This is a genomic window from Gardnerella sp. DNF01199S (assembly GCF_049244155.1).
Classification (GTDB): Bacteria; Actinomycetota; Actinomycetes; order Actinomycetales; family Bifidobacteriaceae; genus Bifidobacterium; species Bifidobacterium piotii.
Genome location: NZ_CP058380.1, coordinates 288,357 through 403,699, shown reverse-complemented (window position 1 = coordinate 403,699; position 115,343 = coordinate 288,357). Strand labels below are relative to the sequence as shown.

The 115,343-nt window shown below is 45.0% G+C and carries 73 protein-coding genes, 3 rRNA genes, 1 other RNA gene and 1 pseudogene (2 of these 78 cut by a window edge); 18 read left to right on the top strand and 60 right to left on the bottom strand.

The features are described 5' to 3' along the window. From HXT45_RS01620 to rrf, 5 genes are all read right to left on the bottom strand, one after another. Window positions 1-1,064: the start of a choice-of-anchor M domain-containing protein gene (locus tag HXT45_RS01620; RefSeq protein ID WP_172534976.1), read on the bottom strand. Its footprint begins 1,108 nt before the window's first position; the window shows 1,064 of its 2,172 coding nt (coding positions 1-1,064); its start codon is at window positions 1,062-1,064; its stop codon lies off the left edge, out of view. A gap of 13 nt (window positions 1,065-1,077) precedes the next feature. After that, the gene (locus HXT45_RS01615) at window positions 1,078-2,277 is read right to left on the bottom strand and encodes a TIGR03773 family transporter-associated surface protein (RefSeq protein WP_115761695.1); all 1,200 of its coding nucleotides are present in this window, start codon (window positions 2,275-2,277) and stop codon (window positions 1,078-1,080) included. Window positions 2,278-2,311: 34 nt separating this feature from the next. Further along, on the bottom strand, window positions 2,312-4,630 hold the full coding sequence (locus HXT45_RS01610) for a choice-of-anchor M domain-containing protein (RefSeq protein ID WP_115757410.1): 2,319 nt from the start codon (window positions 4,628-4,630) through the stop codon (window positions 2,312-2,314). 234 nt (window positions 4,631-4,864) lie between these two features. Continuing rightward, entirely contained in the window at window positions 4,865-5,419 is a 555-nt protein-coding gene (locus HXT45_RS01605; protein WP_421782019.1) for a cysteine hydrolase family protein, read from the bottom strand. 205 nt (window positions 5,420-5,624) lie between these two features. Then, window positions 5,625-5,741: ribosomal RNA gene (rrf, locus tag HXT45_RS01600) — 5S ribosomal RNA — on the bottom strand. Here rrf and HXT45_RS01595 point away from each other — a divergent pair. Further along, the gene (locus HXT45_RS01595; protein ID WP_421781937.1) at window positions 5,730-5,867 is read left to right on the top strand and encodes a hypothetical protein; all 138 of its coding nucleotides are present in this window, start codon (window positions 5,730-5,732) and stop codon (window positions 5,865-5,867) included. The two genes, rrf and HXT45_RS01595, sit on opposite strands and share 12 nt — an antisense overlap. Window positions 5,868-5,908: 41 nt before the next feature. Here HXT45_RS01595 and HXT45_RS01590 read toward each other — a convergent pair. The 6 genes from HXT45_RS01590 to HXT45_RS01565 all read right to left on the bottom strand — a co-directional run bounded on the left by HXT45_RS01590 (window position 5,909) and on the right by HXT45_RS01565 (window position 14,483). After that, a 23S ribosomal RNA gene (locus HXT45_RS01590) occupies window positions 5,909-8,967 on the bottom strand. A 55-nt stretch (window positions 8,968-9,022) separates the two neighbouring features. Then, window positions 9,023-9,265: a hypothetical protein gene (locus HXT45_RS01585; protein WP_421781935.1), complete on the bottom strand. Its 243-nt coding sequence runs from the start codon at window positions 9,263-9,265 to the stop codon at window positions 9,023-9,025. Between the two features lie 77 nt (window positions 9,266-9,342). Then, window positions 9,343-10,870, bottom strand: a 16S ribosomal RNA gene (locus tag HXT45_RS01580). The 16S, 23S and 5S rRNA genes sit together here, the layout of an rRNA operon. A 581-nt stretch (window positions 10,871-11,451) precedes the next feature. Next, window positions 11,452-12,327 (bottom strand): phosphogluconate dehydrogenase (NAD(+)-dependent, decarboxylating), encoded by an 876-nt coding sequence (gene gnd, locus HXT45_RS01575; RefSeq protein ID WP_004132247.1) that lies wholly within the window; start codon window positions 12,325-12,327, stop codon window positions 11,452-11,454. A 107-nt stretch (window positions 12,328-12,434) separates the two neighbouring features. Then, entirely contained in the window at window positions 12,435-13,775 is a 1,341-nt protein-coding gene (locus HXT45_RS01570; protein ID WP_004112718.1) for a GntP family permease, read from the bottom strand. A gap of 168 nt (window positions 13,776-13,943) precedes the next feature. Further along, window positions 13,944-14,483 (bottom strand): gluconokinase, encoded by a 540-nt coding sequence (locus tag HXT45_RS01565; protein WP_102705150.1) that lies wholly within the window; start codon window positions 14,481-14,483, stop codon window positions 13,944-13,946. Window positions 14,484-14,644: 161 nt separating this feature from the next. Between HXT45_RS01565 and HXT45_RS01560 the strand changes: the two genes are divergently transcribed. Further along, a complete protein-coding gene (locus tag HXT45_RS01560) occupies window positions 14,645-15,385 on the top strand; it encodes a FadR/GntR family transcriptional regulator (RefSeq protein WP_115761956.1) in 741 nt (246 codons plus the stop codon). A gap of 46 nt (window positions 15,386-15,431) precedes the next feature. Here the strand turns inward: HXT45_RS01560 and HXT45_RS01555 are convergent, their stop codons facing one another. The 9 genes from HXT45_RS01555 to HXT45_RS01515 form a co-directional block, all read right to left on the bottom strand. Next, window positions 15,432-16,274 (bottom strand): HD domain-containing protein, encoded by an 843-nt coding sequence (locus tag HXT45_RS01555; RefSeq protein WP_421782014.1) that lies wholly within the window; start codon window positions 16,272-16,274, stop codon window positions 15,432-15,434. 133 nt (window positions 16,275-16,407) lie between these two features. Then, on the bottom strand, window positions 16,408-18,906 hold the full coding sequence (locus HXT45_RS01550; RefSeq protein ID WP_421782012.1) for a KUP/HAK/KT family potassium transporter: 2,499 nt from the start codon (window positions 18,904-18,906) through the stop codon (window positions 16,408-16,410). A 197-nt stretch (window positions 18,907-19,103) separates the two neighbouring features. Then, entirely contained in the window at window positions 19,104-20,084 is a 981-nt protein-coding gene (locus tag HXT45_RS01545) for a TatD family hydrolase (protein WP_421782010.1), read from the bottom strand. 86 nt (window positions 20,085-20,170) lie between these two features. Beyond that, window positions 20,171-21,967 (bottom strand): ABC transporter ATP-binding protein, encoded by a 1,797-nt coding sequence (locus HXT45_RS01540; protein ID WP_421782008.1) that lies wholly within the window; start codon window positions 21,965-21,967, stop codon window positions 20,171-20,173. Between the two features lies 1 nt (window position 21,968). Then, complete coding sequence (locus tag HXT45_RS01535) at window positions 21,969-23,795, bottom strand: ABC transporter ATP-binding protein (protein WP_421782006.1); 1,827 nt, start codon at window positions 23,793-23,795, stop codon at window positions 21,969-21,971. Window positions 23,796-24,036: 241 nt separating this feature from the next. Next, window positions 24,037-25,785 (bottom strand): ABC transporter family substrate-binding protein, encoded by a 1,749-nt coding sequence (locus HXT45_RS01530; protein ID WP_421782004.1) that lies wholly within the window; start codon window positions 25,783-25,785, stop codon window positions 24,037-24,039. Window positions 25,786-26,110: 325 nt separating this feature from the next. Then, window positions 26,111-28,006, bottom strand: a complete 1,896-nt coding sequence (locus tag HXT45_RS01525) for an ABC transporter ATP-binding protein (protein ID WP_421782002.1) — start codon at window positions 28,004-28,006, stop codon at window positions 26,111-26,113. 20 nt (window positions 28,007-28,026) lie between these two features. Continuing rightward, window positions 28,027-28,974 (bottom strand): ABC transporter permease, encoded by a 948-nt coding sequence (locus HXT45_RS01520; protein ID WP_060787252.1) that lies wholly within the window; start codon window positions 28,972-28,974, stop codon window positions 28,027-28,029. 26 nt (window positions 28,975-29,000) lie between these two features. Next, a complete protein-coding gene (locus HXT45_RS01515; RefSeq protein WP_032815600.1) occupies window positions 29,001-29,984 on the bottom strand; it encodes an ABC transporter permease in 984 nt (327 codons plus the stop codon). Between the two features lie 464 nt (window positions 29,985-30,448). Between HXT45_RS01515 and HXT45_RS01510 the strand changes: the two genes are divergently transcribed. Then, entirely contained in the window at window positions 30,449-31,891 is a 1,443-nt protein-coding gene (locus tag HXT45_RS01510) for an aminopeptidase C (RefSeq protein WP_415691583.1), read from the top strand. 997 nt (window positions 31,892-32,888) lie between these two features. Here the strand turns inward: HXT45_RS01510 and metG are convergent. Next, a complete protein-coding gene (gene metG, locus HXT45_RS01505) occupies window positions 32,889-34,754 on the bottom strand; it encodes a methionine--tRNA ligase (protein WP_421781999.1) in 1,866 nt (621 codons plus the stop codon). 393 nt (window positions 34,755-35,147) lie between these two features. On the opposite strand from metG, the gene HXT45_RS01500 reads away from it, so the two are divergent. Beyond that, the gene (locus HXT45_RS01500; protein WP_004574547.1) at window positions 35,148-35,900 is read left to right on the top strand and encodes a hypothetical protein; all 753 of its coding nucleotides are present in this window, start codon (window positions 35,148-35,150) and stop codon (window positions 35,898-35,900) included. Further along, the gene (locus tag HXT45_RS01495) at window positions 35,890-36,180 is read left to right on the top strand and encodes a hypothetical protein (protein ID WP_421781996.1); all 291 of its coding nucleotides are present in this window, start codon (window positions 35,890-35,892) and stop codon (window positions 36,178-36,180) included. The genes HXT45_RS01500 and HXT45_RS01495 overlap by 11 nt, the downstream gene beginning before the upstream one ends. An 88-nt stretch (window positions 36,181-36,268) precedes the next feature. On the opposite strand, the gene rsmI is transcribed toward HXT45_RS01495, so the two are convergent. Then, a complete protein-coding gene (rsmI, locus tag HXT45_RS01490) occupies window positions 36,269-37,171 on the bottom strand; it encodes a 16S rRNA (cytidine(1402)-2'-O)-methyltransferase (RefSeq protein WP_421781994.1) in 903 nt (300 codons plus the stop codon). Between the two features lie 175 nt (window positions 37,172-37,346). Here rsmI and HXT45_RS01485 point away from each other — a divergent pair, with 175 nt between their 5' ends. Further along, the gene (locus HXT45_RS01485) at window positions 37,347-38,198 is read left to right on the top strand and encodes an alpha/beta hydrolase (RefSeq protein ID WP_421781992.1); all 852 of its coding nucleotides are present in this window, start codon (window positions 37,347-37,349) and stop codon (window positions 38,196-38,198) included. A 152-nt stretch (window positions 38,199-38,350) separates the two neighbouring features. On the opposite strand, the gene HXT45_RS01480 is transcribed toward HXT45_RS01485, so the two are convergent. The 12 genes from HXT45_RS01480 to HXT45_RS01425 form a co-directional block, all read right to left on the bottom strand. After that, window positions 38,351-39,868 (bottom strand): formate--tetrahydrofolate ligase, encoded by a 1,518-nt coding sequence (locus tag HXT45_RS01480; RefSeq protein WP_421781990.1) that lies wholly within the window; start codon window positions 39,866-39,868, stop codon window positions 38,351-38,353. A 215-nt stretch (window positions 39,869-40,083) separates the two neighbouring features. After that, the gene (locus HXT45_RS01475) at window positions 40,084-41,694 is read right to left on the bottom strand and encodes a C69 family dipeptidase (RefSeq protein ID WP_421781988.1); all 1,611 of its coding nucleotides are present in this window, start codon (window positions 41,692-41,694) and stop codon (window positions 40,084-40,086) included. A gap of 210 nt (window positions 41,695-41,904) precedes the next feature. Beyond that, complete coding sequence (locus HXT45_RS01470) at window positions 41,905-42,456, bottom strand: YbhB/YbcL family Raf kinase inhibitor-like protein (RefSeq protein WP_353582419.1); 552 nt, start codon at window positions 42,454-42,456, stop codon at window positions 41,905-41,907. A gap of 407 nt (window positions 42,457-42,863) precedes the next feature. Then, window positions 42,864-44,081, bottom strand: a complete 1,218-nt coding sequence (locus tag HXT45_RS01465) for a DNA polymerase III subunit delta' (RefSeq protein WP_421781986.1) — start codon at window positions 44,079-44,081, stop codon at window positions 42,864-42,866. Between the two features lie 26 nt (window positions 44,082-44,107). Then, window positions 44,108-44,824 (bottom strand): dTMP kinase, encoded by a 717-nt coding sequence (tmk, locus tag HXT45_RS01460; protein WP_415704775.1) that lies wholly within the window; start codon window positions 44,822-44,824, stop codon window positions 44,108-44,110. 21 nt (window positions 44,825-44,845) lie between these two features. Next, window positions 44,846-47,740, bottom strand: coding sequence for a type I DNA topoisomerase (gene topA / locus HXT45_RS01455; protein ID WP_421781984.1), 2,895 nt, complete (start codon window positions 47,738-47,740; stop codon window positions 44,846-44,848). Window positions 47,741-47,932: 192 nt separating this feature from the next. Continuing rightward, complete coding sequence (locus HXT45_RS01450; protein WP_421782262.1) at window positions 47,933-49,045, bottom strand: phosphatase PAP2 family protein; 1,113 nt, start codon at window positions 49,043-49,045, stop codon at window positions 47,933-47,935. A 211-nt stretch (window positions 49,046-49,256) separates the two neighbouring features. Then, entirely contained in the window at window positions 49,257-51,113 is a 1,857-nt protein-coding gene (locus tag HXT45_RS01445; RefSeq protein WP_421781982.1) for a cellulosome anchor protein, read from the bottom strand. Between the two features lie 215 nt (window positions 51,114-51,328). Then, window positions 51,329-52,873 (bottom strand): CAP domain-containing protein, encoded by a 1,545-nt coding sequence (locus HXT45_RS01440; protein WP_421781980.1) that lies wholly within the window; start codon window positions 52,871-52,873, stop codon window positions 51,329-51,331. 483 nt (window positions 52,874-53,356) lie between these two features. After that, window positions 53,357-54,523: a hypothetical protein gene (locus tag HXT45_RS01435; protein WP_421781978.1), complete on the bottom strand. Its 1,167-nt coding sequence runs from the start codon at window positions 54,521-54,523 to the stop codon at window positions 53,357-53,359. A gap of 909 nt (window positions 54,524-55,432) precedes the next feature. Next, window positions 55,433-55,529, bottom strand: an RNA gene (gene ffs / locus HXT45_RS01430) — signal recognition particle sRNA small type. Between the two features lie 110 nt (window positions 55,530-55,639). Continuing rightward, window positions 55,640-56,782, bottom strand: coding sequence for an inositol-3-phosphate synthase (locus HXT45_RS01425; RefSeq protein ID WP_421781976.1), 1,143 nt, complete (start codon window positions 56,780-56,782; stop codon window positions 55,640-55,642). A 206-nt stretch (window positions 56,783-56,988) separates the two neighbouring features. Between HXT45_RS01425 and HXT45_RS01420 the strand changes: the two genes are divergently transcribed. Next, window positions 56,989-59,358 (top strand): transglycosylase domain-containing protein, encoded by a 2,370-nt coding sequence (locus HXT45_RS01420; protein WP_421781974.1) that lies wholly within the window; start codon window positions 56,989-56,991, stop codon window positions 59,356-59,358. A gap of 123 nt (window positions 59,359-59,481) precedes the next feature. Here HXT45_RS01420 and HXT45_RS01415 read toward each other — a convergent pair whose 3' ends face one another. The 10 genes and pseudogenes from HXT45_RS01415 to HXT45_RS01370 form a co-directional block, all read right to left on the bottom strand. Then, complete coding sequence (locus HXT45_RS01415) at window positions 59,482-60,174, bottom strand: HAD family hydrolase (protein WP_421782259.1); 693 nt, start codon at window positions 60,172-60,174, stop codon at window positions 59,482-59,484. 262 nt (window positions 60,175-60,436) lie between these two features. After that, entirely contained in the window at window positions 60,437-61,045 is a 609-nt protein-coding gene (locus HXT45_RS01410) for a heat shock protein transcriptional repressor HspR (RefSeq protein WP_016806621.1), read from the bottom strand. Window positions 61,046-61,136: 91 nt separating this feature from the next. Beyond that, on the bottom strand, window positions 61,137-62,180 hold the full coding sequence (locus tag HXT45_RS01405; protein WP_115761981.1) for a DnaJ C-terminal domain-containing protein: 1,044 nt from the start codon (window positions 62,178-62,180) through the stop codon (window positions 61,137-61,139). Between the two features lie 248 nt (window positions 62,181-62,428). Continuing rightward, window positions 62,429-63,184, bottom strand: coding sequence for a nucleotide exchange factor GrpE (gene grpE, locus HXT45_RS01400; RefSeq protein ID WP_174191405.1), 756 nt, complete (start codon window positions 63,182-63,184; stop codon window positions 62,429-62,431). Then, window positions 63,184-65,091: a molecular chaperone DnaK gene (gene dnaK, locus HXT45_RS01395; protein WP_020758889.1), complete on the bottom strand. Its 1,908-nt coding sequence runs from the start codon at window positions 65,089-65,091 to the stop codon at window positions 63,184-63,186. The genes grpE and dnaK overlap by 1 nt, the downstream gene beginning before the upstream one ends. 918 nt (window positions 65,092-66,009) lie before the next feature. After that, a pseudogene (locus HXT45_RS01390) lies at window positions 66,010-73,258 on the bottom strand (peptidase). A gap of 616 nt (window positions 73,259-73,874) precedes the next feature. After that, window positions 73,875-76,691, bottom strand: coding sequence for a TIM-barrel domain-containing protein (locus tag HXT45_RS01385; RefSeq protein ID WP_421781971.1), 2,817 nt, complete (start codon window positions 76,689-76,691; stop codon window positions 73,875-73,877). 15 nt (window positions 76,692-76,706) lie between these two features. Further along, entirely contained in the window at window positions 76,707-77,540 is an 834-nt protein-coding gene (locus HXT45_RS01380; RefSeq protein ID WP_004113800.1) for a carbohydrate ABC transporter permease, read from the bottom strand. Next, complete coding sequence (locus HXT45_RS01375; protein WP_016798349.1) at window positions 77,537-78,472, bottom strand: carbohydrate ABC transporter permease; 936 nt, start codon at window positions 78,470-78,472, stop codon at window positions 77,537-77,539. The genes HXT45_RS01380 and HXT45_RS01375 overlap by 4 nt, the downstream gene beginning before the upstream one ends. Before the next feature lie 70 nt (window positions 78,473-78,542). Then, a complete protein-coding gene (locus HXT45_RS01370) occupies window positions 78,543-79,931 on the bottom strand; it encodes an extracellular solute-binding protein (RefSeq protein WP_248901502.1) in 1,389 nt (462 codons plus the stop codon). A gap of 257 nt (window positions 79,932-80,188) precedes the next feature. On the opposite strand from HXT45_RS01370, the gene HXT45_RS01365 reads away from it, so the two are divergent. After that, complete coding sequence (locus HXT45_RS01365; RefSeq protein ID WP_415704768.1) at window positions 80,189-81,205, top strand: LacI family DNA-binding transcriptional regulator; 1,017 nt, start codon at window positions 80,189-80,191, stop codon at window positions 81,203-81,205. Here HXT45_RS01365 and HXT45_RS01360 read toward each other — a convergent pair. Next, the gene (locus HXT45_RS01360) at window positions 81,189-81,962 is read right to left on the bottom strand and encodes a TraX family protein (RefSeq protein WP_415704767.1); all 774 of its coding nucleotides are present in this window, start codon (window positions 81,960-81,962) and stop codon (window positions 81,189-81,191) included. The genes HXT45_RS01365 and HXT45_RS01360 overlap by 17 nt on opposite strands. Window positions 81,963-82,535: 573 nt before the next feature. Continuing rightward, window positions 82,536-84,242 carry an alpha-amylase family glycosyl hydrolase gene (locus HXT45_RS01355; RefSeq protein WP_421781967.1) on the bottom strand — a complete coding sequence of 569 codons (1,707 nt, stop codon included), beginning with the start codon at window positions 84,240-84,242 and terminating at the stop codon, window positions 82,536-82,538. Between the two features lie 628 nt (window positions 84,243-84,870). Between HXT45_RS01355 and HXT45_RS01350 the strand changes: the two genes are divergently transcribed. The 6 genes from HXT45_RS01350 (at window position 84,871) to malQ (ending at window position 96,414) form a co-directional block, all read left to right on the top strand. Next, entirely contained in the window at window positions 84,871-86,100 is a 1,230-nt protein-coding gene (locus tag HXT45_RS01350) for an extracellular solute-binding protein (protein ID WP_016798848.1), read from the top strand. A gap of 159 nt (window positions 86,101-86,259) precedes the next feature. Next, the gene (locus HXT45_RS01345; protein ID WP_004131369.1) at window positions 86,260-87,663 is read left to right on the top strand and encodes a carbohydrate ABC transporter permease; all 1,404 of its coding nucleotides are present in this window, start codon (window positions 86,260-86,262) and stop codon (window positions 87,661-87,663) included. After that, window positions 87,660-88,580 carry a sugar ABC transporter permease gene (locus HXT45_RS01340; RefSeq protein ID WP_018646033.1) on the top strand — a complete coding sequence of 307 codons (921 nt, stop codon included), beginning with the start codon at window positions 87,660-87,662 and terminating at the stop codon, window positions 88,578-88,580. The genes HXT45_RS01345 and HXT45_RS01340 overlap by 4 nt, the downstream gene beginning before the upstream one ends. A gap of 113 nt (window positions 88,581-88,693) precedes the next feature. Next, window positions 88,694-90,709, top strand: coding sequence for a type I pullulanase (pulA, locus tag HXT45_RS01335; RefSeq protein WP_421781964.1), 2,016 nt, complete (start codon window positions 88,694-88,696; stop codon window positions 90,707-90,709). 397 nt (window positions 90,710-91,106) lie between these two features. Then, the gene (locus tag HXT45_RS01330) at window positions 91,107-93,884 is read left to right on the top strand and encodes a hypothetical protein (protein ID WP_421781962.1); all 2,778 of its coding nucleotides are present in this window, start codon (window positions 91,107-91,109) and stop codon (window positions 93,882-93,884) included. Window positions 93,885-94,149: 265 nt separating this feature from the next. Further along, window positions 94,150-96,414 (top strand): 4-alpha-glucanotransferase, encoded by a 2,265-nt coding sequence (gene malQ, locus HXT45_RS01325; RefSeq protein WP_421781960.1) that lies wholly within the window; start codon window positions 94,150-94,152, stop codon window positions 96,412-96,414. 216 nt (window positions 96,415-96,630) lie between these two features. Here the strand turns inward: malQ and HXT45_RS01320 are convergent, their stop codons facing one another. The 3 genes from HXT45_RS01320 to HXT45_RS01310 form a co-directional block, all read right to left on the bottom strand. After that, a complete protein-coding gene (locus HXT45_RS01320; RefSeq protein WP_004131361.1) occupies window positions 96,631-97,245 on the bottom strand; it encodes a YesL family protein in 615 nt (204 codons plus the stop codon). Window positions 97,246-97,405: 160 nt separating this feature from the next. Beyond that, window positions 97,406-98,239 carry a carbohydrate ABC transporter permease gene (locus HXT45_RS01315; RefSeq protein WP_016805904.1) on the bottom strand — a complete coding sequence of 278 codons (834 nt, stop codon included), beginning with the start codon at window positions 98,237-98,239 and terminating at the stop codon, window positions 97,406-97,408. Further along, window positions 98,236-99,090 (bottom strand): carbohydrate ABC transporter permease, encoded by an 855-nt coding sequence (locus HXT45_RS01310; RefSeq protein ID WP_004131357.1) that lies wholly within the window; start codon window positions 99,088-99,090, stop codon window positions 98,236-98,238. Before HXT45_RS01310 ends, HXT45_RS01315 begins: the two co-directional genes overlap by 4 nt. Before the next feature lie 344 nt (window positions 99,091-99,434). Here HXT45_RS01310 and HXT45_RS01305 point away from each other — a divergent pair, with 344 nt between their 5' ends. Continuing rightward, window positions 99,435-100,454 carry a LacI family DNA-binding transcriptional regulator gene (locus HXT45_RS01305; protein ID WP_421781957.1) on the top strand — a complete coding sequence of 340 codons (1,020 nt, stop codon included), beginning with the start codon at window positions 99,435-99,437 and terminating at the stop codon, window positions 100,452-100,454. Between the two features lie 235 nt (window positions 100,455-100,689). Here HXT45_RS01305 and HXT45_RS01300 read toward each other — a convergent pair whose 3' ends face one another. Together HXT45_RS01300 and HXT45_RS01295 are read right to left on the bottom strand one after the other, a co-directional pair. Further along, window positions 100,690-102,033, bottom strand: coding sequence for an ABC transporter substrate-binding protein (locus HXT45_RS01300; RefSeq protein ID WP_004131351.1), 1,344 nt, complete (start codon window positions 102,031-102,033; stop codon window positions 100,690-100,692). Between the two features lie 152 nt (window positions 102,034-102,185). Then, complete coding sequence (locus HXT45_RS01295) at window positions 102,186-102,971, bottom strand: histidine phosphatase family protein (protein WP_421782258.1); 786 nt, start codon at window positions 102,969-102,971, stop codon at window positions 102,186-102,188. A 170-nt stretch (window positions 102,972-103,141) separates the two neighbouring features. On the opposite strand from HXT45_RS01295, the gene HXT45_RS01290 reads away from it, so the two are divergent. Beyond that, complete coding sequence (locus HXT45_RS01290) at window positions 103,142-103,933, top strand: nitroreductase family protein (RefSeq protein ID WP_421781955.1); 792 nt, start codon at window positions 103,142-103,144, stop codon at window positions 103,931-103,933. Window positions 103,934-104,035: 102 nt separating this feature from the next. Here HXT45_RS01290 and HXT45_RS01285 read toward each other — a convergent pair whose 3' ends face one another. Next, a complete protein-coding gene (locus tag HXT45_RS01285; RefSeq protein WP_016797389.1) occupies window positions 104,036-104,302 on the bottom strand; it encodes a hypothetical protein in 267 nt (88 codons plus the stop codon). Between the two features lie 358 nt (window positions 104,303-104,660). Between HXT45_RS01285 and HXT45_RS01280 the strand changes: the two genes are divergently transcribed. Further along, window positions 104,661-106,187, top strand: a complete 1,527-nt coding sequence (locus HXT45_RS01280; protein ID WP_421781953.1) for an aminotransferase class I/II-fold pyridoxal phosphate-dependent enzyme — start codon at window positions 104,661-104,663, stop codon at window positions 106,185-106,187. A gap of 115 nt (window positions 106,188-106,302) precedes the next feature. Here HXT45_RS01280 and HXT45_RS01275 read toward each other — a convergent pair whose 3' ends face one another. The 6 genes from HXT45_RS01275 to HXT45_RS01250 all read right to left on the bottom strand — a co-directional run bounded on the left by HXT45_RS01275 (window position 106,303) and on the right by HXT45_RS01250 (window position 112,216). Continuing rightward, a complete protein-coding gene (locus tag HXT45_RS01275; RefSeq protein ID WP_004131343.1) occupies window positions 106,303-107,358 on the bottom strand; it encodes a LacI family DNA-binding transcriptional regulator in 1,056 nt (351 codons plus the stop codon). 29 nt (window positions 107,359-107,387) lie between these two features. After that, window positions 107,388-108,767 carry a glycoside hydrolase family 13 protein gene (locus HXT45_RS01270; RefSeq protein WP_172539774.1) on the bottom strand — a complete coding sequence of 460 codons (1,380 nt, stop codon included), beginning with the start codon at window positions 108,765-108,767 and terminating at the stop codon, window positions 107,388-107,390. Between the two features lie 33 nt (window positions 108,768-108,800). Further along, on the bottom strand, window positions 108,801-109,622 hold the full coding sequence (locus HXT45_RS01265; protein ID WP_004112888.1) for a carbohydrate ABC transporter permease: 822 nt from the start codon (window positions 109,620-109,622) through the stop codon (window positions 108,801-108,803). Continuing rightward, window positions 109,622-110,527, bottom strand: coding sequence for a carbohydrate ABC transporter permease (locus HXT45_RS01260; RefSeq protein WP_004118115.1), 906 nt, complete (start codon window positions 110,525-110,527; stop codon window positions 109,622-109,624). The genes HXT45_RS01265 and HXT45_RS01260 overlap by 1 nt, the downstream gene beginning before the upstream one ends. 84 nt (window positions 110,528-110,611) lie before the next feature. Beyond that, window positions 110,612-111,883, bottom strand: a complete 1,272-nt coding sequence (locus HXT45_RS01255; protein ID WP_004131339.1) for an ABC transporter substrate-binding protein — start codon at window positions 111,881-111,883, stop codon at window positions 110,612-110,614. Window positions 111,884-112,090: 207 nt separating this feature from the next. Beyond that, window positions 112,091-112,216 (bottom strand): hypothetical protein, encoded by a 126-nt coding sequence (locus HXT45_RS01250; RefSeq protein WP_004131337.1) that lies wholly within the window; start codon window positions 112,214-112,216, stop codon window positions 112,091-112,093. Window positions 112,217-112,524: 308 nt separating this feature from the next. Between HXT45_RS01250 and HXT45_RS01245 the strand changes: the two genes are divergently transcribed. Beyond that, window positions 112,525-113,793 carry an MFS transporter gene (locus HXT45_RS01245; protein WP_421781949.1) on the top strand — a complete coding sequence of 423 codons (1,269 nt, stop codon included), beginning with the start codon at window positions 112,525-112,527 and terminating at the stop codon, window positions 113,791-113,793. A gap of 44 nt (window positions 113,794-113,837) precedes the next feature. Here HXT45_RS01245 and HXT45_RS01240 read toward each other — a convergent pair whose 3' ends face one another. Beyond that, on the bottom strand, window positions 113,838-114,362 hold the full coding sequence (locus HXT45_RS01240; protein WP_421781947.1) for a hypothetical protein: 525 nt from the start codon (window positions 114,360-114,362) through the stop codon (window positions 113,838-113,840). A gap of 27 nt (window positions 114,363-114,389) precedes the next feature. Then, window positions 114,390-115,343: the 3' portion of an ABC transporter permease gene (locus HXT45_RS01235; RefSeq protein ID WP_415704758.1), read on the bottom strand. Its footprint extends 258 nt past the window's final position; only the last 954 of its 1,212 coding nucleotides appear in the window; its start codon lies off the right edge, out of view; it ends in the stop codon at window positions 114,390-114,392.

The following is a 115,343-nucleotide window of genomic DNA, read 5'->3' as shown; positions in this document are numbered from 1 at the left end:
TGTTGTTGCATTTTTGCTCCAGGCCATGGAGTCACATACACAGTGTTGTTGTTACCATTAATGAAGAAAGATCCGTTACTTTGTTGCACATTAATGCTGTGATCCTCACTTTGAGAATCATCATTATCATCTGAATCTTCTTCGTCGTCTTCGCCACCGTCAAAAGATGCGCCATCATAATCAGCAAAATCCCCAGCTGTTACATCATGATTAGTGACGTGGAATGTATAGACTTGCTCAGAACTTTGCTCCTCGTCACCAACGGTAGTAGTAGCCTTCATTTTTAGCTTGTACACACCAGGACGGTTAAAAGACCAATACATGTGCGAATGCTTTCCACTACCACCATCATCAGTAATGTCAACATCTTTCGGCCAGTTTTCAGCAGAGCCGAGCATTTTCTCATAATCGTCACCGCTGCGACTGTACATAAAAACTTCGCCGTTGTGGGGTGCTTCGATACCAGTTAATGACAGTTTGACTGTTGGATTAATTTTTGTAGAACCAGCTCCCTCATATAACGGTCTAGTATCTAAACCAGGCCATAATGCACCAGTATTTCCAGCTCCAGATTGATCAAAGAACCAGACTACACCTTCGCGAGTTGTTGCGTAGATTTCTTTTATTATCGGATCGTTCTCATCTTTGGAAAACTGCATGATATTTTTAGAGCCGACTTCAAAAATAAGTCGATTCGTATCATACCGAGTGCCATTATGATCTTCACTTTCAAACGCATCGCCCAAGGTACCTAATACCATGCGCTTGCTTGTAACATCAAAGAAAGTTGCAAAAACGTCAGTATGACCTTTATACGCGTGGCATATTGTAGCTTTACTATCAGCCGCAGGTTGCGAAGCAGTTTTATCTAAGCGAGCAGCGGCACACGCTTCAAAATTAGCTTTCTTTATTTCGGCAAAATCTTTAGAAGATTTCTTTCCGCTTACAACAGTTGCGTCACTACCATTGTCAGCAAAAGCCGTGGGAGTTCCCATCATCATGCCACACAAGCACACGCCCACCAACAAAGCGCGAGATAATTTCTTTATACTATTACGAACCATTTTCGTCACACCATTATTTCCACTGAGTACCATCAGATTGCATATTGTCTGATTGAGAATATTGAGAATTATTAATTGGTGACATTATTGTCGTTTCTTGATTACTCACTAGATTTGACACAGTATTGTCACCATTTGCATTATTCACAGAATTTGCATTATTTGCATACTGTTGATTAGCTTGTGCAGAAACTTGCTTAGCAAGCGCAAGATTTCGTGCTTTCTTGCTTTTAACTACAGCTATTAGTACAAAAATCACAATAATTACGGCAATAATAGCCACGAAAATACCTACGATTTGAAGAACTAAAGCTGTATCGTCACTTTTTTCAGATACTTTGTGAGAATGCTTATGCTTGTTGTGAAGGAGTTCGCGATGATGATTAGCTTCATCTTTTTCGGATTCATCGTTATCTTCTTCATCTTGACCCTCTTCATCGCCCTCGTTGCCACTTGCTCCAGCAGCACTCGCACCTAAAGCAGCATTAGGATCGGTATTATCTCCAACCGCAAAATTAAGAACACGCGTATCGCTTACTGCGCGTCCATTTTTAAGCTTTCCTGAAAAAGTAAGCTTCACATGATAAATTCCAGGCTTAGAAAACACCCAATTCACGTGAGTATGAGCGTTGGCTTCAATCCAGCTGTTTTGCGGATATCCTTTAGTACTATCCCAAAGTTGCTGTGGATTGTTGTTGCCATTTTCTAAGTAAACATGCAGTTTACCCGGGCCGCTTACTCCTTCAAGAGAAAAGTTTGCACCGCGATCGAGCTCGTTAAGCACGCCACCTTCCTGCGTATTCCAACCAAGCCATGGCACATCAGGATTTTGAGTTTGTGGAATTACGTAAAGCTTGGTTCCAGGCTTTTCGCCAATAAAACTGTAGGCAGCATCATCAGGCATAGGAATTATTGAATTGCTACCTAATTTAAATACCACATTTTCTGGGTCTCGCCACACTGGTTCGTCACCAGTATCATCGCGAATCTTCAATTTCCATTTGCCGTCGATTAGCGTTGGTCCAAAATCAGCATGACCTGCTTGAATCATAACTGGCTGATTGCCTTCATTAGCATAAGCAGTTTCCTGCATTGGATTTGGTACACATAAAGATGCAACCAAAGTTACTAAAGAAAATATGAGTGCAAGCAACGCAGTAGAATATACATGCTTTCGTTTTACTTGCAATGTTTCATTTTGTTTGTAATTCATTATTTAAACTTTCTAGTAATAATACGAATATTATTTACAACAATTTCAATTTAGAACGTATCAATGCTCCGCATGCGCCAGTTATTGTGCATAAGCCGACGCTCGCACCTGAAGCTGCAACCGCAACCCACTTAGTCGAGGAACCATCACCTTTTGTATCATCTGAATCATCTTCATACGCTTCATCAGATTCTTCGTTGTATTGCCTTGCACCTTGCAAAGCATGACGTTCAGTATTCTTAACAAAATCAGAGTTATTGACAGAACTATTTTTAGACTTATTGCCAGAATTATTATCTGTTCTTACGAAATTACGAATAGTCTGTCCACTTTTCTTAGAGCTCTTGTTCTTAGTATGAGTTCCGCCAGAAGTTCGTCGCGATGAATTATGTAACGATGTTCCGCTTGAATTTTCTGTTCTTGTAAAAGAACTAGAACCAGAACTAGCACCATTTTGCGTATTATTTTTAGAATTATTCTTACGATTAGTGCGGTTAGTCTTATTGCGATTCTTCTTTGTGCGCTTGAATTTTCTGTTGGATTTCTTAAAGAAATTAGATTCGAATTGGAATCCACCATTAGAACTAGATCCAAATAGTCCCGAATTTGCAGTGCCGCCGAATACACCTTTCAAAAAGTTCTTTCCACCAACAAAATGCTTAGTCTTATTTTTGCGCTTATTACGACGCTTCTCATGGTGCTTTTTCCCGTGAGGGTTCTCATCATCTTCAGAATCAGAACCACTTTGACCATCATCGCCATCATGGTTATGAGAGTGAGGAACCCCTTTCATCTCAATAACATAATCGCAAAACTCATCAAACATTTTATTACGGTAAAGTTCACCGTTCTTTAAAACTAAGGAAGGACGAATCGTTGCACCTTGCATTGACGCATCAAGTTTTAGCTCCAACTTGCTGTTCACGGCACCAGGAATGCGCTTAAATTCGCTTTCTCCTTCCTTTTTTATCAACCAAACATAATCTTTAACAATGGAAGTTACTGGACTTGTCGGATCGTCAATTGGCGCACCGGTAACACCGTCGGTTGCAACATGAGGGTTAAGCAATAATGTTTTCGCGTGTAAAGTATCCCCTGGTTTGAAACGCTTATAAGGAGCAATTGCTTTTACTACAGGATGTCCGTCAGCACCGTGATCTTCAACGGCGATGGTTGCAGACGCAGTATCTTTGCCAACTTGCGTTTCACCTTCAGTTGCGTGAGCATACACTTTCATCTTGTTCATTGCAGGCTCAGCTGGAAGCTGCAATCTCTCAGCAAAAAGAGTGGTTCCATACGCGTCAGGACCTTCGTCAGCACGCACATATCTCCACTCAATACGAGCGCCCTTTGGTTTGTTAACTACTTTTAAGTCTAAACCACCATAACCTTCGTATGAATGATAATGCGGATGAGGTCCGGAATCACGAATATTGCCGATGCGCATATCGCCGCCATCGTCTTTATCCGTGTCTTTATGATCTTTGGAAGCTTCGTGCGCTTCTTCATCATCGTCAGGATTAATAAAATCACCGCGACGGTGCAAATCAAGCGTTTCCGTAATGCCAGAAGCAGGTACTTCGCCTGAATATGTATCTTCTACTTCAAAAGTGTATTCTGCAGGTTCGGTTGTGATCTGCTTCTTAGTGTTCTTATTTGTAATAGTTGCTGCTACTTTTAGTTTGTAAACGCCAGGCTGCGTAAATCCCCAGTTTGCATGCACGTGGCCAGCAGTATGTTGGTGAATTACGCCAGGTAGCATAAATCGACTGCCATCAGTATCAGGTTCGTCGTCTAAATCGTTCTCTTCAAACGATAATTTCTTCGAATTTTTACCAGCACCATCGGTAGTCCAAAGCAGAATGCGCCCGTTCATTGGTCCAGTAACTTGCTGAATTGCAATATCTGCTGTTGCGTCATCTGCGTGAGGTGCGCCAACTAAAGTTGCAGCATAACCTGTGTCCCAACCCGGGAAGAGAGGATTTCCTTTTTGATTTCCGGAGCTATCGAGATAGTAGTATTCAGTAGCGAGCGCAGGAAGCTGCGATTTTGTAGTATACGTGTTTTTTGCTACGTGCAAAGTAGTGTTTTCAGGCTTTAAGAAAGTGGCACCGTCTTTTTCGACGGCCATAATGAACTTACCATTGTATTGAATTGGGTAAAATACGTCCGTATGGCCGTGACTTAGCACTTCCTTTTTTGTAGGATCGTATTTTTCACCAGGATTACTATTTTCTAATGCAACTGCCGGTAAAGCTGCACTAAATCCTGATGCGAGCACGGCAATGGCAAGTATTGCAACACTTGCCATTGCAAAAGCACGTTTCACAATATTCCTAATGACCTTAGTCATAATTATTATTTCGCTCTCTACACTTCATCTTCTCTATTTCGCCTATTCGCGCTCTTCTTTCACGAATGACTATGGAAGACATCTTTACAACGTCTATCAATAATAATAATGATTCTCATTAATAGTCAAGTCGACACTCCGAATAAACAAAAACGCTGGCAGCTCAAAGCAACCAGCGTCGATTATTTTTAATAACTATTTATTAATTATTTAAATAGTTTGTAGCTAAAATTCTCAGCCTTCTACAATATCTGCATTAAGACAAGTCTTAAAGTGACGCAAAGCCCACTCGTGACCTTGTGGATCAAAGCTTGCAACTGCATCTTTGTGAACCACAATCTTGAAGCCAAGATTATACGCATCAACAGCAGTGTGGAGTAAGCAAATATCCGTGCAAACTCCCACCAAATGCAGCTCCTCAATATGACGTTCGCGCAGCTTAATCAGCAAATCCGTGCCATTAAACGAAGAGTAGCGAGTTTTATGAATGTAATACACGTTGCTTTTATCTTTATTTGCCTCATAAAAATCACCAAGAGTTCCATAGATCTCCTGACCATGAGTTCCAGCAATATTGTGAGGTGGGAAAAGCTTAGTTTCTGGATGATACGGGTCGTTTAGATGATGCGTATCGATTGCAAAAACCACGAATTCACCAGCATCAAGAAATTCTTGTGATATCTCTGTAATGCGCTTCTCGAGCTTTTGTGCAGGCTCTCCTACTGTAAGCGAGCCGTCATTTGCAACGAAATCATTCGTGTAATCAATGTTAATAAGAGCCTTTTTCATACATACTTCCGTTTAATCAGTTTAATTGTGTTAAAGCTACACTTACACATTACTCTTTAGACTAACAAGATTCTTTACACTAACATGTTTTGATACAATCGCACTATGGCAGCTTTTCGCTTTTTGTTGCTCTAAACCGCAGAATCAGGAACAAAACGCGGAAAACAAAAAAGCGGGGAGTATAAACTCCCCGCTAGAAAGAATAATGCGGCAGCGTGTTAGTCTCCCACACCCTATCGAGTGCAGTACCCTCACCGTGTCAGGCCTTAGCTTCCGGGTTCGGAATGGGACCGGGCGTCTCACCTGAGCCATGACCACCGCAAAACTAGATTATACACTCGCAATACGCGAGCGGCAAGCTGGCGGTTTGGGAACCGGACATGAACGCGAGCAAACAGAAGAAACAATCATCAAAATCAACAACTTAACCATAATCATGATCGCTTAACACTCCCTAAAGTTAAGAGAATTAAACGATAAGCAATACAAGTAGTATCACAATCGCCCATTAGTACTGGTCAGCTCCACCCCTTACAGGGCTTCCACATCCAGCCTATCAACCACGTGTTCTACATGGGGGCTCACACACAAAGTGCAAGGAATGCTAATCTTGGAGCAGGCTTCCCGCTTAGATGCTTTCAGCGGTTATCCCTTCCAAACGTAGCTAACCGGCAGCGCCACTGGCGTGACGACCGGCATACCAGAGGTTCGTCCACCCAGGTCCTCTCGTACTATGGGCAGGTCTCCTCAACATTCCAACGAGCGCAGAGGATAGAGACCAAACTGTCTCACGACGTTCTGAACCCAGCTCGCGTGCCGCTTTAATCGGCGAACAGCCGAACCCTTGGGACCTGCTCCAGCCCCAGGATGCGACGAGCCGACATCGAGGTGCCAAACCATCCCGTCGATATGGACTCTTGGGAATGATCAGCCTGTTATCCCCGGGGTACCTTTTATCCGTTGAGCGATGCCACGTCCGTACGCCGGCACCGGATCACTATCTCCGACTTTCGTCCCTGCTCGACCCGTCAGTCTCACAGTCAAGCCCGCTTGTGCGATTACACTCAAAACCCGATTGCCAACCGGGCTGAGCGGACCATTGAGCGCCTCCGTTACTCTTTAGGAGGCAACCGCCCCAGTTAAACTACCCGCCAGGCACTGTCCCTAACACGGATAACGTGTCGAGGTTAGACGCCAGATATGGAAAGAGCGGTATTTCACTTGTTGACTCCACGCAAGCTAGCGCCCACGCTTCAAAGCCTCCCGCCTATGCTACACGATCCACACCTAACGACAATACCAAGGTATAGTAAAGGTCCCGGGGTCTTTTCGTCCTTCTGCGCTTAACGAGCATCTTTACTCGTACTGCAATTTCGCCGGGCTCCTGGCCGAGACAGTGGGGAAGTCGTTACGCCATTCGTGCAGGTCGGAACTTACCCGACAAGGAATTTCGCTACCTTAGGATGGTTATAGTTACCACCGCCGTTTACCGGGGCTTAAATTCACCGCTTCGCCAAAGCTAACGGATCCTCTTAACCTTCCGGCACCGGGCAGGCGTCAGAGCGTATACAGCGGCTTACGCCTTCGCACGCTCCTGTGTTTTTGGTAAACAGTCGCTACCCCCTAGCTTGTGCCACCCCCAACAGCTCCGCATGTAAAAAACATCACCATCAAGGGTCTCCCTTATGCCGAAGGCACGGGAGTAATTTGCCGAGTTCCTTGGCCAGGATTCGCCCGATCGCTTCGGTATACTCTACCAGACCACCAGTGTCGGTTTAGGGTACGAGCGGAATCACACCTCACGTTGAAGCTTTTCTCGGCAAGCAGGATCACCGGAATCAGCCATACGGCCTACCCATCACGCCTCAGCTTAAACATCCCCCGGATTTACCTAGGAGACAGCCCACACGCTTAGCCACGGAAAACCACCTCCGCAGCCGGCTACCTACCCGCGTCACTCCCACGCTAACCTACTACCGATACGCTCCCAACACTAAACCAGAAGAAAACCCCGAAAGGCAATCAACCAGAATAACGAAGGTTAGTACTCTCAGATTCAGTTCGAACGGTGTAACACCGGTACGGGAATATCAACCCGTTCATCCATTCGACTACGCCTGTCGGCCTCGCCTTAGGACTCGACTCACCCGGGGACGACGAACGTGGCCCCGGAACCCTTAGTCATTCAGCGGACAGGATTCACACCTGTCTCTCGCTACTCATGTCTGCATTCTCACTCCCGTATAGTCCACGACAAGTTCACACTGCCGCTTCACCCCATACAGGACGCTCTCCTACCCCGCGTGAAATAAATCACGCAGTCGCGTCTTCGGTGGCGTGCTTAAGCCCCGCTACATTGTCGGCGCGGAACCACTAGACCAGTGAGCTGTTACGCACTCTTTCAAGGATGGCTGCTTCTGAGCCAACCTCCTGGCTGTCTATGCGACTCCACATCCTTTCCCACTTAGCACGCGCTTCGGGACCTTAGACGACGATCAGGGCTGTTTCCCTTTTGACGACGGAGCTTATCCCCCGCCGACTCACTGCCATGATAAACCTAACAGGTATTCGGAGTTTGGCTGCTATTAGTACCCGGTATGGGCCCGCAAGCATCCAGTAGCTCTACCCCCTGTAAGCAATAACATGACGCTGCACCTAAATGCATTTCGGAGAGAACCAGCTATCACGGAATTTGATTGGCCTTTCACCCCTAACCCCAAGTCATCCCCCCAGTTTTCAACCTAGGTGGGTTCGGTCCTCCACACGGTCTTACCCGCGCTTCAACCTGCTCAGGGCTAGATCATCCCGCTTCGGGTCCAGGACATGCGACTAAAACGCCTTTTAAAACTCGCTTTCGCTACGGCTCCCCCACCCGGGTTAGCCTCGCCACATACCACTGACTCGCAGACTCATTTTTCGATAGGCACGCCGTCACCCCACAAGAAGGCTCCGACGGATTGTAAGCGCACGGTTTCAGGAACTATTTCACTCCCCTCCCGGGGTGCTTTTCACCTTTCCCTCACGGTACTAGTACACTATCGGTCAGACAGGAATACTTAGGCTTACCCAACGGTCTGGGCAGATTCACGCGGGATTCCACGAGGCCCGCGCTACTTGGGAATAAACATAAAGAGACATCGCACGACCTGCTACGGGGCCATCACCCTCTACGGCTGGGAATTCAATCCCATTCACATAACACGATGTTTTATCACTCTCCTCAACCCCGTCAGAGGCTGAACAGTCAATCCCACGACCCCGAATACGCAACACCTGACGGTTATCACACGTACTCGGTTTAGCCTGATCCGCTTTCGCTCGCCACTACTCACGGAGTATCCTTTCCTGCAGGTACTGAGATGTTTCACTTCCCTGCGTACCCCCCACAAAACTGTGGTGACCACCCATAACAGTGGCCGGGTCTCCCCATTCGGAAATCCTCGGATCAAAGCCCACTCGGCAGCTCCCCGAGGCATATCGCAGCCCGTCACGTCCTTCATCGGTCCTGTCTACCAAGGCATCCACCATACGCCCTTACCAGTGATACACCAGTAAAAAGCCTATCGCTTAACTCTCTAGACAATAAATCATCACACTAAACGATCACAAAACGATCAAGCGACTCCACCAAAATGGAGCCGGTTGAAATTGATAAAAGTAAAAACAAGCAAAACCAAAAATAGTCTCACTATTCTTACTCGCGTCCACTATCCAGTTCTCAAACCACCAAACACCAAGAACACAAGCCAAAAACAATAAAGCCTCAACCTGTAATCCAAGGGCTAGGACCGCAACCCCAACAAAAAGGGGGGTGGCAATCCGGGAACCCAAAAGCATGCCCAACATACTCACACAAAAAACGTTAACTATTGTTTTCCACACCAGTAACCACACTCAACTGAGCGTGCACAAAAACTCCGTAGAAAGGAGGTGATCCAGCCGCACCTTCCGGTACGGCTACCTTGTTACGACTTAGTCCCAATCACGAGCCTCACCTTAGACGGCTCCATCCCAAAAGGGTTAGGCCACCGGCTTCGGGTGCTGCCCACTTTCATGACTTGACGGGCGGTGTGTACAAGGCCCGGGAACGCATTCACCGCGACGTTGCTGATTCGCGATTACTAGCGACTCCGCCTTCACGTAGTCGAGTTGCAGACTACGATCCGAACTGAGACCGGTTTTAAGGGATCCGCTCCATGTCACCATGTCGCATCCCGTTGTACCGGCCATTGTAGCATGCGTGAAGCCCTGGACGTAAGGGGCATGATGATCTGACGTCATCCCCACCTTCCTCCGAGTTAACCCCGGCGGTCCCCCGTGAGTTCCCGGCATAACCCGCTGGCAACACAGGGCGAGGGTTGCGCTCGTTGCGGGACTTAACCCAACATCTCACGACACGAGCTGACGACGACCATGCACCACCTGTGAACCTGCCCCGAAGGGAAACCACATCTCTGCAGTCGACAGGCACATGTCAAGCCCAGGTAAGGTTCTTCGCGTTGCATCGAATTAATCCGCATGCTCCGCCGCTTGTGCGGGCCCCCGTCAATTTCTTTGAGTTTTAGCCTTGCGGCCGTACTCCCCAGGCGGGACGCTTAACGCGTTAGCTCCGACACAGAACCCGTGGAATGGGCCCCACATCCAGCGTCCACCGTTTACGGCGTGGACTACCAGGGTATCTAATCCTGTTCGCTCCCCACGCTTTCGCTTCTCAGCGTCAGTAACAGCCCAGAGACCTGCCTTCGCCATTGGTGTTCTTCCCGATATCTACACATTCCACCGTTACACCGAGAATTCCAGTCTCCCCTACTGCACTCTAGCCCGCCCGTACCCGGCGCAAACCCACCGTTAAGCGATGGGCTTTCACACCAGACGCGACGAACCGCCTACAAGCTCTTTACGCCCAATAATTCCGGATAACGCTTGCGCCCTACGTATTACCGCGGCTGCTGGCACGTAGTTAGCCGGCGCTTATTCGAAAGGTACACTCACCCAAAAGGCTTGCTCCCAATCAAAAGCGGTTTACAACCCGAAGGCCTTCATCCCGCACGCGGCGTCGCTGCGTCAGGGTTTCCCCCATTGCGCAATATTCCCCACTGCTGCCTCCCGTAGGAGTCTGGGCCGTATCTCAGTCCCAATGTGGCCGTCCGCCCTCTCAGGCCGGCTACCCGTCGAAGCCTAGGTGGGCCATTACCCCGCCTACAAGCTGATAGGACGCGACCCCATCCCATGCCACTAAACACTTTCCCAACAAGACATGCGTCAAGTTGGAGCATCCAGCATTACCACCCGTTTCCAAGAGCTATTCTGGAGCATGGGGCAGGTTGGTCACGCATTACTCACCCGTTCGCCACTCTCACCAACCAGCAAGCTGGTCAGATCCCGTTCGACTTGCATGTGTTAAGCACGCCGCCAGCGTTCATCCTGAGCCAGAATCGAACCCTCCACGAAAAACTTCAATGAAGAGCCAACATAAGGCTCCAATATAAAAGAAAAAGACGAGACATTCTTTAAGGAAAGAACATCCCAACAAAAAACCTCACCATCATTTAACCATCTCTCAGGCACCCCACAATCTGTGAGGCTGACAATGAACTGGCAATAATTAACTAAATAAGTAGTACAGACACGCTCTTGAGTTCTCAAACCACCACCACACCAGCCGGCTCATCAACCTCAACCGAGGAGAACCAGCCGCGCTGAGCAGCAAGAGATAAACTTACACCAAAGCAAGCCCAAAAGCAAATCACACCCAAACCAACAAGCCAAAACCATTGAAAACACTAGCATCCATCGGAGTGTCGCAAACACGATAAAAACACGCAAAAAAACGCCACGCAACCACACACCAACAAAAACAAAACAAAAATAATCCAAAAAAACAAGAAAAACACCCCCAAAAACCAAAACACGGGAGTGTCGCAAACAAAAATAGATGGGCAATTAACACATAACTGCCCATCTATACAATCTTTATCTATTTTTTACCTATTTTACCTATTTTTACCTTAGATATTTTCTACTTACTTTGACTATTTTTTAGTCACATGGCCACCAAACTGCGCACGCAACGATGAAACTACTCGCAAAGTGTCATCTCCACCTCCGCGAGATACTTGGCGAGCCCACAATGAGCATGCGGTAACTGGGGTTGGAACACCAAGTTCAAGTGCAGCTTCAACCATCCACTTTGCTTCACCAGACTCATTAGCAACAGGAGGCATAGATTCTAATGTAGGATCGTCTTTTGCAGCGCGTGCGAATAAGTCAAGCAGCCAAGACTGAACAACAGAACCTTGACGCCATGAAGACATAACCTTAGCTGGATCATCTATTAATTCTGAACGCATCATTGTTGCAAAGCCTTCACCAAAAGCCTGCATCATGCCGTATTCGATTCCATTGTGAACCATCTTGGCAAAATGACCACCACCAACAGCACCAGCATGAACTAGTCCGTCAGGACCTTCAGGCTTCAAAGTCTCGAAAATTGGTAACATTCTCTGATAATCTTCATCGGAGCCGCCAGCCATCAATGCGTAACCACGAGTAGATCCCCAAACTCCGCCTGAAACTCCAACATCCATAAAATGGATTCCTTTTGTTTTTAATTCAGAAGAATGACGCTGATCATCAACATACCTAGTATTGCCTCCATCAATTACTAGGTCATTATCTTCAAGAAGATTGCTTAATTTTTCGATAGTTGTGTCTGTAGGAGAACCAGCTGGAACCATAACCCATACAATACGCGGACTAGAAAGTCTTTGTACCAATTTTTCTAAAGAGTCAACATCTCGATTTGATTCGGCACTAACGTCGTATCCAACAACTTCATGACCTCCTTCGCGCAAGCGCTTAACCATGTTTCCGCCCATGCGCCCTAAACCGATAACACCTAATTGCATAATAAATTCCTTCTTTCAAATTTTTTAATAACTTTTAATAACTTTTAATAACTTTTAATAACTTTTGCAAAACTGTCACAAAACTTATTCAGACAATCTTTTTAATTTCATATGAACACAGGAACAACAGCAGAAACTAGCATAATAATTGCAAGTCCAACAACAGACAATACTGTTTCCATCAATGACCATGTTTTAAACGTTTGCCCTACGCTCATACCGAAATATTCTTTAACCAACCAGAATCCAGCATCATTTACATGAGATAAGAAGATTGATCCAGCACCAATAGCTAGTACGAGTAACGCTAATTGTACTTGATTTAGATTTGCAGCCAAAGGTGCAACAATTCCAGATGCTGTTACGGTTGCAACGGTTGCAGATCCAGTCGCTAATCTAATTAGTACAGCAACAATCCATCCAGCCAGAAGAGGATTAAGATTTGCCTGAACAATGCCAGTAGCAATAACTTTACCAATTCCAGAATCTACAAGGGTTTGCTTGAATCCACCCCCAGCAGCAACTATCAACAAGATACTTGCAATTGAGGAGAACGAAAGACCTACCAGAGAATTCAATGTATCTCTACTCCATTTTGCGCGAATAGCAAATAATATCATCGCAAAAATAGTAGTGATTGTAAGAGCTTCAAGTGGTGTTCCAATCCATGCGATTACACTACCAAATGTAGATTTTGATTGCCCCGTAATATCAACAACACTGGCTGCAAGCATAAGAATTACTGGAAGTAAAATTACGCTAGACGCTTCCGCGAATGTAGGACGATTTTGTGGCTTATCTTCCTTCTTATTGTCTTCTTCTTGCTTAGCTTGAATAGGAACCATTTTTACCATCCAATGAACCATTAGAGGTCCTGCGATTGCTACAGTTGGTATGGCGATAATCAAACCAAAAGCCAAAGTCAATCCAAGGTTTGCATGCAAAGCATCAATAGCAACAAGTGGTCCAGGATGTGGCGGTACAAAAGCATGCAAAGCCGATAAGCCTGCGAGCGCTGGTATGCCGAGAGCAATTACTGGCATTTTTGTACGACGAGCAACAAGAAGAATAATTGGTATAAGTATCACTACACCAACTTCAAAGAACAGTGGAATTCCAACAATAAATGCGCTCAGAGCCATGGCCCATGGAAGCTTATGTTCTGGAGCTTTCTTCAGTATGGTGTCGCAAATCACGTCTGCTCCACCAGAACGCGTAAGAAGAATTCCAATAATTCCGCCTAAAGCAATGAGTAATCCAACTCCTGATGCTGTGGAACCAACTCCATTAGTAAAGCTTGTAAGACTTTTATCATATGGAACTCCTGCAATGATTGCAGTTGCAATCGAACCAATCATTAACGATAGGAAAGGATGTACTTTTACCACTGCAATAAGTACGACAATAAGCGCTATACCTAATATTGCCGCAAGAATTAACCCACTCATAAATCCTCCATGATTTTGTGAATTGTTTTAATTATTGTGATGCTTTGTTTATAATTCCTTGTGATCTTTTGTTTACGATCAATGCGCTAACAACTTTGTTATTTGCGTTAATAATTTTTGAATATATCCTTTTGCATGCTTTACAATTGCACAACTTTACAATTGCTATTATTTTGCATTTACGATTGTTTTTTGCATCTGCGATTGTTCATATGATTTCACTGCTTCTATAGCTCTATGAACCATATCTTCAACAGAACCTTCAATAGAGATAACGGTACCGTTTTCTTCTTTATCTAGAGGCTCCAAAATTGCGAACTGACTTGGCAATAAAGATGGTGGCATAAAGTGTCCTTTACGATCTTTTAGCCTCTGCGCTATTAACTCATGGCTTCCGTTTAAATGCAAGAAGTACACGTTTAGATTTTTAGAAAGAACATCGCGATATGACCGTTTTAATGCAGAGCTTGAAACAACTGTGTTTTCGCCAAGACTTTCACGCGCAACCATCCATTTGTTAATAAGATCCAACCAAGGCCAACGATCTTCATCTGTTAGCGCAATTCCTGCGGACATTTTATCTATATTAGCTTTTGGATGAAAATCATCACCTTCTGCCAGAGTATAACCAAGTTGATCACGAATTGCCTCAGAAACAGTAGACTTTCCGCAACCAGCAACACCCATCACTACAATGTGAATCGCCATAATAGCTCCTTTGTTATTGACAACACTATAAGAATACCACACAAAGACTCTTTATCAAAGAATTAAGAGTCTTTAATGTGTTATTTTTTGAGTATAACTATATTTTCATTTTCTATTTGCTAGGATGAAAACATAGATATATATAAAACTGCGAGGCAAATATGGTGTCTAATACCGCACAAAGTCAAATTTCCAGTGACTTAGTGACCAAAAACGCTCCTTTACATCTATCTATAGCGGATGCTCTCGCAGACGAAATAGTAAATAACAAATGGGAACCAAAAACTAATCGAAAACTAGAAGATATTCAAAAACAATATGGAATATCTAGAACAGTAGCTCGAGAAGCAACAAGACTATTAGCATCTTTGGGGTGTGTACAATTTCAACGCGGAACAGGCGTAATAGCTTGTAGCCCAGAAAATTGGGACGATTTAAATACACGCGTAATCACATGGAAATTACATTCACCATACAGAGAAAACGAACTACGAGCATTAACAGAACTTCGTCTTGTTGTAGAACCTGCCGCAGCAGCTGGATGCGCATTACGCGGAAATGTAGAAATACGCTATAAAGTGGGCGTAATTGGTCACGATATGGTAAAAGCAGTGGAAGAAAATAGACTGACAGATTTTCATGAATTAGACATACAGTTCCATACTCTTTTGCTTGCAAATAGCGGTAACCCAATTTTCGCAAAACTTAGTTCAATAGTTGAAAGCGTATTACGAGGCAGAGTTGAACTTAATCTTTATCCACAAAAACCAAACAAAGAAGCGATATTAAACCATAAAAAGGTAACACAGGCAATTATGGAAGGTGACGCAGCTGCAGCAAGCGCTGCTATGCACGATATTGTAGCCGAAGTAAACACTGCACTTGGATTAGCGGCTTTATAGTCATAAAAGCAAAACCTAAGATTAAGCAAAGCTTAATCAACCTTGCTTAATCAACTTTAAGCCCAAAGAAATCTGCAAGCTTGCAAACGCTCACTCTTCCATACTTATTAACCAAGCACATCCATCGCTTTGCATTCTCTTCACCAAAGCGCGCAGCCTTACGCCTATACGTATCAACAGTTAAAAATCGCGGCGGAATCGACTTACTGTTGTATTTATCAGCAACCATCACAATTTCTTGCTCAGCTGTGCGCGGAACATAATCGCCAGATGGAAGCGGCAAATTTTGCAGGGCAACTTGCTCGCGAGTTAGCCCAACGCCCGTATGGTTACGCGCAAATTGCGCAATATCTTCACTAAAACCGTTATCAATCAAATAGTTGTAGCCACGCAAGCCGTGCAAAATATAATTCGGCCCATCAAACTCCAACTTGCCATCCGCAGCTTTTGAACCATCTTTAGCTAAAACAAAATACGTTCCAATATCGTGCAACAATCCGCCAGCAAACGCAGCATACTCGTCTACATAAGCTTTCGGCGCGATTCCTCCACTAACTTTAGGAAGCTCTAGTGGATTTGTGTCAATTAACTTTTTAAGACACGACTTTGCTAAATCACACCTGTTTTTTAGATCTTCATTGATTTTAGACATTTGGTGAAGCATAATTTGCTCAACATCTGCTTGCGACTTATCCGCAAAATCCGCAAAATCATTATTCAAATTAAGCTGCTTAAAAGCCAACATCTGATTTTGGTGTCTTGCGATCATCCAAGAAATCGTAGCAATAACAACACAATGGCAATGAATAAGATTATAAGCGTCTTCGCTAGGCGAGGCAGCGCGATGCAACTTTTCAATCGTATTAAAATCAGGAATATTTGCAAGCATAACAATCGCACTCCTTAAATCCCATCAATCACAAAACGGCCGTTATTGCAAGCAAGCACACAAGCAAACATAAGCACATGCGCAAGCCAACGCAAACGGCCGATTAGCAATAAAGCAATAATATGGATTTTAGCTATTTTTTAACTGCTTTAATCTGACCAGTATCTATTCTAGCGATTTTGCCAGTATTAGATATTTTAGTCTCCTTATTTTCGGACTTGCTTCCAGACTTATTTTCAGACTTTACTTCTGCAGAAACATTCGCTGCAGCAATATCTCTAGCGTTCATAATCGCAGTTTGCTCGGCATCAACCGAAGCTTGTGCAGCAACATCGTTGCCTTGCAAAGACTGAACAGCTCTAGAAGAAGCAACCTCTTCTCGCTTTAATCGAGGAGGTCTACGAGTGGAAACAAACAACGGCTGAACTTCTACAACAGGATTATACGGAGCTAAGCCAAACCACTTAACTGGCGTTCCAGCAATATGGCGAATCGCATACTTCATTTTTAGCGACAATGCGCCACGCAAAGAAATATTCGACTCCGGCATTAACGCCTTGTGCAAAAGAACGTAACGAATTGGGCCAATATCTGGATCCGCATCTACCTTAGGATACACAGACTGCTGCTGCGGAAGCTCGCCCGTGTGCGACAAATCGTGCATAATTTGATGCAAATATGCAGGAATCGAAGGAGAAACCTTAAATCCAAGCTTGATTTTAACGCGGAACAAATAATCCGTTCCAAAATTCTCCACGCAATATTCGCGAGTAAACGGAGCATCATCCGTTTCTACAGAAACAGCCCACCACGCGCGAGCGCGCTTAGGATGATCCGCAAAAATCGAGAAGAAAATGCCAGTATCTAGGCGCTTCATCTCCTTATCGGAAGTCAAATAAACAATGTTATCTGCAAAATAAGGGATTCTAAAATCACTGTGCAACTTATCTAGAACAGGCAAAAAGTCCTTAGGCTTCATGTGCAATCGCTGCGAGCGCTCAATCTTAGTGCCATCTTTCCAAGTGAGCATAATAATCAAAATCGAAGCGCCAAGAAGCATGGTAAACCAGCCGCCGTGCATAAACTTTGCCATAGATGCTATAAAGAACAAAATCTCAATAATCAGAAAGACTACAGCAAATACTAAAGCGCCAAGCTTCTTATTTTGATACCACATGTGAACCGTAAGAAGTATTGTTGTTGCAATCATGGTAAGCGTAAGCGCAAGACCGTACGCTCCAGATATATGCTCAGAATCCTTAAACACAGCCAAAACTGTAAGAGTTGCAAGACAGAGCACAAAATTAACAACAGGAATATAAAGCTGGCCGCGAGTTCGCGCAGGGTATCGCACTTGAAGATGAGGCATCCAGTTAAGGCTGGTAGCTTCCGAAACCATAGTAAAAGCACCAGTAATCAAAGCCTGGGATGCAATAATGCCCGCTGTTACAGAAAGCACAACAGCAACGTAGCGCAAGTTTGGGCCAAGCATCTGGAAGAACGGGTTTAAGCCTTCTATAGACCACAATGCTTTATTGTTTTGATGCTGAAGCATCCAACTGCCTTGACCGAAGTAGTTTAGAATAAGCGCAACTTTAATAAACGGCCACGTAACATAAACGTTTCCACGACCAACATGACCCATATCGGAGTACAAAGCTTCCGCACCAGTTGTAGAAAGGAAGATAATGCCCATTAAGGCCATTCCTTGCATATTGTGCGAGCTAAACAAGAACTTTAGGCCGTAAATTGGGTTCAAAGCTTCAAAAATCGCCAAATTCTCGCCAATATTCATGATTCCAACAAGCGCTAGGAATCCGAACCAAATCATAACGACTATGCCGAAGACTTTTCCAATTCTTTCAGTTCCGCGCTGTTGAACAGAAAACAGAATCACAATAATAATTACCGTGATCATTAAAGAAAGATTGTCGTTTTCTAAGAAGATAGGCCTAAACGCAGATATTGTGCGCAAGCCTTCTACTGCGGAAGATATTGAAACTGCTGGAGTTAGAACAGAATCCGCAAGAAACGCCGCACCACCAATCATTGCTGGAATCGCAAGCCATGCGCCTTTTCGCCTAATAAGCGAGTAGAGAGCAAAAATTCCGCCTTCGCCCTTGTTGTCTGTTCGCATTGCAACAAATACGTATTTTACTGTTGTGATTAGCGTAATTGACCAAAACACAAGGGAAAGCATGCCATAAACCGCTTCGCGACTAATGTTTTGCAATCCGCCTTGACCTGCCAAGAATGTTTGAGCAGTGTACAAAGGAGATGTTCCAATATCTCCATAAACAACGCCCAATGCCACAATTGACATACCCAAAGTGAATTTATCGGAGCTGGTTTGTATCTTTGCCCACAATCTTCCAAGCGGGCCTCTAACAGCACTATCCGCAAGCTTTTCGGCCTCTTTAACCTCTTTTGCTTGCTGATATGCCAGCGCCTCTCGTTCTTCGCGAGTGGTGGTTTTCTGAGAAACTTTTGGCGCTTTTGTAAAAGAAGCGGCTTTTAGAATCGCCTCTTTAGGGTTCGTTACTCCCTTAGCAGCCTTCTCAGACTCCTTCGCCCCGTTGCGAAGATCCTTAGCGTTATCGCCAGATAACGCTGAAACGCGTGACTTAGTCATGCTTGATTTTTCCTCCAAAAAGTAAAACCTCTTCTTGGCAATAATCTGCCATAATAAGAAGTCGCATACGGTCTTACCACTTACAGTTTTATTTATTTGTACCTAAATATTGTATACAACAACAGATATATAGCGCAAAATTGCCGCAGAATCCTTGAAAAATAAGGGCTAATTTAAGCGTGATTAATGCCTAAATTTTAAAAACCATAAACTTCATGCGTTGTTTTTAAGGTTGACTTTGCTACCTCCATCAAAGAACAGTCAAGCGCGGTTGCTAACGATTCAAGAGTGTAAGGCACCATATAAGGCGCGTTAGGCCGTCCTCTGTAAGGCATCGGCGTAAGGTACGGCGCATCCGTTTCAACAGTTATGTGGTCTTTGCCAATGATTCGCGCAGACTCTTGCAAATCCTCATTTCCCTTATAGCTAATCGTTCCAGAAAAACTTGCGTACCATCCGTTTTCTTTTAGCACTTGAGCTAAGTCTTTTCCGCCAGAATAGCTGTGAAACACTGTTCGCTCTGGCGCTCCGTCTTTTAGCAAAATTTCTACAACATCGCTATGCGCATCTCTATCGTGAATTTGAAGCGGCAAATTAAGCTCTTTTGCAAGCGCTATATGCGCGCGGAATGAGTCGCGTTGGTAAATTCTTGCGCGTTCGCCCGTACGGAAATAGTCTAATCCCGTCTCTCCAATCGCCACTACTTCTTCTGCGTTATCTACAACTAGCGAGCGCAAGTGTTGCATTGCTTCGTCAAACGGAATATCGTGATACGGCTTATAAACTACTGGCAAGCCGTCTGGCCCTTCTGCTCCCCTATGGCCGTGTAGAGGCGCTTCGTTTGGGTGAATCGCTATTGCAGCACGTACGCAATCCGCGTGATCTGCCGCAAAGTCTATTGTGGGCTGCCAATCTGGGTATTCGCAGCCAACTTCAATCATTTTAGAAACGCCTGATGCTTTTGCGCTATTTACTAAATCGCCTGCGTTAGGCTCGGCTATTAAATCTCGACCTTTTTGCGCTAATTCTTGATTAAGATTTTTTGCAAAATCCACTACGCTTAGCATATGCGTGTGGTCGTCTGCGATTGTTATGCCTTCTTTAATTAGATTCTGCCATATTTCGGACTGCTCTGTTAAAGAAGGCGCCCAATTGTGTTCGCGATGATGCTTACTCATGATTTACAAGTGTAGTCGCAGATTTAACGTGATTTAAATGCCGCTTAATGCAACACTTAACTCCGATTAAAACGCGATTTTTGCGCTTAAGCAATCGCCGCACTAATCGCAGCATACTGCGATTCCACAAGCCTGTAGTATGCGCCCTTTTGCGCCATAAGTTGCTCATGGCTTCCGCGCTCTACGATTTGCCCATGGTCAATCACGCAAATCAAATCCGCATTCTCGATTGTAGAAAGCCTGTGTGCAATCACAAAAGAAGTACGATTTTTAAGCAATTGAGATAATCCTGCTTGCAACGCCTCTTCTGTACGAGTATCTATATTGCTTGTTGCTTCGTCTAGGATTAAAATTCGCGGGTCTGCTAAAAGCACGCGCGCAAACGATATAAGCTGCCTTTGACCTGCAGAAAGAGTAGCTCCTCGCTCTTCAATCTTAGTATTGTAGCCATTAGGCAATTCTTCAATAAACTCGTGCGCGTGAACTACTCGAGCCGCCGACTCAATCTCCTCGTCTGTTGCGTCAAGCTTGCCGTAGCGAATGTTTTCTTTAACAGTTCCGCTAAATATAAAGCTGTCTTGAAGCATAACGCCCATTTGTTTGCGCAAAGATGCTAACGTTATTGAGCGCACATCGTAGCCGTCAATTGTGATTGAGCCTTCGGAAACGTCGTAGAATCTAGAAAGCAGGCTTACAAGCGTTGTTTTACCCGCTCCAGTAGGACCTACAAGTGCAACCGTTGTTCCAGGCTCAATGTGCAAGTCAACTAAATTCAAAATCGGCTTTCCGTTCTCTTCGTAGCGGAACACAACGTCGTTTACGTCAACCCTGCCTTTAATTTGCGGCAATTCTTTTGCATCTGACTTATCTACAATATTTGGCTTAATGCTTAGAGTCTCAAAAATACGCTCCAAATACACTGAGCATGTTATAAGTTGCGTGTAGAAGTTACCAATGTTTACAACTGGCTCCCAGAAAGTGCTCGAATACCACACAAATGCTATAAGAGTACCCGTGCTTATGTTCATACTGCTCGCGTTTGTTATGCCAACATAGTAGAGCAGCGAAATTGCTGCGCTTTCAATAATCGAAGCTCCAGGCCAAAGCAGCATTTGCACTCTAACATTTTGCATCCACGCTTTTCTAACTCCCGACTGCTGCTCTTGGAATGTAGCGTATTGCTCCGATTCGCGCGCAAAAGTCTGAGTTGTTTTTACGCCTGCGATTGATTCGTGCAAATATGCGTTAAGATTGCTTTGCTTATTTGATAGTTTTTTAGACGCTTTTCGTTGCAAAATTTGCAAAGTGCGAGTCCAGATTATAAAAACTGGGAATAATACAAGACTCCACAATGCCATTCGCCAATCCATAGCAAACATTGCGATTAGTGTAATGATTAGCACAAAAACATCGGAAAACACGTTGATTAAACCAGAAGAAAGCGTGTCGGAAAGCGTGTTTATGTAGTTTACTATGCGAATCAAAATCTTGCCGTGTGGGCGCGAATCGAAGTAATCAAACGATAACGATTGCACGTGCGTAAAAATATCTCGTCGCATATCTTTAATTATCATTTGGCCGAGTCGCGTAATTGCAAGCGTTCTGTAGGCTAACCCAAGCTCATACAGCACAATAAGCACGCCAAACAATGCAATAAGCACGTACAAATAAGAAACGTTTTTATTAGGCAAAACTACATCTATAAGTGTTTTTGTAATCATTGGAGTTACTGTCATAATGCAACTTCCGCTAATAACAACTAAAACTATTTTGACTAGTTGCCATGCGTACGGCTTTATGTATTTGCGAACGCGCATCAACTCGTGTAAATTTACGTGCTCTTCTTGGCTTTCATCTTCTTTATAAGTGTTGCGTTGCGCCATTCTACTCACCTTTAGCCTTGTCTAAATCTTCAAATCCCAAAGCTTTGCCCATTTGCATACCAAGCTGCTTTTTGTAGATTTCCCAATATCTTCCATGCGACGCCACAAGATGCTCATGCGTTCCGCGTTCTACGATTTTGCCGTGATCTAGCACAATAATCATGTCTGCGTCTTTAACAGACGAGATTCTGTGAGCAATTGTGATTACTGTGCGAGAACCATCTAACTTTTTTAGCTCTTTTTGGATATGCTCCTCAGTTTCCATGTCTACTGCAGAAGTTGTATCGTCCATAATCAAGATTGCAGGATTATTAGCTAGCGCGCGAGCAAGACTTAAGCGCTGCTTTTGACCGCCCGAAAGGCCAACTCCTCGTTCTCCTACAACGGTTTCGTAGCCTTCTGGCATGCTCATAATAAAATCGTCTGCATCTGCGATTCTTGCCATACGCCTAATCGTGTTATCTAATTCTTTGCAATTTTCCTCGTTTTGAGGCAATCCAAAGCTAATATTTCCTGCAATCGTATCGGAGAACAGGAATGTTTCTTGCGCGACTATGCTAACTTGATTTCTAACAGTTTCTAGAGGCCATTCGCGAACGTCTTTTCCATCAATCAAAACGCGACCACGAGTAGGATCATAAAAACGCGCTATAAGACTTACAAGAGTTGATTTTCCAGATCCCGTTTCGCCTAAGATTCCAAGCTTTGTGCCTGCTGGAACATCTAAATCAATATCGCTTAAAATTGGCGAATCAAGATCGTCTGGGAATGCAAAATCAACGTGTTCAAAAGTTACGCGGCCCTTAACTTTAACGTTTTTCTTGGCAGCGCTTGGCAAATCAATATGCGATTCTTGCGTAAGCAGCTTACGAATATTCACGCATCCTGCGTTGAATCGCTGCCAATCGTTAATAAGCCACCCAACCATTCTTACTGGCATGTGGAGCATCCAAAGAAAACTGTTAAACGTTACAAACGCGCCCAAAGTCATGCTTCCATTAAGCACAAGCCATCCGCCAAATCCTACTGTTACAAGCTCCAGCGCAAAGCCCATACCGTCCAGCCATGGCATGTATTTTTGCGTGTTTTTTGCAAGCGTAATATTGCGATTAAAGTAATCTTCATTGCATTTATCGAATTTCTGAGTTTCAAAAGGCTCGCGAACAAAAGCTTTTACAACGCGATTGCCTTCAATGTTTTCTTCTACCATTGAATTCATGCGTGCAAACGATTCGCGAATCGCAAGGAACTTTGGCCTAGCATTCTTGCCCATAAGCTTTGCAAGCCAGAACAAAAATGGTGTAATTGCCATAAGCGCTAGAGCTAGCTGCCATTGGATTGAAAACATTATAACTAGCGCAAACACAAACATTACTAAGCAATCCAGCGCCATATAAGACACCCAGCTTAAAATGTGGCGAATCGCGTCCGTATCCGAAGTCATGCGGCTCATAATGTCGCCTGTGCGCGTGTGATTAAAGTACGTAAAGTCAAGCGAATGCAGCTTTTCGTACTCGTCGCTTACAAGGCGATACACGGCATTCTGCCCAAACTTTTCCATTAGAAGCTGGTAGATATACCTTGAGCCTACGCGAACAATCATCATTGCAACCATTAGCACGCACACAAAAGCAAGCAAATCATGCTGTTTTCCAATAATGACTTTGTCTACAATAAAGCCCGAAAGCAGAGGCATTGTCATTGCCATTGTGTCGTTTATAGTAAAAAGAACTAGCGATACGCCTACTCTCCACATATCTGGCTTACAATATTGCAAAACCCAGCGCACATTGCTCGCGTCTTTGCGTTTATTTGGATTTACATACATGCGCTAGATTCTCCCTTATTTTCGACTTTGCGATTTATTTTTTTATTAAGTTTTATTAAGTTTATACTATTTTTCTGAGTTTATTTTTACGCGACTATTTTCTGCGCGACTATTTTCTGCGAACTACACGCACGCGATTACAACAAAAGCATGTGGCGTGCAGCCAAAAGACCACACGCCACATGCTATAAGTTAAGCAATCAGCTTAGTAAACTTGCGCGAGTTATCGCTACAAATTTACTCACTTCTGCCAACCGATGTTTTCAACGAAAACGTTAGCATATCCAGCAGGGCCGCCGTTAGCAAAGCCCTTCTTGTATGCCTGGTAGGTTGGAGGAGCAGAAACTGGGAGCGTGCCATACTCAGCAAGAGCCATGGACTCAGCCTTGTTGCTCAATGCAGTCTGTTCCTTGTAATCGTAGGTCTTGCCAATCTTGGCGAGCAGGGCATCAATCTTCTTGCTGCCAGTGCCAGTGAAGTTGGAATCGCTCTTAGAACCGTAAAGCTGGGAAGCGGATGCCAAGAAGCTCAATGGAGATTGGGAAACCCAAGCCATTGGAAGCACCTGGAAGTCGAAGGAGGTTACAGTCTTAGAGAACTTAGATGCAGGCTTGTTTACAGTCTTGCATTTCATTCCAGCCTTCTTCATCATGGCCTGGAATGCGTTAGCAAGAGCTGCCTGAGTGGAGTCATCGCCGAAGAAGGTAAATGTGAACTGAACGGTCTTACCATTCTTAGCGTAGTAACCGTCTTTGCCCATCTTGTAACCAGCGGCTTCAAGAGTCTTCTTAGCGTTTTCTACGTTGAACTTACCATCAGCTGGGAGGTTGTTCTTGTAGCCAGCCTGGAACATGGAGAGAAGCTCCGAACCTGGCTGCTCGCTCTTCCAGTTCATACCCTGGAACTGAATCTTGTTGTAGGTTGCAACGTCGAATGCCTGGACAACGGCCTTACGCACGGCCTTGTCTTTGAATGCGCCAGCCTTTGCGTTTAAGTTAATAACACGAATCTTGGTGCTGTAGCCGTAACGGAGCTGAGCGCCCTTAACGCTACGAGCAGCCTTAACCTTATCCTTGGTGGAGATGGAATCCACGGAATCGATTTCGCCGTTCTGGAAGGCGTTCATTGCAGCGGTATCTTCCATACGCTTTACAACAACCTTGTCAAGCTTTGCCTTCTTGCCCCACCACTTTGGATTGCGCACGAAAACAACCTGATCTTCGGTTGCGGACTGAATCTCGAATGGACCTGCACCCCACTCGTTGTGAGGATTATTTACCCAACCCTGGTTGAATACCGCTGGATCGGTTGCCTTTGGATGAACCAATGGAGCGAAAAGCAATTCCCAAGTTGCGCATGGCTTATTGTACTTAACGATTACTTGCTTAGGATTTGCGCCCTGCTCAACGGACTCAATGCAGTCGTAGCCCTCGTGAGATGGAACGGAGTAGGCTTCGTTCTTGCCATTCATAACTTCCCAAGTGGCCTTAAAAGCAGTGTAATCAATGTCTGTGCCGTCGTTCCACTTAGCCTTTGGATTCAAATCGTACTGAACTACGAGTGGCTTGTCGCTAACCTTCTTAACAGAAGTAATGTAATCAGGGTTGTACTTAACCTTCTCGCCCTTAACGGTATCGTAATAAGGAAGCGATGGCTGGTAGAAGCCCCACAAAGTGGCCATATAAGCGGTGTTACCGTCGTTAGAAGCGTAGTTCCAGTTTGGACCCATGTCGGAAAGCGAGAACGTGTAAGTACCGCCATCCTTAACATTGTCACGAGGCTGTGGATTGTCGTAACGCTTGTCAACCTTAGGCATTGGAAGAGCGCCAGTGTAGGAAGTATCCACACCTGCGGCTGGCTCTTCGGTCATTCCGCCCTTAGCTTTATCTGCCGTAGTGGCGGTTGTACCACCACAAGCGCCGAGCAGCATTGCAACAGAAAGTGCAGCTGCGGCGAATACAGTTAATTTACCTGCATTAGTTTTTTTCATGATTCCTCTCATTCCCCAGAAATGATGTCCACTTTCTGGTATGTGTGTAGAGTATATCTAATCTTTTGACATTTTGTGTTACGACTTTTTTAACAAATGCTGAATTTAAACTTTTGTTACTTAAGATTTAATCCAGAAAAAAGAAAATTAAACACAGAAAACCGCAAAACAGAAAATTTTTTAGTTTATTTTGATTAAAAAACAAAATATATTACTTTTTTTAGAATTTATGCGCCTGTAACAAAAAATCGCGTGTGTCTTGCATAACACACGCGATCAAACTTGCCCTAAACAAAAGTTTAGGCGTATTCACAAAAGATTAGAATCAGACGCTTGCAACGTCATCAAACGAATCTTCTTCGTTGAGAATAATACGCTTGCGATTCTTCTCAATAACAGGATCTGGAATTGGCACAGCGCTAATCAAAGCCTTAGTGTACGGATGCTTAGGATTATCGAATACCTCATCCGTTTCGCCAGATTCAACAATGCGTCCGTGGTACATAACAGCAATTCGGCTAGAAATATGACGAACAACCGCCATGTTGTGAGCCACAAACAAGTAGGCAACGCCCAGCTTATCTTGCAAATCTTCAAGCAAGTTAATAATTCCAGCCTGAATAGAAACATCCAAAGCCGAAACAGGCTCATCAAGAAGAAGAAGCTTAGGGTTTACAGCCAAAGCGCGAGCAATAGCAATACGCTGACGCTGACCACCAGAGAACTGCGTTGGGAAGCGATCAACCTGATCTGGATTCAGCTCAACAAGCTGCATAAGCTCCGCAATACGCTGACGAATCTCTTCCTTCGACTTCTTTTGAACATGAAGAGGCTCTGCCAAAATATCGTAAACAAGCATACGAGGATCAAGAGAGCTCATAGGATCCTGGAACACGTATTGAATCTTAGAACGAAGCTCGCGACGCTGCTCTTTAGTCAACTTATCGTTAAGCTCGGTGCCAAAAACTGTAATAGAGCCAGCTTCTGGCTTCTTTAAGCTCATGATTTCCATCAAAGTAGTTGACTTACCAGAACCAGATTCTCCAACAAGAGCCACAGTTTCGCCTTCGCGAATCTCAAGGTCAATGCCATCAACAGCGCGAACTTCGCCAACCTTACGTCGCAAGAAACCGCCACCTGTAATCGGGAATGTTTTAACTAAGCCCTTAACATCCAAAACAACCTTGCGATCCTCGCGAGGAATACCCTCAAACATTGGCTTAATCGTTTTTTCGGTTTCTGCATGAAGCAGTGCACGAACAGTTTCGCTTTCTGCTTCCAAGCCCATCATATCGCTGGTATCTCCACTCTTTTCTTCTGCCATCAACATATCCATTGTTGGCTTAGAGATTGGAGTTAAGCGGCGAGTACGCTTTTGATCAACACGCGGAACAGCACCAAGCAAGCCGATTGTGTACGGCTGAGTTGGGTGAGCAAAAATCTCCTCAACGCTATTATGCTCAACCAAATGACCCGCATACATAACAATAACTTCGTCTGCAACGCCAGCAATAACGCCCAAATCGTGAGTAATGAAGATCATTGCGGCGCCAGTTTCTTTCTGAGCCTTCTTCAAAACATCCAAAACCTGAGCCTGAATCGTAACATCCAAAGCGGTAGTAGGCTCATCAGCAATAATAATATCTGGGTTATTCGCGATTGCCATTGCAATCATAACGCGCTGACGCATGCCACCAGAAAACTCATGAGGGAACGCCTTTAAGCGCTCAGCTGGCTTAGTAATACCAACCAAGTTAAGAAGCTCAATAGAGCGATCACGAATCTGATCTTCGGTCATATTTGGATTATGAATAACCAAAGCTTCCTTAAGCTGATCTCCAATAGAGAACACTGGAGTTAAAGCAGAAAGAGGATCCTGGAACACCATTGCAATGTTCTTACCGCGAATCTTACTCATCTCTGCATCAGACTTTGTTAAAAGCTCTTCGCCCTTATAAACAACAGAACCCTTAACAGAAGCATTCTTATCTAGCAAGCCCATAACAGCCAAAGAAGTAACAGACTTACCAGATCCAGATTCGCCAACAATACCAATTGTTTTGCCGCGATACAAATCAAAGTTCATATTGCGAACAGCGTGAACTGTACCAGCTTCCGAAGCAAAGCTAATTTGCAAGTTGCGTACAGAAAGAAGTGGTTCGTTGTTCTGATTTTCCATTGCAAAGTCTTCCTTAATTGCGTTATTACCCATATCAGTCATGTTTACACCTCCAACAAGCCTTACTCGGCCTTGCCAACAGACCTAGAATATGGATCAATCGCATCGCGCAAGCCATCTCCAATAAGCTGAACGGAGAAAGTCAAAATAACCAAAACAGCCGATGGAACCAAAAGAACCCAAGGAGACGTCATAACGCTACTTTGACCAACATTAAGAAGAGTACCCAAAGAAGTATCTGGAGCCTTAATACCAAGACCCAAGAAGCTTAATGCGGTTTCGCCGTTGATTGCGCCGATAACACCAAGAACCGTGTTAATAATCAAAACGGAACCAAGATTTGGAACAAGGTGGCGAACAATAATGCGGAACGAAGAAACGCCTTCAAACTTAGCGGCACGCACATATTCACGTTCACGCAAGCTCAAAGTCAAAGTTCTAAGCGTACGAGCATAACCAATCCAGCCAAAGGAAGTCATACCAAAGGCAAGCCACAGCCAGTCGTTGCCGCCAGTAGCGGAGCTAACAATCAAAGCAATAAGCAAGAAGGATGGAACAATCAAAAGCATGTCTAGAACCCACATGCCAACCTGCTCAAACCAGCCTTCAAAGTACGAGATAGCAGTACCAACCAAAGCAGCAATAATCGTAATCGAAATGGAGCTTACAATACCAATAGAAAGCGAGCGACCAAGTCCGCGAACAACCATTGCATACATGTCTGATCCGCCAGGCGTAGTTCCTAGCCAATGCTCGGCGCTAGGAGGAGTTGCAAGAGCCGTAAAATCAGGCTCGTCGTAGCCCCACTTGCTAATCTTAGAGCCAAACAGCGCAAGAAGAATCAAAAACACAAGCAAGACTAAGCCAACAACAGCGGATGGACGCCTAAAGAAGCGACGCGTATAAAGCGTTATTTTGCCTGTGCGCTTAAAATTACCCCAAGAATTAGCAGTTGCCTTTTTATCGGCAGCAGACTCTTGAGTCTTTGAAGATACATCTTTTTTACTCATATCAATACACCTACACTGTTGCGCAATTAGCTCAAACGAATACGAGGATCAAGCCAAGCGGAGAAGATATCTGCCAACAAGGCTCCAGCCAAAGTACACACGGCTCCGAACGCAGCAATAGCAACAGAACCATTAATGTCGTTATTAGAAATAGTTTGTACGAAGTAGCTACCCAAACCGTTAATTGCAAACACGGTTTCGGTAATCACAGCACCCGTAAACACGCCTGCAATCGAGAAGGCAACGTCTACGGCCGTAGGAATCAAAGAAGTACGCAAAGCGTGGCGACGAATAGCCACATTTAGAGGCAAACCCTTAGCGCGAGCAGTACGAACGTAATCAGCATTCATAGTGTCGAGCAAATAGGTGCGCTGCGTAAGATGGTAGCCAACCATGCCAGGAACGGTCATAACAATTGTTGGCAAAATCAAATGCTGCAAGAAGTCAAGAATAAAAGCAATAGGATTAGAACCCTGATAGGAATGTAATCCAGTAACAAAGAACAAACGAGAACCAGCAGCGTTGTTAATGCTAATCGCAGCTAAAACAATAAGTAATCCAAACACGGCTGCTGGAACAACAAGCAAGAACGTAGCAATAGAGTTAAGAACCCTGTCTTGCCACTTATATTGGCGAATAGCGGTATAAACACCAACGCTAACGCCTAAAACAATACCAAGAACAGTTGCGCAAGTAACCAGCTGCACCGATGCGCCGATTCGCGCAGCAATCGCAGGACCAACAGGCGCTTGCTCTGGGCTTAATCCCCAATCCCAACGAGTAAGAACACCAGTAATCCAACGCAAATACCTTGTAATAACTGGAGTTTGGTCGTTAATATTTGCCAAATCCAAAGAACGGTTAATCGAAGGAATTGGCGGATGCGGATGCCTAGACATATAGTTCGATCTCGGATCCATAAATGCACTTGCCAAGAAATACGTCATGGATACGGATACAAACAGCATCACAACATAATTCAGGCATCGTTTAACGATGTATCGTATCATTGTGACTCTTTTCTACGTCTAAACATTGTTACCTCCATCTGGTAACTGCAAACTTACGCTTGCACACTGCCATCATTTAATCACTAATCAAAAAGGCAAATCATAAGCGTTCAAGGCACACTTAAGTAAGCCCTAATAATTTGGACGTGTAATTAGTATATTTTTAGCTAACCTATGTACATTACCTAAAATAAACATGTAATAACACGTAATAAATAGTAATCTTAGTCAAAATTAATACATAAAATTGGCAAAATATCAAAATATTTAACGAAATTACTTAAAATTTACGAAAATTAGTTTCGCAAATCGCCGCAAACGCATAAAAATACATATTTTACATAAACGAAACACGAAAACTCACGAACACTCGCGAACAATTTGAGCCGCGCAAAACGCGACTCGTGCATTGAGCAAGCTACAATAACGCTTATTCACTGTTTTTAACAAGATAAAGGAGATATATGTCTGAAAACGTAAAAGCCGTTACACTAAACGACGTTCGCGAATATTCTAAGCATTTTAACGAACAGCGAGCAAATCGAGTAGCAGCAAACGCTTCGGTATCGAGCGGCGTTCTTAAAGCAGCAACAAGCTACCAGGGTCAGCGCGCACTTCCACGCGAATTTTCTATAGAACTAAAGCAAGGAACAATAACAAATCAGCAGCATTCTGGACGTTGCTGGATGTTTGCATCTCTTAACACTTTGCGCTACGAGCTTATGCATAAGTGGAATTTAGAAGACTTTGAGTTTTCCGAAAGCTACTTGTTCTTCTGGGACAAGATTGAAAAAGCAAACGCATACTTGGAAAACGTTTTAGCGACTTTAGATGAGACATTAGATAGCCGAATTTTTGAGAGCATTAACTACGGTCCGATTGACGACGGCGGATGGTGGCAGATGTTCGTTAACTTGGTAAACAAGTACGGACTTATGCCAAAGAGCGCATACCCAGATTCGCAAAACGCTACCGATTCCGAAGCATTCGTGCAATACATTAACAGCAAGCTTCGCGAGTTTGCATGCGAATTGCGCGAGGCACACAAGAATGGCACTTCTATGGAAGAGTTGCGAAAAATGAAGATTCGCGACTTGGAAACTGTGTATCGCATGACCGCGATTGCTCTTGGCGAGCCACCAGAGCGTTTCGACTTCTTTGCACGCACTAAAGATGACGACGATAAGAAGGACGATAAGAAGAGCGGCGAAAATAGCGAATCTAAGGGCGGCGAAAAGAAGGATGATAAGCCAAAGAGCGGCAAAGACGATCGCCCAATGATTTGCGAATACGGCATTACGCCACTCGAGTTTGCAAAGAAGTACGTGCCGGTAGACGTAAACGACTTTGTAAGCTTGTGCAACTCCCCAATGGAACGCACTCCGTTCAACAAACTCTATCAACTTAAGTACACAACAAACGTTGCAGAGACTAAGGAAATGGAGTTTGCGAACGTTGCGCTAGAAGTGTTCCGCAAAGCCGCTGTTGACCAGCTAAAAGACGGACACCCAATTTGGTTTGCTTGTGATTGCACGCAATTCTCACTAAGGCAAGAGGGCTTCTTTGACCCAGCAGTTGTGCGCGTAGACGAGCTATTCGACGTAAAGTTTACATTCGACAAAGCTAAAGGTTTGGAGTACATGGATTGCCCAGGCAACCACGCAATGACCTTTACTGGCGTAAATCTTAATAAAGATGGCGAGCCAGACCGCTGGAAGATTGAAAACAGCTGGGGCAAAGATAACGGCGAAGATGGATACTACGTTGGATCAGCGCAGTGGTTTGACCGCTACGTTACAGAAATCATTATTAACAAGAAGTATCTTGATGAAGCAACGCGAGCCATACTGGATCAAGAGCCTGTAATGCTTGACCCATGGACGCCACTTACAAAGCGCTGCCGCTAAACTTTATTTAGCACACGCTGATTTACAAACGTAGATTGCATTCGCAAATTACAAATGCAGTCTGCGTTTTTTGTTACTGAATGCATGCTATTTAGCGTTGCGCGACTTCCTATTTGGTGTGTAGGAGGGCTGGGTGTTTCTACGCTCGCGCGGATTGGCCGCGCTCACTCCTTCGCCGCATGTAAAGTCCACTGGACTTTACATTTAAGCGGCTCAGCGAATCGAGGTGACTTCTCGCGCATTATGCAGCTCGAAGTCGTCGATTCGCACAACGCTCCGCCTCTTACGTGTTTTTTGTTGTTGCGGTTGTTCCGATTTAGCTTTAATTTTATTTTTGGTTGAAGCTTGTTTGTAGGCGTGAGCCATTGGATTGTTTGGTATCGGCTGCCGCTCTTATACTGTTCGACCAAGAATCACCCAGCCCTCTTACGTGCTTGAACAATTGCGCATCGCTAGTCGCCTGAGATTCTCGAGTTTATGTAGTGCGATTGTACCGAATTTCCGTATTTTTTGATACAAACGCACTACACAAACAAACAGAACTGTAGTGCGATTGTATTTGATTTTGGTGTTTTTTGATACAAACGCACTACACAAACAAGCAAAACTGTAGTGCGATTGTATGGCGACACGCCGTATTTTAGGTACAAACGCACTACAAAATGCACAACAAAATGCACAACAGAAAGAGAAAAATGACACATTTTGCAGATTGAAGTCATGAGTAAGCGGCGAACACTTGAAAAAGATAAAAAGAAGCCCGGTGGGAAAGAGAAAACCCACCGGGGCAGAGAGAAAGAGAGAAGAAGGTTTCAGTTATGGGGTTCGCGAACGAACCTCACTGATGGAAGAACCATCAGCAATATTCATTATAACCACATTTTTCTCGCAAAACACGCATATAAACTAAAAATTTCCTGAAAATTTTTTCATATTCCTGGCAGTATGCCAATTTTTTGTTACATACGTCACTATGCCTTAAAATTTTTCGCTAAAATCACTCAGATTCCAACGATTTTTTTGCAGCAGCCAATCTTTCTTCGTCAGCTTTACGACGAGCAGCAAGTGCAGACTCAAAACGCTCAAGCTCCTCATCAATCGCCTCTTTAGGAATCTTGGCAAAAATCGGAGTTGGCTTAGCAACAGGAGTGCCAGTAACCAACGGCTCACTTTCCCATGGATGAACAGTCTTTCCAAGCTCATAGTCGCCAGTAATAATCGGGTACTTAAAATCTGGATTATCTAAATCAGTCACTTCTTCGATTCTTGGAAGCGGCGAGAACACGCCCGTGCCGCCAAGAGCTTCCCAAACTTTTTGCGCAGAATGAGGCAAGAATGGAGCAAGCAAATGATTAGCATCCGAAACAGCTTGTGCAGCAACATGCAAAACAGTTCCAAGACGAGACTCGTCATCCTTAATCTTCCAAGGCTCCGTAGCAGAAATATACTTGTTTATATCCGATACAACGCGCATAGCCTCATTAAGAGCATTCTTTTGATGATGACGCTCAATCAAACCGCCAACAATCTCAAAAGCGTTAGAAGTTTGATCCAAAAGCGCACGATCCATATCTGTCATTGAATTTTCATCCAACGGCGGAATCTCTCCAAAATTCTTATTAATCAAATTTGCAACACGATTAACAAGATTGCCCCAACTTGCTGCAAGCTCTTCGTTATTGTGACGAACGAACTCTGCCCAAGTAAAGTCGGCGTCAGAATTTTCTGGACCCGCAACGGAAATGTAGTAGCGCACAGCATCCACTGGGTAGCGCGCCAAAATGTCTTTAACATAAATCACGATTCCGCGCGAAGAGCTGAACTTCTTGCCTTCCATAGTCATAAACTCGGAAGCAACAACCTGCTCTGGCATGTTAAGTGGGCCATAAACGCCAGCCTCGCCACCTTTAGAGCCAGCGCCGTTATACGCAAGCATCTCTGAAGGCCAAATTTGAGAATGGAAAGTAATGTTATCTTTGCCCATAAAGTAGTAGCCAGGAGACTTAGGATCGCACCACCAATCGCGCCAAGCGTCTGGCTTGCCCTGCCTACGCGCCCACTCAATGGAAGCAGACAAGTAGCCAATAACGGCGTCAAACCACACGTACAAACGCTTATTTGGGTTATCAATCCAGCCTTCTACAGGAACTGGAATGCCCCAATCAATGTCTCGCGTAATTGCTCGAGGCTTAACTTCCTTAAACAGACCAATTGAGAAGTTAATAACATTTGTACGCCAACCATCCCTGGAATTAAGCCACTCCAAGTTTGCGCTTGCTAAAGCAGGCAGATCAAGGAAGTAATGCTCTGTTTCTTCAAATCGCGGAGTTTCGCCGTTAATCTTAGAAACAGGATTAATAAGCTCGTCTGGGTCTAGCTCATTTCCGCAAGCATCGCACTGGTCGCCTCGCGCGCCGTCCGCGCCGCAAATCGGGCAAGTGCCCTCAATGTAGCGGTCTGGAAGAGTGCGGACTGTAGAAGGCGAAATCGCAACCTTTTGAGTTCCCTTGTAAATATAACCATTCTTAAGGCACTGGCGGAACATCTCTTGAACAACATGCTCATGATTTGCTGTTGTTGTGCGCGTAAACAAATCGTAGCTTAAACCCAAATCGCACAAGTCTTTAGTAATCACGCGATTATAGCGGTTTGCAAGCTCTTGCGCGCTCACGCCTTCTTTATCTGCCTCAACTAAAATCGGCGTGCCGTGTTCGTCTGTTCCAGAAACCATAAGCACGCTGTTTCCCTTCATGCGCTCGTAACGCGCGTACACGTCGGAAGGTACACCAAATCCTGCAACGTGACCAATATGACGAGGGCCATTTGCGTAAGGCCATGCAACATTCACCAAAATATGACTCATAGCCAAATATTATCTTGTTCAGCGAGGACACATTAAATAATACACAGAAAAATCACACTAAAAAATCACTATAAAATCACTATAAAATCACATAGCAAAGTAGATAAATCAAGAATAATCACGTGTAATCAATCACAACTACACACAATCGCAAGCCACATTTAATCACATATGATTTAGTCACATATAGCCACATTTTTTTATGTAAAAAACTAAAAATCCACTTTTCCACAATTACAAAAAATCGCGTAGACAAAAAAGTAAAACACGATATTGTGTATAAAACTTAGAAAATTAAAACCTAGAACAGCAGAACACTACAGAATTACGGCACTAAAACATTACGTCACTAAAAAGTTGGCGTATTAAGCACATTACGCAGAAAGGAGAAACATGAGCACTTCAACGTTGAACAAAAAACGCACAATACACAATGACGAAAAAAATAAAAAAGCAATAAAAGACTACAAAAGACGCAAAGAATACAAAACTCGCGAAGAATACGAAGACTACAAAAACTATAAAGACTACAAAAACGAAGAGATGATTTTATTTTCGGAAAAACAAAACGAGGAGCTGCCTATTCTTATAGACACAAAACACCTACCCGGACCACTAAGCATGAAGAAACTATGCAATTTTGGAGCATTCAACAACGTTTCAATACGCACTGGATTTACGCAATCTACCGCAAAAACCCCAGAAGGACGATGCAACGTGCTAAAAAATCTGCTTCCAAACGGAACAGTGGCATGCGCATTTACAGCATCTTGGATTTGGCTTGGCGGAAAAATCCCAAACATACTAGAGATAATATCCAAAAGTCATTATCGAATAAAGCCGTACGATCACCGACTACAAGTGTTTAGAAGAAAACTAATGAAAAAAGAACAAAGGGTGATTAAAGACTTACACGTAACTTCTCCAGCGCGAACTATTTGCGACATTGCGCTAACGCCATCAAAAAACATTTACGAAGAAATAAGAAGAGTAGATACTGTGTGCGAATTGGCTCAAAAATACAACACAAGCTTTAAGGATTGCGAAAAAATCATAGACAGCAATCCTTATTTTCCAGGCGCTGCAAAGGCAAAAGAATGGATTAAATACATAATAGACAAGGATGACGTTCTTTATGACTATTAAAGCAAATATTAAGAATTATAAAGCGAGCGCAATGCCACCCGTAATGCCACCAAAACCACCAATTGTGCTCACTGCGCAAGTCGCGTGCTGTGAAAACACAAGCAAAGACGTGCTATGGCATATTGCTAAGAACGTGCCTGAATTAAGAAAATGGGTTGTTGCAAACCCAGTCGCGGACGCAAAAATACTGGAATACATATCTCAACAAGGCGGGCCAGGCGTTAAACAAAGTCTAGATGTGCTTTTAGAAGCATACGAATATGCAAAAAATGGGGATTAATTGCTGCTTAATCTTCCACATTTGCACATTTTTCGCTTTTATTGCTGCAACTTTTGCACATTTGCACATTTTTGGCTTAATTTCCTACTTAGTTGTCCACATTTTCCTTGATTTTTAAGCAAGCTGCATAAACTTCTTTACGATTAGCAAAAGAGCCGTCTGAAAGAGGATTTTGTGAAACAACTCGAGTTATAGCATCTTTGATTCGCAAGCCCTCGTTTTGTGAAAGATCGCAAGCCATTTGCGCAAGCTGATCCACGCTTAAATCAACGTTTTGTTGCGCAACATCACTTTCGCTAGCGCCAGAAAGTACAAGCACAATCTCGCCACGAGGAGGATCATTTTCTACGCTTTTTGCAATCTGCTCAATAGTTCCGCGACGTACTTCTTCAAAATCCTTAGTAAGCTCGCGACACAACGCCATTTTGCGATCTGCTCCAAAAACTGCAAGAAGAGCTGCCATTGACTCCGCAATCCTGTGCGGAGCCTCGTAAAACACGATTGTTCGCCTCTCTAAAAGAAGCGAGCGCAAATGCTGCATGCGCTCCCCCGACTTGCGTGGCAAGAAGCCTTCGTAGCAAAAACGGTCTGTTGGCAGGCCCGAAAGCGCCAAAGCATCCAATACAGCACTCGGTCCAGGCGCGCAAGTAACAGGCAAGTCGCGCTCTATTGCGCGGCGAACAATCGCAAGCCCTGGGTCGTTAATTGTAGGCATGCCAGCGTCGGAAACAACAAGAACAGTGCTGCCTTGCTCAACCTTGTCTAGTAAACCATCTGCCTTATTGCGCTCATTGTGATCGTGATACGCAACAACTTGCCCAGAAACGTGCACGCCAAGGCGATTTGCAAGGTCGTAAAGCCTGCGCGTATCTTCTGCTGCAACAATATCTGCGGTTTCTAGAAGATTAATCAAGCGCGCAGAAGCATCTCCCATATTTCCAATCGGAGTGGCCGCAAGAACAACTTTGCCTAAACTATCTTCACTACTCATCTTAAATCTCCTTATAAAACCTCTTAAGACTCTACACGAATTTATAAAATAACGCACATAATGCACATTAAAACAAGATATTTGATTAGAATTATGCTTAGTAATTATGCTTAAGTTTATGCTTAACAATTATGCTTAACATAAATTGCAATCGCGCAAAACGAAAAGAGATACTATGAAGATTATAGAACGCCAAATTAAAGGTATTGACGGCAGCAACGCGCTTCTAACTGCATATGTTTTAGACGATAATTTAGATAGCGAAGGGGATCAAACGCGACCAGCAGTGCTGATTTTGCCAGGCGGCGGATTCTTGCGCGTTTCTAATCGAGAAGCAGAGCCTATTGCTATGAAGTTTGCGGCTGCTGGATTCCACGCTTTTGTTTTGCGATACTCGCTTGTGCCTAGCGCGCACCCGACTCAGCTTTTGGAAGCCGCAGAAGCTATGCAATTGATTCGCAATAATGCAAAAGAATGGCATGTAGATGCGCAAAAAGTGGCGATTATTGGATTCTCTGCAGGAGGCCATGTAGCCGCAAATCTTGCGACTAGCGTTAGCGACGATGTTGAGGAAGCAAATGGATACAACGCAAATGATGTTCGCCCAAACGCTCTTATGCTTGCTTACCCAGTGATTTCCGCTGGCGAATACGCGCATAAGCCAACTTTCGACCGTCTTTTTGGAGACGTAGATTCTAGTACTCGCGAGCAACTCGTTGAACAGCTTTCGCTGGAAAATCACGTAGATTCTAAGACTCCACCTGTGTTCGTTTGGCAAACAATTACAGACCAAACAGTTCCAGTTCAAAACTCGATTATGTTTATTAATGCTTGCGTTAAAGCTGGCGTAAGCGTGGAAGCACATTTGTTCCCTAAGGGTCCGCATGGCTTGGCTTTGGCGGTTAAAGAAACAGCTAAGCGCAATGAAAATGGAGCAGTGCTGCCTGAGTTTGTTCAGCCAGAAGTTCAGCAATGGATTGATCTTGCTTGCGATTGGCTAAATCGCACATTTGCACCGCTTTCATAACCTAGATTGGCGTGCCTATGCAACCATGTAGTGCGTTTGTACCGAATTTTGGTGTTTTTTAATACAAACGCACTACATAAACACACAAAACTGTAGTGTGTTTGTATTTGATTTTGATGTTTTTTGATACAAACGCACTACAGAAATTTTAATCACACAATTTTTGGCATAGGAGTTGTTAGTGAAGCCGTAAGGTTGACTTGAACAACCCCAGCTCCAGCATGAACCTCTACTTTCTTAAGCGTTACAGTGCGAGAATCCGCAGGCGCGTGATCGTCATCTGTCATGGTTGCTGGCGACTTTACAGCAACAAGAGCCAAGCTATCAAAATCAACACCAGCCTTATTGCACAAATCCTGCGCTTCCTTCAACGAATCAGCAAAACCTGCTTTGTCGATTACGCGCTCAACAGGCACACCATACGCCTCGGAGCAAAGCAGATTAATACGCTCACGAAGAGACTTTCCACGGCGGCTTTGTGGAACTTTCGTTTCAGCATCAGCGGTAATCACAGACACAAAATCGTCTAGCTGATCTGCCAATCCATCTCCGCCATCTCGGAAAAGATTGCCAACAATCGGCTTGCGGAATCCCAAAGTCTTAGCTTGCTCAAGCAAATCTGGAACTTGCCCATCTTCCCCATCCCACAAATTAACAAGAGGGAAAGTAGGAATATCAAGCGACTCAAGGCGCGAAACGTGGAACGGGTAGCGCCACGCAAGCGTTTCGTCATCTCGCCAAGTGCTGGCACGAGTAACAACAACCGCAGCAGCAGGCCACTTTGCGCCGAACTCGCGAGCAGCAATATCTAGCCACTTTTGCGCGCCAGCATCCGTGCCATAGCCTGCCTCCACAACGACAACATCGTGTAGCGCGCAAGCCATCTCAACGCTTACAAGGCTTGGAATACCAAGAGAAACGTTGGCAAATGGCCCGCAATGAACGTAAATCGGAGAACCATTAATCGTCTCTGTTTTTGCAGGCTTTACAGCATCAGCAAGAATATTTGTGATTCGCCACAAGTCAACAAAATCGCCAAATTTAACAGGATTCCCGTCTTTTGTTCCAGCAATCATAGAAGATACGCGATTTGCGATTTCTTCCATGCTTCTAGAAAGCACTACGATTTGCATAAGTTCGCAAGTTGGCGTTAATACAACGCGCTCTGCAACCGTGCCCTTGCCAAAATCAACAGCAATACTACGCAAAGATCTTGAAGGCACTTCGCTTACGCGCGGCACTAAAATCGTGTCTAAAATACCGTCGTCAATCGCTTTTTCTGCAAAAGAAACAAGCAAATTCTGCGCGCATTCAATAGCCGCCATTTCTCCGCACAATCCCCAGTCAATCAACTCTGGGTGTGCAAGAGATGACTTTCCGCCGCCACTAGCGCCGCCTTTAGAACCCGCCGCAGTAATGCCCATGCTTGGCTGCCTTAAAACAGCCGCCGCATCTACTCCGCGTTCGCGCAAAGCGTCTACAAGCGCAATAGTGGTGGTTGTTTTGCCCTCTCCTCTAGAAGCCTTAAGAGGAGTATCTGCAGTAACGAGCAACACTTTACCGTGCTTTCTTGGCTCGCTTGGATTCCTCTTTAGATAATCCATAAATCCAAAAGCGTCGATTTTTTTAACCAGTCCAAATTGTGCAGTAAACGAATCAAGAATGCTCATATTCCCCACTTTCAGGCAAAACGCCTAATAGACGCTCAACAACAAATACTCAACAACAAACGTTCAATAACAGATGCTCAATAAGCGCTCAATAATAAAACGCGCATAGCTAATGTAAATGAACAATTTTTATACTATACGATTGCATAGGCGTGGTATAGCAATATTACATTAAAACTATGCGCGTTATTAGTAACGTCTATAACGGCTTGCGATTAGTGATCGGAGCGATTAAAACCATTCTTCATGCGCATGCTAGTTATGTACAGAACTGTATCGAGCAAAGAATCGGTTTCTTTCTTCAACTTTGCAGCCATACCCTCGTTCGCTTTAGCCAAAGCCGCGCGCACGTCTTCGTTTCTAAGCTGCGCAATAATGGCATCCACATTCCGAACTAAATCGCAATAGCCTTCACAACCTTCATCGCCTTCGCGCTCTGGCTCGTAATCCTTCAAAGAAACGCCAAGAATCTTTGCAACAGCAGCATCCGTAGCCTTAACCATTGCGTGGCCAAGAGAACCAACAACTTCTTGGTAACGCTCAATCGCATTTGCAGTGTCGTTAAATGCAGCATCCGCAAGAGCTGCAATAATGCGATTTTCCCAATAGAAGTTTTCGCTTGTTACTCGAGTAGTTGTATCTTCCAAATACTTTGGAGTTTCGTTTACATTTGCGTAGAACGGCACAAGCGCATTAAACGGGTTAGAGCCGTACGCCATCCACTGAATTGTGCGGAAAGCTTCTGGCATATAAGGGCGGATTTGCATAACAGCCAGCTGGCTTTGGCGATTAATGCCGATTGGGCGGAAAAGATGACGCGTATGCTCATCGCCAAGCTTGCCGTAAGGATCGTACTCAGTTCCCTGATAGTGCGAGCTAAGCACGTACTTAACGTCTTCAACCGTCACTTTGCGCTCAGGCTGACGCGCCCACGGAATATCGTTGCTATCTGGCTTGTGATCCGCGTCTTTGCCATCCCACACTTCGTCATAAGGATTCAAGAAACGCTCCATAAACCATGCGCGCGGCGTGTTGTACACGTGATCAGCGTCTGAATGAGAACCGAAAGCATCTCGAGGATTAAATGGCGAAGCGTTTTCTACCGACAAATCTAAGTGGTTTTCTTCAATAAACTCAAGCAAATCAGCCGAGCACATGTGCTCTTCTTGGTCTGCCAAAGCGTCTTCCAAATCGAACTCGTCGATTCCAAGCTGGTTTGGCATAACAACATACGCCTCGTCTGGAACGCGCTTAGCAATCCAGTGGTGTCCGCCAACAGTTTCCATCCACCAAATCTCGTTTACATCCGAGAACGCAACGCCGTTCATCTCGTAAGTTCCGTACTTTTCTAGCAACGCGCCCAAACGCTCAACGCCTTCGCGAGCGCTACGAATATAAGGCAAAACAAGCGTTAAGAAGTCTTCTTCGCCAATTCCGCCAGGCACTTCTGGCTTATAATCAGCGTCACCTTCTTTGCCTTGCGCTTTTTGAAGCTCCACCATTGGGTCTGCGCCCAGCACGCGCTCGTTGGATGTAAGCGTTTCGGTAGCGCTCATTGCCACGTTTGCTTCGTTAACGCCAGCTTCTCCCCAAATTCCTTCGCGCAAGTCTGCGTTTGGAACGCTTGTGTATTGCATTGGATTATCTGGAAGCTCTACTGTTACGTGGCTAAGCACAGACTTATAAACGCGAGGCTGGTCTTGTGGCTTAACTACTACTAAGCGCTTTGGGTTAAACTCTCCATTTGCAGAGTCTTCGTTACGCGCAATAAGCGTGGAGCCGTCGTAGCTCGCTTTGCGTCCTACTAAAATTGTTGTGCATGCCATATTTGCATCCTCATTTTTCTAATTTTTGATTATTTTGGTTATTTGATTATTTTAGATAATTTTGTTTGTTTAGATCAGTTTTGCTTAGTTTTGACTATTTTACACACGCACATCTAGTCGTAAGCTGCTTGCGATTAATCCGCGCGAAGTCATATAAAGCCTAAATCATAAGCACAAAGACCAAAATTCTAAAATCCTAAATCTTAAACTCTAAGCTTTTCCTCGCAAATATAATCCGTTAACGTCTACATACGAATCATAATGCCTGATTTCATTCATCATTTCGTTAAGGTAGAAGCCCTCTTTAAGATTTGGAAGAGGTTTTTGCGTGCCGAACACTTCTAGCATGTAGTCGTGATCCTTGTCTGGCGGCTGCGGGCCGTTGTAACGCATAGTAATAGAAGGGTCCGTGCATCCCACAAATCGGCTAGCTTGCGAGTTTCGCCCTTGCACAACTTCTGGAATCATAGTTGGCATTGTGCGCGAAAAGTCTTGCGGAATTTGCAAAGCGCGCGAGTCGTTAAAGTCAAACATAAGCGCTTCTACTGGAACATTTGCCACAACCCAATGAATCCACTGGAATCCGCACACTGGTATAGCGTCGTCGTCTACAAATCGCCAATGCAAGTAGTGCACAAAATCAGGCAACTTGTCTACATAAAATGGAAAAGACACGACTGGAATGCCGTTAATCTTGTTTTCTTCCGGCGCAGCTTTTGCAAAGTTGTCTGGAATAGTGGTGAAATCTGTAGAAATATTCATAATTTAAGTATCTACTACCGCTGTGACTATGCAAAATAATTCATTTTTACACAAATGCACAAAATACGAAGATTCACAAATACACTTGTACACAAATACACAAAATTAAAAAACTCGCAGGAAAGCGGAAAACTTCCGCACTTTGTACCAAATTTGACCCATCGCTAGCGCGTTACAACGCGCTGTGTCGCTCGCGCAGATTAGCTGCGCTCACGTCTTCGCAGCGCAGAAGCAGTGCTTCTGCCTTGAGCTGCTCAGCGCGCAAAATTGCCTTCGCGCGCTACGCTTCAAGCACTCCGGCAGGTTGGCGCGCGCAGCTATTAGTAGCCGCTCGGCTGATTTGGCATGTAAAGTCCACTGGACTTTACATTTGAGCCAAATCACGCTTTGAAGGAGCTTGAAATGCGTTATGCAATTTCAAGCTCAGTCAAAGCGCATAAAAGTGCTTCAAAAACAAGCGTTGCGTTTCCATTGCCAGCAAGCCGCTTTTTAGCCACCGCAAGCGCATCAAGGCATTTAAGCGCGCGCTCTGCTGTAATTTTTTTAGAAAGCTGCATAATCTCTGCTTTAAATTCTTGATTCACAAGCGGCGTTTGTAATTGCGCATTGTTTAGCACAACAAGCACATCTCTGTAAATGCTGCAAATCGCGTCTATTGCGCGGTTTAGAACGTCTCTGCTTACGCGAGTCACTTTGCGCTTAACGTCGTCTTTTTTGCCAATCGCATTGTATGCGCTACGAATTTTAGGCGGAATTTTATCTGTTGGCTTAATGCCATTTATGCGCAAAAACTCGCTTTGCTCGACTTCAACAGATTTTTGCACTTCATCTTCTGCCTGGCTTTTAGCGTCTTCGATTAGCGTTTGCGCAAGCATAATCGCATCTATTGCGCGTCCAAGTCGCAAAACACTTGCAATAAGCTCTTCCCGCCCGCTTCTAGCACGCTCGCTTGTTGCGTAAAGCATTGCTAAATCAACGTTTCCTTGAGCTATGCGAGCCACATTTTCCGCTGTTTTTGCATCCACATTCGAGCGTTTTTGCACGTATTCTTGAACATCTTGGTCGCTTGGTTGCGCCAAATTCACTATTTGAGACCTAGACCTAATTGTTGGCAAAACATCTGCTGCACTTGCAGCGCAAAGAATCCAGATTGTGCGAGGTGCTGGCTCTTCGATTTCTTTTAGCAAAACGTTTGTTGTGCGCTCAAGCATGCGCCCAACGTCTTCGATTATTATGATTCGCCACGGCGCAACACTTGGCATTTGCTCCGACATGGACACTATTTCGCGCACTTCGTCAATGCTTACTGTAACTTTGTCTGTGCTTAAAATGTTTACGTCTGGGCTTGTTCCAGCCAATACTTCACTTGCGATTTTATCTGAATTTATTTGAGTATTTATTTGAGTGTTTATTTGAGTGGCGGAATTTTCGGCGGTACGGAAGCTTCCGACTTTTCCGCGCGATTGCAATGCTGCTGCAAACGCTCTTGCTACTTTTGCGCACCCAAATCCAGCTGCACCGCAAATAAGCCACGATTGCGCGATTTTGCTTGAATCGCCTTGCGCTACTTTTTTAAGACGCTCAACAACTTGCGATTGACCAACTACCGATTCCCAAACGTCCATTGCTAAAATCCTAGAGTCCTAAAGTCCTAAAATCCTTGATTTTCTGGCGATTCTGACGATTTTTCGCAACAGTAACGCACGCCAGCATTATCCATCAACTCGCACACGTCTTTAGCAATCAACTTCGATAAATCGCAAGCTGGCAAAGTGGCGTCTAAAACGCAAAATCTTTGCGCGTTTTGTTTAGCAAGATCCAAAAACGATTCACGCGTGCGCTTCGCAAAATCAAGCCCTGCACTTTCCATGCGATCCGCCTGCCCATGCAATCGCACAGCAGCGTCCTTCTCGCTCATATCTAGCAAATACGTGCGATTTGGCCAAAGGCAATTAGACGCCCACTCGCTTAAATCGCGCACATCTTGCATAGTGAGCTCGCGCCCACCCGATTGGTATGCTAGCGAAGAATCAATGTAGCGATCCGTTATAACCACCGCACCGCGCTGCAATGCTGGAATAATGATTTGCGCAGCGTGTTGAGCGCGATCCGCCGCAAAAAGCAGAGCTTCGGCGCGCGCACAAATCGAATCTCCGTGCAAAAGAATATCTCGCAACTGTTTTCCCAATTGCGTGCCGCCAGGCTCTCTCGTAACAACAACCTCAAGCCCACGCGCTTGCAAAAAATCACGCAAAGCTTCGACCTGCGTGGTTTTCCCAACGCCGTCTATACCTTCAAAAGATATAAAAAGCCCCTTAAGACCTTTGTTTAAGCCGCTAATCCCGCTTTTTTTAAGACATATAGCCATTTTCGCATACCTCTTACGGGTTTACTCGGATTTAGTCGTAGACTTTTTTACAGTAGACTTTTTAGCTGCCGTTTTTTTAGCTGCTGTTTTTTTAGTCGTAGTCTTTTTAGCAGCAGTCTTCTTAGCGGCCGCTCGCTTGCGCTTTACAGGCCCTGCCGCTCGCTTTTGCGCCAAAAGCTCAAACGCAACTTGCGGCTCAATCGACTCAGGCGTGTACTGCTTTGGCAGCGTGCGATTCGTAACGCCGTCCGTAATATAAGCTCCGTAGAAGCCGTCTTTAATCACCACTGGCTTGCCGCTTTCTGGGTCTTCTCCAAGCTCCCTAAGCGGCGGTTTTGCAGCTCCACGCGTGCGCTTGCCGTACTTTGGTTGCGCAAACAGCTCTTTAGCTTCGTCTAAAGTCACGCTAAAAATCGCGTCTTCGCTTGCAAGCGAGCGATTATCTGGCTTAGAATCCGCAGCCGAATCGCCAGAATCCGCGCGCTCGTAAGTCTTAGTCAAATAAGGTCCGTATCGCCCATTATTCGCCTCAATCTTCGCGCGCTTTACTTCGCCTTGCTCGTCAACTTCTTCTACAACGCCAACTAATCGCGGCAAATTCAAAAGTTTCAAAGCATCTTGCAAAGTTATTGTTGCAGGGTCCATAGTTTTGAACAAAGACGCCATTTTTGGCTTATTTTGAGCAGACTTTTTAGACTTTGCAGAAGACTTTGCAGAAGACTTTGCGCCAGTTTTAGCAGAATCGTCGGCTGCTTGCGACTTATCCTCGCCCGAAGCCTCATCCGCAGCCTCAACAAGCGCAACATACGCGCCAAAACGCCCGTTCCTAACTTCTACACTTCCGCCAGTTTGCGGATCTGTTCCCAAAACGCGCGGGCCGTCGGAGTTGTTTTCAATCAAATCTCTAGCAACCTGCTCGCTCAACTCGTCTGGAGCCAAAGTGCTTGGAATCGAAGCTCTACGCGCATTGCCCTCTTCGTCTAGATTCTTAGTATCTTCCAAATACGGGCCGTATCTGCCTACGCGCACGTGCAATCCGCCGCCAATATCAATCGTGTTGATTTCTCGAGCGTCAATCTCTCCAAGCTGATCAACTTGCTTTTGCAATCCTTCGTGCATTGCAAAGTCGCTAGCAACCGCAGAATCGCCAGCAGCCGCCGCATCATCTCCAAAGTAAAACTTGTAAAGCCAATCCTTACCAGCTTCCTCCCCATGCGCAATGCGGTCCAAACCATTTTCCATGTCTGCCGTAAACGCATAGTCAACGTAAGTTGGGAAATTAGATTCCAAAAGCTTAATAACAGCAAAAGCAAGCCAACTTGGAATCAACGCGCGCCCACGCTCATACACATATCCGCGGTCAATAATCGTAGAAATAATGCTAGCGTAAGTAGACGGCCTACCAATCTCCTTAGCTTCCAGCGTTTTAACTAAAGACGCTTCCGTATAGCGCGCTGGCGGCTGAGTTTCGTGACCATCCGCGCTGACTTGCAAAGCTTTAAGAACATCGCCATTAGCCATAGCAGGCAAAGCCTTAGATTGCTCGTCTTCGCTGAATCCGCCAAACACCTTCATAAATCCAGCAAACTCAATCACGGTTCCAGAAGCCTGGAAATTAGCCGTTCCAAAGCTGCCAGCCGAAGCGTCCAGCTTAACTGTAGCCGTAAAACCAGTAGCATCCGCCATTTGAGATGCAAGCGTGCGCTGCCAAATAAGCGTGTAAAGCTTAAGCTGATCGGCAGGCAGAACGCCAGCCAAATCCGCAGGATTCCTAAACGTAGATCCAGCAGGACGAATACACTCGTGCGCTTCTTGAGCGCCTGCAGAAGTCGTAGCATACTGTTTTGGAGAATCCGCTAAATACTCGTCTCCAAAATTAGACTTAACGCAATCTCGAGCCGCAAAAATCGCCTCTTTAGAAAGCGTTACAGAATCCGTACGCATGTAGGTTATATAACCGTTTTCGTACAAAGATTGAGCCGCGCGCATAGTTTGGCGAGAGCTCATCGACAAGCGGTTTCCAGCAGTCTGTTGAAGAGTAGACGTTGTAAACGGAGGCAACGGGCGGCGGCGATACGGCTTAGTGTCCATTGAGTTTACAACAAAATCAGCCGTGCCAAGGCTTTGTGCAATCGCGCAAGCGTCTGCCTCGCTTAAATAGTGCGCTAAAGCAGATTCGCCCTTAGCTTTTTGAAGCTCACCAAGCGAGTTAAAGTCTTTAGAACCAGCCAAACGCGCTCCGTTTAGAGCCGTCATTCGCGCTTGGAAATCAACGCCGTTTGCGCTTAAATCCGCGCAAACATCCCAATAGCTCGCTTTTCTAAACGCCATTCGCTCGCGCTCGCGCTCAACAATCAAACGCGTTGCAACCGATTGCACTCGACCAGCCGAAAGCCCTGGCCCAACTTTACGCCACAAAACTGGCGAAAGCTCGTAGCCGTACAATCTATCCAACACGCGGCGAGTCTCTTGCGCGTCAACCATGTGGTTGTCAACATCTCGCGTGTTAGCAAGCGAAGCTTGAATCGCGGGCTTTGTAATCTCGTGAAACACCATGCGCTTTACTGGCACTTTTGGCTTAAGTGCTTGCACAAGATGCCAAGCAATCGCTTCTCCTTCGCGGTCCTCATCAGTTGCGAGGAATAATTCGCCAGACTTTGCCAGCGCAGCTTTTAAGTCCGAAACCGTTTTCTTTTTATCCGCTCCAACAACGTAGTACGGCTCAAAACCATTGTTTACATCTACGCCAAACTTGCCAAAATCCGCCTTTTTAGCGGCTGGCACCTGGCTTGGCTGTGCTAAATCGCGAATATGGCCTACAGACGCCATAACCGTGTATCCGCTTCCAAGATATCCGCCTATTTTACGCGCTTTAGTGGGAGACTCCACAATGACAAGCTTGTTCTGCTCTGTCATACTCTCTCCTTTCATTCAGATGCATTCTATATGCAATTCCGCGCTTTTATTACTAAAATCCACGCCAACTCTAACGCAATACGCGTTGCAAATTCTGCAAAATCAACAAAATCAAACTTTGCGAGATATCAGCATATACTCCTATATATACCACTTTACTTATTTTTTATTCAATTTTACTTATTTTTTTATTTAATTAGACGATAGAATCTTCAACAAATCGCTTTCATTAGGCTTAATTTGCTCATCGCTTTTTGCTGGAGATGCTGGAGACGTTGAAGATGCAGGAGGCGTTGGAGGCGCGCCGACTAATCCGAGTCTACTTAAAGGAGCAGCCGCGCATTGCTTAATAACCATTAAAACGCCGAACGTTATACTACACGCGCCAGCAACAGCCCAATATGTTAAAACGTGCGAAACGCCAATCGCCCATTTTGCGCCCAGCTCAATGCCTGGCATGATTTGATAAAACATGTATGCAAAATACGCTATGCAAACAACGCCCATCGTGATCATTGCGGTTCCAACAATTTGCACGCTTATAGACGACTTTCTGCGCCCAGGCAAATCCATTGCAGAACCGCGCGTAAAAGCCATTACAGCACAAGAGATTGCGCCCACTATTAGTACCGACATTACAACGTCTGCAGGCCTATGCCAGCGACCTCCCATAAGTGCCACAGCAAGCAAAAACGTTATTAACGCAGCTCCAGCCGCAGCCCAAGCTCTAAACGCGCGAGACGCCGCGCAAACAAGTATTGCGCAAGCAGCCGCCATTAAAAGAGTGTGGCCAGAAGGTGCGGAATTTTTTGCAAGAGTAGCAATGTTTACAAGCATTTGCCTAGGAAGAACGCGTTTTAACGGCTCCGCAGCAAGCGATAGCGCGAATATTGCGCAGCATTGCGCAAGCAGCAACCATCGTTTTCTTATGATTGATATTATTAATGCCGCAACGCAAATTAGTGCAGATAAAACTATAACGATTATGGAACTTCTAAGCGGCGCTAAAATTGCGGCGAATGTTGGCGGAATGGCACTATATCCAAAAGTGCTGATTACCATTTCTTCGTACGATTGGCCGATTGGTGTTCTAACAGCTAGAAGCCACACAAGAGCAGCAGATGCAGCAAAAATCAATGCGAATATAGCGCATAACACGATTGTTGATATTCTAGGGCGATTCATCAATGGATCGAGCTTAGAAATATCTTGGTTAGCTGCGCTGCTTTGAGAGTTTTGGCTATTTTGGATATTTTCGCTAATATCGCTAATCTGGCTGCCTTCTAATAGACTCATACCAAGCATTTTATCAAACAACACTCCATGCGCTCCATAGCGCTATTCCTCACGACTATTAAGCCGTGAGGAATAGCACGCTCTAAGCGCACAGACAGGTCATGTCGCTCGCGCGGATTAGCCGCGCTCACGTCTTCGCCGCGCGTAAAGTCCACTGGACTTTACGCTTAAGCGGCTCAGCGCTTTGAAGGAGCTTGAAATGCGTTATGCAATTTCAAGCTCAGTCAAAGCGCCGAGCGTCTACAGCGTCGAAGTTGTAATCAAATGTAAAGTCACTTGGCGTTGCGTTTGAATCAGAATCATTAGCTGGAGCTTCATCAAAACTTGGCGAGAAATCGAAATCAGACGAAGTCTCAGTATCCTCCGAAGGAGTCACGTCAAAGCTTGGCGTGAAATCGAAGTCCGAAGGAGTATCCTCACTTGGCGTTACATCAAACGAAGGAGAGAAGTCGAAATCAGAAGGAGTATAAGTATCCTCACTTGGCGTCACATCAAACGAAGGAGTGAAGTCAAAATCAGAAGGAGTATAAGTATCCTCACTTGGCGTCACATCAAAACTTGGCGAGAAATCAAAGTCAGACGAAGTACCAGTCTCATCCGAAGGTGTCACATCAAAGCTTGGAGTGAAGTCAAAATCAGAAGGAGTATAAGTATCCTCAGACGGAGTCACATCAAACGAAGGAGTGAAGTCGAAATCAGACGGAGTCTCATCCGAAGGTGTCACATCAAAGCTTGGAGAGAAGTCAAAGTCAGACGGAGTATAAGTATCCTCAGAAGGCGTCACATCAAAACTTGGCGTAAAGTCAAAATCAGAAGGAGTATAAGTATCCTCAGAAGGCGTCACATCAAAACTTGGCGTAACGTCGAATGAAGGCGTAACGTCATGCTCAACACCTGGCTCCTCCGAAGGCGTCACGTCCGAAGCGTCAGACGCAGCAATCGCGGCGCCACGTGAAATATCTCCAACGCTCTCGCCCTCTTTATCAACATTTATTGTGGTCCATCCAAGCTGCCTTCCGTTCTCACCTACAAGCAAAAGCGTATATAAGCCGTGGCAGCCTTCTGGAATTGAAACATCAAAGGCCAGATCGTCATTATTAGGATCGCCTGAATAGTCCTTAGCAATAAGGATATCGTCATCTTTATAACTTGACGAAGTCAGCAGCACTGGTTTCTCGCCGTACGCATCCCCAAAATCGTCTACACTGCCCTTATAGAGGTATGCGCGAGATAGAACCAAAAGAGGATCACTTATAATCTTGTTCATATCTGCGTTAGGATATATTCTTCTTGTTTTAATCCTAACATAGCTAGGCATTCCAGCTTCTGCACCAATGCTTTTATCTAAGACTAAGTTGCCTTTTAAGTTTGGATCAACGTCACTCAACGACGCAGGTGCTGGAGCATGCGGATAGGAATCGTCTCTAGAGACTACTGGCGAAAAGTTATCTAAGTACGAAAGATCATAATTGCCAAACTTAGATTTTGTAGGAGTTGGGTCTACAAAACTATTTGACTTTGGATTTTGCATGCCATTCGTAACATTATTTAAACCATAATGAGCACTGTAATTCCTAATAGAAAAGCGCATAGCCTCTGCAAGATCTTTGTATGCTTTCTTCAACTCTTCTTGGCTTTTAGCTGCATCAATACGCTTCCAGTGTTTTTCAAGCAAATACGAATCTTCGCCATCTTCCTTAGTAAAAGAATGAAAATGATATTCGTATCTTCTAATTTCCTCTTTTATTGAATTAAGAAGCTTTTCGCTAGCAGCATCAAGCTTGCCAGTTTTACTTGCCATTCGCGTATTGTTAGACGCCATTAACATGTCGTAATACAGCTGAAATGCAAACTTTCCCTCTCCCAATGGATTCTTATCCACATTGCCATGCTTATAGATAAGACCAACGCCATCCGTTGTGCCATAAAGCTTTGCAAGATTAACATTCGTGCTTCTTTGAACGCTTGCGTACGAGTCAGCAAACGCAGGCGCGCCCGCAATAAAGCAAGGAGCTGCCATCGAAAGGCCTGCTACCACTAACGCAATCTTTTTTGCGACTAAAGTTTTATTTTTCATAACATTCTTCCTTTTTCTTACTTACGATTTTTGCTACGACGATGCGTTTGCGCTCCGACCTGCCTTTACGCGCTACGCTTTAAGCGAAAAGACATGTCATCGTTCGCGCGGTCTAAGCGCGCTAACGTCTTCGCCGCGCGTAAAGTCCACTGGACTTTACACTTAAGCGGCTCAGCGCTTTGAAGGAGCTTGAAATGCGTTATGCAATTTCAAGCTCAGTCAAAGCGCCGAGCGTCTACAGCGTCGAAGTTGTAATCAAACGTAAAGTCACTTGGCGTTACATTTGAATCAGCGTTTGAATCAGAATCACTAGCTGGCGCTTCATCAAAACTTGGCGTGAAATCAAAATCAGAAGGAGTATAAGTATCCTCACTTGGCGTTACGTCAAAGCTTGGCGTGAAGTCAAAGTCAGAAGGAGTATCCTCAGATGGCGTCACATCGAATGAAGGAGTGAAGTCAAAGTCCGAAGGAGTATAAGTATCCTCGCTTGGCGTCACGTCGAAGCTTGGCGTGAAGTCAAAGTCCGAAGGGGTCACATCCTCAGAAGGCGTAACATCAAAGCTTGGAGTGAAGTCAAAATCAGAAGGAGTATAAGTATCCTCACTTGGCGTCACATCAAAACTTGGAGTGAAGTCAAAATCAGACGGAGTCTCCTCAGACGGCGTCACATCGAAGCTTGGCGTGAAGTCGAAGTCCGAAGGCGTAACATCAGGCGTCACGTCAGGCGTCACATCAGACGGCGTCACATCAGAAGGAGTCTCCTCCGAAGGAACAGGCGCAGGCTCAGGCTCAGGCGTAACATCACTTGGCGTCACGTCCGAAGGCGTCTCCTCGCTTGGCGTCACATCATAAGGCTGCCCATTAATGTATGCATTAATAAGCTTTTGGTACTCGTCCAGCGTAAATGGCACCTCACCTGCTTTAGCTTCCCAAGATATAACAGTGCCGTACTCGTCGCTAATGTTTCCGCTAGTAAGACCCATTGCCGTAAGCGCTGGATGTATAAAGTTTAGGTAGTGGCCAACCTCAAGATAATGCTTCGATCTTATTTCTTTATCAGACACGCCCTTAGCTATAAAGTCATCGTACTTGGCTTTTTCGTCAGTAACCCACAGTTTCATTGCGCCAGTCATGGTATCCGTGGTGGTTCCGCCGTCGTAGATTCCGCTATCGTATGGACCCCAAGCCAAATTCTCAAAAGTCTTATAGTGTCTTGCATGGTCAAAAACATTGGCAGAATAGAACGCGTCATTTATTGCTACTGCCGTCGTATAAAGACTTACGCCAAGAGGATTAAGCCCACGACTCTTGCGATACTCGTTAATCGCGCGCATATACGATATTGAATTATTCAAGCGCGTAATGTAATCAGGGGATTCTTCGCCGCTATTAAGCTTTACTTTTGAATCGTACCAGTCTGGCTTTTCTGTACGACCATACAATATTTCAAGAGCTTTAGCTGCATCATCGCGCTGAGCTTGCGTAAGGGATTGATTATTCATTACGCTTCTAAAAAGATCACCAGCAGTGCTTTTTGCGCTGGTGCTATCGTAACTGGTTGCTGGGTGCGCGTAGCTAGATACTGTTACATCGCTAGCAAAAGCGGTGTTTGCAGTAGCTCCAAACATAGAAACCGCTGAACCAGCCAAAATTGCGGCTACGGTTGCAGCGGTGAATTTTTTAGAAAATGAACTGAAAGAGTTATTAGAAAATGAATTGAAAGCCATTTTTTCGGCAGATTTTGGAGTTTGCTTTTTCATGGATTTTCTCTTTTACTATAGGGGTTTACTATAGGTTTTTGCTATAAGACCTTCGCTATAAGACCTTCGCTATAGGACCTTCGCTATAGGCTTTTACTATAGGCCTTTGCTACAGGGACAAATAACAAAAAAGCTTTCGGCTTTGAATGCCCCTAGTAGCAAACAAAACCGAAAGCAACACGCTCAACACCTAAAACACACTATCTAACGTTAAAACTCCAAGAAGAAAGAAAATTAATAGCAAATCAGAGCTTAAACAATTAGTAAGCACGCAATTGGCATATCAGCAAGGCGCTTCCCTACAAAACCCCTTACCAACCGTTGAGCGCAAGTATAAACGCTCTTAAATTTCGAGCCGAGGGTATTTATCTAGCTGCGCAATTAGCAACACGATTAATAATGCGATTAATAATTACTACTAAGCGCATCAATCGCAATGCTTAAACTACGCAGCTAGACAAATTTAGTTTTTACACTTTTAGCTTAGTGACGAGCCTTGCGAACAGCAGCACCCATGCCAGCGAGCATAGTGGCAGCCAAAGCGGTCAAAGTTACGCCAACACCAGTACCAGGCAACTTCTTACCGCCATCCTTCTTCTTCTCAACCACAGTGGTCTTAGCACCAGCAGCAGCACCATTGGCACCAGCCTGACCTGGCTTAGCACCTGGCTTGCCAGCCTGGCCTGGCTTTACAGAACCTGGGGTAACGTGAGAAACACCTGGCTGGTAGTTAGCAGCAAGTGGCTCTAAGTCGTCTGGCAAAGCGTAGCCAGCAACCAATCCGGCGTCCTTAGCCTTAGCAGCCTTGAATGCACCCTTGTAAGCAGCCCAAGCCTTCTTAGCATCAGTAAAGGCCTTAGTAAACTCGGTCTTAGCATCGTTGAAAGCCTTAGCAGCGTCGGCCAAATCTTCCTTAGCGTCCTTAACAGCCTTCTCAAGCTGAGCAAGCTCAACCCTATCAGCCTTGGTAAGCTCGTCATGAGCAGTCTTGAAACTTGCAAGAGCAGCATTTGCACCATCAAGCTTGGCCTGAGCAGCCTTGGCTTCAGCGTATGCAGCATCGTACTTGGCGTAAGCCTTCTCGAGGTTGCCGTTAGCTTCGTCGAAATCAGCGCTGGTCTTTACCAAAGCAGCCTTAAGAGTGGACACAGCTACTTCAACTTTTTCTTCTGGCTTGTAGTTGGTAAGAGCATCCTGAGCAGTCTTAAGAGCAGCCTTAGCGGTCTTAACATTCTCAGCAGCCTTAGCAGCATCAGCGGCTGTAGTCGTAACAGCAGTCTGCGCATCCAAGAACTTCTGTGCTGTATCGCGCTCAGTATCATTCATTGATTCGTCTTTTTTAACGTAAGTCTTGCCTTGATCCTTGGTTTCAACGCCCTTAGTTGGAGCAGACTTCTTAGCAGCTTCCCAAGCATTGGAAGCCTTCGTAGCAGCATCATCAGCAGCAGTCTTAGCTTCCTCAGCCTTCTTAAGACCCTCTTCAGCGGTCTTAACAGCAGCCTGCTTCTCCTCGAGAGGAGTAAGCTTCTTTTCAGCTTCCTTCTTAGGAGCTTCAGTCTTGTCAGCAGCGAACACTGGGGTTGCCATTGCGAAGCCAGCAAGCAAAGTTGCGCCAGCAGCGAAAGCGGCGATAGCCTTCTTATTCATCATTTTATTTCCTTTCTTCTTCTCCCCCACTCGCAAAGCGAACAAGTCGCAATGCGGCGAGGAAAATATAAAACGCGCGTTTACGCATTCCACCAACGGTTATCCACCGTGTGATGTTGCTATTAACATGCCCCCCCCCCGTTTGAAAAGTCAAGCCCCAGCCACACGTGCTAAACCGAAAAAAATGATGTTATACACAAACTAATCCACAATAAAGGCCACATTGCCGTAAAATTTGTGGATAAACAACACTTAAACCGTAAAAATACGCATTTCAAGGTTTTTGAAGAATTTTCCCAGCTTTTTTTAAGGAAAGACTTTCCGCGCGTGTCGCCTCGCTTGCGCTGCCTAAGCAAAAAGGTAGGTCGTGTCGTAAATCAAATACAATCGCACTACTGTTTTGTTTGTTTGTGTAGTGCGTTTGTATCAAAAAACACCGAAATTCAGTACAAACGCACTACAAAAAATGAACAAAGCATTGAACAAAAGTCAACATAAACAACAAAAAAGCCCTCTCCGTGGTCCGCATGTAAAATACATTAAGCGTGGAGAGGTTCTGTTAAGACGATTTTCCCATGGAATTTTTCAAGAGTCAATATAGACACGACATATTTTAAGTACAAACACACTACAGTTTTGCGTGTTTATGTAGTGCGTTTGTATTAAAAAACACCAAAATTCGGTACAAACGCACTACAGGACTACGCCAAACTAGGCAGAGATTCGAGATTTTTCGCAGCGAATGAAGCGTATCGTTAGCGCGGTCTAAGCGCGCGAACGTCTTCGCCACGCAGAAGCAGTGCTTCTGCCTTGAGTGGCTCAGCGAATCGAGGTGATTTCTCGCGCATTATGCAGCTCGAAATCGTCGATTCGCGCTACGCTCTAAGCTCGAATGCAAGTCGTCGCGCAGAATACAGAAAACCCCCGCGCACCCACCAGAGGCCACTTACCCTTGCTGCATTCCTGCCCTGGGGGGATTGGGTGACGTAGTGCCACGCGGAGGCTCTACCTATATTACACGATTTTGGCTACAAGTCGAGCGCAAGTCGCAAGCAACCGACGAAAAGCCAAGCGAATGCCGAAATCAAATCTCAAACAACCGCAACATTAGACGCACCACTAGGCGCGCCACACGCTTTTGCCGCTCTTCTTTGCATCCTCAACATCTGCATTAAGCTGCGACTCGTCTGCCTCAACGTCTCCATTAATATAGCGCTCAACGAGTTCGCGCGCCTCGCTATCTTCGTGCTGAACAGCTGGCGACTTCATAAAGTAAGAGCTAGGAGCCAAAATCGGCCCCGAAAGCTTGCGATCCAGCGCAATCTTCGCAGCGCGCACAGCATCTATAACAATGCCTGCGGAATTAGGCGAATCCCACACCTCAAGCTTGTACTCCAAGCTAAGCGGAACATCGCCAAAAGTGGTGCCCTCCAAGCGCACAAACGCAAACTTGCGGTCGTCAAGCCAAGCAACATAGTCCGAAGGACCAATGTGCACGTTGTGGTCATCCATATCGTGCGGAACAATCGAAGTAACCGCGCGCGTCTTAGAAATCTTCTTCGACTCAAGCCTAGAGCGCTGCAACATGTTCATAAAGTCCATGTTTCCGCCAACATTAAGCTGGTAAGTGCGGTCCAAACGCACTCCTCTATCTTCAAAAAGTCGCGCCATAACGCGGTGCGTAATCGTAGCACCAACCTGGCTTTTAATATCGTCGCCAATAATCGGAACTCCTGCATCGCGGAATTTTTGCGCCCAAACTGGGTCGGAAGCAATAAAAACAGGAAGGCAATTTACAAACGCGCATCCAGCTTCCATAGCTGCCGTAGCATACGCCTTGTCTGCCTGCTCGGAGCCAACTGGCAAGTAAGACACAAGCACGTCTACATGCAAATCGCGCAAAACTTCGGCAACATTTACAGGCTCTTCTTTAGATTCGTCAATCATTTGCTTGTAGTAGTCGCCCAAGCCATCGTAAGTAGGGCCGCGCTGCACTGTAACGCCAAGATTAGGCACGTCTGCAAAGCGAATCGTGTTGTTTTGCGAAGCATAAATCGCCTCGCTTAAGTCATGACCAACTTTTAACGAGTCAACATCGAAAGCGGCTACAAACTCAATGTCTCGCACGCGATATTGCCCAAAAACAGCATGCATTAATCCTGGAATTTTATCGCCATCATTGGCATTCTTGTAGTATTCAACGCCCTGAACTAACGACGAAGCACAATTGCCAACACCGGCAATGGCAACGCGGATACTCATATAAACTCCTTAACAAAAATCATCGGCACAAAAACGCCGCACTAATACACTTTTATAATACTAGCTTTTACAAATATTACATACGATATTGCATATGATTGAAACGATATTACATATGATTACATATGGCTAAAATTCCTCATTACGCATGATTACGCACGATTACATATGGTTAAAATTCCTCGCCAAGCGCTAACTTGGATTGTATGGTTGCAAATAGTAATGGACGAAATTCGCACTCTTCTAGCCAAAGGCGCACTATAAGAAGCGCGGGCGATGGCACTGGAGCTGGCGCTGGCGCTGGCGCGCGCACAAGGCGACCACACAACCGCTCATACAATCAACAATACAATCGCAGAAGCCACAGAAGAATCCAAAAAAACTTTAGAACAAAACATCCGATTATTTTTTGGGCGCTAATCGTAATTTTTACGCCAATAATCCTTGGAATTTTAACGGTTGCGTGGATGTACGTAACAACAGACATTCCGCAGCCAGACAAAATCGCAATGGCGGATAAAACAAAGGTTTACTACGCGGATGGAAAAACGGAAATCGGCAGCTTTGCAGAGCAAAATCGCGAAATCATAAATTGCTCCGTTCTAAAACCATATGTTGGAAACGCAATAATCGCAAGCGAAAACAGGTCATTCTACAAAGACGGCGGAATTGATCTTAAGGGAATTGGGCGCGCAATAATCCACAACGTAACGTCTAAAGGCAGATGGGGCGGCTCTACGATTACGCAACAATACGCGGAACGCTACTATCTTGGCGAAACAAAAACGTATTTAGGCAAGCTGCACGAGGCCATTCTTGCGCTAAAAATCGCGCAAACACAAGACAAAAACACCGTGCTGTGCAATTACATGAACACGATTTATCTGGGCCGCGGAGCGTACGGAATCCAGGCGGCAGCAAAAGCGTACTTTGGCGTGGAAGCGAAGGATCTTACGCTATCTCAAGCGGCAATGCTGGCTGGAATAATCCCTGCGCCAAGCAGCTGGGATCCTGCAATCATGCCTAAAGAGGCGAATATGCGATTCAAGCGCGTGCTAAGAATCATGCTTAAAGACAAGTACATTACAAGCGAAGAATACAAAAACGCAAAAATGCCGCAAACCATTAATCAAACCAAGCAAAACATGTACGCAGGGCCGCAAGGATACCTTTTGCAAATGGTTCGCAGCGAGCTTACAAGCGGCGGCGCGTTTACAAAAGAAGACCTAGACACAGGCGGATACCGCATTATTACAACAATCGACAAAGCTAAGCAGGATTTAATGTTTAACGTTGCAAGCCCGACTGCTGGCGCGCGCGGAATTACGCCGCAAGGAGTGCAAACGGGCGCAATGAGCGTAAATCCTAAAGATGGGTCGATTATATCTGTGTATGCAGGCGACGACTACCTTTCTAAGCCGCTAAATAACGCCACTCAAGCGCTTTACGAGCCTGGAAGTACAATGAAGCCGTTTGCGCTGATTGGCGCGATTCAGGCTGGAACAAACCTAAACACGCTGTTTAATGGAAATACAGGGCTAAAGTTTAAGGGAATCGACAAGCCAGTAAACAACTTTGCAAACACAAATTGGGGAATAATCAACCTTTATAAAGCAACAGCAAACTCTGTGAACACGCCATTTATGGCTTTGCAAGAAAAGCTTGGGCAAAAAGGCGTGGCAAATACGGCTGTTATGGCTGGTCTAAACGCGCAGCGCGTTAACGGCAAGAATCCGTTTACTGTTCTTGGAAACGACCCCGTGCATATTAGTGAGATTGCGCGCGCGTATTCGACGATTGCAAACCAGGGGCGCAGGCCAGATTTGCACATTGTTTCTAGCGTTAAGAACCCAGACGGCAAAGAGTTTTATAGGGCGCCGACCGTTGGAAAACAGGTGTTTGCGGCGGCAGACATGGCGCTTGCTATTAAGGCCATGCAAGGCGTTGTACAATACGGTACTTCGCCAGAGGTTAGAGGCGTTGGAAAGCCGATTGCTGGAAAGTCGGGAACCGCTAACGATGCTTCGGCGTGTAGTTTTGTTGGATTTACGCCAAGCGTTTTGACCGTGTTTGCTATTTGGAATCCAGATGCGCAAGGAAATCCTTTGCCTGTGCCAACTTTCCGCGGATACCCTGGAGGAATCGGATATTCGGCGCATTTGTTTACGCGATACATGCGCGCGGCTCTGGCTGGAACGGCTGCGGAAAAGTTCCCAGAGGCTAAAGATAACGGCAAAATTGGAGGTGTTGACGGCACTTGGGGGCTTGGCGGAAGCAAGCACGAATTTGCGGACGACGATAGCGGCGAAAATAAAGAAGATAGCAAAGATAAAGATAAAGATAAGGCAGATAGTGCAAGTGGCGCAAGTGGCGCTAATAAGGAAGATAGTTCTAGTAGTGAAGATCGTGCGAATGGCGCAAATGGGTCGAATGGGTCTGGCGAGAATGGGCCGAATAACGGGAACGGCTCGGCTGGCGGCGGCACTACTAGTGGCGGAAGCGCAGGCGATGGGTCTGGCGCGGCATCATCTTCTGGAGAAAGCGGAACTACACAAACGCAAAGTGGCGGCGATTAAGCTGTATTTTCCCGAGAATATACGTAAATTGGGTCAAATTTGGTACAAAGTGCGGAGTTATGTTCCGCTTTTTGTACGTGATTTAGGCCAAATATGGTACAAAATCGGGAAAATCCGTATTAGTTACTGAGCAATGCGATCAATAACGTAGCGCTCAAGCGCTTGCGGCGTAAGGTCTTTGTAGCCGTCTAAGTCTGCAAACTGCGGCCCGCCGCTAACGTCTAAGTTAGAATACGCTCTTTGCGCAAGAGTGGTCGCGCCAGAAGCTGCAGCCGACTTTAGCCCTGCAAACGAATCCTCAATCGCAATGCAATACTTCATGTTTTGCGCGCTAATGCCAAGCAATCTACCTGCAGCTAAATACGGCTCTGGGCTTGGCTTTGTAGGGTATCCGTCGTCTCCACAAACAAAACCAGCGAAGGCACCTTTAGGCGCATGATCCACAATGTTTTCAACAAGTCGCCTTGGCGAATTGCTCACTAAAATCGAAGGGATTTTTGCGTCGGCAAGCTTTTGCAAAAGATCTAGAACGTCTGGCACCCATGGAACTTCCACGCTTTCGCGCTCGGCGACATAGTCCACCATTGCGTTGCCAATCTCTTCAACGCCCATCTTTGTTCCGCGCGCAATCATAGCTTGCGCAACATCTTTTAACGAGCCGCCCGAGTATTGCCACGCAAGCTCTTCGCTCCACTCGCCCCCATGTTCTTTTGCGATTTTAATCTCGGATTCATGCCAATACGGCTCGGAGTCGATTAGCGTGCCGTCCATATCCCAAAAAACTGCTGCCAGCTTGCGATTTTCCGCAGCTGCCATCTCAATTGCCGATTTTTCTGCAGCTAACTCTGTCAATGCATTTTCCTCGGTTGCGCTCGTTGCCATTAATCCCCTTTATATTCTTATACACTTATGCACTTATACACTTAAGTGCTACTTAGATTACGCACTTATCCACTTATGCACTTATTAGCGCATATGATTTTGCGATTATCCACATATCCACCATCTATTTAAGCATTTGACTAGTATTTAGAAAAATCTAAACTAATGTTTATATAGGCACTTGTTAGCGTAGTCGCTATAGACCAAACGCGCGCCACAAAACAATCGACCTATCGTCTTCTAAATCATTGCTCGCATAATCATTATATTGCGAATCGCCATTATTGCCTCTTGCATAAGACGACGGCAACTCGCGCTGAGGCACGCGAATATCTCGGCGCCAATCCTTTGCGCGCTGCGAGCGCTGAACCTCTACAATGTTTCCGTCTGCACTCGCTGCAAAAATGTTTCGCTCCGCACTCGCCGCCTCGTCAACTAAGCGCCTCACTTGCCTTTTAAGCTGGCGATTTTCTTCTTGAAGCTCCAAAATCCGCATAATTCCAGCAAGATTCACGCCGTTTTCTTGGCTCAGCTTTTGCGTTTGCACAAGCCTATCTATGTCTCTAAGCGAGTATCTTCTGGCTCCGCCTTCTGTGCGCTGCGGCATAATCAAGCGCAATCTATCGTACTGCCTAAGCGTTTGCGGATGCGTGTCGGTTAGGTTGGCTACGTGACTCACGGTAAAAATCGGCATGTCGATTTTAAAGCCCACTTCGTCCGCGCCGTCAAGCGTTGCATTTCCGCGCACTAGCGCCACTGCACACATCTCATACAGCGCCCTAATTTGGCGATCCAACCTAGCCATTACTTTCCTTTCTACACGCAAACGCTATTCCCACGAGCAATTGCTACGACTACGAGCAAACACAAAACGCAAACGCTAAGCGAATCCGTTGCTATGCGCGCAAATCCTTCACTTCTTGCTCGTAATCTGCGCCACACGCCTTTTCAAACTCTTTTGCAGCATGTTTTACCGCCATTCCAGGCTTTTTTGGAACGTGTATTTGCGCAATTCCAACAAACGCGCCGTTTTTGCCTGGCACGCCTGCTCCCTCTACGCGTATTCTGTTGCCGCTCGAAGTTCCAGATGGCACCTTAAACACAATCGGTTCGCCGTCTACGTTTTTAAGCGTGACTTTTGCTCCGTGCACAGCTTCGCTTAAGGTGAGCGGCAAAGTGGCTACTAAATCGCATCCTTCAATCGAGAATTTCTCCGACTTTTCCACTTGCACTTGCAAGTACATGTCTCCAGAAGCGCCGCCAAACTTTCCTGGCTTTCCCTTTGACTTTAGGCGTATTTTTTGCCCGTCTTTTACGCCTGCAGGAATGTGAGTTTTGAACGATTCTCCGCCCGATCGAAGCGAAACTGTAGCGCCTTTAAACGCCTGCTTAAACGTTAGTTTTATAGACGTTGTAATGTCTTCACCTCGTTCAGGCGTGTTTTGCGTAGCAGATTGAGCAGATTGAGCAGATTGAGCATACTGGCCATAGTCTGCACCGCCAAATCCTGCGGATGATTGCGCTCCAGCGCCGCCCGTAAACATGGAGAATATATTGCCCATATCTGGACCCGCGCCGCCCGTGGAAAATCGCACGCGTGAGCCGCCGCCCATTGGCGATCCGCCAAACATTGATGAGAAAATGTCGCTGAATCCGCTTGCGTCGAATCCACCTGCGCCCGTTCCGCCAGCGAATCTTGCTCCGCCTGCGCCAAATTGGCGAATCGCATCGTAGCGAGCGCGCATCTGTTTATCTTTCAAAACGTCATACGCTTCGGATACGTCTTTGAATTTTTCTTCTGCTTCTTTAGTTTTGTTTAAATCTGGGTGATATTTTCTAGCGAGTTTTCTGTACGCTTTTGTAATTGTGGCTTCGTCGGCATCTTTGGAGACTCCGAGAACCTTGTAAAAATCTTTGGCTAGCCATTCATTCTCAGCCATTTAAGCTCCTTTTTCTTTGAGCCACTGGCATTTATCTAAACAACTTATATCTATAGCTTGTATCTATAGCTTGTATCTAAATAACCTACTCGCGCTAGCTGCTTAGAATCTAAACCGCCAACACGAGTAGGCATGGGACTTGCATAAGTAAACATTTGATGAAATGCGCGAGCTAAACAATCCAAACAAGCGCTGACATTAGCGATGTTTCACGCATTGTTTCACACTGTTTTACACTGCGCACGCTACTACTCATTGCTTGGAGACGCCACTACGACTCTTGCAGCGCGAATCACTCGATCTCCAATCCTGTAGCCCGATTCCACAACAACATCAACCGTTTCCTTCGTAGCATTCGCATCTGGCTTGTGTAGAATCGCATCGTGCTTAGTCGGGTCAAAGTCTTCGCCCTTTTCTCCAAACTTTTCTACGCCAAACTTTTCAAACGCCTTGTCTAATTTTGCGGCCACAGCCTTGAACGAATCGTCCATTGCGCCGTGTTCGCGAATCCTATCAATGTCGTCTAAAGCTGGCAATAAAGCCGTAAGCACGTCTGTTATTCCATGCTGCCTGAACCGATCTTGCTCCTTGGCTGCGCGATTGCGGAAGTTAATGAACTCTGCTCGCTCGCGTTGCAACGCTTCCAAATACTCCGCCGCCTCTTTTTTGGCTTTGCCAAGAGGCGTTAAGGAATCGTCTTCTTCGCTGCTTTGAGTGTCTACAGAATTGTCATTTTCTTGAGATTTACGCGCGTTGGATTCATCTGCGGTTGCTTGCGACTTTTCCGCGTCGGCGGCTGCGCTAGCGGAGTCTGCGCTAGCGGCAGCATCCGCGTTAGCAGCTTCGTGCTTTGCTTCATGCTTTGCTTCATGAGTTTCCTCATGCGCCGCAACACCATCAGCCGCAACGCTATCAGCCGCGCTATCCGCCGCACGCGAATCGCCAGCCGCTGACGGCACGTCTTCCAAACCACTCAAGTAGTCGTTGGCGTTAAACTCGGACATTACTTGTTGTCCTTATCGTCCTTGTCGTCGTCCACCACTTCGGCGTCAACCACGTCGTCATCTTTAGAGGCACCTGCATTTGCATCAGATGCAGCACCAGCAGCACCAGCGCCAGCCTGAGCTCCCGCAGCACCTGCAGCACCAGCCGCGCCCTGCTGAGCGTAAAGCTGCTGACCAATCTTTTGCGCAGACGTCATAAGCTCGCTCTGCGCGCTCTTAATCTTCTCAAGGTCATCACCCTTCAAAGCTTCCTTCAAAGCATTCACCTTTTCGGTAACTTCCTTAGAGATTTCGTCGGAGAGCTTATCCTTATTGTCGTTAACAAGCTTTTCAGTCTGGTAAGCAAAGGATTCTGCCTGGTTGCGAGTATCCGCTTCTTCCTTGCGCTTCTTATCTTCTGCTTCGTGAGCTTCCGCTTCCTTAACCATGCGATCAATCTCGTCCTTTGGCAAACCAGAACCGCCCGTAATCGTCATGGACTGTTCCTTGCCCGTTCCCTTATCTTTAGCGGAAACGTGCACAATGCCGTTAGCGTCAATGTCGAAAGTCACTTCGATCTGTGGAACGCCACGAGGAGCTGGAGCAATACCCGTCAACTCAAAAGTGCCAAGAGGCTTGTTATCGCGCGCAAACTCGCGCTCGCCCTGGTATACCTGAATCAACACGGATGGCTGATTGTCTTCTGCAGTAGAGAACACCTCGGATCGCTTAGTTGGGATTGCGGTATTACGCTCAATAAGCTTCGTCATAATTCCACCCTTGGTTTCAATGCCCAAAGAAAGTGGAGTTACGTCAATAAGCAGAACGTCTTTACGGTCTCCCTTAATAACGCCCGACTGCACTGCTGCGCCAACAGCCACAACTTCATCTGGATTCACGGACTGGTTCGCTTCCTTACCACCCGTAAGCTCCTTTACAAGCTCCTTGACGGCTGGCATACGAGTAGAACCACCAACAAGCACCACGTGATCAATCTGGCTTACGGAGATGCCAGCGTCGGAAAGCACGTTGTTAAATGGCGTACGGCAGCGACCGAGCAAGTCGGAAGTCATTTCCTCAAAGTGAGCACGAGTCAAAGTCTCATCCAAATGCACTGGAGTTCCGTCAGGAGTCATTGCCAAGTACTGCATAGAAATTGAGGTAGATGTTGAAGAGCTAAGCTCCTTCTTTGCCTGCTCAGCAGCCTCCTTCAAGCGCTGCAAAGCAATCTTATCCTTGCTCAAATCAACGCCGTACTTGTTCTTAACTTCGCCAACAAGCCAGTCAATAATCTTCTGATCCCAGTCATCGCCACCCAAGTGGTTATCGCCATTAGTGGCCTGCACCTGGATTGTGGAGAAGCCGTCGTCATCCTTACCGATCTCAAGAAGCGACACATCGAAAGTACCGCCGCCCAAGTCGAACACCAAAATGCGCTCGTCTTCCTTGCCTTTTTCAAGGCCATAAGCCAATGCTGCAGCAGTTGGTTCGTTAATAATACGCAGCACGTTCAAGCCTGCAATCTTACCTGCATCCTTAGTTGCCTGACGCTGAGCATCGTTGAAGTATGCTGGGCATGTAATAACGGCATCGGTTACTGGCTCGCCAAGGTAGGCTTCTGCATCTCGCTTTAGCTTCATCAAAACCTGAGCGGAAATCTCCTGAGGAGTCCACTTCTTGCCATCAATCTCAACAGACCAATCCGTACCCATATGGCGCTTTACGGAGCTAATCGTGCGGTCAACGTTAGTAACAGCCTGACGCTTAGCGACTTCGCCAACCAAGATTTCTCCCGACTTGCTGAAAGCCACCACGGACGGTGTTGTACGCGCACCTTCTGCGTTAACAATAACTGTTGGGCTGCCGCCTTCAAGCGTTGCAATGCAGGAGTTCGTTGTTCCTAAATCAATACCTACTGCGCGTCCCATAATATCTCCTAGCTATCTTATCTATGTACCTTTTAATCTATGTACTCAAATTCTTGACAGCCAGCCTTGCGACTAGCCGCTTTTTCTTTTTACAAAACTTGAGTCTAACACACTCAAGTTATTAAAGTCAAGCATTTTTGCGCGCGTTTCGCAAAAACTTAATACTCCCCCACTCAAGTTTTAACCTATTTACATAAATTACGCCGAGCACGGTAGAGATTCGAGATTTTTCTTGTAGTGCGTTTGTATCAAAAAACACCAAAATTCAGTACAATCACACTACAGTTTTGCGTGTTTATGTAGTGCGTTTGTATGACGACACGCCGTAAATCAGGTACAATCGCACTACATAGGTTGCATGGATTACGCCAAACTGAGTAGAGATTCGAGATTTTTCGCCCTGAATGAGATGAACCTCAGCATCTTTGATGGTGATTCATCGAATGAAGAAGAAAAATCGAGAATCTCGGTGATAAAAACCACGCAAAAGTCCTAGATATTCAGAAGGTTTGATGTATTTCTCTACGAGCAATAAATAGCGCCAACCTAAAACATTAGAACATTAACGTTCACAAGATATCCGTAAAGGTGTTTCGCTCGCGCGGATTAGCCGCGCTATTCCTCGCGGCTATTAGTAGCCGCGAGGCTGATTTGGCATGTAAAGTCCACTGGACTTTACATTTGAGCCAAATCACGCTTTGAAGGAGCTTGAAATGCGTTATGCAATTTCAAGCTCAGTCAAAGCGCTTTGCAGCGCAGAAGCAGTGCTTCTGCTTTAAGCGGCTCAGCGCTCCGAATTGCCTTTTCGCGCTACGCTTTAAGCGAAAAGGCAGGTCGGAGCGCAAGCCATTTTGTGCGTTCACACTATAAAACAAAATGTGAACGCTTTTTTAAGGAACGCTACTAGAGCGCAAACTTTTATCTACTTGAGTGCTTACGGCGCTTAGCAGACACTCCAAGTCCCGCCAGCCCAACAAACACAGCAGCAAACGCGCTTAACGTTGCTGAATCAACGCCAGTTTGCACTCCCATGTTTCCGCGCAAGTTGCTACCCTTGTTTGCCTTTGCAGCATTAAGAGCCGCACGAGCTGCACGAAGTCGCATAGTCGCAGCTTCAACCTGCTCGCGAGTGGCATTAGGATCAGCAAGCACGCGGCGAGCGTTTTCTAGAGCATCATTAAACTCCTTAATCACGCTTGCGTCTACAAGTGCACCCTTCGTGCCCTTAGCGCCATTCGCCGCGCCAGCAGCGCCCGCGCCATTGGCAACATCCGCAAGAGCACCATTCACTTCGGCTTGCAACATAGACTTATCAACCGCGTTCGCGTTATTTGCATTATCCGCGCCATTGTTGCCATTGTTGTTGCCGTCGGAATCGTCATCACTACCCGAACCAAGCGAGTTGTATAAGTCGATCATCTTCTGCTTTATGCGTTGTAACTTTCTAAGCGCTTCGTCAACCTGGGCCTGCGTAGCGTTTGGATTATTAAGCACAGCATTCGCATCGTTCAGCGCCTTGTTGTACTCAGCTATATCCTTGCTATCTGCAATCAAGAACGGAATCGACTTGCGGAATTCAGGGTCATTGTCCTTCTCTTGGTAGAGCTTGTCCTTATCCGTCTTGTAGCCATCCGTAAGCTTAGACTTAGCATCCTGGAGCTTCTTCAAAGCATCATCAACCTGCTTCTGCGTAGCATTCTTATCGCCAAGAACCTTATTCGCATCCTCAAGCGCCTTCTTATAGGCCTCAAGATCCTTCTTAGATGCGTCATCACCCTTAGCTTGAGCGTTTACGTACTCAGGCGTCTTGGTGAAGTCGCCATCTTTATCCGCTTCAGACTTCAGCTTAGAAGGATCAGTCTTGTAGCCGTCAGTAATATTCTTCTTGGCGGCTTTCAAGGCGTCTAGAGCCTTATCAAGCTCCTGTTGGGTTGGAGCCTTTTCGCCTGCTGGGAGATCAGTCTTTGGCTTGCCAGTAGTACGGTCAAACTTATCAAGGAGATTCTTGGCATCGCCAAGAGCTTTCTTGTAGGCCGCCATATCTGCATTGTCTTTGCCGTCTTCACCCTTCTTAGCATCGGCATTCTTGAACTCAGGCGTATTCTCAAACGTGGTATCACGCTGGTCGTCGTCGCCGTCCTTAGACTTGTCGACTTCTTTTTGAAGCTCAACAGGATTGGTCTTGTAGTTGGCAAGAATCTTGTCTTTGATTTTCTTAAGAGCCTCTTTAGCCTCGTCAACTTCCTTCTGAGTTGGCAGCTGGTCCTTTGGAACGTCAACTTCCTGGCCATCCTTCGTGACCTTACCATCGTTCTTGTCGATGAGTTCCTTAGCCTTAGCCAAAGCTTGCTTATAGGCAGTTAGATCCTCAGGTTCTTTGCCATCCTTAGTCTTGCCTTGAAGGTTTTTATACTCGGTTGTGTTCTCGAAAGTAGGATTCTTAGCTGTACCCTGCTCATCCTTATCGTCAACTTCCTTCTGCAAGTCATCAACTTTGGTCTTGAAGTTGTCGTCGATGTCCTTCTTTGCCTGCTTCAAAGCATCAAGAGCATCATCGACCTGCTTCTGAGTTGGACGATCTTCTGGCTTCGCGTTTGGATCTGGGTGATTCACCTTGTTGAGGAGTTCCTGCGCAGCCTTAAGCTTTTCGTTGTAAGCTTCCAGCTTCTTGGTTGCGGAGTCATTACCAGTTTTATCTTCTTCCGTCTTTGCCTTTTCAAGTGCGTTCTTGTACGCCACCGACGCCTCGAATGGAGGTGTTACAGGCTTGCCATCTTGATCCTTATCGCCTACTTCACGTTCACAGCTTAATTGCATCAGTCTTGTACTTCTTAGCAATATTGTCTTGAGCGTCTTTCAGCTGTTTAAGCAGAGCGTTTACATCTTTTTGAGTTGCTTTTTTCTTCCAATCTTCATCATTAAGCTTTTCGGTAACTTTCTTGAGAATATTGTCAAAGCCTGTGTCTTTTCCATCTTCACCTAAGGCTTGTGTGGCACCTTGGTCACCAGCAGTCTTCTTAGCAACAGCATTTAGATACTCAGGCGTCTTCTTGAAGTCACCATCTGCAAAGTCTTTAGCAGAAGTCAACGGCTCAAGATTCGTCTTGTAGTTATCAGTAATTTGCTTCTTAGCTGCTTTAAGAGCGTCAAGCGCCTCGTTAATCTGCTGCTGCGTTGGATGTGAGCTGTTCTTAGCATCCGGATCTGTAGGATTAGCAGCCTTTACAAGGTCGCGCGCTTTCTTTAGAGCTGCGTTGTAAGCAGTAACATCTGTGTTTTCCACACCGTTACTTGTCTTAGCTTTAGCATTCTTGAACTCCGGCGTATTCTCGAAGTCGTTTTCAGTAACAGCAGGAGCACCCTCCGCAGTAGACTTATTAATTTCTGTCTCAAGATCAGTAGTAACAGTCTTATACTTCTCAACCTCAGTACGTGCTTTATCAAGAGCATCAAGCGCATTGTTGATGTCTGTTTGAGTTGGCTTTGCGTCTTGCGGCGTATCTTTATCATCATGCTTCTTCAAAAGCTCTTGAGCTTTTGTCAAAGCTTCATCGTAAGCCTTCTTAGCCGCTTTGGCATCATCATTTTTCTTAGTATCAGGCTTGCCATCAGCAGTTAAGAAGTGAGGATCAGACGCATTGCGATACGCGTCAGAAGTTTGCGTGCCTTCTGTAGCTGCAGGGCCATCTGTAGAGCCGTGCTTGTCAACACTCTCCTTGAGCTTGGCGGTATCGGTGTTGTACTTGTCAAGCTCTTTGCGAGCATCGTCAAGCTTCTTCAACGCATCATTGACTTCCTTCTGCGTTGCATCAGGTTTCTTGAGCAATTCCTTTGCGGCATTAAGAGCATCACCATAGGCATCTACAGCTGCCTTAGCAGCAGTATTCTTAGCAGTATCATCAGTTCCGTCAGCTTGCTTGAAAGCAGGTTGATTTGCATTCTTGAATGCAGGCGTCTGCTTGGTATTGTCATGCTCGTTAACAGACTTAAGAAGCTCGTCGGTCTTGGTGGCGAACTTATCCAACGCCTTCGCCGCGTCGTTCATTTCCTGAAGGATACTGTCAACATCCCTGTTCAGTGGCTCACCGTTCTTGTGCGCCTGAATGTCTTTCAGGTAGTCCTTACTATTAAGGTCGCCATCTTTCTTCGGGATATTGCTATCAGGAATATCCTGGCCATTTGCTCGATCCTTCGGAAGCGTGTTAGTAAGCGCCTTGTGCAGCTTTTCTGCTGCATCATCATAAGCCTTCTTAGCTTTCTTAGCAGCTTCTACCTCTGCTTGTTCTTCTTGGGTTGGGTTTTGCTTTTCGGCAAGAGCCTTCAAATTCTTGTAGGCTGGGCTGTTTTGTATGGCAACGTCATTAAGCGCAGCAGCCGAAAGTCTGCTGGTGTCGGTTGCATACGTATCGATAATCTTGCGCGCAGCGATTAGCTGCTCTTTAACCGCATCAACCTTTTTCTGATCTACGGTGCTCCCAGGCTTATTTAATTCATCCATCAAGTCTTTTGCAGCATGGTAAGCGTCGTTATAGGCTTTGAAGTCCTTAGCAGCCTGAGAATCTTTGCCCTCAGCTTGTGCCTTATCAAAGGCGTTGAAGTAGGCCGGCATCAGATAACCACTGAAGTTGTCCGCAAGTGCTTTACCAAGATCGGTTTTATCCGTAGAGTACTTGTCAGCATGAAGTGCTGCTTCAGCGTCTTCAAGCGCTTTCTTGGCGTCCTCAACGTCTTTCTTGGTAGCGTTTTTGTCTGCGAGGACGTCTTTAGCTTTCTTTAGCGCGTTGTCATAATTTGTGACAACTTGCTGAGCAGCAGGATCGTTAGTTTTAGCCTTAGCGTTCTTGTAGAACACACTTTGCTTGGTAGCATCGTTTGGATCAGGATTATCGAAGCTCTTTTGCACCGCAGCGGCAAGAGGAGACTTGTCGGTTGCGTTGGCATCAAGTGCTGCCTTAGCTTTCTTAAGATCATCAATAGCCTTGTTTACTTCCTTTTGAGAAGCGTTAGGATCTTTGGAGACCTTATCTGCTGCTGCTACGGCATCGTCGTAGGCTTTGCGCTGTTCAGGAGTAGAGTTCTGGTAGGTTGGGTCGGCGGTCTTGAGTTTTTCGTCACCTTGCTTAGTCGCATCGCCCGTGTTTACCTGACCATGCTCAGCAATGGCAGCGTTCAGCTTGTCTTTGCTAGTGGTAAAGTCGTTAAGCTTTGCGCGCGCAGCGTCCAGCTTAGCCTTGGCTTCGTCAACGGCCTTTTGTGTGGCGTTCTTGTCTTCCTTTACCTTATTGGCTTCTTCGAGAGCCTTGTCGTAATCTTCCTTGGCTTTCTTGGCAGCCTCATTCTTCTTAGCATCAGGCTTTCCATCGTCGGTCTGGAATGCTTGATCAGTAACGTTCTTATACCTGTCAGTAGTTACAGTGCCAGGTTTTTCAGCAGTAGCGCCTTCGGCAGCCTTACCATTAGCATCAATCGAGGCGTTCAGCTTATCCTTGTTGGTGTCAGCACCATCAAGCTCGGCGCGTGCCTTGTTAAGGTTAATCGTAGCGTTATCGATTTGCGCCTTCTGCTCTTCGGTAAGGTCTTTTTCTTGCTTGTCCTTAACAGTTGCAAGCAAGTCTGTTGCAGTCTTTAATGCCTTTTCATACGCATCTTTCTTATCAGCAGACGCGTTGTAGTACTTAGCCTCGGTTGGAGTCTTCTTATCGTCAGCAAGCTTGTGCTCGTCAATCGACTTAGAAAGGTCATCCTTCTTATGATTCGTCTGCGGCACAAAGATAACGTTAATTGCTTTTGCTGTATTGCCTGGATTGCGGCCTTGCTCCAGATAAACATGCTTATAGTATGTCATTGCATACGGCTCAACAAACAGGCGCGCCTTGAAAATCTTGCCCTTTTTAGCAGCCACCGTTACAGAGCCAGCCTCTGTATCCCATGAATACGAACCAGCATCTGATAAATTATCACCGAGGTCTACGTCAGAATTAGAAACTTTCTGATTCCCAGACCAATAAGCGCCACCCATATTGCCAAGCGTAAGCTCGCCCGTTGGCTCTTCATTTTGCAACGCATAGTTCATGTGCGACTTGCGCGAATGATTACTTGTACCTTCATAGGCAAGCTGCTCGCCGCCTGTAAGCTCGCGCAAACCAGAACTACTATCCTTTGGTTTAGCCTTCAGCAAACCAAGAATCTTTGTTGTATCAAACTCTTGCGCTTTAGTTGGGTCGTAACGGTAGATAATAGTGGTTTTCTGATCATTACTCCAAGAAATACCTTCGTCGGTATCGCGACCATCAATCTTAGTCTTAGTCCAAGTAACGTCGTAATCCTTGCGGATGTCTGGAAGCTTGGTGAGCTTGCTCTCTTTTACATTAGATGTAAACTCAGCAACTGACTTGTCAGTCTTGATCTTAACGGTAATCTTGTTTTCCGCCTGACCATTAGAGATACCCTTATTAGCATCACCAGATGCAGTAAGATCGCCAGTAAGGTACGAAAGCGAAATCTGATCTGTGCTGGTAAGGCCAAGCTCTGTATTGTCTTTATTAGCTTCGTAAATAGCTGTCTTAATGCGGTCAATCTCGGCGCTTGAATATCCAAGTGGATTAGCCACAAAGACTGCTTTATCGCCAGTTGGAACAGTAACATCCTTTTCTTCAAGCTTCTTCAACACAAGGTCACGCAAAGCAATCTTAGGAGCGTCCGCAGCATCCACTCCGTCGAAGTTGATTACAGCTTCGCCCTTATCGTTGAAGGTAACCTTGTCTTGCGGCACATGATTTAGCTGAGCAAGCTTCTTTGCGATTTCTTCCTTAACTTCAGTCGAAACATTAGTCGGGTCCTCAACAATCGGCTTTTCGATACGCGTGTCATAGCGCGCAACGGTAAGGGCGAGCGCCTCGGACTTGTAGCCGAGGTCAGAGACCAGGTAGGTCTTGAGGTTATTCACGCCCGTCACATATGTTGTTGGCTCGCCCGTCTTTGAAGTTACCTTGTTAATAACGGTAGCTAACTGATTAGCATCATAAGCTTGCTGATCGGTAATAATTACCTTGTTTTCAGCAGTATCTGGCGTCTGAACAAATGCGCCATTCTCTCCAGTGCGTCCACCCACGCCTCTAGATGTACTTGCAGCTGTAATTTGATCGCGAATTGATTTTTTACCAGTTGCTTCTGTAGGAGCATCTAAGGCAGCCTTTAGCTTATCTTGAATTTGTTGTGCGGTAAGTTCTTCGTTATACTTCAGCACAATTGAGCCAGCTGTTTTAGGTGGAATAAGTGTTGCTGCACGAACAATGTTTGTTTTGTACAGCACTACTGTTTTACCGTCTTTATCTGTACCGTACACATAAATGCAACGGTTTGCAGAGTAGCTTTCTCCACTCTTAAGATTGCCATCTCTATAAAGCTTGGTCATGGTAAGCGTAGCTGTACCATCAGTGTCTACTTTAAATTCGTATGTACCTGAATATGGCTGATGCTCGTTTACAGCAGCAGCATCGGAATAATATTCAAGGAACTTTCTACTTTTAGTATTATCAACAGTATTACCATCAGATGGGAAAATTGCTACTTTGGTAATGGTGCTACCGTCAGAAGGTTTTGCAAATTTAAAGGTAACGGATTGGTTTTGCCCCTTTTCAATGTACACATTGTCGGAAGAGCCCCATGCGTACATGTTTGGGAGCGTGTCTTTTTTATCTTGTGAAAGTTCGATTGTGCTGTTAACTTTTGGAGCTGGCGCAGGGTCAGCTTCACGCACCTGGCCATAATTTGGGCCAGCTGAAGCTTCTGCAGGAGTGTTACTTGCTGCATAAGTGCTAGCTTTCGAAGTAGTGTTATCAGGTGCTGGAGTGCTATCTGTAGTCTTCTTATTAGCCTCATCAGCCTGCTGCTCTTCATCAGACTTCTGCTTTTCATCAGACTTCTTAGCAGTTAAATCCTGCGCATTTGCAGACGTAGAAGTATCAACAGGCGTAGAAGTAGTCTCCGCCGCCATTGCAGGAGTTGCGCCAAAAGCAATCGCCGCGCCAGCAATCACGCCAGCAGCACCAGCAGAAAGAGCGGCCACTTTACGCATGTCAACAGCCTTTGTAACACCATTGTTAGCTGCAGAATCCAATGCATTCTTTGCGATCTTGTTTGCGTGCTTACCAGATTTTGTAGTCATTTTCCTCTTCTTTCTATTAGAACAAATAGTCAAAAAGTTTTGAACGCCCTAACCAATGAGCGACAAAAAGTCATAAGCTCTAAAGGTAGTTATTTAATTTTCAATAGCGTGCAACTATAAAGGAGCAGCAATCTTTAACAAGTCATTATAACATTTAGAGAATATTTTTGACACTACATAAACAAATGTTTATAGCTCTTGGGGATGCATACCCCCCCCCCTAGGCCTTTTATTTCAAGGGTTTTTGCGAGATAATTTTTTAGAAAACACTTGCGATTTTAACACGCCAAGCGCCGTTTTTAGCCTAATTATCTAAACATTTGTATATAAGACAACTCACGTATAATATGAGACAACTCACACTTTTAACCCATCTGCAGCGCGCTTATGAATTCGCCGCAAGCATCAACTTTTTCCGCATTTTGTACGTGATTTAGGCCAAATATGGTACAAAGTGCGGAAGTTTTCTCCGCTTTTTGTACGCGATTTAGGCCAAATATGGTACAAAGTGCGGAAGTTTTTCCGCACTTTGTAGCTCAACACGCCGATTAGAACTACAAACGCGGTAAACCGCGCGCGCTACGCTCTAAGCGCCCATGCAAGTCGATTCGCGCAGTTACAGCGCGCTGCGAATTAAAATCTCCTCAAGCGCGCGCTTAACCGAGTCAGGCAGCGTGCACTTCCATTGCGCCCACTTAGTAACCTCTGGATGCTGTGGCGCATGCGCGTTAGTCAAGTCAACGCTTTGCTGGTAGCGGTCAAAATCGCTCTCGCTAGTGTACTCAAGCGCGCAAAGCTCGCTTATAGCACTCGCGCTGCCATCAGCTTGGCGAATCGCGTCAAAAGCAATCTCCTTGCCGCGGTACGGCATTTGCGCTTGTAAAAGCAGCCTGTAGCAATCGCCAACCTTAGGGTCGGCAGCAATTTGCAAACCGCCATCAACAATTATGCGCACGCAATCGCCAACAGGCACGTTGCGCACAGAAACGGTAAGACTTAAGTCGCACTCTTCGCCCTCATATGAAACTTCTACAGAGTCAGATTCAACCTGATTTTCCCCAACAAAAACGCGGATTTTGCCAAAGTCTGGGCAAGCAACGCCCTTAAACACAACGCTCCAATCGCGATTAGAAGGCAGCGCAGAAACGGCACTAGCGCATCCTTTTGCTGCATCAATCACAAACTGTGTGGATCCATTGCCGTCGCGCCAAATCAGCTCCATGCGCGTATCGGCAGTTTTCCCAGCGCACGCGTCTTCAAAACGTCCGTTATCTTCGCGCATAACAAACTCGCCGCAATCCCCTGGGAATGCAAGAACGCGCAAAGATCGCGTATTTTCAACGCTATTAACAGCAGCCGCCGCCTGATCGCTACTTGCGCAATCTTCTTCACTTGGCAAAACTTGCATTGGCACAATAGCCCCAGCGCGCGCAAACGCTGGCACGCGGTCGATTCCTCGCCAAACCTCAAATCTGCGGCCAGCACCGCCGCGCGAAACGTAGCGCCTTCCGTCAAAGAAATCGTACCAATCGCCTTCTGGCAGCCACACGGAAGTGTATCCGCGCTCAACTTGCGCGCACCCCTTACTAACGATTGGCGCAACAACAAGCTGGCTGCCAAAACGGTACTCGTTCGGCATCTCGTACGCTGCAAGCGTTTCTGGCGATTGCCAATACATTGGCTCTACAATTGGCCTGCCATCAACCGCCGCGCGATAATTCATCGTATATAAATAAGGCAACAATTGCGCGCGAAGTCGCAGCATTTTAACCATCGCATTGCGCGTCTCAGCAGGGAAATTCCACGGCTCTTTGCCAGCAAACGGCGAGCAGCTGGAGTGAAGGCGATTAATCGGGCTAAACGCGCCAAAAGCGTACCAGCGCGCCTCCAGCTCATCGCATCGCACGCCAAGCATGTGGCCGCCAATATCGTGACTCCACCAGCCGTATCCAATGTTGGAAGCTGTGGCCGTAAAGTAGGTTTGGAAAGCCAGCGAATCCCACGTTGTTACGCTATCTCCCGAGAATCCCACTGGGTATCGGTGCGAGCCAGGCCCAGCGTAGCGCGAGAACGTAAGCGGCCACGCACCGCCGCGCCCCGAATCCTGGTAATGCACGTGGTTAAGCATCCAAAGCGGATCCAGACCAGCCTGCTTTGTAACTCCGCCCTGCTGCCAGTCAATCCACCAGAATCTAACGCCCTCGCCCTCCATGCGCCGATGCATGTTTAGATACGCGTTCAAAAAGCGCGGATTTGTAAGGTCAAACTCAACTGCCTTGCCGCTTTGTGGGTCAATCCCCATATCGCGCGCAACTTGCGCATAGTCGTCTTCAAACGCGCGCACGCCGTCTCGCGGATGCAAATTAAGCGTTGCAGAAAGCCCTTCGCTGGCAAGGCTGCGCAAAAACGCGCGATGGTCTGGGAATAAATCGCGATTCCACGTGTAGCCCGTCCATCCCGAGCCATACTTTGGGTTCACATCCGTCACGTGCCAATCCATGTCGATTACGGCCGTGGAGAACGGTATGCCTTCGCGCTTAAATCGGCTCATCAGCTGCAAATATTCGTCTTGGCTATACCTGTAGTACCTGCTCCACCAGTTGCTTAGCGCGAATCGCGGAAGAAGCGGCTGCGCGCCTGTAAGCTTGTAAAAGTCGCGAATTGCGCCTATATAGTTGTGACCGTAGCCAAAGAAGTATAGGTCTTTAGAGTTTGATTTAGATGATTCGGCAGATTCGGCAGACTCCCCAGACACACTGCCATCCGCCTTTGCGCGCGGCTCCACCCATGCCCCGTATGGGTTTTCTTTTCCATCAACAGCAGCCGCATACGCGATTTTTGCCGAGCGCGAATCGTCTAACACGGCCCACCCATCGCGAGATATTACGCCCGTTCCAAGCTTTACGGCTCCATCCGCCTCGTCCACTGTTCGCGCTGTGCCGAGTAAATTGCCGTGGCACTCGTCGCCGTAATGCCACGTGTTGAATTGCGAGCCTGGCACTCCGCGCACAACAATGCTCAAGCCCTCTTTGCTAAACGGCTGCTGGTTGTACGTAATCAACAGTTTTTCGGTTTCGACTTCTATCCAGCCATTTTCTAAGTTTTTTACACTATATTTTGGATTAACAGATTTTGGATTAAAAGCGCGCGATGCTTCATCTTCGGTTGCTTGCGATTTTCCCGCGGCAAACTGCGCGCTGCCCTCAAAGTTTCGCCTTACAACTGTTTGTGTAGGCGCGTCTACGAACTCGCCGTTTTCGCTCCACTCAAGGCGCACAAGCGAATCCGTGATTAACGTAATTCGCCAATTTTTGCCGCTTATAACCTGCGATTCTTTTGCCTTAGCTAGCGGATTTTTGGCATAATCGTAAAAAATGTGCGCGTCTTGCACACCCTGTGTTCCCAGCGCTTCACGCGCATCTTGTAAAGTCATTCGACCCGCCCTTTTCTACTTACCGCTGCCGGTTGAAATTCCAGCAATAAACTGCTTCTGGAACACCAAGTACACTACTACTACAGGAATAATAGCAAGCGATGCCGCAGCAAACAAACCGCCGTAGTCAGTTCCAAATCTTCCGCTAAACGTCTTCAATCCAACTGCAAGAAGCTGCTTTTTCTCGTCTGTAATCATAAGGAATGGCCACAAATAGTCTTCCCAATTCCACAAGAACGTAAATATCGCGAGCGCAGCAATAGTATTGTGGCTCATTGGCAGAATTATTCTGTGGAATATTCTAGAATCCGAAGCTCCATCTAGTTTTGCTGCTTCAATCAATTCGTCGGATATTCCGCTTATTGATTGTCGGAATAAGAAGATTCCAAATGCGCTTATTAAGCCTGGAACTATAAGCGCGCGATACGTGTCTTGCCAACCAAAGCTAGTCATCATGTCGTATTGAGGAATAATTGTTACTGCCCACGGTACCATCATCGTGCTTATTACTATTCCAAAAAGCAGATTTCTGCCACGGAATCTCATTTTTGCAAACACATATCCAAGAACGGCACTCGTGTAAATGGCTATTACCGTTTTAACTACCGATATAAACAATGAGTTAAAGAATAGCCTCAAAAAGTCGAATTTCTCTTGAATCCCAACGTAATTCCCAAACGTACTCGGCTTTGGGAACAACCCACCATCTATGCGCACAATGTCACTGTTTGGAGCAAAGGAAGATACAAACATCCAAATAAATGGCACGATTGTTAAGAAAGACAATAAGAATAGGAATATTGTTAGAAACCATCCAATAATGCTCTTTTTAAGATTTTGTTTTTTCATACTAACTCACTATCCTTAGACGCTTTAAACATTATGAATGTTAGGATTCCAGTGATTATAAACAGAATGACGCTCATTGCAGATGCGATTCCAAAGTTATACTTTTGGAACGCTTGATCAAAAATCAGATAGCTGATTGTGTACGTTGATGTTCCTGGGCCGCCATTGGTCATAACAAGAATCTGAACATACGCTTGAATATAGCCAATCATAGATGTGATTACTATAAAAAGTGTTGTTGGCTTTAGCAATGGAACTGTTATTCTAAAGAATTTTTGCACGCTATTAGCGCCATCGATTTCTGCCGCTTCGTAAACATCTTTTGGCAGATTCATTAATCCAGCCAAATATAATACCGTTGCGTAGCCAAAGTCTTTCCAAATTGTCATTATTATGATTGCTGGCATAGCCCAAGTGGAACTGTGCAACCAGTTGATATTTAAGCCTGTAACCCTATCGATCATGCCAAACTGCGGGTCAAACATCCACATCCACACAAAGCTCACTGCCACCAACGGCGTAATTGTTGGCATGTAGAAAAGACCTCGCAGAGTATCTTTGCACTTAACAAGCTTGGAGCTTAACAACATTGCAAAACCAATGCCAAGAATAACGCGGAATACAACAGATACAAACGTAAAGATTGCAGTGTTTGCAATGGACTTCCAGAATAACTTATCTACTAAAATCTGCTTAAAATTATCCAGCCCAACCCAATTGTATGTTCCAACAAGCGGATTCCATTCATGGAAGCTGCCTGCAAAAGCCTTATATATTGGATAGGCAAGAAAAATCACAAAATAAACAATCAGAAACACTACTGCTATATTCCGAAAGGAGAAGGTTCGAGAAAGAGCAGTGCTTATTTTTAACATACCACCATTATGTTTTCTCATTTTGCTCAAATGAGAATCCTGATTAACTTGTTCCATGATTTTCCTTGCCTTACCTACTGAGCACAGTGATTACGATTTACAACTAGCTAACTAGTCTGCTTTGTTTTTACTTGTGCTCTTTGAAGAACTCATACTTACTTTCTGCAGACGTAAACTTAGAATTCTTCATATCTTTGACCATTGTTGCCTGAGCCTCTTTGATTGCATCATCAATAGACTCACCATTTTGCATAACGTTCTGGAAAGCAGCCTTGCTACTTGTTTCCACGGTAGAAGGCGTGATTCCTGGCCAGATTAGGCGATTTGCACGCGGCTGAATCGCAGCCATTACTGGAGCCTTTAGAATCTCAGGATCGTTTTGCAAAGACTTCTTTGCTGGGAACGAGTTCAAATGCTTTACCGCCGAGCGAATAAACGCGTCGTTAGCAAGAATGAACTTAATAAAGTCTTGAGCAACCTCTTGCTGATCTTTTGACTGGTGAGCGTTAATTCCTGGAGTGGATTCTCCATTGTAGCGATCGTACGCAAATGGCTTTTCTTTTGTGAATGTTGGAGTTGGGAAGACTCCATATTCAATATTTGGGTACTTTTCTTTTAGCACACCTTCGAGCCATCCCCAGGCATAAACCATTCCAGATTGGCCGTTTCCAAAGCTTTGCGTGTAATCCGTGCCAAAGTCAGTAGAAATAACCTTGTCTTTGTCGTACAAGTTCTTCAAGAACTTCATGTTTTCACGCGTGACTTTGTTGTCAAAATTAGGCTTCTTGCCACTTTCATCAAAAGCAAGTTCACCACGCTGATAGTTCAATCCTTGATTGATTGCAGCATAAGCATCGCCATTCACGTTGAATCCAGCCTGTTCCATCTTGGAACCATTCCACTTAGTGAGTTTCTTTGCCACTTCGCGCAACTCATCCCAAGTCGTAGGAATGTCTGCCTGAGTTAAACCAGCTTCCTTCCAAAGCTTCTTATTGTAGTAGATGTTTCCCGTGTTGATTACAGAATCAATGTACTTTACATTACCTTTAGCATCTTCATGCGCACTCGCCGTTGCGTAATCCGATTCCATAGCAGCTTTGTCAATCTTGTAGTCAGCAGCGTACGGGCGAATAAGTTCATCTTTGGAATTGTGAATATTAAACAAAGCTGGGCCTTTTGTTCCTTTTAGAGCAAGTGGAAGCTTTGTCCAATAATCATCCCAGGCAACGTTCTTAGTCTTAAACTTCACATTTGGATAAATCTTTTGATAATCCTTAATCATTTCGTAAATTGGATCGGTGGATGCATCTCCCCAGCTCCAATACTCGAGTTGGATTGGCTTTCCTTGATTTACTAAATGATTCGGGTCATACTTTAAAGCTTGACCCATAACAGCTAGGCCTTTGTCTTTCTTTGTATCGGTTACTCCTGCTGCACCACTATTCCCACATGCGGCAAGCGTAGAAATCATTCCTAAAACTGCTATGCAGGATATGCATATTTTTTTAATTTTCATTACTACTCCACTTCCTCGTGAAATTGATGGGTAACTTTATAATATTGCTTTACGTTTAGCTCGGTCAAACATTAAAAATGTAAATGTAAAGGTTTTCATTTTGAATCCTTAATACTAGGCTATTTTTGCATGAATAAATACTTTTTAGGCGGCGTGTCTAAAAATGTAAACCTTTTCATTTATGATAACTGGAAGCAGGGTGATTACAAGAGATGCGGTTAAAACGCTGCAGCTAAAACGCTTAAAAGAGGTGCGACTTGTCAAAAACTAGTATTTGCGATGTAGCAACACTGGCAGGAGTGTCGATTGCAACCGTCTCCAGAACATTCGCGCATCCAGAAAAAGTCTCCGCATCTACACGCGCCAAAGTCATGCGCGCAGCCGAACAAATGGATTTCACTGTTTCTAGAACCGCTGGAGAGCTTAAAACAGGCAAATCGTATCGCATAACGCTGCTAATCGGAAGCAGTAAAATCGAATGGTTTAGCGCAGCAATTATAGAAGGATTAAATAGCGTACTTAACAAAAACGGCTACGACCTTGTAATACACCTTTTAGAGGGAGTTGAACAAAGGAAAAACTTCTTTAAAGAGCTGCCTTTACGCGCAAACACAGACGCAATAATCGTATCGTCATTTGACATAAGCAGCAACGAGGCCGAACAATTACAACGCATAAACGTACCAATTGTTGGAATAAACTGCACAGCTTCTAAAGTGCTTTCTGCATCAATCGGAATCGACGATGCTCTGGGTATAAAACTTGCGATTCGACACTTAGCAACATTAGGGCATAAGCGTCTTTTATACGTGTATGAGCATTTTTGTTCATCTTTCCGCTTTAGCTCGTCAAGAAGAATAACAAGCTTTGAAAACGTGTGCAACAATATTGACGGAATGCAAGGGAAAGTACTGCCAATAGACATAAAAGATGACCCTATAGATGCCACTCTTTCTGAACTTTTTACACAAGAAAATCCGCCTACTGCAATATGCTTCCACCAGGATTCAACAGCAATGCCGTTCTTGTTTAGATTACAAAAATTAGGAATTCGCGTGCCTGAAGATTTATCGATTATAGGATTCGACAATGGCACTTATGCAAAAGAGGCTGGACTAACCACAATCCGTCAAAATCCTAAAACAATGGCAGAACAAGCTGGGAACATTGCGATATCTCTTATAGAAGGTAAAGCTGTAGCGCGAAGACATCTTACAGCCCCAGTGCAACTTATTATAAGAAATTCTACGGCTGCGCCTAAAGCAGAATCGTGAACACGCTTGCGATTACAAGCATAAGCGGATACCACGCATACATAAGCCAGCGGAATTGCTTAGTTTGCTTAGGGCCATCGCCATACGGACTGCGGTAATGCAACACAGCCACACCAACGCCAGGCGCCAAAAGCGACATAGCGCCGAAAGCGCCAGCAATCAGCTCCATGCGAATCTCGTGGTTTTCTAGGAACCTAAAAATCAAAACAAATCCTAAAAGTAAAGCTCCGCCCCAAAAAATATTCTGCCTAAAGCCAACTTTGCCGAAAAGATTCCACAATATTCCTGCAACCAGAATTACTACGATTGACGCCACTTTTTGCGCGCCCTTAAAACGCGCGCGAACCATGTCGATTCCCGAAAGCACAAACAGCGCAATAACAAGCCCAAACACTGGGTTTTGCGAGCGCATATCGAAAGCACATCCAAAGGTTGTAAAGTCGTACGGAACCTCGCAAATAAGAGCCAACACAAGCAGACGAAGCGTGTAAAGGTTGAGGTTATGCGTGTTTTGATAGCCGCGAACAAGCAGCCACGCGTACCACGGCAGAGCCGACCAGCTTATAACTTCGCACACTACGGCAGCGGTGAGGCTCCACATGTTGGAGTTGGAAAGGCCGCCAAAAAGGTGCGGAATCACGGTTGTGCCGAACGCGCTGAGCATCATCATTACAGCGCCGAGCAGCTTGAACTTTTTGAGCGTAATCCCCATTTTTATGTTCTTGTCTGCGCGGATCTTTGGTTTTAGCGCGTCCATAATTCACCTCTTGCTCGCATGCGTGGCGTTAAGTGCGTATATAAGTACGTATATTACATCAAGTGCAGTGGAGATTCGAGATTTTTCGCGGCGAATCGACGACTTCGAGCTATGCATAACGCGTCAACTATTTCCGCTTTTTGTTGTTAGACACGCCGATTAGAGCTACAAAATGCGGAGTTGTTTTCCGTGCTTTGTTGTTTATGTTGACTTTTGTTCAATATTTTGTGCATTTCTTGTAGTGCGTTTGTATCAAAAAACACCAAAATCAAATACAAACACACTACAGTTTTGTGCGTTTATGTAGTGCGTTTGTATGACGACACGCCATATTTTAAGTACAAACGCACTACACGGCAGGTCGTATCGTTAGCGCGGATTAGCCGCGCTAACGTCTTCGCCACGCAGAAGCAGTGCTTCTGCCTTGAGTGGCTCAGCGCGCCAAATTGCCTTTTCGCGCTACGCTTTAAGCGAAAAGGCAGGTTGGCGCGCCTGCGAGGAGAGAAATACTCAAACCTCGCGCAACACCAAATAGGAAATATCGCTCGCGCAACAACAAATAGGAAAATCGTGTTACAAAGCAAACAGAGCAAAGGACTGCGCGCCGAGTTTAAGCGCGGAAGAATCGCAAGCAACCGCTCCAACCGAAATCCGCGGCTGCAAAATCGCTTCTGGCGTAATCCCTGCAAGCGCACTAAGCGAAATCGTCTCCTCGTTTAATCCAGGATTCATAACCACAATGCATCGATCTGTAGAGGATTCGCCAGCCGACCCATCCAACCCAGCCGCGCACCGCTCGTACGCAAAACTGCGACCATCCACAGGCGCGTGCAACACTCGCCAAGTGGCATCCGCGTGCAGCGCCGCGCACTCGTGACGCAAAGCAATCAGCGCGCGCACCCAGTTAAGCAGCGAATCGCCATCCTGCTCCTGCCCTAAAACCGTTGGAATCTCACCACTTTGCACGGCCTGCTTGCGCGAGTTCGCGCAAGTCCTTCCATCCGCGCGCGCTTCAACAGGCAAATACAACTTCGACTTTGCGGCCGTGGAGAATCCAAAATTCTTAGAATCATCCCACTGCATTGGCGTACGCGTACCCGTGCGCGCATAACCGCCCTCTTTTGTAGGAATATCGCGGTATTTCATGCCGATTTCGTCGCCGTAATACACAAACGGCACACCTGGCATTGTAAGAATCATGCCAAACGCAATCCGCCTTTCGCGCTCGCTTAATCGCGGAGCCAGGCGCGGTGTATCGTGATTGCACGTTATAAAGCTAAAGTAGCCCTCGTTGCAAGTAGCCTCATACTGCGGGCAATAATCGTCTAAGAATGGGCAAATGCTGCCGCCGCCGCGCGCATTAAAGTAGCTGTGGTCGTGCTCGGGGCTGCTGTCTAGCGCATTATCCACATCTCTAGCCAGGCGCGCATAACCGTTAGGATTCCCATCCCATCGCCAATTCAAATAGAAGTCCATGTCGAATCCAGCAGTCAGCGCCTGACGAGGCCTGCCCCACTCCGAAACAAAAGCAGCCTGCGGATACTCGGCTTTTACAGCGCCCAGCATTTCTTGCCATGCGCGAATCGTGTTGTCTTTGCCAAGGCTTCCAGGGCCATTGTTGTCGTCGTTTTTTACAAGCGAATCCGCCATGTCTACGCGGAATCCGTCTGCGCCAAGCGAAAGCCAGAATCGCATAACATCAACCATTGCAGCGCGCGTTTGAGCCGCCTCCGCGGAATCTGGCGCGGATTGCCACGCGCGATCCCTTTGCGCAAAGCCGTAATTTAGCGCTGGCTGGCATTTAAAGAAGTTAAGAATATACGTTGCATCTCGCTCACTTTCGCCGCCAATAAACGGCATGGAATAGCCACTGAACGCGCTGTCTGTCCATATATATCGCTTGCTAAACTCGTTTTCTTGCGCGCGCGAGCTTTGCTTAAACCACTCGTGCTCTTCGCTTGTGTGACCTGGAACAAGGTCTAGCAAAATGTGCATTCCGCGATTATGCGCTTCGCTAAAAAGACGTTGCAAATCCTCGTTTGTGCCGTAGCGCGCTGCCACTTTTTTGTAGTCGCGCACGTCGTAGCCTGCATCCTTAAATGGCGAATCGTAGCAAGGATTTAGCCAAATCGCGTTGCAACCAAGCGATTTTACGTAGTCGAGTTTTTCGATTATGCCTGGAATGTCGCCGATTCCGTCGCCGTTTGAATCGTAGAAGCTTTGTGGGTAGATTTCGTAGAATACGGCGTCGCGCAGCCATTGCGCATGTTCGTTTTGCATATTTCCCCCGTTTTGTTGGTTTTGTTGGCGTGACTTATCTTTTATTTTACTATTAACATTCTTGCTTTTCCCGGGTTTTGTACCAGATTTGACCTAAATCACGTACATTCTCGGGCGCGACGACCTGCCTGAGTGCTTAAAGCGTAGCGCGAAGGCAGGTTGTCGTTCGCGCAGATTAGCTGCGCTCACGTCTTCGCCGCCGTAGAAGCACACCGTGCTTCTACGCTAAGCGGCTCAGCGAGTCGAGGTGATTTCTCGCGCATTATGCAGCTCGAAATCGTCGACTCGCACGCGGTCTAAGCGCGCGAACGTCTTCGCCGCGCGAGCGACATGACCTGTCTTCGCGTCAAACAATCAATAATAAAATTCCGATAAATTTACTGATTTACAAAATAAAATATAACTTTTTATCAAAAATAAACAACTTTAGCGGAAATTTTTCCAATAGCGCGCAACATGATTTGCCAACTACAATATATACGTGTATACTACACATTGCTTATAAACAGATTTCAACAACAAATGTGACGCTGCAAAAACGCAGAGAAACGTCGAAGTTGCGTCACATGAAATTTGTTACTATGCCACCAAAGAACATGCCAAGCTGGCATGATATAGGAGGTCAAGGATGACGAATATGAAGAAAGTGCTGGGCGCAGGCCTCGCAATCGCCACTATGTTTGGATTTGCTGCATGCGGTTCTAGCACCAACGCTGGCTCCAGCAGCAAGTCGAACCCAGTAAAGCTCACCGTATGGTCTTCTTCCGAAGATCAGAAGGCTGGCGGCTGGATTCAGGCTATGGAGAAAGCCTTCCAGAAGGATCACCCAGAAGTTACTTTTAAGAACGCTGTTGTTGCACCACCAGATGCTGCTAAGACAGTTAAGCAGGACGCTAAGGCCGCTGCCGATGTTTACCTGTTCCCTAACGATCAGCTCGGCGACTTGGTAAAGGCAAACGCAATTGGCGAGTTGAGCGACGATGCTGCAAAGCAGGTTAAGGGAGACAACGATGAGACCATCATCCAGTCTGTAACCGCTCAAGATGGCAAGCTTTATGGCGTTCCATACATGGGCAACACTTGGTTCATGTACTACGATAAGTCCAAGTTCTCCGACGAAGACGTTAAGTCCCTCGATAAGATGCTCGAAAAGGGCAAGGTTGCTTTCGACATTAGCAACGCTTGGTACCTTCCAGGCTTCTACCTTGATGGCAACATGACCCTCTTCGGTGAGAAGAGCAACGACGGCAAGGCTGGCATCAAGATTGGTGACAAGGCTGCCGAAATCACTAAGTATGTTGCAAAGCTCATTCAGAACAAGAACTTTGTAATGGATGGCGATGGCGCTGGCTTGTCTGGCATTAAGAACCACACTGTTGACGCTTACTTCTCTGGCTCTTGGGATGCTGGCGACGTAAAGAAGGCTTTGGGCGACAACTACGCTGCTGCTCAGCTTCCAAAGTTTAAGTCCGAAGATGGCGAGCACCAGATGAAGTCCTTCGCTGGCTCTAAGGCTGTTGCTTACAACCCTAACTCCAAGGCTCCAGAGATGGCCGCTAAGTTCGCTGCATTCCTCGGCTCTAAGGAATCCCAGGAGCAGATGTACAAGCTTCACGGCGACATTCCAGTTGCTAAGGCTTTGAGCGATCTCGTTAAGGATAACCCAGCCGCTGTTGCTCAGATGAACACCATTGCTAAGACTTCTGTCTTGCAGCCAACCGTTCCAGAAATGGGTGCCTTCTGGGATCCAATGAAGACCTTCGGTACTGCATTGGCCAACAAGGAAGTCAACGACGGCAACGCCGCTGCAAAGATTGCAGACTTCCAGAAGGGCTTTGAGGAAGCTCTTAAGAAGTAAGTAATAACTTATGACTATTTTCTAAATATTAAATTCTTTTAAAAGAAAATAATATTTAGAAAAACACGGCAAGGACGCCCCGCTCCCCTAAGGATTAATAAATCGGGGCGGGGCGTTCTTTGCTTGTATAAGCCCCACAATTTTACGGAAAGGCATGTCATGACTGGCACGACATCCACCAAGCGAGGGAAGCGAAAGAAGGCACCTTCTGCCGATGAATTTGTGGCTCCTTCGCAATACTCACTACAGGAGGCTGCAAAGCACGCAGACGCACTGTCTTGGGTTTCGATAATTATCTTTGGTTTTGGTAACTTCGTTCGCAAACAGTACGTGAAAGGTCTCGTATTTCTTCTATGCGAGGCTGGAGTTCTTGCCTTCTTGGCCACAACTGGTGCGGAATATTTACCAAAATTCGGTACACTCGGCACTAGAAAACAAGGCAGAGTAAAGATTAACGGCTTCTGGCATTACGTTGCTGGAGATAATTCTGTTGAGATTTTGCTGTATGGCGTTATGAGCATTGCAGCAATCATTGTTTTAGTTTATTTAGCTACTTTGGCTTTGCGTAGCGCATACAAGGCTCAATCTTTTGTAAAGCGCGGAGAAAAGCCTATAACCTTTGTAAAAGATGTTGAGTCTTTGCTAGATCGCCACGCACACGTTGGTTTTATGACTCTTCCAACCGCTGGAATTGTTCTGTTTACGGTATTGCCATTAGCATTCATGATTTCAATGGCGTTTACAAATTACGACCGTGATCACACGCTCCTGTTCCACTGGGTTGGCTTAGACAACTTTGTTAAGATTCTTGGAAACACAACTGGAACCATTAATGCTGGAATCTTCTTCGATGTTTTGATTTGGACCCTTGTTTGGGCCTTCTTCGCTACATTCTTGAACTTCTTCTTTGGCATGTTTATGGCAATGATTATTAACAGGCGCACTACTCGCCTTAAGAGCTTGTGGCGCATCTGCTTCTCGCTTACAATCGCAGTTCCACAGTTTGTGTCTTTGCTTGTTATGCACAGCATGCTGCAAAGAGATGGCGCTATTAACCGTCTTCTCATCTCTTCTGGATGGATTCATTCCCCACTGCCATTCTTCCAGGACGCTACATGGGCAAGGGTTACCGTTATTCTCATCAACCTTTGGGTTGGTATTCCTTACACAATCATGCAAATCACTGGTATTTTGCAAAATGTTCCAGCAGAGCTTTACGAAGCAGCAGAACTTGATGGCGCAAGCTGGTGGCAGCGCTTTATGAACGTTACTATGCCATACATCTTCTTTGTTATGACTCCATACTTAATTACAACGTTCACTGGCAATGTTAACAACTTCAACGTTATTTACCTCTTGTCTGGCGGCGAGCCAACACCAATCGGCTCTTCGGCAGGTAAGACTGATTTGCTCATCACATGGCTGTACAAGCTTACGGTTGATAAAGATAACTACAGCATGGGCGCGGTAATCGGCATTATGACATTCATTGTGCTTGCGATTGTTGCTTTGATAACATACCGCAACTCTGGCTCCTACAAGAATGAGGAGGGATTCCGGTGAGTAATAAGAAGGATCTTATGCAAAGCGAACAAACTGTGCATAGTACACGCAGCGTTCCATTCTGGCGCGATCAGCGCGTGCGCCGCATAATCGGAGATATCATCACTCATATCTTCCTGATTATTATGTCTATTATTTGGCTCGCGCCAATCGTATGGGTGTTCTTGGAAAGCTTTAACCAAAACACCGCTCCATACCAGACAACGTTCTTCCCAACTAAGTACACGTTTAACAACTACATTCAGCTGTTTACTGAGCGAGAAGTTCTTGACTTCCCACGAATGTTCTTGAACACCTTGATTGTGTCTATTTTCGTGTGCATTATCTCTCTGTTCTTCGTGCTTGTAGTAGCGTTCTGCATGTCTCGCTTGCGTTTCCGCGGTCGTAAGACATTCATGAATATTGCTTTGATTCTTGGCATGTTCCCAGGAATCATGGCAGTTATCGCTATCTACTTCATTTTGAAGGCTTTTGGATTAACGAATGGCTCTGTTGTTCTTATCTCCTTGATTATCGTATACTCTGCCGGTAGCGGCATGGGCTTCTACGTTATGAAGGGCTACATGGATACGATTCCAAAGTCTTTGGACGAGGCCGCCTACTTGGATGGCTGCACAACTTGGCAAGTGTTCTGGAAGATTATTCTTCCAATCTGCAAGCCTATGATTGTGTTCCAAGCTATTGTTAGCTTCTTGGGTCCATGGCTTGACTTCGTTTTGGTTAAGACGATTGCTCGTACTCAAGATAATTACACTGTGGCTTTGGGCTTGTACCAAATGTTGCAGAGAGAATACATTAATCACTGGTTCGCACGATTCTCCGCTGGAGCTGTGTGCGTTTCCATTCCAATCGCAATCCTGTTCATTGTTATGCAACGATTCTACGAAGAGTCGATGTCTGGCTCTGTTAAGGGATAGTAAGCTCTGCATTAATTGTAGAGTTTGGTGAAATATGGGGGTCGAGCGTTAAAAGCGTTTCGGCCTTCGTATTTTATGCTAAATAATTTAATAAAATACAAAAGGATATATTCATGACGTTCCCACCTTCAACACAATGGCCAGTTTATTCGGGGCAGCTCGGATTCTCGCTTAACGAAAGATCGACCACATTTACGCTTTGGGCGCCAACAGCATCGAGCGTAACACTGCGACTTTTTGAAACAGGAAACAACAGCGAACCTTTTAAAACACGCGATTTGAAGCCATTGCGCGACGGAGCATGGAGAACGTCAATATTGCAAAGGCTAGATGGCGTTTACTACGACTTTCTTGTTACTTTTGCAGATGGAAAAGTGAATCGCACAAGCGACCCTTGGGGTGTTGCTAGCGGCGTAAATGGCGAGCGCAGCATGGTTGTAAGTGAGGAACGCGTTAGCCCAGCTGACTGGCACAAAGATAAGTCGCCAGAGTTTGTGCGCCATGCAACCGTTGTGTGGGAGATGCACGTTGAAGACTTTAGCAGCAATGCAAATGGCGGATTTAAGCCAGAACACCGCGGTCAGTATCTTGCTTTTACAGATTCGCATACAACTTTAGATTCAGATAGCAACTTCCCTACTGGAATCGACTATCTTAAAAAACTTGGCGTAACTCACGTTCAACTAATGCCAATCTACGATTTTGCGACTGTGGATGAGGTTGCGATTTCGTCTGCACGCAAAGATGGAAAAAGTGTTGATTCGCTTTACAATTGGGGCTACGATCCTCACGCGTACAACGTGCCAGAAGGCGCATACTCCAGCAACCCGTACGACGGCACAGCAAGAATCCGCGAGTGCAAGGCAATGATTGGCGCTTTGCACAAGAATGGCATGCGCGTAGTTATGGATGTTGTTTATAATCACATGTTTGAAGCAGCATCGAATGCGTTTGAAAGCGTTGCTCCTGGCTATTTTTGCAGGCGCAAGGAAGATGACGGATTCGCAAACGGATCGGGCTGCGGCAACGAAATGGCTTCCGATCACCCAATGTTTAGACGTTTTATGATTGAGTCTATTTTGCATTGGGCGCGCTGCTACCATGTGGATGGTTTTAGGTTTGACCTTATGGGCTTAACGGATGCGCAAACTTTGAATATGATTCGTGCCGAACTAGATAAGCTTGATGGCGGCAAAGATATTCTTATGTATGGAGAGCCGTGGGGTGCGGATGCTGCAGCTGTAGCCGATGATTGCCCTATGGGAGATAAAGATGGACGCGACTTCCTTGATTCTAGAATCGGCTGGTTTAGTGATGAGTCTCGTGACACGATTAAGGGCAATGTTATGGATCATCGAGACCGCGGCTATGTAAATAGCAACGAGTTCTGGACGGCAGATCCTGTGCGCAATGCGTTTAATGGCTGGCGTGGTATGCCTTGTGCTGGTAAGAGTGTTGGCCAGATTGTGCAGTATGTTTCTGCTCACGACGATTTGACTTTGTGGGATAAGCTGTGCATTTCTATGCGCGACAATGCGTCTAACTGCGATTTTGACGCAAGCGATCCAAACAGCGTTGCAGACATCTTCAGCGCTAACATTCTTAGCGCTGGCATAATTTTGTGCTCCGCTGGAATGCCATTTATGCTTGGCGGCGAAGAGTTTGGCCGCACTAAGCATGGTTGCGATAACTCCTATAATCGCGGAGTTGCTATGAACCAGCTTGATTGGTCTAGAGCTAAGCGATTCCAACCGCTTGTAGACTGGTATAGCGCGCTTATAAAACTTCGCGCTAAGAATGCGGAGTTTTACGATGCTCAGCACACTCGTCTTAATGCATCCGATAATTCTGTTCTTGCGGAGCAAATTGAAAGCGACTTGATTGTGTGCGCTAATCCTATGAAAGATGCGTCTGCAACGGTTGATTTGCCTGAGCCTTGCGCAAGCCGCAAAAAATGGCGCTGTGTGCTGGACTCCAGCGAGTACTTTGATAGATGGATTGGCAGCGCTTCCGGCAGCCGCGCATCAATGCTTTGCGACGATAATGGCGATCCGCGCGCGGTTCATATTCCGCCGCGTACATTCGTTGTGTTAAGCAACAAGCGCGCTAGATTGCTCGAGTTTTTTTAGCGCTCGAATCGCATTTTATCCCGATTTTGTTCCCTTATTCTTGTGATTTGGAAACAAAGTCGGGATTATTTTTGGGTTTATAGTTAAATACTAATATTTTCAAATACTTAGCCGAATATTTGGTCGAATACTAATATTTCAAGGCAAAACCTTGTAATTTCCTTAATTGTTCCTTATAACTTGCCAAAATGTGCGAATTATTCCTGCTGTTCTGCTAGAATCATTTTTAGACTTTATACCCCCCTTGCGTATATTCGCGATGGTGGAGAGGAGAAAGTTCAGTAACAAGACAGAGACGCAAAACTTAATAAACAGTTAGCGCTTTGATCTTACAACTTGATAATTAAACAAATATCCCCACCCCCCAAACCTAAATGATTTGAAGAATGAGGTAAATATGAACGCTAAGATTGCAGCCGCCATCTCTTTGGGAGCAAGCTCTTTGGCTCTTATTGGAAGCATGAGCATTGCAAACGCAGCAAACGCTGCCACAACTACAACCTTGACGCAAGATAATCAAACTACGCATGTAGCTCCAGTTTCTTCTGTTGCACAAGTTGGCGAAAGCTTTGACCGCATGAGCGAAGTTGTTGCTGTTGATCCGCAAGGCGATTCTGCTGCTGGCAACAACTCACTAACTGAGGCTCAGAAGGCAGCTAAGTCACAAGCAGACGAACAGATCAAAGAACTTGCAAATAAAGCATCTGAAGCAAACAAAGCTTCTGGTGAAACAAATAATGAGACTAACGCAGTAGCGCAAGAAATAGAAAACGCTAAAACTCAGGCAGAAGCTGCAAATAACAAAGTTAATGAAACCATAGAAAATAAGAAAAATGCTGAAAAAGGCATTAAAAAAGCTGAAAAAGATATAGAAGAAGCAAAACAGAAGAAGTCTATTGCTGAAAAAGAAATTGAATCTAAGACTAAAGCCGTAGAAGATGCCAAAAGAGTTAAGGCAGAGGCTGATGCTGCTAAGCAAAATGCTGAACAAGTAAATAAGATAAATTCAGAGAAAAAAGACAAACAAGATGAAGTCGTTAAAGATGAGCAAGCAGATTTCGATGAGACTTCAAAGGCTCTAGAACAAGAGCAGTCTAAAAAGTCTGAACTTGAGTCTGCCTTAAAGGAAGCAAAGCAAAAGTCTGAATCTACTAAGGCAGAAGCTGAAAAGCTTGAAAAGGAAGCAAAGCAAAAGGAATCAGCTGGAAATGAAGCTGACTCTAAAATTAACAATCTCAATCCAAAACTTGAACAATTACAAAAAGAATTAGCTACAGCAGAAAAAGATAACAAAGATAATTCTGAAAAAATTAATACTTTGAAGAAGAATCTTGAAGAGAAAAATCGTAATGCTGAACAAAAACAGCAAGAAGCAAAGCAAAAACAAAATGAATATGAAAGTAAACAATCAGAAATAAATAATTATGAGGCAGAGATTCGCAAACTCGAATCTAACGGAAAACTTGGCAGTGCTGACAATGCTGAAAAAATAAATAATTTATCCGAAAAGAAGAATCAAGCACAAGATGCAGCAAAACAACTGGAGAAAGATGCTGAACAAAAACAGCAAGAAGCAAAAAAGGCTGTTGAAGAAGCTGCGTCCGTCCAACAAGAACTTGCTGCAGCTGACAAGTCTGCAAAAATTAGCGAATTATCTTCTGCAATTAAAGAATTAACTTCAGAGATAAACTCTTTAGCAAAAGCTTCTGATGAAGCAAAAACAGCTAGCAAAAATGCTAATGCAAAGAAGGCTGAAGCTGAAAAATTAGCTAAAGAAGTTTTAGATAAAGAATCCGAAATAGCTGAGTATAAGAAGACTATAGAAGAGTTAGAAGGTTCTAAGCAAGAAGCAGAAGAATCATTAAACACTGCTAAGTCTAAGCTAGAAGAGCTTACTAATGCTGCTCAAGAATCTGCTCGCAAATTACAGGAAGAAATAGGCAAAGCACAAGAAGCAGAGAAAAATGTTTTAGACGAAACTGCTAATCTTGAAAACGCTAAAATAAACAAAGACAATGCTGAAGAAAATATTAAAACAGCACAAGCAGATTCTGAGCGACTATCAAATCAGCTAAAAGAATTTGAAACTAAGTTCGAAGAAGCAAAAAAGGCTGTTGAAGAAGCTAGAGACAGGCTAAATAAAGCCAAGGCACAGGCACAAGAAGTTATATCTAAAGTAAATAAAACAAGCGAAAAAATAGCTAACATAAAGAAACAAGCCGAAGAAATTAAGGAAAAGATTAAAGAGACAATCAAAGATCTTCCACCTAGTGTCCAAACAGAATACACTGCAAAATTTGCTTCATCAACTGGCGTATTTGGTCTAGTTGAGCAAAGCTTAGGCGGTCGAATTCAAACAATGAACTCTAGCATATTAAAGATTAACTCATCTAATCAGTTGCTATCTAAGGCTGAGGAAGCTTTGAATCCACAGACTCAGAAGCCAGCGCCGCTTACACCGCCAGAGCCTCCAGCGGATACAAATCCACAGGATCAGAAGCCAGGAAACAACGCGCAAAATGGCAGTAGCTCTGCTCAAGGAAACTTTGCAGGAAGCCACGCGCAGCAAAACGGCGGCAATTTGAGTGTTGTTCCAGGTGTAGGTTCTATGGAAGCGACTCCTTCTGCTCCAGCTCCAAGCACTCCACAGGCTGCGCCACAGAACAATGATGCACCAAGTGCGCCACAAGAGTCAGCTCCACAGGCTGCCCCTAAGCACAGTGCTGCTCCAGCAAATCAAACGGAGCCTGCGAATACCGCTAAAGCTGCAGAAGAACTCGTAGAAAATGCTACTGCTAAGTCGCCAGCAACCGCACAGACTCCTGCACGCGCGCCTCGTGCTGCTGTTGCTCCTGCTCCTGCCGCCTCTGCTGCTACTACAGCAAGCTCTGCAAGCGCAGCAAAGAGCGAAGAGTACAAGAACGCATCTAACGATTCCGCAAAAGATGAAAATCAGAAGGAATCCGATGAGTCCAAGAGCGAGGAGTCTAAAAACGAAGACTCTAAGAGCGAAGACAATAACAGCGATAAGAGCACTCAGGCAGCTGCCGCAAACAACGGTGAGCACGCAGCAGGCAATAACACAACGCTAATCGCAGCTGTTGTGGGCAGCATCACTGCTGGAATCGCAGCAATCGGCGCTGGCTGGCACTTTATGCGAATCCGTCGCAAGTAGTCGCAAGTTGCAGCAACCAGCAAACATGCGCGAATAATCGCAAATAACAAATAACAAATAACAAAAACCGCAGTTGGTATTTATCCTCCTGCGGTTTTTGTTAAATACCACAAAAATCGCCAATATTGCAAACGATATCAATACTTAATATAATGGTTAGCTAGAGCGTGCCTCAATCCAGCGATGTGTTGAGAACCGCACCATTTAGCATCGTTTGCAACCAATTCGATGCTCGTACATGTGCCACGATTAACAAAGGAGCATCATGAGCACAACAGACAATGGCACAACTAATGGCAAAACAAAGGCTGCCACGACTGTGCCCGTAGAAGAAAGCGCAGAAAGGCTTGCTCGCCCACTAATTAAACTTGCAAAAGCATGCGGAGTCGCAACTTTCTACATAGACCAATTAGGTGACTATACGGAAATTACGGACGAAGCACTTGTGGGCGTGCTAGATGCGTTGGGCTACCCTGCAACCACAAGCGAAAGCATTGAGAACTCGCTAAAGCACGTTCAAGAAAAGCGCGATAGCGAACTGCTGCCACCAACCGTGGTATGCTTTACTGGCACAAAAACGATTGTTCCTATTCACTCTGAAGAAGCTACAAGTAGCCCAGAAAAAATCCATATAACGCTTACGCTAGAAGATGGTTCGCAATACGAGGAGCCTCTTAACAACTTTGAAACAAGCAAAGAAGACGGCTTAACTCTTGAGCTTCCACAAGACTTGCCAATGGGCTACCACACTCTTCTTGCAAAAGTCGAAGGTAAAAATGGCAAAACTGTTGCACACGCGCAATCAACTCTAATTTGCGCGCCAGCAAAAATCCCACTTCCGCAAAGCGTTAAGGAACGCCATCGTTGGGGATACATGACTCAGCTTTATTCCGTTCGCTCAAAGGAATCTTGGGGCGTTGGCGATTATGGCGACTTGCGCAGGCTGCTTAAAGACGCTGGCAGAATTGGCAAAGCCGACTTTATGCTTATAAACCCGATTCATGCGTGCGCACCAGTGGCACCTTTGGAGCCTTCGCCTTACTTGCCAGAATCGCGCAGGTTCTTAAATGTTACATACATTCGTCCGCAAGATATTCCAGAGTACGCGCAGCTTAGCGATAGCCAGCGCAAAGAGGTGGAGATTTTGCACGAGGGCGTGGAAGCGCTTAACAACAATCCAAATCCAATGGATATTAACGCCGCGTGGAACGCGAAACTTCCAGCCTTAAAGATTATTTTTAAGCAGCCTAGAAGCGCCGAGCGCGAGCAGGATTTCGCAGACTTTAAGGCGCGCTCTGGAGAAGACTTAGACGCTTTTGCTACTTGGTGTGTAGCTTTTGAAGTTTGGGGTGCTCCTTGGGGAGATAATCTTTGGTTTGATACAACTGGCAAAGGCACGCCTCAAATCGACATGCTTAGACGCGAGCACGCTGATTTGCTTGAGTTCCACCGCTGGCTGCAATGGATTGCAGATGAGCAAGTTGCCGCCGCTCACGCAGAAGCTAAAGCCGCTGGAATGGCGATTGGACTTATGCAAGACATGGCTGTTGGCGTACACGGATACGGCGCAGACGTGTGGTGGAGCCCAGAGCGCTTTGCTAATGGCGTTAGCGTTGGCGCGCCTCCAGACTTCTACAACCAGCAGGGTCAGGATTGGGGTCAGCCGCCATTTGACCCTAATTACTTAGATGAAACTGGCTACATTGCATACCGAGACATGGTTCACAACGTGTTCTTGCATGCTGGCGCAGTTCGCATTGACCATGTGCTTGGTCTTTTCCGCTTGTGGTGGATTCCGCGCGGCCAAGGCGCAAAGAACGGTGCTTACGTTTACTACAATGTGGACGCAATGCTTGCAGTTCTTAGTATTGAGGCCACTCGCGCAGGCGGATTAGTGATCGGCGAAGACCTTGGCACTGTTCCTGCGTACGTTTCTAAGGTGCTTGCTTCGCATGGCATTCTTGGAACCGTTGTTGAATGGTTTACGCACAATGACGAAGCCGAAAAAGCCGCTAAAAAGGCTGGAAAGAAGGAAATCATATTTGCAGATCCTTCTACATACCGCGAATACGCTTTGGCATCTGTTACTACTCACGACATGCCTCCTACAGCAGGCTATCTTGCGTTTGAGCATGTTAAGATTCGCGAAGAGCTGCACTTGCTTACCGATTCCGTAGAAAGCTTCCAAAAGGCTGCTAGCGCAGAGCGAGACGCCATGATGAAGATGCTTTTGGATGGCGGATGGATTAGCAAGGAAGCTGCCGAACACGTTGAAGACCATGTGCAAGAGATCGTAGAGGCCATGCACGCGATTATGCGCACTTCCCCATCTTTGCTTTTGCAAGTGGCGCTTGTTGATGCAGTTGGAGAGAAGCGTTCGCAAAATCAGCCTGGAACCAGTACTGAGTATCCAAATTGGCGTATTCCTCTTGCAGATAAAGATGGAAACGTTGTTCATACAGGCGACGTTTTTAAGTCTCAACGCGTACTCAATATGGCCGCCATTATGCGAGGCGAAAAAATTAGCTAACAAGCACAAATAACTGTAAAATTACCACCAAAAAATGTAAAAAGAAAGGTTAAAAATACTTGCAAACACTTGAATCAAGAGTATAATAAATATTGATTGTTACTCATGTAGTAACTTCTTTCTCTCTCGCATAGCGCGTAGGTCGCCTGTAGACACGGCTTACGCGCTATGTTTTTGATGTCCTAAGTGAGGCGAGCATCTATGGCGATGTTCGCCTCACTGCGTATTAGCCGCAACGTACTTAGCAAACACGCGCTCCAAAAGCGGCGTGTGGAGCATAATTAAAGACCCCCACCCAAGCAAAAGCAACAGCGGTAATCCTTGCAAAAAATACCTTAGCGAAAGGTACAAAAGCGCAAAGAATACGCAATCAAGCAAAAACATTATAAGCGTTGTGCTAGCGTAGCTAACGCCAAAAATCAGCGAATTAATAAGAGTTCTGCCAATCGAGTTTTCAAAGCGCGCTTGCAATGCAAACACCCACTGCGCAACCAGGATCCACAATATGCTAATCGCAAACTTTATTATTAAAAGCGGAGTAAGTTGCAAAAAAATCCAAGACCATATAATTACAACTAAAAGTGGCCCTAAAATAGCCCAAATAATAGTTGCCTTAACAAAATTATTCTTAAACGACTTAAAGTAGATTGCTGTTGTGTGCGCCTCGCCACGCTCAATACGTCTAGCTGTCTCGTGAGCGGCCGTAATAGACGCTCCAACCGTTACAAGCGGAATGCTGGTAATAATCATTAGAACAGTAAGCCAGACCGCATCTGCAAACGATTCCATTCCTTGAGCGAACTTAGAATCAGGGCTTCCAAAAGAGATCATTACAACTACTCCCGCCTAATTAAGCAAACTTAAACAAATCTAAAATAACAATACACTATAAGATACGCTTAAACACAAAGATACGCTTAAACACAAATGATGGTGGCTGCAAACGCTTGCAACCACCATCATACATGCCGAGATCCGAAGGAGAAAAACCTCAGCCCTTTACCGCACCTGCCATAACACCTTTAATTATGTACTTCTGGCAGATTAGGTAGAAGATTATTATTGGAACAATTGCCATAACCAGGCAGCCCATCATTGCACCCATTTCAACAGAGCCATAGCCGCCCTTCAAATATTGAACTGCAATAGAAACCGTCTTGTACTTGTTTAAATCCAAAGTGAGGTATGGAAGAAGGAAGTCGTTCCAAATCCACATTGTTTGCAAGATAGAAACGGATATAATTGCAGGCCTCATAATCGGCACAATAATCTGGAAGAATATGCGTGGCACAGAAGCGCCATCAATCATTGCAGACTCTTCCAACTCTTGAGGAATGCCCTTTACAACGCCTGTGAAAATAAACACAGCCAAACCTGCGCCAAAGCCAAGGTAAATAATCCACAAGCCCCAAGGAGTGTTCAATCCAAGCTTTGTAGTGATGTTGGAAAGCGTGAACATAACCATCTGGAATGGCACAATCATGTTAAACAGGAACAAAACGTACAGTAGTTTTGCAGCCCAATTGTTAACTCGCACAATCCACCAAGCACACATAGAAGTGCAAAGCAGAATCAAAGCCACAGCGCCAATCGTTACAACAATTGTCCACCAGAAGCTCATCAACAAATTCGTGCGGTTAATGCCAAGAACGTAGTTATCAAAACCAATAAATGACTTTGGAGTAAGTGAAAATGGCTCGCTAGCAATATACACCTTTGACTTAAAGGAGTTCATAAACACTAACGCGATTGGGAAAATCCACAGCAAACTCACTACAGCAAAAAGCGTGGTCCAAAGCGCAGGATGCTTAGTCTTCTCGTTCATGCTGCCACCTCCTTAGAAGTTGTCAACCTGTTCTGAATCAAAGCAATTACAGCCACAATGATGAAGAATATGACTGCCTTTGCCTGACCGACGCCTTCACCATTGAGTCTTCCATAGAATGTGTTGAAGATGTTTAATGCAAGCATCTCCGACTTTCTAGAAGGAGCACCATTAGTCAACGCCAAGTTCTGATCGAATAGCTTGAATCCGTTTGTAACCGTTAAGAACGTGCAAACCGTAATAGACGGCATCATAAGCGGGATTGTAATCTTAAACAGCGTCTGCGTTGGGCTTGCACCATCAACGGCAGCTGCCTCAATAACGTCTCCTGGAAGCGCTTGTAAGCCAGCAATGTAAATAATCATCATGTAGCCGATTTGCTGCCAGCATATCAAAAGAACCATGCCCCAGAATCCGTACGTTGCAGAATACGTAATAGCACGGCCAAAGTAGCCCAAGATGCCATTAAGCACTACCTGCCAAACGTAGCCCAGAACAATGCCACCAATCAAATTCGGCATAAAGAATACCGTACGGAATAGGTTGGAGCCTTTAAACTTTTTTGTAAGCATGTAAGCGATTGCGAATGCAATAACATTAATAACAATTGTTGTTACAACCGTAAAAGCTGTTGTAAATACTAGCGAATGAAGGAAGTGTGGGTCGCGCAAAGCCTTGCGATAATTGCGGATTCCAACAAACTTTCCGTCAGTAACAGTATGGAACTTAGTAAAGCTAAGATACACGCCCATTACAAATGGCACTAAGAAGCCAATTACAAATGCAGCAAACGTTGGCAGCGCGAATAGCGCCCACCATTTGCGTATTGCTTTTCCACTCATATTAATCATGATTCGTCACTTTCTCCTCCTTGAGTACGCGCCTGTGCGAGCGGTCGCGCTCGAACCAATACTTTTATCTTACTACATGCAACCACAATGTCAAACGTTGTCATTTTTTGCATGTCGCCACTTAAGAAGGCAAAAATCAAATGTGAAAAAAATCCCGATTTTTGGCGATTTTGCGGCAAAACCTGCTATTATTGTTCGTATTGCAAACGTTTGTGTAATGAGCGCAAATAAGCACATGAAAATTCTCATATGCAACACTGCTCATATACTAGCGTTGCATATGTTTTAACAATATTAATGAAGATATTAAATAAACATTTTGCTGCGCGAATAAAGGAGTTCAAATGCCAGCTAATATTCAAGACGTTGCCAACCAGGCGCATGTATCTGTATCTACTGTTTCTAGATCTTTTACGCGCCCAGACTTGGTTTCCGCAGCAACGCGCAACAAAGTATTAGCTATTGCCGAAAAACTAAACTTTTCAATATCTAGATCCGCAGCAGCACTAAAATCTGGAAGAACACTAAGAGTTGCACTGCTTCTTAGCGACAGCATTCGACTATGGTTTAGCGCATCGATTATACAAGGCCTAAATCAAGTTCTTCATCCCGCAGGCTACGACCTTTCAATCTTCCAAATATCTAGTAGTCAAGAGCGTGCAGAGTTCTTTAGCATGCTGCCAACTCGCCGAAACGCAGACGCTGTAATCGTTTGCTCCTTCGACGTAAACAAGTCGGAAGTAGCTTCTCTAAAGGCCACTGGCGTGCCAGTCTTAGGTATAAACTGCTTGAATCCTATGGATTGCGACTTTGACGCAACAATTAACATAGACGACGATCAAGGCGCGCGACTTATGGCACGTCATCTTATTGGACTAGGGCACAAAAACATTGCCTACATTCGCACAAACCGCGATATTTCATTGCATTTTAGCGTTTTGCAGCGCTACCACTCTTTTATTGACGAATGCAAAATCAACGGCATTACGCCTACAGAAATCGTTGCCCCCGAAGGATTAGATAGAATAAGCTCAATCGTCTCTTCGCTTTTAAGCAACGTAAATGTTCCTACGGCGATTGCTTGCCAAGAAGACGGCATAGCAATTCCGCTTATGTTCCAGCTTTCTAGAAGCGGATACAGTACTCCTGGAGACGTTTCGATTATTGGCTTTGACGATAGTTTTTACGCTAGAGAAACAGGGCTTACGACTATTCGCCAAGACCCTGCAGAAATGGCAGCAGACGCAGCAAAAATAACTTTGTCTTTGATTAATGGCGATTATTTAAGCGAAGAATGCAAATATATTACCATTCCAGCACAGCTTATAGTTAGATCAAGTACAAGTCAGCTTGAAAACAATTAAGACAATTCTAAACTTAAGACTATTAAACTAAAGTCATTCTTTCAATAAAGTCATATCTCACTAAATCCACATCTAACTCAAGATAATTCTTAAAATAAAAAGAGCCTCAAACCATTAGGCTTGAAGCTCTTTTACTTGTCACTAATGCACTGTGCTAATGCAATTACAAAAATGACATATATTAAATTATGAATTTAATAATCCAGTTTTAACCCAATTCTTAGGATTAATCGGATTAGTCCTGATCTTCGTGAGCTTGAGCAACTTCCTTAGCCCAATTGTCAACGAAGGCGCTCTTAACCTTATCCCACTTGCCAGTGCCCTGAGCATACTCAAGCAAAGCGGAGCCAAGATCGTTCTTCCAGTTGTCAGATGGCATCATAGTGAAGTTCCAGCTTACAGGAGTCTTGCCAGACTGAGCGTCTTCAACAGCAGCAGCAGTCAAAGGATTCTCAGACTTCATATCTGCAAAGCTCTTGAACGGAGTGGTGAAGCCCATCTTCTTAGACATAGCTTCCTTGCCGTAATCAGAGGTAAGAACCCACTTCAAGAAGTCCTTGGTTGCCTTCTTGTTGGCATCCGAAGTCTTCTCGTTAATGCACCAATAGTTCTCGGAGCCAGTAGCCAAGCCTTGCTTCTCTTCGCCCTTAGCACCAATGTAGATTGGGAGCATGCCAAGGTCTTCGGCCTTCATGCCAGCCTTCTGCAAGTCGGTCCAAGCCCAAGTACCATTCTGATAGAACACAGCCTTACCAAGAGAGAACTCGGAGTTTGCATCCTCGCCAGTCTTAGAGCTGAGCTGAGTTGCAGGAGTTGTGGAATCAGTAATGTAAAGATCAAAGATCTTCTTGTAGCCATCAAGGAACGTGCCCTTAATCTTTGCTGGCTGCTTGGTAACCTTGTCTGCCTTGAACTCGTAGTACAGAGGAATGTTTGCAAGGTGAGTCTTAAAGCGCCAATCGGAGCTGGAATCGAAGCCAGCAGAAGTGAATGCGCCATCAACACCAAGCTCACCCTTACGAGCCTGAATGTCGTCTGCAACAGCCTTGAGCTTATCGAAGGAGTTAATCTCTTCAGCAGACTTTACCTTAGCATCCTTAAGCTCCGTGTACTTCTTTAACAAAGCCTTGTTGTAAATCAAGCCGTAAGTTTCCATTGCGTATGGAACGCCAACAACCTTGTCTCCATCCTTAAGAGCAATATCCTTGTTTTGAAGCTGCTTGTAAAGCTCGGTATCCTTAAGATCTGCAGTGTAATCCTTCCAGCTTGCGTAGCCAACAGGGCCATTCACCTGGAACAGTGTAGGCGCTTCGTTACCCTTGCTGATTTCGCTCTTAAGGGACTGCTCGTAAGTGCCAGAAGCAGCGTTCTGAACCTTTACAGGAATACCAGTCTTCTTGGTGTATTCCTTAGCAACTTCCTTCCACTGATCAGCAGATTCTGGCTTAAAGTTAAGGAAGTAAACCTTGCCCTTATCGGAAGAATCCGAAGAGCTAGAACCGCATGCAGCGAGCGCACCGAATGCCATTGCGGAGCAAGCTACAAGCGCAATTGTTGACTTAATTGTACGATTCATCATCGAACCTTTCTCCTATGCCGTCGGCCCAACTTTTGGCCGCCGCACCCCTAGGTGCCCTTTCGACATTTTTTATTATGCCTCAAATGCAAAAATATTGCAAACGATAGCAGCGTTGATATGGTGGCGTGTCGTATATCTAAAGCAAGCAAAAATCAGCAATTCCAGCGAACGATTACACGATCGCCCTTATAAGTTCCAAGAGCGCTGTAATGCGCGGTGTCTAGTCGAAGTAAGCGCGCGTAAGAAGCGTCAACACCAAGCCATCTGGTTGCTAAAATCCTAAGAATGTGCGCGTGAGCTACAATAATCACATCCTTGCCGCTTTTAAGTTTTGGCAAAACAGAGTCGATTATTTTTTGAGTACGATTAGAAACTTCTTGTAAAGATTCGCCATTAGTACGCACGACTTTTACTATTTCGCCACTTGGAAGAACCTCTTGGCAAGAATCCGACATAAAATCTGGAAGAGCTTTAGGGCCATCCTTCCAAACATCCCACGACTCAACACCGCTTAGAGCGGACACATCTTTTCGAGTGCGCCCCTCTGCGCAGCCGTAATCCCACTCGGCAGCGTATTCTAGCGGCGTGCAATGCGAAAATCCTGCCAACTGAGCCGTTTGCTGAGCGCGAATAAGCGGGCTTACAAACTGGCAATCCTCGCTGAAACCGTTTGGAAAAGCTTGACGAATCCTGGCGCCTGCGCTTATAGCTTGATTGCGGCCAACTTGCGTTAGTGGAATATCGGTGCGGCCTGTGTGCTGGCCAGATTCACTCCAAGCAGTTTGACCGTGGCGCAAAAGCACTAGTCGCCCTTCGGGCGCTCCCGAACATGTTGCTGGAACATCTTGAATCGCGTACGAATCCGTTGTATCTGTTGCATCCGTTGTGCACAAATCGCCATTAACTTTAATGTCAATATTGTTCAAACCGTTCAGCATACCCAACGCCGCCTTAGCACCACCATTCTTAGCTTGCGCTTGGTGCATTAACGCAAGCATTCATCAAGCGGCTTCGCTGCCAACTTGTTCACTCGTACATTTATAACACTTTTATAACACTTCTACATGCCAATTTCTAATTGGTATTTCGTTGCCATTAATATAAAAACATGACGTCAACTCAAAGCAACGCACAGAACAGCGAGCAAAACAGCAAGCAAAATAATGCGCAGAACGAATATGCAAATCAAACTATTCAAACGCTTCTTAATCGCAGATCTATACGCGCTTTTAAAGATGAGCCAATTAGCGAAGATATTGCAAAAACGTTGGAAGCAGCAGCACAGCGCGCAGCTTGCAGTCAGTTTTTGAACGACTGGTCTGCAATCAAAATCACAAGCAAAGATCTTAAACAAAAACTTTCTAAACTTGGCAATCAAACTTACATAGCAACAGCGCCACTTTTGTACGTTTTTATTATTGACCAGAGCAGAAACGCTGCTATAGCACGCAAAAATGGCATTGACACAGAAAGCAGCGATTTTACTCTTAAAACAGGCTACAGATTCTCTCAATCGCAAAACGACGCTGTTCTTGCACTACACGCAATGGAAACAGCCGCGGAATCGCTTGGACTCGGTTGCGTAATTCTTGGTTCAATTTTGAATAATATTCCAGATTTAATTGAACTTTTGAAGTTGCCAAAATACACGTATCCCGTTCTTGGGATTGCAATCGGCAAGCCAGACCAAAGCCCAGAATTAAAGCCACGCATGGACTCGAGTATGCAATTCTTTGAAAATGAATACCCTAGCAGCGATGATGTTTTGATTGAAAAACTTGCAGACTTCGACGAAAGAGTGCATAAATACTACGATTTGCGTAATGCAGATAGGCCAGTGGACGCATTCAGTGCGCAAATCACAAAGCTTGCTGTAGATTCTGGAGCCAAAAAACCATAGTTGCGAATCGCAGCTTAATGCGCAAGGATTTACTTTTAAGTACTGATTTGCTGATTCACTGATTTGCTGATTTTTTAGCGTTAAGCATTTAGCGTTAATTATTTAGCGAATACGCGGTTTATATCCGCGTTTTCTAGACTTGGGTTTTGTTGTTTCAAACCGCGAGCGCATATCGCAATACTTACGAATCGCAGGATTTGAATGCGTTAAATGCCAACTTCCGCAATAATCGCATTTATAAACCCACAGCTTTGCTCCACGTTCTGTAAAACTTTTATCCGCTGCAATAAGAGCCTGCCCTTTGTTGGCATACATGATTTTTTGAGTAGATTCACATCTGCGCGGAGTAAAGAAATACATGTAACCCATAGTATCACCGCAATAAACTGCGTTGATTAGCAACTTTATGTAGTGCGATTATACCCAATTTAGGCACTTTTTAATACAAACACACTACAAGATTGCGGCTTGCGCAAAATCGTATTCCAGCAAATCAAAATAAGTTCAATTTAATGTCTTTTTAGTTCAATTCTTAATTATTGCTCAGCCAGAATTTGGTCAAAATTCAAAATAAATTCAATTCTAGGCTTGCAAAATGCTTTTTTATGCGTAAAATTGTCTTTTAATCGCCTCAAAGTTCAATTTATATCTTCTATTTTGAACTTTGTTGTAAGTTTGTTCAATTTAAGAATGCTGATTTTATAAGCTTCTATAAGAAAGACGGATTATGGCACAGAATTTTGCAAACGACCTTAAAAAGGCCATGAAAATCAAGGGATATAAGCAGATTGACGTAATCGAGCTTGCAGCAAAAGATGGCCATAAACTTGGCAAAAGTCAACTAAGTCAATATTTAAGCGGAAAAACTGAGCCACGCAAAGACGTGCGAGATATGCTTGCACAAATTCTTGGAATTAGCAGCGACGGAATCAAAGGTGGGCATTCTTGCGCAAAAACCGCGCAAAACTGCCAGTCTGCAGAAGAATCACAATTAAATCAGCCACAGCTTACAGAAGAACAACTTTCCCAAACACTCAAACATAGATCTTTCAACAAATCCACCAAACTTGAGCACGTGCTTTACGATGTTCGCGGCCCAGTTGTTGAAGAAGCAAACCGCATGGAAGCAAACGGAACGCATATTCTAAAGCTCAACATTGGGAATCCTGCTCCTTTTGGTTTCCGCGCTCCAGACGAAGTAATTTACGACATGCAGCAGCAGCTTATTGACTGCGAAGGCTACTCGGATAGTCGCGGACTTTTCTCCGCGCGCAAGGCGATTATGCAATACGATCAGCTTAAGGGCATTCCAGGCGTACAAATGGAAGATATTTACACTGGAAACGGCGTTTCCGAGCTGATTAACCTTTCTATGCAAGCACTGCTTGATTGCGGCGACGAGATTCTTATTCCAAGCCCAGACTATCCGCTGTGGACTGCGTGCGCTAGCCTGGCTGGAGGTACTCCTGTGCACTACATGTGTGACGAAAAGTCGCATTGGTACCCAGATATTGCCGACATTCGCTCTAAAATCACCCCTCGCACTAAAGCAATCGTGATTATTAACCCGAATAATCCTACGGGTGTGCTGTATAGTCGCGAAGTTTTGGAAGAGATTGTTAAGATTGCGCGCGAGTTTAATCTGATTATTTTTGCGGACGAGATTTACGACCGTCTTGTTATGGATGGCAAGAAGCATATTTCGATTGCTTCTCTTGCTCCAGACGTATTCTGCGTAACTTTCAGCGGACTTTCTAAGTCGCATATGATTGCTGGCTTCCGTATTGGTTGGATGAGTCTTTCGGGAGATAAATCCAAGGCTCGCGACTACATTATGGGACTTAACATGCTGTCTAATATGCGCTTGTGCTCGAACGTTCCTGCGCAGTCGATTATTCAGACTGCTTTGGGCGGATACCAGAGCGTTGAGAAGTATTTGGAACCAGGCGGACGCGTGTACGAGCAGCGCGAGTATTGCTATAACGCGCTTCAGGAGATGGATGGCGTAAGCGTTGAGCGACCAGACGCCGCTTTCTACATGTTTGTAAAGCTCGATCCAAGTCGATACAACATTCACGATGACGAACAGTTTGCGCTTGATTTGCTGCGCGACCAGAAGTTGCTGATTGTGCACGGCAAAGGCTTTAATTGGCAGACTCCAGGCTACTTCCGCGTAGTTTACTTGCCGCGCTTGCAAACGCTTCGTGACGCAATGGGCAAACTCTCTAACTTCCTCTCCTACTATCGCCAGTAGAAAAAATAATTTTTATATAAAAAAATTATGAATATAGTGCCACGCTAAAAAAAATTTAACGTAGCACTATATTTTTCATAGGAGGAAGGAATCAAAGTATTTACTAAGCAACCTGTTATCTTATAGATGCTACTGGGCCAATCGACTCACGCAGCAGCACAGTAATAGGTAGACATACGTGACGGGATGATGCGCGTTCATACCCAGCATTCAAAGTTTCTACTATATATTCAGCAGCTAAACGTCCTTTAGCTGTAACAGGCTGTTTAACTGTTGTCAACGGTGGATTACTACATGCAGACTCATCTATATCATCAAATCCTGTAACAGAAATATCACGTGGAATTTGCAAACCAGACTGTCTAGCAGCGTCCATTACTCCAAACGCAATAACATCACTAAAACAGATGAATGCAGTTGGTAATACAGAATTATTTTGTTTTATTTGCGCAAAAGCTTCTTCTCCTCCAGTACGAGTACATGGCACTTCAATAACATTTTTCTTATCGACCAGTGGAGCTATTCCATTCTCTTCTAAAGCAGAAATCACACCATCAATACGGCGACGAATTGTTCCATGCCAAGAAAGATACCCATCATCATTGCCTGATTCTGGAGAAATCACCACAAAATTGCGATGACCTAATGAAATAAGATGCTCAGTTAATTCTTTCATAGCGCGCGACTCATCAATATTGATACTCGGAGCCTGGCTATGTACTTCACTGTCAACAATCACAAATGGCTTTCCTTGCTGCATAAGAGCTTCAACTTCACCACGATCTTCTTCTAAACCAGTTACTATAAAACCGTCAACTGCAGCATAAGGAATTGCTTTTAACATAGAATTACGAAGTGGAGGCACTAAAAGAAGCGTCAATCCCTCTCGCTCACAGATTTGCCCAATACCCTGAATAAATTCCGAATAGTATGGATTTTCTAGCACTCGCCCTAATTGCTGCGGTAGTAACAATCCCAAACTATTTGTCTTTTGAGTTCTCAGCATATAAGCAACAGGATTACGCACATATCCTAGTTCCTTTGCAACTGAAAATATGTGTTCTACAGTTTCTGACGATAAGCGATCAGGAGTATTATACGCAAAGGAGACAGCAGATTTAGAGACACGCGCTGCATCAGCAATATCCTGCATTGTAATTTTCTTTCCCATGCTTCACACTTCTTACTTCTACATTATTTTTACTGTTGAGCCTGCAATACGATCATAGAATTATCTTTATTAGGGCGCCAACTATCTCCAACAGTTACACCATTTATAATTCGCCAATTATGATTTTGCAATTGTTGAGGTAGCTTCGATGAATTATATTCTACCAAATTATTACGTGAAATAATCATCAAAAGAGATTCTTCCTTATGCTCTCGCGAAATAATGACAGTATCTTCGTCAACAGCGTAACAACTTTGCGTACCCCTTCGCAACGCAATATGATCACGCCGCAATGCATTTAATTGAACAATTGTACGGAATATTTCAGCATTTGTATCAAGACTATCCCACTGCATACCAGAACGGCACCCAGGATCATTATCGCCAACCATACCAAGTTCATCACCGTAATAAATCATCGGAGCACCTTCGCAGGCAAACATGCAACAGTAGGCAGCTATGCAATCCTCAGTATTATTTTGATGCGCAGTTAAAACACGCTCAGTATCGTGACTACCCAACAAATTCATCATCCCATGGTGATATCCATACGGTATGCGCTCCTGCAAACGGTTAATACCGTTAACAAAATCGTATGCATTGAACCGCTTCGTTGCAGTAAAACCTAAAACTAAATCACGCAGAGTATAATTCATTGTGCTATCGGTAGTGTCTCCTTGCAGCCATTGAGCGGGGTCTCTCCATTCTTCAGCTATCAAACATAATTCTGAATTTTTTGCTTTAACAACTTGCCTAAAATCCTGCCAAAATTCTGGATAAATAAAATATGGAACGTCAAGACGATAACCGTCGATACCTTGATCAATCCAATATCTCGCAACATTAAAATGATGCTCACGCACCTTTGGATTAAACACATTCCACTTCGGTAGATATTCACAACCAGAACAGGTTTTATAATTAGGTACAGGCAATGACTTAACTGGAAAGTTTTTCACTGAAAAATAATTAACATATTCTGAATTCTCTTCATTTTTAACAACATCTTGAAACATCCAATGAGTTTTACCACAATGATTTAAAACTGCATCTAGTACTATACGTATATTCCGCTTATGCGCTTCATCTACCAATGTATGGAAATCTTCAAGAGTTCCTAAAAGTGGATCGATTTTAAAATAATCGTTTGCATCATAACGATGATTTGTTGCAGCAGAAAAAATTGGATTCAAATAGAGCGCATTGCAACCTAAATCATGAATATAATCAAGTTTTTCTGTAATTCCAGCAATATTACCACCTAAGAAATTCTCACGCGTAGGCTCAGCATCCCATGAGTCAAGCGGCACATGACCTTCAGTTAGCATACCGTAGCCTTCACAACGATAGAAGCGATCAGGAAAAATCTGATAAAATCTTGCATCAGGCAACCACTGTGGTATAGACATAATAAAACCCCATCCTTAATTTTTCTACAATTTCTAATCTTTCATACCAGTATTGGCAATTCCTCTAACAAGCGCACGTTGGAAGAAAAGGAACACAATAATACTTGGTATTGTTGCAGTCAAAGTTCCTGCCATCAAATAATTCCAAGAGGTTCCGTAACGCCCTACGAAGGATGCTAAACCAATCTGAATTGTACGAGTTTCATCCGTATTCGTAACTAATAACGGCCAAAGGAAATCATTCCACGCAAAGAGAAAACTAAAAATACCAAGCGTCGCAAACGCTGGAGACGACAATGGAACGATTACTTTGAAGAATATTCCAAACCTGCCACAACCGTCAATGCGCGCTGCCTCATCAAGCTCTCGAGGAATTGTTGCAAAATATTGGCGAAGTAAAATAATGCCAAACACATCTGCAAGTCTAGGAACAATCAAAGCATACAGCGTATCAACCCATCCCAAATTAGCGACTATCTCATAAGACGGAATAACAATCACAAAATTAGGAATCATCAATGCAGAAAGCAGCAGAATGAATATTGTTTTCTTCAAAGGAAATTCTAATCGCGCAAAAGCGTAGGCGGCAAAGGCATCAAATATTAAATGTCCTACAACAATCCCTACCGTCATCAATAGCGTATTCCAATAATATTGCGCAAACGGTGCCGCTTGCCAAGCGTGAATATAGTTTTCCCAATGCCATGATGTAGGAAAAATTGAAGTATTCGTGTATGTTTCAGCACGCATTTGCAAAGAAGTAGTGAACATCCACAAAAATGGAATGATTACTGTTGCTGAACCTAAAATCAGAATCGCATGACGCGCCAAACGCGACCATAATGATGATTTCATTATTCTTCTCCTTGTGCTCCAGAAACTTTCCATTGAATCATCGTCACGCCTAGCACTAGCGCAAGCGTAATGAACGCTATTGCTGTTCCATAGCCAAAATCACCGAGCTTGAACGCATCACGATACATCATCATGCCAAGCACTTCCGTGCCTCCGCGAGGACCGCCACCAGTGAGCATGTATGCAAGGTCGAAGGATTGGAAGCTCGTTACTAATGCCTGAACTACTACAAAAAACGTCATTGGAGATAGCAATGGGAAAGTAATCTTCCATAATTTTTGCCACCCAGTAGCTCCATCTAATGCAGCCGCTTCATACACGCTTTTTGGCAATGCTTGTAACGCAGTTAAATACAAAATAGCGTTAAAACCAATATTTTTCCACACGGTCAAAAGAATTAATGCAATAAGCGCAAGCCAGCGATTTTGTAACCAATCTGGTCCATGTATATTGAATTTCATCAACACACTGTTCACGAATCCAGAAGGATCGAGCATATATTTCCACACAATGGCTGCAGCCACAGAAGATGTAACCACTGGAAGGAAGTAAATACTACGATAAATACTCCTACCTCGTATAGGCGCATCAAGCAAAAGCGCGAGCAACAATCCAGTCAGCACACTTAATACACATACACCAGCAGCATAAATAACCGTTACCATTAAGCTATTGAAAAACTCAGGATCTTGGAAAAGACGAACATAGTTTCCCAAGCCAATAAATTTCTTTTCTGGAGAGAATCCATCCCACGATGTTAGTGAAATATATACAGCAGACAACACAGGGTACAGCACGAAACCACCAATAATAAGCACTGCTGGCAACAAGAATACCGCAGCACATATTACTTGATCTTTCTGGTAGTGCCTGTGCGCAGACTTGAGAAAATGACGTTTTTTCATTACATACTCCTTGATGCAAAGAACTCCGATAGCTGAGTCAACTTCATTTCCTTTGACCCAGCTATCGGCACAGTATTTATGCAATCAGCCTTTGGCAATCACGTCGTTTACTGCCTTTTCAGCATTCGCAAGCGCTTCGTCAACACTCTGCTCTCCAGCGAAAGCCTTCTCCACAGCCTTTGCAAATTCAAAGGAAATCTTTGGATACAATGGCGTATTTGGACGCGTATGAGCAATCTCCATTTGTTCCACAAACGGAATTAAACGAGGCTGTTCCTTCTTAACCCAATCCAAATACTTATCAGACTTTGCAACACTCTTCGTTACAGGAAGCATGCCAGTCTTTTGCGACCACTTGATCACCTGTTCTGGCTGCAAGAACCAGTTCAAGAACTCACCAGCAGCCTTGGCACGAGCGTCAGAATTATGGAAGACGATTGCTTGTTCACCACCGAGATTAGTCGCTTCCTTGCCATCCTTTGGATGAGGAGCTTTCGCTACACCGAAATCAAATGGTGGATCTGGCGCCCAGATGCCAACCATCCAGCTACCTTCCTGAGCAGAACCACCCTTGCCCTTTTCAAATTCGCCCCACTTAGCATATGGGCTCACGCCGCTCTTGATAAGATCCATCCAGAAGTTCATAGCCTTCTTGCCTTCTGGCGTATTGAATGCAGCCTTAGAATTATCCTTTGTCAAGAATTCGCCGCCAGCTTGCCACAAGTTGACCTGGAAGTTCCAAGTTAAACCTTCGCCGTTATCTCCTGCTTGAGTAAGCAAATCATACCCTGGCTTGCCTGTCTTTTCCTTGATTGTCTCGGCAACTTTCTTCAACTCATCCCATGTTTGTGGTGGTTTGTTAGGATCTAACCCAGCTGCTTTATAAACGTCCTTGTTGTACATGTACGCAAGATTATTGGCAGTAACTGGCACAGAAACTTGTTTGCCGTCAATATGACCATAGTCAATCAATGCAGGAGTCACATCATCGAGCGTTTTCGAGCTGATAACCTTAGAAAGATCAGTCAAATTGCCCATTTTTGCAATCTGTGGCACCCATACCAAATCACTTATAGAAATATCTGGCAAGCTCTTCGACGAAGCCGATGCACGAAGCTTCGTCATAAAATCAGAGTTCGGGACGCTCGCAGTCTTAATCTTAATATTTTTATGCGAAGCATTAAAATCCTTCACCATTGCATCAAAGGTATCGGCATTAGCGCCATCCCAATAATGCCAAATGGTAAGCTGTGTTGAGCCATTAGCGTCGGATGATTTTGCGCTACCACACGCACCTGCGCTAATAATCATTGCAGCAGCACCGATTAATGCACATATTTTTGTAAGTTTCTTCATTGTAACCTTCTTTTTATCTGCATATGTTAACTTGCACTCATTTTGCATTTAGAAAATGGGTGACGAACTATTCTCTAAAGCATCAGAAAACAAACTAGTAATTTTTTTATTCTTTGTTGTATGACTACATAACAAGCAAACAGTTTTTTAATTGCCGCAAACACTGGCTCATATAAATCTACATGTCATGTTCACACAGACACCAAATCAAAAATGCACGCTTGTTTCTACCTCCTCCCCTCCAACTCCGAAGACATTATCTTTAAATACCCACTGTTTGTCATCAAGCAATGCCTTAAATTGGAACTTTTTACCTTTAGGTATTCTTTCCATTTCAGTCTCCTTTGAACTGCAATGCTAAACTCTTGTAAATCAATTTACTACATTGTTAAACAAACGTCAATCCCTTAAAAATTACATGTTATCTACTTGCCGCGCCTGCAAGCCGCAGCGATGCAAATCACGACACAAACAACAAAGCGCAAAGTAAGTACATTTCGGAGTAGTTAAGAGTAGTTAAGAGTAAAACACAGCAATAAAACACTCATTCACTCACAGTCCAGAAAAAGGTGTATATCAAGAGGCATATATCATTCAGAATATGAAAGACATCCATAACATAAAAGAAAAAAGAGAAGGAAATGAACGCTGCGGCACGAATTCGTACAACTCTTATTATTGCCGTTTTATCGCTTAATGCTTTTCTTTTAACAAGCTGTAGATTTGGCGTGAGTCTATATCTTTTAATGCATGTCGACTTATCTCACGCAGCGCTTAACGCGGTATCAGTAGCGCTTATGACCTGCATAGCAGCACCGCTTGGCGGCATTATCGCAGATAAATATCCACCAACTAGATTGTTTATAGCGCTAACGTTCTGCTTTGCCTTGCTGTGTGCTGGATACGGTTTCGCTTTAGTAGCACAGCATAATCTTATTGCTATTACGGTTACGCTACTCGGCATAATATTCGGATTCTTTACTGCATTTTCTTCACCTAATCAAAAAGTATTGATGGCGTATAGCGTACCGACTGGCGAAAAAACCAAATTTTTAGCAAGCATGCGCATGTGGATTAATCTCAGCAGGCTTGCTGCACCTGCAATCACTGGCATATTTGTTGATATATGTAATCCGCTCATTTTCTTTACGAGCATTGCTATTGTGATGATATTAGCGGCGCTACCTCTACTGTTAGTTAATCTAAACCAGCAATCACAAAATAGCGCAAACAATACGAAAACAGGAACAGGAAGCAATAAAACTGATGGTTTTGCAGCTTCTCTACACTATATGAAATCTACACCATGGTTAATAGTCTTAGGAGTAGTATCAGCATTACAATCTGGATCATGGCTTGCCGCATTCAGATTAATGGGAGCACACCATTGTCTCACGCTTTTTCATTCGGCATCCACGTGGGGATCAATAGTCAGCATATTTAACATTGGCATGATTGTAGGTTCAGTATTATGCAAATACATTGTGCTTCATTATGAGATTTTATACTCTATTTTATTACCTGGATTCCTTTCTATTCCTTTACTTATTTTCGCACTTAATAATTGGATTGCTCTTTTTCTTTGCTCTGCCTTCATTGCAGGTATTATTTTTGACGCCACTATTGTCTATGGGCAAACAGCTCTTCTCGATGGCATACCAACACACATTCTCGGCGCGACTACTACTTTTACTTCCATTATGGAGCAATGCGGCATTATCGTGGGGTATGCAAGCGTACTAGCATGGGGAAATCTAAATTCATCATTATTCATAATGATTGCATCTGGCGTAATACTTGTTTCAACAGGTATAGCCTTATGGATTATTCAAGCTCGTAAACAAACATACCCATCAATGCTTACCAAAGATTATTGGACACCATCAACATGGGTAAAAAGAAGCATATAACAAGCTATTTAGTGCGAAAGCACAATAAAGCTATACAAATGCAATTACATCACAGGGCAATTAGTTTGCACATCCTGTTGGAATCCTGACGGATCTCCCAGTTTTGCTTTACGCATATGCTCTTTGAAAAAGTTTCGCGTTGCATCATCACAACGGTCTGGACCCATAAACGGCATGCTAGGCACTTTTTCAAGCTCATGCAAAGCTTTACTTGCCGCTTGTTCATCACTAGCATACGTGTCTAGCCATTGCCGTTCCCAAGCACACTGATAATAATTAGATGCTTGCGTATCGCCATATCCACTCTGGAACTGACTGTCTTTTTCTTCTCCAACCAAGTTTGCAGGAGCTTTATATTTTTCAGGCCAACTAAGCTTTGCCACAGATTCCTGATATTCCTTCTCTATATGAGCAAAATCAACAATCTCTCTAGGCGAACTATTTTGCGAGTGCGCACCACCCATACCACTCGCATTATTGTTGCCTATTCCTCCACACGCATTAAACATAAGAAGCGCACTAAGCACGCCAACAATAAGAGTTGCTTTACCAATAGTATGATTATTCATTATTCCTTCTTTCTTATTTTTTGAAAATTAACGCAATGCTAATGCTGGTTGTAAACGCGATGCTTTTATTGCCGGCACCACACTTCCAGCAAGTGCTGTGATAAAAGCCGCAATAACAGCTCCAATAGCGGCTTCATATGGGTAAACTGGAGGACTAACTGGGCTTGCTGCATCCCAAAAACTTGATGCTATAGACACAAGGCCAAAAGAAACAGCGACAGCAGCAATCGAAACTATCAGCGCTAAAATAATCGCACTTCCTAACACGAGTGAAGCAATCGACCATCTAGTAGCACCCAAGGCTCTGCGTATAAGCAGTTCATGCGTGCGCTGCTCCAACGATGCTAAACCAATATTGATTAAACCTAACGCGGAAACAAAAAGCAATAATGCTGCTACGATAGCAAAACTTAATTGCAATACTGTTATAACATTCTCGTAATCATCACTATTATCATGTCTTCTAATTTCGTTTACTTGTCCACCACAACAGTCGTAAAGAGCATCTGAAACATAAGATTTAATTGATTTTTGAGAACGATTTTCTTTATTCAACCAGTAGATTGAGCCTTGAGCTTCTTTTCCAGAATATTCCCAAAGAGTTGGAGCGTAACGTAATAATCCTAGAATATTCACGTATACTTTTGCTGAGTCTACGCCATCGTTCACGACTCCAACAATCCTTATAGGACTCATTTGTGTTGTTTTGCGAGAAGTAATAAATGCTACTTCACCGATCTTGTATCTTTTGCTAGCAGATTGGTTTACTACCATTTCTAATGCGTTGTTTTTAGCGCTATTACTAAACCATCTTCCACGTACAATAGGTAAGTTATAAACTTTGTTGTATCCTGCCGTAGTGTAAACAGCGTCAACATGTTGAAGATTGCCAGTCTTATATTCTTTGCTTATTTTTACACTCTTCGAGGCTGGCATAGAAGCGCTAAACAGTAGTCCAGTGTTTGGTTGTAGCATAACGTT

Excerpts from the sequence above, each read along its gene's own strand:
- HXT45_RS01615 (WP_115761695.1), bottom strand. The coding sequence starts at position 2,277 with ATGAATTACAAACAAAATGAAACATTGCAAGTAAAACGAAAGCATGTA.
- HXT45_RS01610 (WP_115757410.1), bottom strand. The coding sequence starts at position 4,630 with ATGACTAAGGTCATTAGGAATATTGTGAAACGTGCTTTTGCAATGGCA.
- HXT45_RS01605 (WP_421782019.1), bottom strand. The coding sequence starts at position 5,419 with ATGAAAAAGGCTCTTATTAACATTGATTACACGAATGATTTCGTTGCA.
- HXT45_RS01595 (WP_421781937.1), top strand. The coding sequence starts at position 5,730 with ATGACCACCGCAAAACTAGATTATACACTCGCAATACGCGAGCGGCAA.
- HXT45_RS01585 (WP_421781935.1), bottom strand. The coding sequence starts at position 9,265 with ATGTTGGGCATGCTTTTGGGTTCCCGGATTGCCACCCCCCTTTTTGTT.
- gnd (WP_004132247.1), bottom strand. The coding sequence starts at position 12,327 with ATGCAATTAGGTGTTATCGGTTTAGGGCGCATGGGCGGAAACATGGTT.
- HXT45_RS01570 (WP_004112718.1), bottom strand. The coding sequence starts at position 13,775 with ATGAGTGGGTTAATTCTTGCGGCAATATTAGGTATAGCGCTTATTGTC.
- HXT45_RS01565 (WP_102705150.1), bottom strand. The coding sequence starts at position 14,483 with ATGGCGATTCACATTGTAGTGATGGGTGTTGCTGGTTGCGGAAAGTCT.
- HXT45_RS01560 (WP_115761956.1), top strand. The coding sequence starts at position 14,645 with ATGGTGTCTAATACCGCACAAAGTCAAATTTCCAGTGACTTAGTGACC.
- HXT45_RS01555 (WP_421782014.1), bottom strand. The coding sequence starts at position 16,274 with ATGCTTGCAAATATTCCTGATTTTAATACGATTGAAAAGTTGCATCGC.
- HXT45_RS01550 (WP_421782012.1), bottom strand. The coding sequence starts at position 18,906 with ATGACTAAGTCACGCGTTTCAGCGTTATCTGGCGATAACGCTAAGGAT.
- HXT45_RS01545 (WP_421782010.1), bottom strand. The coding sequence starts at position 20,084 with ATGAGTAAGCATCATCGCGAACACAATTGGGCGCCTTCTTTAACAGAG.
- HXT45_RS01540 (WP_421782008.1), bottom strand. The coding sequence starts at position 21,967 with ATGGCGCAACGCAACACTTATAAAGAAGATGAAAGCCAAGAAGAGCAC.
- HXT45_RS01535 (WP_421782006.1), bottom strand. The coding sequence starts at position 23,795 with ATGTATGTAAATCCAAATAAACGCAAAGACGCGAGCAATGTGCGCTGG.
- HXT45_RS01530 (WP_421782004.1), bottom strand. The coding sequence starts at position 25,785 with ATGAAAAAAACTAATGCAGGTAAATTAACTGTATTCGCCGCAGCTGCA.
- HXT45_RS01525 (WP_421782002.1), bottom strand. The coding sequence starts at position 28,006 with ATGACTGATATGGGTAATAACGCAATTAAGGAAGACTTTGCAATGGAA.
- HXT45_RS01520 (WP_060787252.1), bottom strand. The coding sequence starts at position 28,974 with ATGAGTAAAAAAGATGTATCTTCAAAGACTCAAGAGTCTGCTGCCGAT.
- HXT45_RS01515 (WP_032815600.1), bottom strand. The coding sequence starts at position 29,984 with ATGATACGATACATCGTTAAACGATGCCTGAATTATGTTGTGATGCTG.
- HXT45_RS01510 (WP_415691583.1), top strand. The coding sequence starts at position 30,449 with ATGTCTGAAAACGTAAAAGCCGTTACACTAAACGACGTTCGCGAATAT.
- metG (WP_421781999.1), bottom strand. The coding sequence starts at position 34,754 with ATGAGTCATATTTTGGTGAATGTTGCATGGCCTTACGCAAATGGCCCT.
- HXT45_RS01500 (WP_004574547.1), top strand. The coding sequence starts at position 35,148 with ATGAGCACTTCAACGTTGAACAAAAAACGCACAATACACAATGACGAA.
- HXT45_RS01495 (WP_421781996.1), top strand. The coding sequence starts at position 35,890 with ATGACTATTAAAGCAAATATTAAGAATTATAAAGCGAGCGCAATGCCA.
- rsmI (WP_421781994.1), bottom strand. The coding sequence starts at position 37,171 with ATGAGTAGTGAAGATAGTTTAGGCAAAGTTGTTCTTGCGGCCACTCCG.
- HXT45_RS01485 (WP_421781992.1), top strand. The coding sequence starts at position 37,347 with ATGAAGATTATAGAACGCCAAATTAAAGGTATTGACGGCAGCAACGCG.
- HXT45_RS01480 (WP_421781990.1), bottom strand. The coding sequence starts at position 39,868 with ATGAGCATTCTTGATTCGTTTACTGCACAATTTGGACTGGTTAAAAAA.
- HXT45_RS01475 (WP_421781988.1), bottom strand. The coding sequence starts at position 41,694 with ATGGCATGCACAACAATTTTAGTAGGACGCAAAGCGAGCTACGACGGC.
- HXT45_RS01470 (WP_353582419.1), bottom strand. The coding sequence starts at position 42,456 with ATGAATATTTCTACAGATTTCACCACTATTCCAGACAACTTTGCAAAA.
- HXT45_RS01465 (WP_421781986.1), bottom strand. The coding sequence starts at position 44,081 with ATGGACGTTTGGGAATCGGTAGTTGGTCAATCGCAAGTTGTTGAGCGT.
- tmk (WP_415704775.1), bottom strand. The coding sequence starts at position 44,824 with ATGGCTATATGTCTTAAAAAAAGCGGGATTAGCGGCTTAAACAAAGGT.
- topA (WP_421781984.1), bottom strand. The coding sequence starts at position 47,740 with ATGACAGAGCAGAACAAGCTTGTCATTGTGGAGTCTCCCACTAAAGCG.
- HXT45_RS01450 (WP_421782262.1), bottom strand. The coding sequence starts at position 49,045 with ATGCTTGGTATGAGTCTATTAGAAGGCAGCCAGATTAGCGATATTAGC.
- HXT45_RS01445 (WP_421781982.1), bottom strand. The coding sequence starts at position 51,113 with ATGAAAAATAAAACTTTAGTCGCAAAAAAGATTGCGTTAGTGGTAGCA.
- HXT45_RS01440 (WP_421781980.1), bottom strand. The coding sequence starts at position 52,873 with ATGAAAAAGCAAACTCCAAAATCTGCCGAAAAAATGGCTTTCAATTCA.
- HXT45_RS01435 (WP_421781978.1), bottom strand. The coding sequence starts at position 54,523 with ATGATGAATAAGAAGGCTATCGCCGCTTTCGCTGCTGGCGCAACTTTG.
- HXT45_RS01425 (WP_421781976.1), bottom strand. The coding sequence starts at position 56,782 with ATGAGTATCCGCGTTGCCATTGCCGGTGTTGGCAATTGTGCTTCGTCG.
- HXT45_RS01420 (WP_421781974.1), top strand. The coding sequence starts at position 56,989 with ATGGTTGCAAATAGTAATGGACGAAATTCGCACTCTTCTAGCCAAAGG.
- HXT45_RS01415 (WP_421782259.1), bottom strand. The coding sequence starts at position 60,174 with ATGGCAGCTGCGGAAAATCGCAAGCTGGCAGCAGTTTTTTGGGATATG.
- HXT45_RS01410 (WP_016806621.1), bottom strand. The coding sequence starts at position 61,045 with ATGGCTAGGTTGGATCGCCAAATTAGGGCGCTGTATGAGATGTGTGCA.
- HXT45_RS01405 (WP_115761981.1), bottom strand. The coding sequence starts at position 62,180 with ATGGCTGAGAATGAATGGCTAGCCAAAGATTTTTACAAGGTTCTCGGA.
- grpE (WP_174191405.1), bottom strand. The coding sequence starts at position 63,184 with ATGTCCGAGTTTAACGCCAACGACTACTTGAGTGGTTTGGAAGACGTG.
- dnaK (WP_020758889.1), bottom strand. The coding sequence starts at position 65,091 with ATGGGACGCGCAGTAGGTATTGATTTAGGAACAACGAACTCCTGCATT.
- HXT45_RS01385 (WP_421781971.1), bottom strand. The coding sequence starts at position 76,691 with ATGACTTTACAAGATGCGCGTGAAGCGCTGGGAACACAGGGTGTGCAA.
- HXT45_RS01380 (WP_004113800.1), bottom strand. The coding sequence starts at position 77,540 with ATGAAAAAACAAAATCTTAAAAAGAGCATTATTGGATGGTTTCTAACA.
- HXT45_RS01375 (WP_016798349.1), bottom strand. The coding sequence starts at position 78,472 with ATGGAACAAGTTAATCAGGATTCTCATTTGAGCAAAATGAGAAAACAT.
- HXT45_RS01370 (WP_248901502.1), bottom strand. The coding sequence starts at position 79,931 with ATGAAAATTAAAAAAATATGCATATCCTGCATAGCAGTTTTAGGAATG.
- HXT45_RS01360 (WP_415704767.1), bottom strand. The coding sequence starts at position 81,962 with ATGGACGCGCTAAAACCAAAGATCCGCGCAGACAAGAACATAAAAATG.
- HXT45_RS01355 (WP_421781967.1), bottom strand. The coding sequence starts at position 84,242 with ATGCAAAACGAACATGCGCAATGGCTGCGCGACGCCGTATTCTACGAA.
- HXT45_RS01350 (WP_016798848.1), top strand. The coding sequence starts at position 84,871 with ATGACGAATATGAAGAAAGTGCTGGGCGCAGGCCTCGCAATCGCCACT.
- HXT45_RS01345 (WP_004131369.1), top strand. The coding sequence starts at position 86,260 with ATGACTGGCACGACATCCACCAAGCGAGGGAAGCGAAAGAAGGCACCT.
- pulA (WP_421781964.1), top strand. The coding sequence starts at position 88,694 with ATGACGTTCCCACCTTCAACACAATGGCCAGTTTATTCGGGGCAGCTC.
- HXT45_RS01330 (WP_421781962.1), top strand. The coding sequence starts at position 91,107 with ATGAACGCTAAGATTGCAGCCGCCATCTCTTTGGGAGCAAGCTCTTTG.
- malQ (WP_421781960.1), top strand. The coding sequence starts at position 94,150 with ATGAGCACAACAGACAATGGCACAACTAATGGCAAAACAAAGGCTGCC.
- HXT45_RS01320 (WP_004131361.1), bottom strand. The coding sequence starts at position 97,245 with ATGATCTCTTTTGGAAGCCCTGATTCTAAGTTCGCTCAAGGAATGGAA.
- HXT45_RS01315 (WP_016805904.1), bottom strand. The coding sequence starts at position 98,239 with ATGAACGAGAAGACTAAGCATCCTGCGCTTTGGACCACGCTTTTTGCT.
- HXT45_RS01310 (WP_004131357.1), bottom strand. The coding sequence starts at position 99,090 with ATGATTAATATGAGTGGAAAAGCAATACGCAAATGGTGGGCGCTATTC.
- HXT45_RS01305 (WP_421781957.1), top strand. The coding sequence starts at position 99,435 with ATGCCAGCTAATATTCAAGACGTTGCCAACCAGGCGCATGTATCTGTA.
- HXT45_RS01300 (WP_004131351.1), bottom strand. The coding sequence starts at position 102,033 with ATGATGAATCGTACAATTAAGTCAACAATTGCGCTTGTAGCTTGCTCC.
- HXT45_RS01295 (WP_421782258.1), bottom strand. The coding sequence starts at position 102,971 with ATGCTGAACGGTTTGAACAATATTGACATTAAAGTTAATGGCGATTTG.
- HXT45_RS01290 (WP_421781955.1), top strand. The coding sequence starts at position 103,142 with ATGACGTCAACTCAAAGCAACGCACAGAACAGCGAGCAAAACAGCAAG.
- HXT45_RS01285 (WP_016797389.1), bottom strand. The coding sequence starts at position 104,302 with ATGGGTTACATGTATTTCTTTACTCCGCGCAGATGTGAATCTACTCAA.
- HXT45_RS01280 (WP_421781953.1), top strand. The coding sequence starts at position 104,661 with ATGGCACAGAATTTTGCAAACGACCTTAAAAAGGCCATGAAAATCAAG.
- HXT45_RS01275 (WP_004131343.1), bottom strand. The coding sequence starts at position 107,358 with ATGGGAAAGAAAATTACAATGCAGGATATTGCTGATGCAGCGCGTGTC.
- HXT45_RS01270 (WP_172539774.1), bottom strand. The coding sequence starts at position 108,767 with ATGTCTATACCACAGTGGTTGCCTGATGCAAGATTTTATCAGATTTTT.
- HXT45_RS01265 (WP_004112888.1), bottom strand. The coding sequence starts at position 109,622 with ATGAAATCATCATTATGGTCGCGTTTGGCGCGTCATGCGATTCTGATT.
- HXT45_RS01260 (WP_004118115.1), bottom strand. The coding sequence starts at position 110,527 with ATGAAAAAACGTCATTTTCTCAAGTCTGCGCACAGGCACTACCAGAAA.
- HXT45_RS01255 (WP_004131339.1), bottom strand. The coding sequence starts at position 111,883 with ATGAAGAAACTTACAAAAATATGTGCATTAATCGGTGCTGCTGCAATG.
- HXT45_RS01250 (WP_004131337.1), bottom strand. The coding sequence starts at position 112,216 with ATGGAAAGAATACCTAAAGGTAAAAAGTTCCAATTTAAGGCATTGCTT.
- HXT45_RS01245 (WP_421781949.1), top strand. The coding sequence starts at position 112,525 with ATGAACGCTGCGGCACGAATTCGTACAACTCTTATTATTGCCGTTTTA.
- HXT45_RS01240 (WP_421781947.1), bottom strand. The coding sequence starts at position 114,362 with ATGAATAATCATACTATTGGTAAAGCAACTCTTATTGTTGGCGTGCTT.